The following is a 108,052-nucleotide window of genomic DNA, read 5'->3' as shown; positions in this document are numbered from 1 at the left end:
CCGGGTTGACCTTACCCGGCATGATGGAGGAGCCAGCCTGGCGCGGTGGCAGGTTGATCTCTGCAAGACCAGCGCGCGGACCAGAAGACAGCAGGCGAAGGTCGTTACAGATCTTGGCCAGCTTCATTGCTGCGCGCTTGATGGTGGAGTGCAGCAGCACGTAGGCACCACAGTCAGAGGTAGCTTCAATGAGGTCGCGGGCGGTCTTGATTTCCAAACCGGTGACCTCGGACAGCGCAGCGGTGACCTGGTGGCGGTAGCCGGCCGGGGTGTTCACACCGGTGCCGATAGCAGTTGCGCCCAGGTTGATCTCCAGCAGACGCTTCTGCGCGTCACGCAAGATGGCCTGCTCTTCGGCCAGGTTGTGCGCGAAGGCCTTGAACTCATCACCCAGGGTCATCGGAACTGCGTCCTGCAGCTGGGTGCGGCCCATCTTCAGGATGTCAACGAACTCATTGCCCTTGGCGTGGAACGCAGCCTGCAGCGCGTCGATACGCTCAATGAGGTCCTCCATCGCGTAGTAGATGCCGAGACGGAAGCCGGTCGGGTACGCGTCGTTGGTGGACTGGGACATGTTGACATCATCGTTCGGGTTGATGATGTCGTAGGCACCCTTTTCCTCACCAAGGTGCTCGAGCGCCAAGTTGGCCACAACCTCGTTGGTGTTCATGTTGAGCGAGGTGCCAGCGCCACCCTGGAAGACATCCAGCGGGAACTGGTCCATGCAGCGGCCCTCTTCGAGGATCTGGTCACAAGCCCAGATGATTGCCTCTGCTTTCTTCTTAGGAAGGACGTGCAGACGGCGGTTAGCCATCGCGGTTGCCTTCTTGACCTGTACCATACCGCGGATGAAATCCGGGATGGTATTGATGGTCACGTAGGAAATCTGGAAGTTCTCGATAGCGCGCAGCGTGTGAACGCCATAGTACGCATCGTTCGGAACTTCCAGGGAGCCGAGAAGGTCAGTCTCAGTACGCGTCTTTTTGCTAGAGGCGGACTTCGAAGACTTGTTGGTGGCCTTTTCTTCGACCTGGGACTTTACATCCTTGGTCTCCTTGGCCTCTGCTTGTGCATCCTTCTTAGTTGTCTTTGCCATCGGGGCTGACTCCTTGCATAAAAATCGAAGAACGATGATGGTCAGTCCCCATCGTAGCTAGGAGCCCGAATAAAATGTTTGGAATCTCCCCCTAAAAGCGGGCAATCCGAAGATCCGAGGCAAGAATTGCCTCTGCCCCAAGTTCTTCGAGGCTGTCCATTACTTGGTTGGCCAGTTTGCGGGGCACCATGACGCGCACGGCAACCCACCCTTCACGGGCCAAGGGAGAGATGGTCGGTCCTGTAAGCCCAGGGGTCACTGCCTCGACGTCTGGCAGCTTTTCTTCTGCCACGTTGTAGTCCAGCATGACGTAGTGGCGCGCATTGAGGATTCCTCGAATACGGCTAAGCACAACGTTTTCATCAGCGGTGACGTCTTCTCCCTCACGCTTTATCACCACGGCCTCCGAGGACACGATGGGGTCGCCAAAGGGTTCAAGCCCCTGCTGGCGGAGGGTGGCTCCTGTGGAAACAACGTCGGCAATGACGTCCGCGACTCCAAGGTGAATCGAAATCTCTACTGCACCGTCAAGGCGGATAACCTCGGCATCGATTCCATTGGCAGCGAGGTGATCGCGTACCACGTTGGGATAGGACGTGGCGATACGCTTGCCTTGCAGCTTGGCGACGTCCCACTGCTCCCCTGCTGGTGCGGCGTAACGGAAGGTCGAGCCGCCAAAATTGAGTGCTAGAACTTCATTGAATTTCGCGCGGGAATCGAGCGCTAAGTCTCGACCAGTAATTCCCAAGTCCAAGACGCCTTGTGCCACGTAGATAGCGATATCCTTTGGGCGCAGAAAGAAAAACTCGACTCCGTTCTCCTCGTCCACGACGTTGAGCGATTTACTGTGTCCGCGGCCCTTGTAGCCGGCTTCCTTGAGGATCTCAAGGGCTGCCTCGGACAGTGATCCCTTGTTGGGGACGGCGATTTTGATCATCAGTGTGTGGTGCTTTCTACGGTGAATGCTAGGACGGCTTTATAGCCGATTAAAGGTAGGTGTAAATGTCTTCGAGCTTTAGGCCACGCTTATGGGCCATAACCTGGAGCCAGTACAGCAGCTGTGACATCTCCTCAGCGAGCTCTTCATCAGACTGGTATTCCGCGGCGATCCACACTTCGCCAGCCTCTTCGATGATCTTCTTGCCCAGATGGTGGATCCCTTTGTCAAAAGACTCCACGGTGCCGGAGCCCTCAGGGCGTTCGGCGATCTTCTGGGACAGTTCCTCAAATAGGCTCTCAAAATTCTTCACGGTGGTTTATTCTTCCACACCGCTGCATAAAATTCTGCTAGTCGGCCGAAATTCTCAGTTACGCAAAGCCGGCTGACATGATGCGCAACTGAACTCGGTACGTCTAGTCGGCGCGCAACCGGCTAAACCACTCGTGAACATCGGCCGCCGTCGCCCCCTCCAGATGACGGTGAGCAGAGCCCCGGAGGTCAGTAATTTCGGTGGCTTGCTCGGGCACTGCGACGTGGTCTCCCTCCGGCAGTCCGATGACGGTGCATCCGGCGTCGACAGCCGCGCGCATACCTGCCGCAGAGTCTTCGAATACAAGGCAGTCCCGTGGATCGGCACCCACTCGACGCGCCGCCTCGATATACATATCGGGGGCAGGTTTGCCTTGGGGTACTTCGTCACCGCAAATCGTGTCGACGAAGTACTCGCGGCCTAAGGCCGCAATTGCGGAATCAGCCACATATCGTTCCGTGTTTGTGGTCACGATCATCGGCATTCCCAGGCCCTTGAGTTCGTCGAGCAGCTCGGGAATCCCCGGGAAAATCTCCAGGTGTTGGGCAAAAAGGGACCTGACGTAATCGAACATGAGCGCACGGTAGCGTTCGTTATCTCCTGGCTGAAGCGTAACTCCTGCTTTGTGCGCACAGATGCTGAGTGTGTCTTCGAAGGTAGCGCCAACCGTGGCTAAGCGCTCCGTGGGTGTTAAGCGGCGCCCTAGTGTTTCAGAGAGATAAAAAGTGGCCTCTTCCCACAGGGGCTCGGAGTTGGTCAGTGTGCCGTCCATGTCCCAGAAGATCGCGGCGGGACGGCGGATACGTGCTGTCTGATCGGTATCAGTCAATTAGAAATCCAGCTCCGGTAGCTGCGCGAGGGCTTCATCATCTGCACCAGTTGCTGCAGAGGCGGAGTGAATAAGCTCGGTTAGCTCCTCCTTCTCTTCCGGCTCAAGTACAGCGTCGGCATTCTTGCGGTTGAAAGCTGCGAGCTTCTCGACGGAAGGCCGCACCGCAGCTCCCAGGAGACCACCATCTGGATCATCTGGGAGTTTATCCAGATCCTCGAGGAAGGACTCCAAGATGGAGCGGAGGTCTGGGAGCACCGCAGCATCAAACGGCGCCTCCCAGAATTCCTTCTCCTCTTCCTTGAGGTAATCCCCGGTAGCGAAGGACTGCAGGTTGGACATGAACTCATCAACGGTGGGCTGGAATTCTGCACGAATCGTCATGAGCTAAATCATGCCTGAAGTTTCCTAGAGGCGCACGCCCAGCAATGAATTAACTGCAGTCCGGAGCACATCAGATGCTTCTTCGGAAGCTTCCGCTGCCCCTAAAGCCTGCTCAGCCCACTGATCAAGAACCGCAATAGCGCGCTGGGTATCCAAATCCTCCGCCAACGCTAGGCGCACGTTGTGGACAACTTCCTTGATCTCTTCCACCGTGCCAGGGTTTCGGGAGGCCGCGCGCCAGCGCTCCAAACGCTCCTGCGCGGTGTGCAGGACCTCGTCAGACCAGTCCCGGTCCTCACGGTAGTGGCCGGAGAATACTCCAAGGCGAATCGCCGAGGGATCAACGCCTGCCTCCACAAGCTTGTGGACGAAGACCAGGTTGCCCAAGGACTTGGACATCTTGGTGCCCTCCAAGCCAATCATGCCGGTGTGCACATAGGACTGGGCCATGCGCTCTACCCCAAGAGCGGCCTCCGCATGGGCGGCAGAGAATTCGTGGTGCGGAAACTTAAGATCCGAACCGCCACCCTGGATATCGAAGCTGGAGCCGAGCCGGTTGGTCGCGATGGCTGAGCACTCAATGTGCCAGCCGGGACGGCCCGGCCCGAAAGGAGATTCCCATGCCGGCTCGCCTTCGCGGTGAGCACGCCAAATGAGCGCATCCAAAGGATCGCGCTTACCAGGGCGTTCTGGGTCACCGCCGCGCTCGGCAAAGAAGGTCTCCATCTGCTCGCGGGAATAATTCGATTCATAGCCGAAGTTCTTTGTGGCCTCGATGGATGCGTAGACGTCCGGATAGTCGGGGTCATCGACGACATAGGCCGCACCTGCGTCGAGAAGCGCCTGCACCATTTCCGTGATCTCATCGATGGCTTCCATCGCCCCAACGAAGTGCTGCGGAGGAAACACGGAGAGTAGCTCCATATCTGAGCGGAAAAGGTTGATTTGGGAGGTACCCAGCTCTCGCCAATCCACACCATCGCGCTCGGCGCGCTCGAAGAGCGGATCATCCACATCGGTGATGTTCTGGGCGTAATTCACCTTGTAGCCGTTGTCTAGCAACTGGCGGTAAATCAGATCAAAGGTGAGATAGGTCGCAGCGTGGCCCAGGTGGGTCGAATCATATGGGGTGATGCCACAGACGTACATGGTGGCAGTCTCCCCACTGATGTCGAGTTTCTTTACCGCTTCATCAGCGGAATCATAGAGGTGAAGCGGCGTCGGGGCGCCAGGGACGGAATCGATGTGCGGGACAGGCCAAGATTGCATGGGCACCATCCTAACGCGTACTGACTCCGCAACTGGCTCATGCCCGGCTATTAAGGGGCGAGCACGCCGAGGCCCAGCAAGAGCATGACGAGGAGCCCGACAGGGATGCGGTAGGCCGCAAACCACTCGAAGGAATGGCTACCCACGAACTTCAGCAGCCACGCGATAGACGCATAGCCGACGACGAACGCTATGAGCGTGCCGACGAGCAGTTGGGCGCCGGTAGCAGACTGCCCCACGGTGGGGCCGAAGGCGTCGCCAAGCGAAAACAGGCCTGAAGCCATAACCGCAGGAATGGCCAGGAGGAAGCTAAAGCGCGTCGCTACCTCGCGATCCAAGCCCAAAAAGAGGCCACCCGAAATCGTGCCTCCTGAGCGTGAGACACCTGGGATGAGGGCCAAGCACTGGCACAGGCCCATGACGATGGCATCGCGCATCGTCAGTTCCTCGAAGCTGCGCTCCTTTTTACCCACCCTCTCGGCGATGATGAAGACAAAGGAGAACAGCACGAGCATGGACGCTGTAATCCACAGGTTGCGCAAGTTATCCCTGATCAGGTCCTTGCCCAGGACGCCTAGGATGCCAATCGGGATTGAGCCGACGATGACCATCCACCCCATGCGGTAGTCCTGGCCACGCTGCTCCTTGTGCACGAGACCTACGAACCACCCTTTGAGGATCTGCCAGATCATTCCCGCGAAGTACACAATCACTGCCAGCTCAGTGCCGAGCTGAATGACGGCAGTAAAGGAGGCGCCGGCGTCCTGCCCCCAAAAGAGCGTGGAGACGATGCGTAAGTGCCCCGAAGAGCTCACGGGCAGGAATTCGGTGAGGCCTTGGACAAGAGACAAAACGATGACCTGTACCCATGTCATGGCTTCAGTTGTAGCTGTTGTAGTCACCCGCGACAGCCTACTAGCGCGGTCCATGGCTTCCGGTTTCCACCACGCTGACTGCTAGGATGAGGGATCGTGAAAATGCGTCGAGTCCTGCTTTCTTCTGCCCTTCTTGTCAGCACATGCGCTCTTGCCGCCTGCAATCCCACGGAAGGGGTTGGCGGAGACCCCAACTCGGCAGTCTATGGCAAGGCCGAACCTGCTTCTTCCCCAGAATCATCGAAGCCAGTGGGCACCGTTGTGCCATACGCTGCCGTGACTGACCTCGCGGCGGTGGGTGATACTCTCGCCGTGCGCACCGAGGACTCCCTCGCTGTAGGTTTGGCCGCGGACTTTGAGGAAGAAAAAGCCACGGAGATTTCCGTCGATCAGAAGTGCGGCGACCTCACCGCTTCTGACAAGCATTTCCTCCTCGCCTGTGGGGATAAAGTCTTGCTTATTAATCCGTCTCAGCCGGATTCCCCTCAGGAATTGGCAGTGGATGAGGAGCAACCAGTAACGGTGGCCGCGGAGGCTTCCAGCGGTGAAGTATTCGTTGGTTCGAAGGACTCAACAACCATCGGTGTGTACCGCGACGGGGATCGCAGCACCGGCATCACCGTGGAGGCCGGTTCGGATCAGCTCATTTCCGTTCCCGTTTCTGATGGTGCGGACGGGATCGTCCGCGTCTTAAGGGAGGACTCGACCATTCAATCTCTCGATTGGGAAAAGGACCGTGCGGGCGGGCGTCTGCGCGTAGGCCAGGGCGTAGGCCAGATCGCCGGCGGCGAAGGGGCCGTAGTCGTGGCATCGGACACCGTGGGCAAACGCGTGGCTATCTACACCGCCAGCGACGTTATTCGCCTGCACCAGTACGGCAACACCGACGGCACTCCATGGGGCGTGGCGTGGGATGCTGGCCGGAAGCTGGCATGGGTAACCACCACCGATAACAATCTCCTCGAGGCCTATACCGTTTCTGCGGGCGTCCCAGAAAACGTTGGCACCATGGACACTGTGGCTGATGCACGCACTCTTGCTGTGCTTGGCGACGGCACCCTCGTCACCGCCTCCGCATCCGGTGAGGGCCTCCAGTTCATCAGCGATCCGGAACTCGACGCATCACCGCGCTAGCTTCCGCTTTCAATGACTTCATCCACAACCTCAGCTAAGGACACTTCATGCAGTACTCCGCTCTTGACCGCGCCCGTCATGCTGCCTACCAAGCAGCGTTGAAGGGAATGTTTAAACTCGACCCGGAGCGTATCCACGGAATCATCAACGGTGGGCTGGCCATCTTCCAAGCCGGCGGCCCGCTGAATCGCGCGCTGGGAAAGGTAGTTCCGGTTAATGATCCGGTATTGGAGCAGGAAGTCTTTGGGGTGCGCTTCCCCCGTCCGCTAGGGTTAGCGGCCGGCTTCGACAAGAACGCGGCGGCTGCTGATGTCTGGACCCCCGTTGGCTTCGGTTATGCCGAGCTGGGCACCATCACCCCGAAGGCGCAGCCCGGAAACCCTGCTCCCCGACTGTTCCGGCTCAAGGTGGACAAGGCAATCCTGAACCGCATGGGCTTTAACAATGAGGGTGCTCTGGCTGCTGCGCGTAATCTACGCAAGCGCCGCTACAACGATGTCGTCGGCATCAACATTGGCAAGAACAAGGTCACCGACGCCGAGCATGCGGTGGATGACTACCGTCAGTGCGCCTCTGTGCTGGGGGATCTGGCCGATTATGTCGTGGTCAATGTGTCCTCCCCAAACACTCCAGGTTTGCGTGACCTACAGGCAGTGGAGTCCCTCCGCCCCATCATGGAGGCCGTGGTGGAATCGACATCCTCGCCGGTCTTGGTCAAGATTGCTCCCGATCTCAGCGATGAAGATATTGATGCCGTGGCGGATATGGCCGTGGAGGTGGGCTTGGCTGGAATCGTGGCTACCAACACCACTATTTCCCGTGAGGGATTGAGTACCCCGGCCAACGAGGTCGCGGCCATGGGCGCGGGTGGCGTATCGGGTCCCCCGGTGGCTGAGCGTTCGCTGGAGGTGCTTAAGCGCCTTCACGCCCGCGTGGGCGAGAAACTTGTGCTGGTTTCGGCGGGCGGAATTTCCACGCCGGAGCAGGCGTGGGAGCGTATCACTGCCGGCGCCTCGCTGCTGCAGGGCTACACCGGACTGATTTACGGTGGACCGGATTGGATTCGCGATATCCACCGCGGCATTGCCCAGCAGATTCACGCGCACGGCCTCAGCACTATTTCGGAGGCCGTTGGCTCCGGTCTGGAATGGATTGACTAAGTCCCCGTAGAGTCTTTCGAGGGACTCAGCTTCGTCGAAGAAAAGAAGCGCGGATCGGTTTCCGCGCTTCAAGCGTTTTGCCTAACGCAGTGTACGGCGGATAATGACCGCGCACAGTCCTGCAGCCACGGCATAGAGGAAGACCACGTACTGCCCCATCGTGGTGAGGACAGTACTGGGCAGTGCGCGGCTTGCGATGATGAGTACCAGCGCTAGGACTAGCGCGATGATTTGCTCGCGGCTGCCGCGCTGGTCGCGGCGTTGGGTGCTGAATGCGCCGACGAGCAGCGCCGCACCAACGATGGCGAGGCGTCGCCATGTCCATTCAAAGGTGGCGCCCCAGCCGTCAGTGAAAATCGATGCGAGCCCGAATAGTGCTAACACGGCGGCCAGCAACATGAAAGCACCGCCCACGCGCAGGGCGGCGGGGATATCTACTCCGTCGGTGGTGGGGTTGGTATCCGAATTCCTAGTCATTGTGCCGAGTTTAATGGGCCGTATTAGTGGGCCTCGTACCAGCCCCACGTAATCGCTCGGCCGAGCGAGTGGAAGAAAAGGTTAAATCCAAGGACTGTCGGCGTTGCGTCCGGGTCGATGTCTAAGCGCTCAACGTCGACGGCGTGGACCGCAAAGAGGTAGCGGTGCGGAGCATGACCTGCTGGCGGCTGGGGCCCGTAATAGACGCGCTGGCCGGAGTCTCCGCGCAAGCTGATGACACCTTCATGCCCAAGGTCCTCCGCAGAGCCTGCTCCCGTAGGAAGCTCACGTACGTCAGCGGGAATATTGAACGCAGCCCAGTGCCAGAAACCGGAACCCGTTGGAGCATCCGGGTCGAAACATGTGACAGCGAAGGACTTGGTTCCCTCTGGTACATCCGACCACGAGAGTTGTGGTGAGATGTTCTCAGGAGCGCGGAAGCGCTCTGCGATTTCCGCTCCCCCCTCGATATCGGAGGACGTGACGGTAAACGCGGGGACATCTCCCAGCGGTGCATAAGGGTCAGGGCCCGGGAAACGGGGATCGGTGGCGTAGCTCTCAACGGAATTTGAAGTGTTCTTAGTCATAGGATCATTTGTACCGGAAAGCTAAAACCCATGCCGGCGAATGGCCTTCTGTACTAGACAGTGGCAGCGGGAAGTCAGCAGGGGCCAGCGAGTTTCATCGTTGTGTTTTCAGCACTCTTTATGAGTCTAAAAACATCGCCTGAGGTGCTGATTTGTGTAGTTGTGCCAATTCGGGATACAGTATGCGAGTGCCCAGCCGAGAGGCTGAACAAACACCCAGCCCGGGTGGCGGAATGGCAGACGCGCTAGCTTGAGGTGCTAGTGTCCTATTAACGGACGTGGGGGTTCAAGTCCCCCCTCGGGCACGGAACGAAGCCCCGTGCTTCACACCGTCGAAGATGATGATGTGAAGCACGGGGCTTTCTTATACCCGCGCCCCCTTATGCTCGCGCCTTAGTGGTTGCCTCGGCAGTTGGTTCCTTCTCCACCACAACTGTGGACTTCTTCTTCGACACGACATAGCTGTGCACACCCTTGATCAGGATGGGCGCCACAGACAGCGCGATGATAAGAAGCATGATCTTCTCAATCGAATCGGCAATGCCTGGAATATTTCCCAAGAAGACGCCGACTAGGTTCATGGAGAGCACCCAAGCCACTGCCCCGCTGACGTTCCATCCGATGAACTTCTTATAGGGCATTTCGGCCGTACCAGCGGCCACCGGGATAAAGGTGCGCACGATGGGCACGAAGCGTCCCAGCACCAATGCCAGCGGGCCATGCTTGCGGAAGAAGTTTTCCGCGGTGATGAGGTACTCCAGCTTGAGAAGCCGTGCATCCTGTTTAAACAAGCCACGCCCAAAGCGGTGCCCAATCCAATAGCCCACTTGATCACCAGCAATGGCAGCCACCATGCCCACCGTGATGAGCAGCCACAGCGAGACATAAAGCTCATCGCGCAAAATCGCAGCGGTCACTAGGAGTGAATCTCCCGGAAGGAACGGAAAGAGCACTCCTGACTCAATGAACACGACAAGGGCGATACCGCCTATGACCCACGGCCCAAAAGCCTCGAGCAAGGTAGCTGCGTCCATGTAGGACGTGAGGTTATGAAGAAAGTCCATGGTTACACTCCAGAAACTGCGGGTGTCAGGGCTGACACGATAGAAAGATGGTGAAATAAGAAATCGCTCCGCACGAATTTCATTCAAACTAAAAAGGTGGCAAAAGAACTAGCCAACGGTAAACAAGGGGGTAGGCCTCAAGGGCTATGCGGATGCGCACTGCTGATAAGTATCCTCCGTGGAAGCCTAGAATCTTGCATTGAATTGGGGCTTGCCAGCAAGTTGGCGCACTACTCCCAGTTCCTACCCAGACACCTCGACTCGAGGACATGCTTGGACTCAATGAGGTTTTTGAGCACTCTCGCATTAAGCTTGTAGCCCTATGAAAACTGGTTGGGTGCACAGCGTCGGTGACTTTTGTACGTCTTTGGCGCGCTCGGCCTGGCTAAGCTGCAGCCGCTGGACGTGGAAGCGTTGGGTGGCAGTAATCCTCACCGGCACGGCGCTGGTGCTTCTTGCCGTGCTTGTCGACGTCCCCTCGCTCGCCGCCCTCCGATCTTGGTCGCAGCACCTCGGGCCATGGTTTCTCATCGCTTTTACCGGCGCCTACATCGTCTTCACGCAGTTTCCCATCCCCCGTACGGTGTGGACTTTAGCCGCGGGACTCCTCTTTGGTCCGTGGCTTGGGTTGGTCATCTCCCTCGTCGCACTGACCATCTCAGCCACTGTTTCCCTGCTTATAGTCCGCAGCTTGCTTGGTGAATGGATTCGCCCGCACCTCACACACCCGGCGGTCTATGCCATCAACGCGCGCCTTGACCGCCGTGGTTGGTTGGCCGTGGCCTCTCTGCGAATGGTCGCGGGAGTTCCTTTTTCCTTATTAAACTATGTCGCGGCGCTCACCCCAATTTCGGTCCTGCAGTTTTCCATCGCCACTCTCATCGGTTCAATTCCAACCACCGCCATCGGTGTCTTCTTTGGGGACGCACTCACCGGTAGGGCAAGCCCCTACACGGTCATCGGCTTTGTCCTCGCCGCTGCACTCGGAATCGGCGGACTCATTCTAGACACGCGCTTGCCGCTCGAGCCCGGCATGCAGCGACCGGTCAAGCGCAAGGGGTAGACTAAACGTAGTTTCTCGCTGGAAGGAGTCTCTCAACGTGCTAGCAGTCCATGCCCGCTACCGCGGCCGCTCGGTACGCCGCGCCGATTTGGTCCAACGCTCCGCTGCTGCGCTTTCCACACTAGAAGGCATCGGTGAATTCGAGGTCCTTGGCGTCGAAGATATTTGCGCCGTTGCCTACTCCTCTTCCGCGGTCTGCGATGTCGTCATGGCGCTTCTTGCAGACGGTGACTGGGCCATCGGTATCGGTGTTGTCCCGGGCGAGGGCGCGGGAGATGCCGAGACGCGCGCCGTCGCTACCGCTGCTGTGAAGGGATCGGCACGCGCGGGGCATGTCTACGCCAAGGTTGATCAGCGCGGGCGGGCACAGGAAGCGCAGGATATTGCAGCGGCCTTTGCTCTCCTCGGCTTCGTACTCAATAAGCGCACGATGGAGGGCCGCGAGGCTACATCCCTGGTGCGCGGAGGGTTGAACCAGAACGAGGCCGCCGAGGAATTGGGTATCTCCAAACAGGCTATGTCCCAGCGCCTACAGGCGGCAGGCTGGGCAGCGGAAACCGCCGGATGCCAGCTCGCGGTGAATCTCATCGACCGCGCAAACTCGAACTAAAGGAGATCTTCTTTGCGCAGCTGCGGCGTCGTGACGAAGTCTACGAGGCGTTCTACAGCGCCGATGAGTGTGGAATCGAGATCCCGGAAGGAATTTACGGCATTATAAACACGGCTCCAGCCTTCCTTGGGATCGGACCAGCCCGTTCGCCGGCAGATACCAGTCTTCCAGTCCTCCCCATAGGGAACTTCAGGCCAGGCGCGCAGCCCTAGGCGCTCGGGTTTGACGGCTGCCCAGATATCAATGAAAGGATGTCCGGTCACGAGCACGTGCTCGCCTACCGTTTGCGTCAACCGCGTTTCCTTCGATCCTTCTACGAGGTGATCCGCTAGGACTCCCACTCGGCGCCCAGGCCCGGGCTGGAATTCAGCGAGGCGTTCCTCGAGGTTGTCCAGACCCTCAAGGTATTCGACCACCACGCCCTCTACTCGCAGGTCGTGCCCCCAGACCTTCTCCACGATCGCCGCATCATGGATACCTTCGACCCAAATGCGCGATGGCGCGGCTACTTTCGCCTCGAGGTTCTCAACGCGGCGCGATCCAGAATTCGACTTTCTGGGCGCCTGCTTCTCGACGTATCTCGTCAGCGTCACAGGCTGCCCCTCCAAAAGGAAGCCGCCCTTGACGAGTTTGAATACTCTCTCGGCACCGTGACGATCTTCGAGGCGCACGACTGGCCCCCACGCGGTCTTGTCAACGCCCATCACCGCCCCCACGAAATCGTCTCCCCGAACCTCGACGACCAGCCCAGGTTCTGCGGGCACCTCGGGGTATTCGGATTTCTTGTTGCGTGCATGTCCGGCGAAAATATCGCCACCGTAAGGGTCCCGGGAATTCAAGCTCATAGCGGTCTACCCTATCGTCTACACTGTCCAGCCATGGATATGCGCGCCGAAGTCTGGTCCCCCGTGCAAAACGTCGCCGTCTGGCTTGGCGCGTGGCTCTGGGGACACGAATCCACCGATGATTTCCTTGACGCCCTCCGCGAGTTAGGCGGGGATCAGCAGGGAGCGAACGGAGAACCCTTCCTCGATGTTATGTCACTTCTTCGACGCGAAACCGGCTCCATTATCGAGGACGGTGAACGTGAGCCACTCCTGCGACTCATCCTTTCCGGCCCGGGCGAGGCGCCAGCACTACCGGCGGGCTCGGAATCGGCGCGTGCAGCGGCTAAAAACCCGGCTGGTGCTATCGTGGTGCGGACCAACGCTAGAGACCGTCATATAGTATTGGTGCCTTCTTATGCCAACGGAGCCACCCAGTGGATGGTAATTGAGGAAATTGCTGCGCTCCCCTCACCTGCGTGGCTAAGTCCGGGCGAGGCTGATGCTCTATTGAGCGCCGCGACAAATGAGTCCGCAGCACTCATCGAAGCTCTGGGCTACCGCAGCGATGCTCTCCCCAATCCGCGGTTGACGGTGGGAACTCTCAGTGACTTCTATGACACTCCGGGCCTACCCGCTGCAGTACCGGGGCGCGCGGCGAAACTTTTTGCGCGCGCTGATCGCGTCGCGGCCATCATCGAGACGGTGACCGACCGCATCCAGGACCACAGTCTCGATCCACAGCTGCTGCGCCTATGGCGCCACATCCGTCAAGCGCGAATGGCTGGTGTGGCCTACGCGCTCACGGATTTCGCGCGTTAATGCGGCTTGTGCAGCGACCAAATATCGCAGCACCCTTCAGCGCAGGGAGCACCATCGACGGTGCAGCCTTGGACAGTGACGTCTCCGAGAGAAACGGGCTCAGTTCCCTGCTCGAGCTCATCGATGAGGTCCACGATGAGCGAGGCGAAACGAGCGGTTGGCCCCGCGGTGCGGGTGCGATAGACGCTAACACCCATCTCTTCGGCGGCTTGCTTCAGTTCTGAATCGAGGTCCCAGATGACCTCCATATGATCGGAGATGAATCCGATGGGACACACGACGACACTGTCGACACCGTCCTCCTGGTGGATGAGCGTCGTATGGTCGACGATGTCCGGCTCTAGCCACGGAGTAGCCGGGTTGCCGGACCGTGACTGCCATACAAGGTCATAGTCCTTCACCCCTGCTGCCTCGGCGACGAGACGGGAGGCTTCCGCTACCTGGCGGGAGTAAATGTGCTTATCTCCCTCAGCACCCCCTACTGCATCGTGCGCCGTCGGAACTGAGTGAGCAGTAAACAGCATGCGGGTGCTAGCCAGCTTGTCTTCTGGGACCTGTGCGTAAGCGTCTCGGACGGCGGCAGCCATTTCCTCAACGAACTTCGGGTGATCGAAGAACTGACGAAGCTTTGTGAAAGTCATGGTGGGCAAGTTCTTGTCCTCGACGTACTTGCGCAAAGCGATGATGTCTTCGTTGTATTGCCGGCAGGCGCTGTAGCCGCCCCACGCCGAGGTGGCAAAGACAGCCACGTTGCGCACTCCGTCGGCAGCCATCCTTTCGACAGCTTCTGTTCCGAAGGGATGCCAGTTACGGTTGCCAAAGTAGACCGGTAGATTATGTCCGCGAGCCTCGAGCTCCGCGGCTACGTTGTCAATAATCTCTCGGTTCAATTCGTTCAGTGGGCTTTTACCGCCGAAGTGGAAGTAGTGCTCCCCTACTTCTACGAGACGCTCGCGCGGAATGCCGCGTCCACGGGTAACGTTCTCCAAAAACGGGACGACCTCCTCGTTTGCTTCCGGGCCACCGAAAGAAAGAACGAGGAGGGCGTCGAATGAAGAGGGCACCGAATCGGTGCTGTGGGCGTTGCCCTGGGCAGTACGCAGTGTGTCAGTCATGCAGCCCAGTCTAGCAACGGGCTGTGCTAGATCAGTCGCACGGCATAGGGAGCCATGCCGCCTTGGCGCACAGGGGTAATGCTGACGTTTTGACCAGACTGCGGGGCTTCAACCATCGTGCCATCGCCGAGGTAGATCGCCACGTGTTGGTTGCCGTTTGGGCCGTAGAAGATTAGGTCACCACGCTTCATCTCACTCGGTGCGATCTTGGTCCCCTTCTGGTACTGGTAGCCGGTGTAGTGCGGCAGGGAAATGCCTACTCCGGCAAAGGCATAGAGAACCAGGCCCGAGCAATCAAAGCCGACCTTGTTGTAGTCACCGTGGGAATCCGCTACGCCGCCGTCACGAATGCCCTGGGTGGGACCGTTTGCATCGCCACCGCCCCACGCATAAGGAACACCAACCTGAGACGTCGCACGCTCAATGACAGTCTCTATCTTTGCCTCACGAGAGGCATCACCCAGTGACTCGGAAGCCTTATCCGTGACAGTATCGGTTGTGTCGAGCGGATCCAGCACACCGGAAACCTCGGACGCCAGAGCGTCTTCAGCCGAAGTTGCGGAAGCTGAATCGCTTGCCTCCGAGGTGCTTGTGCCTTCGCCTTGGAGGGCAAAAAGCTTCGAGGAGCCTTCGACCAAAGCGTCGATCTCGTCCTGGCTCAAGCTGTTGTTGTGGCCTGGCTGAGAAGCAGCGACCAAGGAAGCTACGGTGCCTACCGCGCCGATGCCCAATGCAACGGTCTCAGCATCGATCCCGCTCGGGTCGAAGGAGCTTCCGCTGCCGCCTGAAGTTGGCTCCCCCTCAGCGGAGCTTGCAGTGCTTGTCGACGACAATTCTTGCACGTTCGGATCGTTAGCCACAGTGCTTGCAGCGCTCGAGAGCGCATCCACGTCTTCAGCAGAAACGGAGGGCGTAGAGCGTTGTGATTGCAAAGTAGGGTTCTTCGCTTCAGCGGCTGAAGGGCCGGTGGCCGGGACGGAATCGGACTCTGGGGCCGACTTTGTGGAGTCATCGGCTGGAGCCGTAGTTGTGTCCTGAGTATCGGCCTTCTCCGGTAAGGACAAGGCTCCATCATTGACGTTAGTTCCAGCGTCTGGGCTTGACTTTTCGGATTTGTCAATACCCCTAGCTTGATTAAGGGCCTTGTGGAGAGATGAGAGTTGAGAGAGAAGATCCTCACGCTCGGCTGCAGATTCTTCAATTGAAGCTTCGGAAGCGGAGAGCTGTTCGCGTGCAGCGGACTCGGCGTCGGCCGCCTTGTCTGCGCGCTCCTCAGCCAACTGCTGGGTCTTGCGTAGCTGCGACTCCTTGTTGGCCTTCTCCGTGCGCTCCTTTTCCAGATCGCTAACAACAGCCTGTTGCTTCTCTGATTGCGAGCGGAGGTAGGACTGGCGCTCCAACATATCCGAGCGAGCATCCTTGCCGGCCGCATGGGAAACGGCATCAGAGGTATTTGCTCGGCGATAGGCAGAGCGTGAGACCTCGTCCAGCTTGGACTGCGCATCGGCGACGTCTGCCTGGGCATTATCAAGCTCCTGGCGAGCCGTCGTGGTTCCCTGGCGAGCCTGAGCTGCCTTGGTGCGAGCGTCATTGAGATCAACGAGCGCCCGGTTGACGGTTTCACGCTGGATGCCGATTTCGGCTTCCGCTTGCGCGATACGTTCCTCAATCTGGGCGATGGCGCCGGCGAGATCAGCGATGGATGGACTATCAGAGGACAGCAGCGACTCGATATTGAGCTGCTCAGGCTCCTCCGCCACTGCAGGGGTCAGCGAAGAAGCAGTAGACAAGGCGGCGGTGGTCGCAATGGCAGCAAAAGCTGCCTTGAAGCGCTGGAAGCCAAAAGACGATGTGGTGGCCACGAGAGTTATCTCCTAGGCACCTACCTCATTGGAACTGTCATGCAGACATGCATGCCCGACATCGAGCGGTACAGGCAACGAGTCAGCCATGCAAAACGGTAGTTAAGGTACACATAGCTGGCTCGGACTTCCCGCAGGATGTTACGACGATGGTTACGCCCAAAGGAATAGTAAAACTGAAGAGGCTGGCGCCAGGTACTAACCGGGGTATGCCGACGCGGGTTACCGTAGATGATAACTGCCGACTTCACGACAATGTAGGTCGAATAAGTTGGGCTGCACCATCACTGACACAAAGCAACACGATACTGCGTAGCGTTTCGTGTGTGCACCAACATCAAGTCGGACCGCTCTATAAAGCCAGTCAGACTGCACACTCACGGGGCTCGTTCTGCTCCGCGTAGGGCGCGCTTAAATATGACTGCGCGATCCGACGATGAGGGGGCACACACCTGAATCTGGCGATAAGTCCTATGTCGGTTCCTCCTCGCTCGGCGCCGCGCTCATGGAGAGGTCGCGCCTCGCGCCAATAGTGGCGCATGCGCAAGCCCTCAGGGCTGGCACCCAACCGGAAACCGATGGAACCCAGGCCGACGCAGCCCTCAATAAAGGCATGCGTATGAAGTGTATGAAGCCTCTTCCACTCGGGAGGTAGGTGTTTCGATATCTAAAAAATTTGAACACTGATACCGACTGCGCCGAGCAAACAGTACTGCTATGCGCATCAACATCGTGGTGCGACGGTCATCCACCAGGCGGTGAACCTCAACAGTTCCCTTCGCTCGTGGCGTGCTTCCCCACATACCCGTGCGACAAATCAGTTGAGAGTCAAGGCTTGGTCCATGAACGTATGGAGCAATAGTCAACCCGTGAGTCGATACGTGAACCATACGTCACCGACACGCCTTCCCGCACACTTTCCCCATCTTTCACATAAGCCACGCTTGACCACACGTCATTACAGACGCACCTAACCTGCAATGATATTGTTACCAAGGTGTGATTGTGATGTTCCTCACGTTGCTACCGAGCTTCGCCCGTTCTACCTGTCGGGTAACAACCCCTAGGTCATGTCCCGAGACTTGCCTAGGGCCCCTTTTCCTTAGGGCTGAACCCCCTAGAGGCATGCCATTCGGAGGGTGTTTAAGGAAGCGGTATTTGCGCGCGATGTTCCCTTGACCTTTGGCCTGCGAGCCCTGCCTCACTACACCAACTTCGGCCCTGGGATCGGCCGCTCGCCGGCCGAAGATTTTGCCCTCCCGCAGGAGGGGAAATGTCCGCCCGGCGCCTGCCTCGGTTCCTATGGCGCTCCTAGCTCTGGCGCTCGCGGGCATAGTGGCAACCACTCCCCCGCCAAAAAATCAAGGCTTAGTGGTTGATTTTCGCCACTTCCCTACTCCACTGCACTGCAGGGCGGCACGTGTTCGGCGGCGTTCTCGCGCCTAGTGTCCGACTGGTTCAGCCTTCTTTGTGGCTGTCCGGAAACTCACCCATCCGGCGATCGCCGCCACGCCAAATACAACCGCCAAAATCAACAACCACGGCACGGAAAACTGATCTGCAACGGCATAAAAATCATTAAGCAGGGTCACCTGATCGAGTCCAGTGGGAAGCGAATCTTCGGCCGCTTCTAGGGCTGCCCGGTCATAAGAATTACTGACAGCAGACACCCGCATCGGCGCCTGAAGAATTACGGTGTCAAGTCCCGTTTGTTCTTGAAGGGTTGTGGCCAGATCGCGGAGATCTGGAATCTTCTCCGGAAAAACATCTACGACAGCAATGCCGTGGTTGGGCTGGAGGGAGGCTGCGATGTGGGCTTGGAGGTCGTCGTCAAGCGCTAGCTCCGGATTGGAGAATGCCACGCCATCGGCCGAGAGCTGATCGGCGATGTCATCAACGTCTACGCCCGCAGGGATCATTCGCCTCTCCTTAATCTCTAGCCAACATGCATGTTGAAACCTGGATTGCCCCGCTTGGCACCACAGGTCGCCGCGCTCATTTCTTTGAGGGGGCGCGTCCCCCTTCTGTTGGTCCCGACTGAGCCTAAACCGTGCGGCGTGGCCGAGGTGGGCGACTCGCCGCTACCCCCGAAATGTAGGAAACAGAACGCTCGTACTGTTATGCTGGTGTCGACCGAGGGTTCTTACATCTACAATAGATACGGAACATTAGCGTTCTGAGACTGTCGAAATTCCTGGCCCCAGTTGGTTGCTAGGGCATGCCGGCAAGTTCGATGAACCTTCGACCAGTGTTCGATAACCCACAAGCAAAAGCAAGGAATGGAGCTCCTTATGACTGAAAGCCTGAACTCCTTCGGTGCCAAGAAGACTCTTGAGGTCAACGGTAAGTCTTATGACTACTTCGACATCAACGCAGTCGAGGGCCTGGAGAAGCTTCCTTACTCTCTCAAGGTGTTGGCTGAGAACCAGCTGCGCTACGAGGACGGGAAGAACGTAACCAAGGATCACATCAACGCTTTGGCGAATTGGGATCCGTCCGCTGAGCCGGATACCGAGATTCAGTTCACCCCGGCCCGTGTTCTTATGCAGGACTTCACCGGTGTCCCCTGCGTGGTGGACCTGGCTACCATGCGTGAGGCTATCTCCGCCCTCGGCGGCAAGCCGGACCAGGTGAACCCGCTCAACCCGGCTGAGATGGTTATTGATCACTCCGTCATCGTCGAAGCCTTTGGCTCCACCGAAGCTCTAGAGAAGAACGTTGAGATCGAGTACGAGCGCAACCAGGAGCGTTACCAGTTCCTGCGCTGGGGTGCTGAGAACTTCTCCAACTTCCGCGTTGTTCCTCCGGGAACCGGTATCGTCCACCAGGTCAACATTGAGTACCTCTCCCGCGTTGTCTTCGACAACGATGGTGTTGCTTACCCGGATACCTGCATCGGTACCGACTCCCACACCACCATGGAGAACGGTCTGGGTATCCTGGGCTGGGGCGTCGGCGGCATCGAGGCCGAGGCTGCAATGCTGGGCCAGCCGGTGTCCATGCTGATCCCGCGCGTCGTGGGCTTCAAGCTCACCGGCGAGATTCCGACCGGTGTGACCGCAACCGACGTGGTTCTGACCATCACCGAGATGCTGCGTCAGCACGGCGTCGTTCAGAAGTTTGTTGAGTTCTACGGCAATGGTGTGAAGTCGGTGCCGCTGGCCAACCGCGCCACCATCGGCAACATGTCTCCTGAGTTCGGTTCTACTGCCGCGATCTTCCCGATCGACGAGGAGACCATCAAGTACCTCGAGCTCACCGGCCGCCCGCAGGAGCAGATCGACCGCGTCGAGGCATACGCCAAGGCACAGGGCATGTGGCTGGAGCAGGATGCTCCGGAGGCAGAGTACTCCGAGTACCTCGAGCTGGACCTGTCCACTGTTAAGCCCTCCATCGCCGGCCCGAAGCGCCCGCAGGACCGCATCCTCCTCTCCGAGGCCAAGGAGCAGTTCCGTAAGGATCTGCCGACCTACGCTTCCGGCGAGGTTGTTGCAGACGAGTCCACCATCGAGGCAAAGCGCATGACCTCCGAGGGCGGCGACGAGAATGCCCTCGTCGACGTTACCGGTGGCCTGAACAAGTCCCGCGCAGGCGAAGGCGAGTCCGCAGCCAAGGGCGGCTCCGGCCGCCAGTCCAACCCGGTTACCGTCACCTCCCCGAACGGTGGCGAGTACACCTTGGACCACGGCATGGTTGCTATCGCTTCCATCACCTCCTGCACCAACACCTCTAACCCGTCCGTCATGGTTGGCGCTGGCCTCATCGCCCGCAAGGCGGCCGAAAAGGGCCTGAAGTCCAAGCCGTGGGTCAAGACCATTTGTGCCCCGGGTTCCCAGGTTGTTGACGGCTACTTCCAGCGCGCAGACCTCTGGAAGGATCTGGAGGCGCTTGGCTTCTACCTCTCCGGCTTCGGCTGCACCACCTGTATCGGTAACTCCGGCCCGCTACCGGAGGAAATCTCCAACGCCATCAACGAGCATGATCTGGCTGCTACCGCGGTGCTGTCCGGTAACCGTAACTTCGAGGGCCGCATCTCCCCGGACGTCAAGATGAACTACTTGGCATCCCCCATTATGGTCATTGCCTACGCTATTGCCGGCACCATGGACTTCGATTTCGAGACCCAGCCGCTGGGCCAGGATCAGGATGGCAACGATGTCTTCCTGAAGGACATCTGGCCTTCCCCGCAGGAGATCGAAGACACCATCCAGCAGGCCATCTCCCGTGAGCTCTACGAGGCAGACTACGCTGACGTGTTCAAGGGCGATGACGCATGGCGCAGCCTCGATGTCCCGGAGGGTGAGACCTTCAAGTGGAATGAGGACTCCACCTACATCCGCAAGGCACCGTACTTCGACGGCATGCCGACTGAGCCGGAACCGGTTCAGGACATCAAGGGCGCTCGCGTTCTGGCTAAGCTCGGTGACTCCGTAACCACCGACCACATCTCCCCCGCTTCCTCCATCAAGCCGGGTACCCCGGCGGCTCAGTACCTGGATGCCAACGGTGTGGAGCGCCAGGACTACAACTCCCTGGGTTCCCGTCGCGGTAACCACGAGGTCATGATGCGCGGTACCTTCGCCAACATCCGCCTCCAGAACCAGCTGGTCGACGTCGCCGGTGGCTACACCCGTGACTTCACCCAGGAGGGCGCACCGCAGGCCTTCATCTTCGACGCCTGCGAGAACTACAAGGCAGCCAACATCCCGCTGGTTGTCCTTGCTGGCAAGGAGTACGGCACCGGTTCCTCCCGCGACTGGGCTGCTAAGGGCACCAACCTGCTTGGCGTGAAGGCTGTCATCACTGAGTCCTTCGAGCGCATTCACCGCTCGAACCTCATTGGTATGGGCGTCATCCCGCTGCAGTTCCCAGAGGGCGAGTCCCACGAGTCCCTGGGCCTGGACGGCACCGAGACCTTCGATATCGAGGGAATTGAGGCTCTTAACGAGGGCGGCATTCCGAAGACGGTTCACGTGACCGCCACCAAGGAATCCGGCGAGGCCGTTGAGTTCGATGCCAAGGTTCGCATCGATACGCCTGGTGAGGCCGACTACTACCGCCACGGCGGCATTCTGCAGTTCGTTCTGCGCCAGATGGTCAAGGCCTAAACCAGCCTTGCACCCCATGCGGGGACGCCGGCAACGGATAGCCCCGCATAACTAGGCAAAAGGCCAGCTAGCAACAACGAGTGCTGGCTGGCCTTTTCTATTTCCTAACCTCTACGTACTTTCATCACCTGTCTATCCACCGCTGTGCTTTAAGGAGCGAGATTCCAGCCATGCCGATTATGAGCGACTCCGAACTTCATCGCCGCCGCAACGACATCCTGGTTGGGGCACGAAAATGCTTCGCAGAGCACGGCTATGACGGTGCTACAGTCCGCCGCCTTGAAGAAGCCACGGGTAAATCGCGCGGGGCTATCTTTCACCACTTCGGCGATAAAGAGTCTCTCTTTTTGGCCCTGGCCCGGGAAGACGCGGCCCGCGAGGCCGAGGTCGTGGCAAACAACGGTCTGGTCGAGGTTATGAGCGAAATGCTGCGGCACCCTGAGCGCCACGACTGGTTGGCCACACGTCTGGCCGTTACCTCGATGCTGCGCACCGATCCGTCTTTCGCCGCTCGGTGGCACGAGGAACAGGAAATTCTAGATAAGGCAGTCCGCGCCCGCTTGGAGTCCAACGCCGAAAAGGGTCGTCTGCGCGATGACGTCTCCATCGATACCCTCGTGACATATCTGGAGACTTTCATGGACGGTTTTATCAACCGCCTTGCGCTGGGAGACACAAAAAATCTAGAGCAGGTGCTCTCCTTGGTAGAGCAATCGATTCGCGGCTCCCGCGCCGAGCACTAAGCGTTTAGCACTCGGTGGCGGAGTGTGATTGACGCTACACTGTGGCCCATGGACCATACTCCCCTACAGCTTCCGCGGACGCAGTGTGGAATTAGTCTAAACGCCACACCCCGGCTTGCTCCGAAAGAACAGCGCGCCCACGATGCTCAGCCGAACCCGCGAATAGATAGTTCAGGGTTCCGCGAGGTCATCGAGGCGGCTGGGCCACTGCCTGGGCGCCTCACGTTTGGTAACGTCTCTGTCTGGGCATTTATCGGTATGGTTGGGCTGCTTATGTGCACCATGTCGTTTTCGTTCTTCGTTGGCACTGTTGTTCCTCGAACCAGCTACTCAGACGTAGGCATATTTGCGCTTATCCCAGTCATTATTTGTTTCGTCAGCCTGATGTTTTTCGTTATTGGTTTACGGAATATTCTCAAGGAAGTCGGAAACGCGCGGCGTTTGCGCACTGCATGGCGCAACGGCTGGGTGGAATACCGGCCCGCTCTTATTGGCGAGCTTCTGTACTTACGCAGCGAAACCGAGGGCCCCGATGACCGTAAGCGGACCTATTTCTATTACTCGGCGCCATTAATGATCCTGCAGCCAGACGGCTCTCTAGTGAACGCAATGTCCGGTGAGTTCCGCGCTGGCAATCCGAACTGGCTGAGATCACGGGGCGCCGCGCTCGCTGAGGGCTCCCGGTTAGCCACCGTGGATACCGCGCACAATAATGGATGGACCGTCGCGGCTTACCGTGCTGATGGATCAAGTTCGGAGGCGGAACTATCCAGCGGTCTTACCAGCGGCCAAGTTGATGCCGTGCTCCAATTCGCTGAACAACGTTGGGTGCGCTAGCTCTCCCCGATTGAGTTTAGGTGCCTTCCTTTGGGGGCTAGTCCCCAGCCGCCCAAGGTCACTGAAAAAATGGGAGTGAGGACCATTAAGCTGTGACCCATGACTCACTCGCCTATGCAGCTTCCCCGCACTCCGTTGAAGCTTCCTTCAACTAGCGCAGAGTCCCTCGCGCCTAAGGCCTTGAAGGACCATGACCAGCAGCCTAACCCAGACACGGATCGCAGCGGCATCCGCGAGGCTATTGATAGCGTCGGAGCTCCCATCGGTCAATCCAACGTCGGCACAATTGTCGTTGGCTTTATTCTCACCTTCATTGGCGGTTCGGCACTACTTTTCTCGGTGGCTCACGCGCTCTTAATTTCGGTCCTGTTTCCCGGAGCTGAGGGAACGATTGGGAAAATTCCGATAGCCAGCCTTATCACTGGGGCTAGTGCCTTAGTGTTTATCATTATCGGAGTCTTGATTCTGCGGGGTCGCGTGGTAGCTAGGACGAGGCTTCGCACCGCGTGGGCGAATGGATGGATTGAGTACCGGCCAGCGCTGATCGGTGAGCTGATCTACAGGCGCCACGTCGACTACAACGACACCACCGACTATTACTACACCGCCCCGATACTGATCTTGCAGCCGGACGGTTCTTTGACGAAAAGCATGACCGAAGAATTCATTGCTGCAAACCCGAACTGGCTGAAGCTGCGTGGCCGGCTGCTCGCCGACGGGCCACGTGTTGCGACCGCCGATTTCAACCACAACAACGGATGGGGCGTGGTGGGGTACCGGGCAGATGCAGCCAACCCGCAGCCAGAACTGCACAATGGTCTGCGCCAAAAGAACATTGAAGCAGCGCTGTCTTTTGCAGAGCGGAACTGGGTAAGAGGCTAGTGATCAGGACCTCCCTGCCTAGAATGCCCGCCCTAGTAGAAACTGATAAGCATGTCTGACCACGCTTTAGCTCCATTCGACTTCCCGGAACATCACTACTCCGAGAGGCTCATTCCCCGCACTCGTCGTTCTGTGTCCGCCCCGAACTTGAGAGCAAGCACATCTAGCATCGCTCGCGCGATCGCAGCGGCTGGGCCACTCCCCGGCGGGGCCGCACCTGAATGGCGAAGTCTACGGATCAATCTCATCACGGCGGTGGTGGGCCTTGCTATCGCACTATCAGCCATTATCGGCGAAGATATGTCTATTAGTTCCGGATGGCAGGGATTGGCCGTTGCAGTATTCGTCCTTGTCCTCGTCGTGGCGGCCGGTCGGAACATTCGAGCAATTCGGAGTTCTACGTGGGGTGCTCGCCGCCTACGGACGGCGTCGGAAAATGGATGGATCGAGTATTATCCCGCGTTGCTCAGCGAGATCTGGCAAACAGGTCGACACGTGCCGCACGCGGATCCCACCGAGTACTACTACAAGGCGAAGGTACGCATTTTCCTTCCAGACGGCACAGCTCAAGAAATCATCAGCGATGAGTTTGAGTCCCACACTTCTCCCCGCTCCTTCCGGCAGCAGGGAGTAGCCGTGGTACGGTTCCAAAGCCAAGCGACGTTCAAGCACCCCACAGGGTGGTATATCGCGGCCCACCTGTCCACAAAGCCACTTCGTTATACGAGCCTCCACCACCAATTGAGCAGAGAGCAAGTCATCGCCGCGCTTGATGCGGCGGCATCCGCTCGATTTTAGATATCCTTCACGCTGCCTTCACCATCGATAAACTCCAGCGGCGAGTCTGGGAAGCTTTCGCGGCCAGCGACCTCGGTGACCACCTCAGCGACAAGCTCCCGGGAGGTAGTCAGTTTACCGGTGCGCTCTGCGTCCTTATCTAGTACGGTGATGCCGCGCGAAGGCTCCTCCGTCAGGGCGGCCGGGCCAAGGATAAGGTAGTCAAGGTCCGTGGAATTGAGCTTGTTGTCCACTGCCTTTTTGGACTCCACGTAGGCGTACCACTTCTCATCCGCAGGATTGGTCGTGTTCTCCGTGGCACCCATGTAGGAAATCATGATGTAGGCCGGAGTGTTCTTACCCTCGGCAGCAAGCTTTTCTAGACCCGCAATCGATGCCAGCGCCGCATCACGGTCGACCGCCCAGGTCACCTCCGCGCCAGCACGGCCACCGTTTCCGGCGCCCCACACGACGACGTCATAGTCAGCCAAAAGCTCTGCCCAGTCTTCCACAGAAAGCTCGGTGAGATCGCGCACCACTGCGGTGGCACCGAGGGCCTCAATATCAGAGACCTGGTCCGGGTTGCGGATGAGGGAATGGACGGTGAGGTTGGCGTCGGCAAGCTTAGGCGCCGCCAAAAGCCCAACCTTGCCATGGCCGCCGATGTACAGAACCTTCTTGCGCGCAGTTGTTGTCGTATCAGTCATGTGCGCCACCGTACGCGCTATCCGATCTCTCTGCAGGACCCCAGAGCAGCTGGAAAAACGTACAGGCTACAATCTAGTCATGATCGCCATCATGACTGTTACCGGTGTTGATAACACCGGAATTATCTCCGCCGTATCCACCGCCCTCGCAGAACTTAACGTCAATATCGTTGATGTATCTCAGACGCTCATGTCTGAGTACTTCACCATGATCCTGCGCGTCGAATTCGATGAGAACGAGGTCAGCATCCAGCAGCTCCAGGAGCGGATGAACACCGTCGGTGAGTCCATCAAGCAATCCATTCGCGTGCAGTCGGAAGCACTGTTCACCGCAATGAACGAGATTTAGGGACGATAACCAGTCATGCTTAACCGCTTCAATACCGCCAGCATTCTCGACACCATCGAGATGATTGAGAAGTACCGTCTCGACATCCGCACCGTCACCATGGGCATTTCGCTGCTCGGCTGCACACGCCCCACCATGGAAGCCACCGCCGAGGCCGTGTACGACCTCGTGACATCCCGCGCCGCACACCTGGTTGAGGTATGCGAGGGAATCGAGGCCGAGCTCGGTATTCCGATCGTCAACAAGCGCATCTCTGTCACCCCCATCGCGCTCATCGTGGCCGGAGTCGAGGGAAACCCCGTGGACGTTGCCCGCGCGCTGGATCGCGCTGCCGCAGCGACCGGTGTTGACTTCGTCGGTGGCTACTCCGCGCTCGTCGAAAAGGGCGCAACGACCGCCGAAAAGGCGCTTATCCGTTCCATCCCGGAAGCGCTGGCTGAGACCAACCTGGTGTGTTCCTCGGTGAATATCGCATCCTCGCGCGCCGGCATCAACATGAACGCCGCAGCGCAGATGGGACGCATCATCAAGGAAGCTGCCGAGCTCACCAAGGATCGCAGCGCTATCGGCTGCGCCAAGCTCGTGATCTTCTCCAACTCCGTGGGCGATAACCCCTTCATGGCCGGCGCCTTCCACGGCATTGAAGAACCGGACTGCGTCGTATCTGTGGGCGTGTCCGGACCCGGCGTGGTCGATCGCGCGCTCGGATCCCTGGAGGGCGCCACCCTCAATGAGGTCGCCGAAGAAGTCAAGAAGGCAGCCTTCAAGGTCACACGTGCTGGTCAGCTCGTGGGTGAAATGGCCTCCGAGCGCCTCGGTGTGCCCTTCGGCATCATTGACCTCTCCCTCGCTCCCACCGCGGAACTGGGTGACTCCGTCGCGCACATCCTGGAGCACATGGGCCTCGACCAGGTGGGCACCCACGGCACAACGGCGGCGCTTGCCCTGCTTAACGACGCCGTGAAGAAGGGCGGCATGATGGCCTGCTCCCGCGTGGGCGGTCTTTCTGGTTCCTTCATCCCGGTATCGGAGGACAAGGGCATGATCGACGCGGTGCGCTCTGGTGTCATCTCCATCGACAAGCTGGAGGCCATGACCTCAATTTGCTCGGTGGGCTTGGACATGATCGCCATCCCGGGTGATACCTCCGCAGAAACTATCGCCGGCATGATCGCGGACGAAGCCGCCATTGGTGTGATGAACCATAAGACGACCGCCGTGCGCGTCATTCCTGCACCAGGCACCAAGGCTGGCGACGAGGTCAACTTCGGCGGCCTTCTGGGCTACGCTCCGGTCATCCCGGTCAACCAGGTGGGCAACTCCACCTTCATCAACCGCGGTGGCTTCATCCCGGCGCCGGTTCACGGTTTCCGAAACTAAGGCCTCAGTAACTCGGATTAGATTTCACCAAGCACTTGACCCTCACACTATGTGAGGGTTTAGCTTTGTTCTATGAAGATATCGGACGTCGCCGCGGTCGCTGGATGCTCAGTTCGTTCTGTACGACATTTACACGAGACGGGCGCAGTCCCTGAACCCGCCCGCACCAGCGGGAACTATCGCGACTATTCTGTTTCTGATTTGGCGTCGGTGCTGCGTGCACGTGCGCTTATCGACGCCGGCGTCCCGATCGCTGATGTCTCATCTCCCGATGCGGTCGAGCGCTCGTTTAGCATGCTGGATGAGCGAATTGCTCGGTTGCAGCAGCAGCGAGAACGCTTGCGCGCCCTTTCTCGAGCCCCCAAAGGGACTCCAGAGGATATACGGGACTCCCTCAACCAGGTCATCGAGGATCCGGCAATGCTTCAACTCGAACTAGATTCCTGGGATCTCATGGCACTTACCGGAGTAGCTACATCCGCCACCTGGGAGCAGCTTCGACAGAACCTCGCCGACGACGATTGCCTTGCAGCTCTCCGTGAAGGTGAAACCTTGTGGCGAGAGCTTGGCTCGCTGTCTCCGCAAGATCGTGGGGTTTCGCGCATTGTCGACAACCTGCAGTCCATACTTCCACGGGGCTTGATGCGAGGAATCTACCCAACGCTCCGGCCGGGCAACGCTCCGCTGACCGTGGCTGACACTCCGACAAAAGGTGCGCAAAGTGTAGCACTCGAGGCTTTGGTGGGAGGCTTACGTGGCTAACGTCTGGCGATTTGTGAAGAAGCATCCTGGATTTCGCCTTGCCAAGTATGAAGTGGGACTTTACCTGGACCTGTGGCGTTGGATGCGGGGCCAGACGTTGATCCCCACGGGCGCGGTGGCGCTTCCCCACCCTCCGGGCAGGCTTCAAATGCTTGGGTTTCTCACCGCGGTGTTGGTGGTTGAAATGATCGTTGTGCACCTTCTTCTGCCCGCGGGCGTTCTGCGAATTCTAGCGTTGCTCCTGTCGCTCTGGGCCATAATCTTTGTGTGGGGCTTAATCGCTGCCGAACGCATTCGACCTAGCTATGTCACCAACGAACTCACGGTTTTGCGGCGCGGAAACACTGTCTTCGTTGAGGTACCGATGGCTCTTGTTCGCAGCAAACGCGCGGACCGTACCTTCGAATCGGCGATTGTGATAAGAGAAGGTGAAATCACGGTCGGTGGCCCAGCTGGAACCGATACTCTCCTGCTCCTCAGCGAACCGGTCCAGGCATCGCCAGACCGATACCCGTGGCAGCGCGCTCTCACGACGGAGGTAACGAAGGTGCGCTTCTATGGCACTACTTCCCGGTAGTCGCTGACGTTGCGTAGTTGCTCCTCGAGCTCTGCGATCAACGGCAAGGTCAGCTGCGCACGTTCGTCATCAATTCCCCACTTCTCAGGTTCGCTGCGGACCAAGTTTCCCGTGGTCTTAAGGAAGTGGGTGAAGTTTTCCACCACTGCTCGGTTGCCGTTGCGTACGCCTTGGGCGAGGACGGTATCGCTCAGCCGCTCGATCCAGATTTCCAGAATATGGGGGGAGGTGCTCTTGGCAACCGTGGTGCAGGCGGCGCGCGCTAAGCGCACCCCCTCATCGTCATGCCACACTCCTCCGGGGGCGCGAAGGCGACACGAGATGATTGCTGCCGCTTCGACGGGCGGAATCAGTCCCTTGCGGACGCAGGTTTCTACGTAGTCGGCGCCATATCCAACGGCCATGATAGGACCGATGTCTTTGACAATGCCGCGAGTGTCCTCCTCTGTGACATACCACGCGCGGAAGGTGAGGTAGTCCTCGTAGTGAAAGTGGCCCGCCTCCGCGAGCACATTGAGCAGCTGGGCGGACAAGGCCTTGGTCCACACTTTGTCTGTACGCAGGTAACCGGTGAGGCGCTCCCGAATCTGGCCGAGGTGGCTGTCCCACTGGCCTGACTCAATGCCCTCTTTCAATTCGGTATAGGCCCAGTCCACGCGTACTTCGGGGCGCTTGCTCACTAGTCCGGTGAGCAATGGTTCGATGACGGAATCTAGGGTCGCGGCGGTGCTCATGGTCTCTTCCTCTCCAGCGGCGGCACGATGGGGTTTTACCACTTCTAGACCCTGTGCGTGGGAAGCGGAAGAACCCAAGAGAAGAGTCTTGAGCGGTGTGTGGTTGTGAGCCCGAGTCTAGCGCAGGAAGTAGAGCCAGGATAGAGCTATATCTGAGAAGTAGGCTCTAGGCTAGCTCCACGATTTCCATGTACTCGTCGTTCCACAAGTCCTCATCGCCGTCGGGCATGATGATGACGCGCTCTGGGTTGAGAGCCTTGACCGCACCCGGGTCGTGGGTAACCAAGACCACGGCACCGGTGTAGGTACCTAGGGCATCGAGCACCTGCTCGCGGGACTGTGGGTCGAGGTTGTTCGTGGGCTCGTCGAGAAGCAGCACGTTGGCGCGCGAGGACACCAGCGTTGCCAGGGACAGTCGGGTTTTCTCACCGCCGGAGAGCGTGCCGGCGGGTTGCTCCAACTTGTCTCCGGAGAACATGAAGGCGCCCAGCAGTCCACGCAAGTCCTGCTGGCCGGCATCCGGGCAGGCCTCGATGGTGTTTTCCCACACGGTTTTGTCTGGGTCGATGTTGTCGTGCTCCTGAGCAAAGTAACCGATGCGCAGGCCGTGCCCGGAGACGATGCCGCCTTCGCCATCGGTGCGCTCCACGCCCGCCAGAAGCTTGAGCAGAGTCGTCTTGCCCGCACCGTTATAGCCCAGCACAACCACGCGGGAACCCTTGTCGATGGCCAAATCGACACCGGCAAAAACCTCCAGCGAGCCATACATCTTGGTCAGGCCCTTAGCGTTCATCGGAGTCTTGCCGCAGGGAGCGGGTTCGGGGAACTTGATGTGGGCGACCTTGTCGGCCACGCGGACGTCATCAAGCTCGTTCATCATGCGCTCGGCGCGGTGCAGCATCTGCTTGGCAGCGGCGGCTTTCGTGGCTTTCGCGCCCAGCTTGGCGGCCTGCTTGTGCAGGGCTGCGGCTTTCTTCTCCGCGTTGGCACGCTCGCGGCGGCGGCGTGCCTCATCGGTGGCGCGGGCATCAAGGTACTTCTTAAAGCCCATGTTGTAGACGTCGGCCTCAGCGCGCACGGCATCGAGGAACCAGACCTTGTTGCACACGGCCTCGAGCAGGTCGACGTCGTGGGAAATCATCACCAGGCCGCCCTCGTGCTTGGACAGGAAGCCTCGCAGCCAGGTAATCGAGTCTGCGTCGAGGTGGTTAGTGGGCTCGTCGAGAAGCAGTGTGGTCTGGGACTTGCCTGACCCAGCTGAAGCTGCGAAGAGAATCTGCGCCAGCTCTACGCGGCGGCGCTGACCGCCGGACAGCGTCTTGAGCTGCTGGTCGAGCACACGCTGCGGCAGACCCAGGTTGTCACAAATCTGGGCGCATTCGGAGTCCGCCTCATAGCCGCCTAAGGTATGGTATTCCTCCTCCAGGCGGGAAAACTTACGAATGGCCTTGTCGCGGAACTTATCATCCGTGGCCGTCTCCATGAGCTCTTGCTGCTTGGCCATGCGGCGCTTGATTTCATCCAAGCCGCGCGCAGAGAGCACGCGCTCACGCGCGGTTTGCTCGGTGTTGCCCTCGCGGGAATCCTGCGGCAGGTAACCAATAGGACCCGAGCGCGTCACCGAGCCGCCATAGGGCTCGGTCTCCCCCGCCAGGATGCGCATGGTGGTCGTCTTTCCCGCGCCATTGCGCCCGACCAGGCCGATGCGATCCCCCGGCTGCACGCGAAGGTGCTGGCCGGGGGCGTCGAGAAGCGTGCGTGCGCCCACGCGCACCTCGAAATCATTGGTCACAATCACGTCGAAACAGTCTAGCAACCAGGGTAGTTAATCCCGAACCAGCGGCAATGACGCTTCAGCTTGTATCTGGGAATCCAGAGTGAAGAGCACCTTGGAAAACCTGGTTCCTGTTCGGCGCGTTTCACTTATGCATGAAGTTCGATGTGACTAGATTGGCGTCATGAGCACATCAGACACATCGAGATCTCCATTAATCCTCGCGATTACCGCATGTCCGACCGGAATCGCCCACACCTACATGGCCGCTGAGAACCTGGAGGCTGCTGCCGCTGAACTGGGTTACCGCATCAAGATTGAGACACATGGTTCAATTGGCGTCGAAGGCACCTTTAGCTCTCAGGACATCGAGGAAGCCGATGCCATCGTGATCGGTGCCGACACCGTCATTGCAAAGGACCGCTTTCGCGGAAAGCGCCTAGCAGCGACTGGTGTCGATGAAGCGATTAAGCATCCAAAGGAACTCCTCACTCGCGCTCGGTCAGCGGCGAAGTGGGAAGAAAAGACTTCGGGCGAAGAGCCGCAAGAAGCTCAGCATAATGAAAACTCCAGCAGTACCACGGGGTTCCGTGCGGTGGGTCAGACTCTCTACAAGGCGCTAATGAATGGTGTCTCCCACATGATTCCGTTCGTGGTCACCGGTGGTCTCCTCATCGCGGTAGCACTCTCAATCGGAGGAACACCCACGCCCGAGGGCCTGGCTATCCCCGAAGACTCCTTCTGGAACACCCTGAATGAGCTTGGTGGTCTGGCCTTTTCTCTCATGGTGCCGATCCTTTCCGGTTATATCGCGGTCGGCATTGCGGACCGTCCTGGTTTGGCACCAGGACTCATCACCGGCCTTATCGCCACGACCGGCTCGCTTTACGGCTCTGAAGCTGGAGCGGGCTTCCTAGGAGGCATCGTCACAGGCATCCTGTCAGGCTACGTAGCCTTGGGAATCAAAAAGATTCCCGTTAATAAGTACATCGCCCCGATTTGGCCGATCATCGTTATTCCGATCTTCACCACGCTCATTGTGGGGCTCATCTTTATCTACCTTGTCGGTGCGCCAGTAGCCGGCGCCTTTGAAGCCATGACCGAGTACCTCGCCGGGATGGAAGGCTCCTCTGTCATTGTCCTCGGTCTCGTCATTGGCGCGATGATCGCTTTCGACATGGGCGGTCCCTTTAATAAAACTGCCTTCCTGTTCGGCGGGGGCATGATTGCAGCCGGCAATGCGGCTCCGATGGGCATGGCGGCTACCGCCATCGCTGTACCGCCCCTGGCGGTGGGTGTTGCGACCCTCGTACGCCGTGCTTGGTTCAATAAGGCGGAGAAGGACGCCGGTATCGCCGCGCTCTTCATGGGGTTCTTTGGCATCACTGAAGGCGCTATCCCTCTTGCGGCGGCACGCCCGCTGCAGGTCATCCCGGCCAACGTCATCGGTGGTGCGGTAGCAGGCGCCCTGGCAGGTGTATTCGGGGTCAAGGACCATGTCATGCATGGTGGCCCCATCGTTGCTGTGCTCGGGGCTGTCGACAACGTCGTGGGCTTCTTCATCGCACTGCTTATTGGTGTCGTTGTCTGTGCTTCCGTCATGCTTCTGTTGATCGGATTTACCCAAAATAGAAAAGCCCAGAGTAAGAATGAGAGCTCGGGTGAACGGGGTGAAGCGGGCATAGCTAAGGAGGATGTGTCAGAAGCATCGGTCCAGGAAGAACCTTTGCTTTCTACCGACACGGTGAGCCTTGACCAAGACCTTGGCACGAATCGCAAGGAAACCATCGAATCGCTGGTTCAGCTTGTCTCCCCTCGGCTTTCTGATCCTTCCGCAGTTATCACTACGGCCCTAGAGCGGGAAGCGAAGCATTCGACCGGTGTGGGGCATGGTGTGGCTATCCCACATGCTCGTTCCGCGGGAGTGACAGTGCCGACTCTGGCCTTTGCTCGTCTTCCCGAGGGGATTACGTGGGCAGAGGGCGAGGAGCCAACGACGTTGGTCTTCCTCATTGCTGTGCCTGAGGATGCTGGCAAGCAGCACCTCAAGCTGCTTTCCAAGCTGGCGCGGGCGATCATGAAGGATAACTTCCGTACTCGTCTTCAATCCGCCACATCCAAGGAGGAAGCGGTGGACATCATCTCCTCGGCATTGGATCCGGCGTCCTCACCCGCTTCGTCATAGCGGTGCGTTCTCAAGCCCTTAAAGCTACTTAAAACACCGCACATTAAGGAAAAAGAAACCGCCAGCCCGAGTGCTCCCAAGGTCGTGTTGTGAAGACCTTAGGCGCCTCGGGCTGACGGTGATGGGGACTTGCAGCCGAAACTAAACGGCGAAGCCGAGGGCCTGGAGCATCTCGCGGCCCTCTTCGGTAATCATGTTCGGGCCCCACGGCGGCATCCAGACCCAGTTGAGCTGGACTGCCTCGGCGAGCTTGTTGCCCACGATGACATCCTCGATCTGCTCGCCGATGACATCGGTGAGTGGGCAGGCCGGGGAGGTCAGCGTCATGTTGATGACGCAGGTGTTCTTGCCATCAATATCGTCGAGCCAGACGTCATAGACCAAGCCCAGATCAACGATGTTGATTCCGAGCTCCGGGTCGATGACATCACGGAGGTACTCGGTGATATCGAAGGTCTTCGCAATCTGCTCTTCGGTTTGTTCAGGCTTGACAGCAGCGCCATCGAAGGAGGCATTCTGGTCCTGGTAAGGATCGGTGCTGCCACCGGTGGTTTCAGTGTTATCAGCCATCTACTTCTCCAATTCATTCAACGCTTCCACGGTGGCGGCCTGGAAGGCCTTCCAGCCGAGGAGAGCGCATTTAACACGGGCGGGGAACTTGGCTACGCCAGCAAAGGCAACGCCATCCCCGATGATCTGGTCGTCTCCCTCAACTTCGCCGCGGGAAGTCACCATCCGATCAAACTCCTCGAGCTTGGCGTTAGCCTCCTCCAGCGGAATGCCCACGATTTCCTCCGCCATGACGGAGGTTGAGGCCTGCGAGATGGAGCAGCCCTCGGCGTCGTAGGACACGTCCTCAACAGTGGTGCCATCAGCGGAAAGCTTGACACGGAGAGTGATTTCGTCACCGCAGGAAGGGTTGACGTGGTGGACCTCTGCCTGGCCTTCGCGGAGGCCAGAGAACTTCGGGTTCTTATAGTGATCCAGGATGACGTCCTGGTACATGGAATCTAGGTTCATTCGCTCACTCCAAAGAAGGTGCGGGCAGCCCGCACCGCCTCTATGAGGGCGTCGACCTCGTCCTCAGTGTTGTACAGGTAAAAGCTAGCACGTGCGGTCGAATTAGCCTTGCACGCGCGGTGCAGCGGCCACGCACAGTGGTGGCCGGTGCGGATGGACACGCCATGAGAATCAAGAACCTGGCCTAGGTCATGCGGATGGATCCCATCCACAATAAAGGAGACCGCTCCCCCGCGATTCTCGGTGTTTTCTGGCCCGATGATGCGCACGCCGGGGATCTCAGCAAGCTTCTCCAAGGCCAATGCAGTGAGCTTTTGCTCATGAGCGTGGATGGCCTCCATGCCCACCTCGCTCAAGAACTTCACTGCTGCGCCTAGGCCCACGACCTGGCTGGTCATCTGAGTACCGGCCTCGAAGCGGGTCGGTGGCTCGGCAAACGTCGAGCCTTCCATCTTGACTACCTCGATCATGGAACCGCCAGTGAGGAAAGGCGGCAGCTGTGCCAGCAGCGCTTGCTTGCCGTAGAGCACGCCCACGCCAGTTGGGCCGCACATCTTGTGCCCAGAGAACGCGGCGAAGTCGACGTCGAGTTCGTGGAAATCCACAGGCATGTGCGGAACGGACTGACAGGCGTCGAGGACCACCATGGCGCCCACGGCACGGGCACGGCGTACCAACTCCGCGACAGGCGCCACAGCCCCGGTCACGTTGGATTGGTGGGTAAAAGCCACAACCTTGACGGAGTCATCGAGCTCGAGCGAATCGAGATCAATGCGGCCGTCCTCAGTCATGGAGTACCACTTCAGCGTCGCACCGGTGCGCTGGCACAGCTCTTGCCACGGCACCAAGTTCGCGTGGTGCTCCAACTCGGTGACCACGACGGTATCGCCCTCACCAACATAAAGCTCGCCCGCGCGCTCGTCACTGAGTACATAGGCAACTTCATTCAACGCTTCCGTGGCGTTCTTAGTGAAGGAAATCTCATCGCGATCAGCGCCGACGAAGGCGGCGATGGCCTGGCGAGCGGACTCATAGGCGTCATCAGCTTCCTCCGCCAGCTGGTAAGAGCCACGGTGCACCGGCGCGTTGGTGCCGAGCACGAACTCCTCCTCGGCCTTCCATACCGGCAGGGGACGTTGCGAGGTCGCTCCCGAATCCAGGTACACCAGTGGTTTACCGTCGCGCACGGTCCGCGAGAGGATAGGGAATTGTTCCCGAATCGCATTAACGTCTAGTTCAGGCATAGGTCCTTGTGCTCGGTTCTTTTTCTCTAGCGTGTCGTGGTGTGGTCGTGGTCGGCGCTACTGCCTACTTAAGGAACTGCTCGTAGCCGTCTGCCTCAAGCTGGTCAGCCAGCTCGGCGCCGCCGGTCTTGATGATCTGTCCGTCGGCGAAGACGTGAACGAAGTCCGGGACAACGTAGTTGAGGATGCGCTTGTAGTGCGTGATGAGGAGGATGCCGCCCTTGGTCTCCTCTTGGTAGCTGTTGATGCCTTCGGAGACGACGCGCAGGGCGTCGACGTCCAGACCGGAGTCGGTCTCGTCCATGACGGCGAACTTCGGCTTGAGGATATCCAGCTGCATGACCTCGTGGCGCTTCTTCTCACCACCGGAGAAGCCCTCGTTCACGGAGCGATGAGCGAAGGACTTGTCGATGGAGAGCTTCTCGCGGGCCTCAGTGAGCTCCTTGTTCCACTCGCGCAGCTTCGGGGCCTCGCCACGAATAGCGGTCACGGCAGAGCGCATGAACTGCGACATCTTCACGCCCGGCACCTCAGTCGGGTACTGCATAGCCAGGAAGAGACCAGCGCGGGCGCGCTCATCGACTTCCATCTCGAGGATGTTCTCGCCGTCGAGAAGCACCTCGCCCTCGGTCACCTCATACTTAGGGTGGCCAGCGATAACGTAGGACAGAGTGGACTTGCCGGAGCCGTTGGGGCCCATGACAGCGTGGGTCTCACCGGAATTGATGGTGAGGTTCACGCCCTTGAGGATCGGCGTGGGCTCACCGTCCTCCTCGTGTGGGAGCACCTGCGCGTGGAGATTTTTGATTTCCAGGGTAGACATTGAGTTGGTACCTGCTTTCGGAAAGTTTTAAGCGTTGATCTTGGCGAGCTCGTCGACGACGCGGGATTCCAGATCCTCGCGCAGGGACTCGACCGGGATGCGGGAAATGACTTCAGAGAAGAAACCGCGGATGATGAGGCGGCGTGCCTCGGCGGCAGGGATACCGCGGGACATGAGGTAGAACAGCTCGAGGTCATCGAAGCGACCCACCGTTGCGGCGTGGCCAGCACCGACGATCTCACCGGTCTGGATCTCCAGGTTCGGGATGGCGTCAGCACGCGCACCCTCGGTGAGGATCAGGTTGTTGTTCGTCTCATAGGTGTCCGTGTTGTTCGCATTCTTGCGGATGAGCACGTCACCGACCCAGCAGGTGCGGGCCTCCGGGGTGCGGGAAGCGGAGCCGGCATCGGCCTTCTGCGCAGCCGTTGCACCCTGCAGAGCGCCCTTGTAGAACACGCGGGAACGGCAGTTCGGCACGTCGTGGTCCACCAGCAGGCGGTTCTCAAAGTACTGGCCGGCATCAGCAAAGTAGACGCCGAGCAGTTCGGCATCGCCGCCGGGAGCATCGAAAACCACGCGCGGAGCGAGGCGCACAATCTCGCCGCCAAAGATGGCGGTGTTGTGGCGCAGTACGGCGTCCCGGCCCACCTTTGCAATCTGGTGGGACAGGTGCACTGCATCGTCTTCCCAGTCAGCGTCAACGACGACGGTGACCTGGGAGCCGTCGCCAAGCACGAACTCAACATTGTCCGCGTGGGTGCCGGAGCCAACGTACTTAAGCACGATGGTGGCCTCTGCGTGGTGGCCCACGTGGATGGAGGTTGCACCAAAGGAAGTCACGCCCTCACCAGCACCGGTGATGGTAATCTCCACCGGCTTCTCCAGTCGTGCTTCCGCGTCGACCGTAACGACCTGTGCCTCCGGCATCGAGGACCACGCCTGTGCAGCAACACGGTCGGCAGGAGCGCCAGCGGTGCCTAGGCGATCGTCGTCAGGCGCAACGGTTTCGGAGGTCACGCCTTCCGGCGCCACGACGTCGATCTTCTGCGCCGTAGCCGGTGCGAACTCGCCGTTGTGCAGACCACGCAGGTTGCGCAGCGCGATGAAGCGCCAGACTTCGTCGCGGCCGTGCGGAACCGGGAAATCCTCCACATTGAATGAGGTGAACTGGTCACCCTTGGTGACGTCAGCAGGATTAAATTCGTTGGAAGCTACCACTTAGCCCACCGATCCTTCCATCTGCAGCTCGATAAGACGGTTCAGCTCCAGCGCATATTCCATGGGGAGCTCCTTAGCAATCGGCTCGACGAAGCCGCGCACAATCATCGCCATGGCCTCTTCCTCAGCGATGCCTCGCGACATGAGGTAGAACAGCTGCTCCTCAGAGACCTGGGAGACCGTTGCCTCGTGGCCCAAGGTGACGTGATCATTGCGGATGTCGTTGTACGGGTAGGTATCCGAACGCGAGTTGTTATCCACCAGGAGGGCGTCACACTCGACGTTGGCTGTGGAGTTGGCAGCGTTGGCGTTAACCTGCACCAAACCACGGTAAGCCGCGCGGCCGCCGTTGCGGGCCACGGACTTGGAGACGATGTTGGAGGAGGTGTTCGGTGCCATGTGGACCATCTTGGAACCAGTGTCCTGTACCTGGTTGTCCGCCGCGAAAGCCAGGGAGAGAACCTCGCCCTTGGCGTGCTCGCCGGTCAACCAGCAGGACGGGTACTTCATGGTCACCTTGGAGCCGATGTTGCCATCGACCCATTCCATGGTGCCGCCCTCTTCGACCTTGGCGCGCTGGGTCACCAGGTTGTAGACGTTGGTGGACCAGTTTTGAATGGTGGTGTAGCGGCAGCGGCCACCCTTCTTCACGATGATCTCAATAACACCGGTGTGCAGCGAATCCGAGTTGTAGATCGGCGCGGTGCAGCCCTCGATGTAGTGAACGTAGGCGCCCTCCTCCACGATGATGAGGGTGCGCTCGAACTGGCCCATGTTTTCGGTGTTAATACGGAAGTAGGCCTGCAGCGGAATATCTACGTGGACGCCCTTCGGGACGTACACGAAGGAACCGCCGGACCAGCACGCGTTATTCAGCGCAGAGAACTTGTTGTCACCGGCCGGAATAACAGTGCCGAAGTACTCCTGAAGGATCTCCGGGTATTCGCGCACGGCGGTGTCGGTATCAACGAAGATAACGCCCTGAGCCTCGAGGTCCTCACGGATCTTGTGGTAAACCACCTCGGACTCATACTGCGCGGCAACGCCAGAGACAAGACGCTTCTTTTCGGCGTCCGGAATACCCAGCTTGTCGTAGGTCTCTTTAATGTCGTCCGGCAGGTCGTCCCAGGTCTGGGCCTGCTTCTCGGTGGAGCGGACAAAGTACTTAATATTGTCGAAATCGATTCCGGAGAGATCCGGGCCCCACGTCGGAACCGGCTTCTTGTTGAATACACGCAGCGCCTTGAGGCGGGACTCGAGCATCCATTCCGGCTCGTTCTTCTTCTTCGAGATATCGCGGACGACATCCTCGCTCAAACCGCGGTGTGCTGCCTGGCCGGCTTCGTCGGAATCACGCCAGCCGTACTCATAGCCACCGATGGAGGAGATGATCTCGTCATCGCTCATCTTGGTCTCAAGCCCGGGTGCTGGTTGTGCCTGTGTCAAAGCCCGCTCCTTTCTAGTTCGATCAGTTCTCCTCCCGTTCCGCCGAAGATAGTGGAACGGGAGTTAAGGGGATATTCGTGGTGCAGATTCCATGGCCATCCGCGATGGAGGCCAAGGGCTGCACATGTTTGCCTAATAATGCGGAGAAAACTTCCTGTTCAGCTTCACACAACTCCGGGTGCTCGGCGGCCACGTGGGCGACCGGGCAATGGTGCTGGCAAATCTGTACTCCGTTGCCCACCGACGTCACCGTGGCCGCATAGCCATGTGCATCAAGCACTTCAGCCAAGCGGCGTGCTACCTCTGGGACAGACTCTTCATCCTCTACCAAAGGTGTCACGTCTTCCACGAGACGCTCGAAGCGGGCCTTAGCGAAGTGGCGAACCGCCTCCGGACCACCCGCTTCGCGCAAAGCAGTGAGCGCTTCCGCCGCCAATTGATCATAGGCGTGCCCGAATTGAGCGCGGCCCTGATCGGTGAGGCGGAAATGCTTGGCGGGGCGACCACGGCCTGCCGTCTGCCCAGGACGGGCTGACGGGCGGCGGTGCACCACCTCGGTGAGTCCTTCCTCCACCAGAATGTCTAAGTGCCGACGAATGCCGGCTGCAGAGAGACCGAGACGTCCACCCAAATACGACGCCGTTACCGGGCCATCCTTGAGAAGCAACAGCATGACGTGTCTGCGGGTATCGCCCTCTGTAGAGCGAGTTTCCCTTGGCAACTCCTTCGTCACGGTGTACACCTCCTTGAATGAAACATTCTCCCTTTAGACAACACTAGTGTTCCTTAATTCATTCCCGATTTCCACTCTTTCATTCGTGTCGCGGACACCTAGTCGCTTCTCACCAACGAGCGACTAAGGTAAACAGGCATGAATATCGAGCGCGGCTACACCCAATCGGGGCGATTGCACCGAGTCATCTGGGGCGTGCGCGATGAACTCCCCCGCATGGGAGTACCGGGATCCCGCTCCGCGCTCCTCCACCAGGATTTTCCCGACTCCACCGAAGGCGCGGACCACGCAGCGCTTGGCGACGTTCACCGCCGCACCATTGCCCAACTGCGCACACTTTTTAGCCTGAGATGGCTCGGAACCATTGGAGCGTTATTAATTGCACTCGGCGGCCTGGGTGCCGGTGCCCTGCCCGTCGTGGGGAATCCTTATGAGTCATTGCCTTTTGGCTCGCTCATGACGCGCATGCTGCAATCAGCATCCGCCCTTGTCTTTATTGGTGTCGGATTCATGGTGACGGCCTGGGTATGCATGGCCCCGTTGGTGGGGGCGCCGCTGCGCCTGCGTAAGAACTCGGCAAGCGCAAGTACAGGCTCGACACCTAGCGAAGATCCGCGGTTTAGCCACTCCCCGCGAGTAGTCACCCAAAGTCAGATGTGGCGAACGTGGTTGGGGTGGGTTCTCCCCTTGCTCGTCACCGCGCCGCTGTTTACCCAAGACATCTACTCTTATCTCGCCAACGGCTCCATCGTGCTTCAAGGGCTCGATCCCTATTCCGCGGGCCCCGTGCAACTTTTGGGCGCGGATAATGACCTTGCCCGGTCCGTCCCCTTCATTTGGGCAAACTCCCCTTCGCCCTATGGCCCTGTGGCCTTAGGCTTGGCAGCTGTCGTAAGCTGGCTGACTAACGATTCCATCATCTGGGGTGTGGTGCTGCACCGCGTGTTTTCTCTTTTCGGCATCATCGCTGCCGGCTGGGCCATTGCACGGCTTGCTACCCGGTGCCGCGTATCCCCCGAAGCGGCGCTGTGGCTGGGCATCCTTAACCCCTTGACCATCCTCCACCTCGTCGGCGGAATCCACAATGAATCCTTCATGCTGGGGTTGGCTCTCGTCGGCGTAGAGCTGGGCCTGCGAGCGGTTAATGATGAGCACTCCGCCTGCTGGCGCGTATGGGCTTTGTTTCTGGCCTCGGGTGTCCTTATTTCCTGCGCGGGCATGGTCAAGGTGACCGGCTTCATTGGCCTAGGCTTTGTTGGCATGGCGGCGGCGCGGAGTCGCGTCGACAAGCACGGCATCCCACCAGTGCGGGCGGTGCTTGGCGCTGGCGTGACCCAATTGCTGGTGCTCGCAGCGTCCATCGCCGCTGTCACTGTCATCACGGGGATCGACATAGGCTGGATTTTTGGTCAGGGCGGCGCAGCAACGATCCGTTCTTGGCTGTCCGCGACTACCTCCGTGGGTGTCGGCGCCGGCTCCCTGGGGATGCTGCTGGGTTTGGGTGATCACACCGAGGCCATCCTCAGCGTCACACGTACCGTGGGCGTCATTATCGCCGGGGGTTTCATGATCCGCATGCTGTTTGCCACCTACCGCGGCGCAATCCATCCAGTGGGTGGTCTGGGAGTATCCACCTTTGTGCTCGTGGTGTTTTTCCCCGTTGTCCAACCCTGGTACATCCTGTGGGCTGTACTGCCGCTCGCCGCGTGGGCTAACCGCCGCTTCTTCCGCATGGCCGTCATGATCTATTCCGGGTTGATGAGCTTTATCGTCCTGCCCCGCGGGCTCGGGCTTCCTCCCGGGACGGTATTCGTCATCTACCTTGCTGCCTTGGTGACGTTCCTCGCGCTCGCCGCTGTGGGGTGGGTTGCATTGCGCCGCTCAGGCGTCCGTGTCCTAGACTAAGGCTCCGTGACTACATCAGCTCTTGTATTAGATAACGTCATTAAGACCTATGGCGACGTCAACGCAGTTAACGGGCTGAGTTTCCGCGCCAATTATGGCGAGATCCTGTGTTTGCTGGGGCCTAACGGTGCAGGAAAGACAACCACCATCGAGATGTGTGAAGGCTTCAAAAAGCCCACTTCCGGCCACATTGAAGTCTTAGGCCTTGACCCCGCACGCATCCCTGATGCAGTGCGCTCCCGCATCGGCATCATGCTCCAGGGCGGGGGCTCCTACTCCGGCATCAAGGTCAAGGAGATGCTCGAACTCAGCGCCTCCTATAACGAAAATCCTTTGGACCCGGAGTGGCTTCTGGATACCCTCGGGCTGCGCGGAGTGGCAAAGAATAGCTACCGACGTTTGTCCGGTGGGCAACAACAACGTCTCTCTCTCGCACTGGCCATCATTGGGCGCCCCGAATTGGTCTTCCTCGATGAGCCCACCGCAGGCATGGATGCCCAATCGCGTCTTGCCGTCTGGGACCTTATTCGCTCTTTGCGGGCCGACGGCGTCACCGTCATCTTGACTACTCATCTCATGGACGAGGCGGAAGCGCTCAGCGACCATGTCGTCATCATCGATCACGGTCGGCTCGTCGCCAGCGGCACCGCAGCTTCACTAACGGAGACAACCGACATCCCGCAGCTGAACTTTGACACCGCAACCCCGGTGGACCTGGAGGCCTTGCGCGAGGAAGGGATCTCCGCCGAGGCCATTCGACCCTTGCACTACCGGCTCACCTCTACGGTCAGTCCAGCCGTTATCGCTGATCTCGCCACGGGTTTGGCCGCGCAAAACGTTATCCTCCGCAACCTGCATACGTCGCACCGCAACCTCGAAGAAGTCTTCTTGGACCTCACCGGCCGCGAGATGCGCAGTTAGAAGCGCTGCTGCTTTCCACCACGATTCTTTCATCACGTTCTTTAATCAAGGAGACGCTCCATGAGCACCTTCGCACCCGGCACTTTTAGCCCGCACCCGCAGCGCGTCGGCGTGGCGGCCATGGCGCGTGCCCAAGGGGCTATCGAATCCAAGCTGATGCTGCGGCACGGCGAGCAACAGTTGCTGAGCATCATTATTCCGCTCGCTATTCTGATCGGTGCTGCGAAGCTGAAGGATACTACCGGGCATGGTGTGGATGAGGTTTTCCCCATGGTGCTCGCTGTGGCCGCTACCTCGTCTGGCTTTACCGGCCAGGCTATTTCTCTGGCTTTCGATCGGCGCTACGGTGCTCTGAAACGCACCGGCGCTTCGGGCGTTCCTGCCTGGGCCATCGTGGTGGGAAAGATTCTCGGTGTGCTCTCCATGGTGGTTCTGCAGCTCCTCGTGCTCGGAACCGTCGCAGCTATTCTCGGCCTTCGAATTTCTGTTGGGGGCGCTGCCATCGGCGTGCTCACCTTGGCGTTAGGCGTTGCCACGTTTACAGCTTTAGGCCTGCTGCTGGGCGGAACCTTCAGCTCTGAAGTGGTACTGGCGGTAGCCAACCTAATTTGGTTTCTCCTCCTCGGTGCCGTCGGATGGGCAATGTTTTCCCAGGGCCTCGGCGATAACGGGGTACTCAGCCTCGTGCCCACGGTGGCCATGGCTGCTGGTCTCGATACCGCCCTCAACGGTTCCTTCCCGGGCATTGAGCTCCTTGTCCTCGTGGGGTGGGCAGCGGTGGCGTCGTTTGCTGCGGTGCGTTGGTTCCGCTTCGAAGGCTAAAAGTGATTCTTCTCCCTTGCATGGTGTGACCCACCCGTCGATATTGGTTCCCGGATGGGGCCGGGCGGTAGGCTGAATAGCCGTGAGTACCGCCAATATTTCCTCTCCTCAACGTTCCACCGCGCCCGCTGCGCCGTCCACCGGTCCCTCGGTGAAGACGCAGCGCATCGTCGCGCTCATCCTCCTGGTCTGCCAGGGTGGCATTACAGTGTCGGGTTCCATCGTGCGCGTAACCGGCTCCGGCCTTGGTTGCGTCACCTGGCCTAACTGCCACCCTGGCTCCTTGGTTCCCATCCAGGGCGCGGCCCCGATGCTCCACCAGGCCATTGAGTTCGGCAACCGCCTGCTGACCTTCGTTGTGGCAGCCGCGGCCATCGCCAGCATCGTGGTCGTTCACAAGGCGCAGCGCCGCAAGGAGCTCAAGGTCTATGCCTGGGCAGGGCTCGCAGGTGTTTTCGTGCAGGCACTCATCGGCGCTCTCTCGGTCGTGCTGAAGCTTTCTTGGTGGAGTGTGGCAATACACTTCCTTCCGTCAATGGTCCTGGTATGGATCGCGGCCATGCTTTTCTCCCGCATTAACGAGCCCGATGACGGCACTCCCACTCGCCTCTTCCCCGCCGCAGTGCGCACCCTCGCGGTGGTGGCCACTGTAGCCCTGTCCATCGTTCTGCTAACCGGCACCTTTGTGACAGGCTCGGGTACCCACTCCGGTGATGCCGGTGTGGGCATGGAGGGCCGCCTCGGCGTGGACACCTATGGCATGGCCATCATTCACGCGGTCTGCATGTACGTCTACTTAGCGCTGACACTCATCGTGGTCTTCCTCCTGCACCGCACCGGCGCTCCCAAGGTGGCGAAGAAGGCCGGCTGGGTGCTCATTGCCTGCATCGTCATCCAATGGGCTATCGGTGTCACCCAGTTCTATCTCCACATCCCGCGCTGGACCGTTCCTTTCCACGTAGGCATGTCCTCAGTGGTCACGGCCTTCACCGCCCTGCTGTGGGCGCATGGCTTGCGCCGCGTCGAGAACGAGGATGGCTCTACTGCCAACACTGCCCAGCGCGGTGACGAGAACGTCCCCGCCGCCAAAGGCTAAGCAGAGTCACCGGAGCCAGCAAAGCCACTAGAACAGGTACTCCTAGCGCCGCCGTTCTCACCAGGAAGTGAGGATGGCGGCGCTTTTTGCTGCGAGGAGGACTCGGCTTCGTTTAGCCTAGACACCATGCATGCTATTCAGGTGACCACGACCGGAGGACCCGAGGTCCTCACCTACACCGAGGTAGATTCCCCCACGCCGACGAAAGAGCAGCTGCTTGTCGACGTCTCCGTGGCCGGTGTCAACTACATCGACACCTACTACCGCGAAGGCATCTACAACGCCTCCGTGCCCTTCATCATCGGCCTTGAAGGAACCGGACGCGTGGTGCACGACCCCCAGGGCGAGATTGCCCCGGGCACGATGGTGGCCTGGGATCACGCCTTCGGTTCCTACGCCGAGCAGGTCTGTGTGCCGCGCGACCGCGTGGTGGCCGTCCCCGACGAAATTCCCTCTGCCGTTGCCGGTTCGATGCTCCTCCAGGGCATGACGGCGCACTACCTCACCCACGGCGTCTACCAGCTAGGGGAAGGAGCATCCTGCCTCATTACCGCCGGTGCGGGCGGCGTGGGCTTAATCCTCACCCAGATGGCCAAGTCCCTGGGCGCCACCGTCTATTCCGTGGTCTCCACGGATGAGAAGGAAGAGTTGGCCTATGGTGCGGGCGCAGACTGCGTCTTCCGCTACAGCAGCGGCCTGGCCGAGCAGGTGCGCCGACACAATGGCGGGCGCGGCGTCGACGTGGTTTACGACGGCGTCGGCAAAGCCACCTTCAATGAGTCTCTAGAAGTTGTGCGCCCTCGCGGCACGGTCGCGCTTTTCGGCGCCGCGTCGGGCCCCGTCCCGCCGATGGACCCGCAGCTGCTTAATAAGCACGGTTCCATCTTCCTCACCCGCCCCTCACTCGGCGCTTGGACCTCCCAGGAAGGCGAGTTCCAGATGCGCGCCCAGGCAGTGGTGCAGGCGGTCATCGATGGCGACCTCGACTTCCGCGTCTCCGCGGAGTATCCCCTCGTCGAAGCCGCACAAGCCCACCGCGACCTTCAAGAGCGCAAGACCACCGGCTCTATCGTCCTACGCGTAAGAGAAGATTAGCCCAGGGAGTAGCTCCCTGGGCTAGGTAGAAATAGTTGGGGGTTTTCTGTACCGGTTGGCAGGCCGCCTCGTTAGAAGAGGGCGGCTGACCAGCCCAGCATGCGCCCGATAGGTTCCCAGCCCACGACAGCGTCGATAGACAGTCCAATGAAGAGGACTGAGAGATAGTTATTGGAGTAGATGAAGAGGCGCATGGGTTTAACCTTTGCGCCCTTCTTCACCCCTTGGTGGAGGCGGATTGCCATCCAGAGGAAGACCGCACCAGAGGCCACCGCGGCCACCAAGTAGATCCAGGAGGCCGCCGGGATAATAAGGAAGGTCACAATAACCGTTCCGGCCGTGTACCACACAATCTGCCGGGTTACTTCCACTTCTCCGGCAACGACGGGCAACATCGGCACCCCGGCCTTGCGGTAGTCCTCCTTGTACTTCATCGCCAGCGCCCACGTATGAGGCGGGGTCCAGAAGAAGATAATGAGGAACAACACTACGGCCTGCCACCAGCGGTCAGGCTCCCCTGCCGGCGCGTTATCCCGGATAACTGCCCAGCCCACCATGGCGGGCATACAGCCTGCTAGGCCGCCCCAGACAATGTTCTGGGAGTTTCGCATCTTGAGGAACTTCGTGTAGACGATGACATAAAAGAAGTTGGTCAACAGCACGAAGAACGCCGCCAGCCAGGAATGCGCCAGCACGCCCAGCCAAAAGACGGATAGTGCGAGCATGACCCAAGCGAAAATGGCGGCATTCCGGCGCGAAATAGTCTTGCGCACCAGCGGCCGAGCACGAGTGCGCTGCATCTTCTGGTCAATCTCATAATCCACGACGTTGTTGAACGTGTGGGCCGCAGCGGCACCCATCCATCCGCCGAAGATGGTGGATACGATGAGCCAGAAGTTTGAGGACACTGCCTCGAATCCACGCTGGGCCTGGAGCATAGCCGGGATTGCTGCCACGAGGAGGAGCTCAATGATCCTCGGTTTCGTTAGCGCAAAATAGGCCTTGATGGTCTCCAAGGAATAGTCCTCCGTATATCCGGCACGTGGGTGTATTGCTTATGGGTCTGAAGTAGTGGTCGTCTGCTCGCGCTAAAAAGTTCCCGAGTCATCCCGAGAGGCGTGTGGCACGGTCGAGGTTTTCTTTTCGAATCACTCGCCAGCCAGAGCCGATAGCGGGGAGCAACGGCGTCAACCATGCCAGACTACCGCCCGAAACCTGGTTTATATAATCCCCCGCCGAAGATCGAAAAACCTTTACACTGATTAACGGTATATCTGTTTCGAGAAGCGAAGTGAGGTTTTCGCCGTGTCGCACGAAAAGTTGTCCCCGGAACTGCAGGCTATGGTCCAGCGCCGTTATCCTTCGGACTGGAGTGACCTCGACACCCGCGCCGTGGATACCGTCCGCGTGCTCGCTGCCGACGCCGTTCAGAACTGCGGCTCCGGCCACCCCGGTACCGCCATGTCCTTGGCGCCTCTGGCCTACACGCTCTACCAGCGCGTGCTCAACCACGACCCAGCAGATGTTCACTGGGCGGGGCGCGACCGCTTTGTCCTCTCCGTCGGGCACTCTTCTCTGACGCAGTACATCCAGCTCTTCCTCGGCGGCTTCGGCCTCGAGATGGAGGATCTCAAGTCTTTGCGCACGTGGGGTTCTAAGACTCCCGGCCACCCGGAGGTTCACCACACCGACGGCGTAGAAATCACCACCGGCCCGCTGGGCCAGGGCCTGGCTTCCGCTGTTGGTATGGCCATGGCCGCGCGCAAGGAGCGTGGATTGTTCGACGCTTCCGCCCCAGCTGGAGAATCTCCCTTCGATCATTACGTCTATGTCATCGCCTCTGATGGTGACCTGCAGGAGGGCGTGACTGCTGAGGCCTCCTCCCTGGCAGGCACTCAGAAGCTGGGCAACCTCATCGTCTTCTGGGATGACAACCGCATCTCTATCGAGGATGACACCAACATTGCCTTCAACGAGGACGTCGCCAAGCGCTATGAGGCTTATGGCTGGCACGTCCAAACCGTTGAGTCCGGTGAGGACGTAGAAGCCATCGAAGCGGCCGCTGCTGCTGCCCGCGCCGAAACCTCCCGTCCCTCCTTCATCCGCGTGAAGACGGTGATCGGTTACCCGGCACCGAACAAAATGAACACCGGTGGCGTCCACGGCGCCGCCCTCGGTGAAGACGAGGTGGCTGCTACCAAGGAGGTCCTCGGCTTCGATCCTGCGCAGTCCTTCCACATCGACGAGGAAGTCCTCGCTCATACCCGCGAGCTGACTGACCGCGGGGCGCAGAAGCATGCTGAATGGCAGGAGAAGTTCGACGCGTGGGCCGCGGCCAACCCGGAGGAGAAGAAGCTCTTCGATCGCCTCCAGGCCCGCGAGCTTCCTGCTGACTTCGCCGCCGAGCTTCCCACCTGGGAAGCGGGCGAGTCTCTGGCTACGCGAAAGGCTTCTGAAGCCGCCATTCAAGCACTTGCCGCCTCCCTGCCGGAGATGTGGGGCGGTTCCGCCGACCTGGCAGGCTCCAATAACACGGTGATCAAGGGCGCGGAGTCCTTCGGCCCCGAATCCATCACCACGGATGCCTGGACCGCCACGCCTTATGGCCGTAACCTGCACTTCGGTATTCGTGAGCACGCTATGTCCGCCATCATGAACGGCATCGCGCTGCACGGCAATACCCGCGTCTACGGCGGTACCTTCCTTATTTTCTCTGAGTACCAGTACCCCGCCGTGCGCCTCGGTGCGCTCATGTCTACCGATACCTACTACGTGTGGACCCACGATTCCATTGGCTTGGGCGAGGACGGCCCCACCCACCAGCCGGTAGAGACGCTCGCTGCCCTGCGCGCCATCCCCAATCTCTCCGTCATCCGCCCAGCCGATGCTAACGAGACGGCCCAGGCGTGGGCGGCGGCACTCGAGTACAAGGCCGCTCCGAAGGGACTAGCGCTGTCCCGCCAGAACCTTCCAGTGCTTGAGGGCACCAAGGAAAAGGCGGCCGAAGGCGTACGCCGCGGCGCCTACATCCTTGTTGAGGCATCGAAGGAAACCCCAGATGTCATCCTTCTTGCCACCGGCTCCGAGGTGCAGCTCGCGGTAGAAGCCGCCAAGCAGCTCGAGGCTGAAGGCACTGCTACCCGGGTCGTTTCCGCACCGTGCCTGGAGTGGTTCGATGAGCAGGATGCTTCCTACCGCGACTCCGTCCTTCCCTCCTCGGTCCGCGCTCGCGTCTCCGTCGAGGCCGGTATCTCCATGCCGTGGCACAAGTACACCGGTTCCTTCGGCCGCACCGTGTCTCTGGAGCACTTCGGTGCCTCCGCACCTGCCGCAGAGCTCTTTGAGAAGTTCGGTTTCACCGCCGAGGCCGTTGCTGATGCCGCGCGCGAAGCACTAAGCGCTGCGCAGGCAGATTAGTCTCCCGTTCCGAGTTCCCCTCACGAAAGGACCTACACCACACCATGACGCATATTGATGATCTGGCTCGCCTCGGGACGTCAACTTGGCTCGATGATCTTTCCCGCGAGCGCCTGGAGTCCGGCAACCTCCGTGAGCTCTTGGACACTAAGTCCATCGTGGGTGTCACCACGAACCCCGCGATCTTTGCTGCCGCAATGTCCTCCGGAACCTCTTATGATTCCGATATCGCAGTGCTGAAGGAAAAGTCCGCTACCGCGGACGAAGCAGTGTATTCACTGGCTATCGACGATGTCCGCAACGCGTGCGACGTCTTTACCGAGATCTACGAGAAGTCGGGCGGCCGCGATGGCCGCGTCTCCATCGAGGTAGATCCCCGCATCTCCGCCGATGCGGAAGCTACCTTGGAGCAGGCACGTGAGCTATGGGCCAAGGTTGAGCGCCCCAACCTCATGATCAAGATCCCAGCTACCGATGGCTCCCTTCCCGCCATCTCCGACGCCCTCGCCGAGGGCATCTCCGTCAATGCCACCCTCATCTTCTCCGTCGAGCGCTATGCCCAGGTCATTGCGGCTTATAAGGAGGGAATTAAGCGCGCCGCTGCGGCGGGCAAGGATGTCTCCACGATTCACTCCGTAGCATCCTTCTTCGTCTCCCGTTTGGATACCGAAGTAGACAAGCGCCTAGAACTGAACGGCTCAGACGTGGCTCTTGCCTTGCGTGGAAAGGCTGGCGTGGCCAACGCTCAGCGCGCCTACGCCCTGTACCGCAAAGAGTTCAAGGAGGGCGGCGAAGACCTCCCATCTGGCGCGAACCCGCAACGCCCCCTGTGGGCGTCGACGGGCGTTAAGAACCCCGACTACCCCGCCACGCTCTATGTTTCCGAGCTAGCCGGACCGGATACCGTTAACACGATGCCAGAGAAGACCATCGATGCCGTCCTCGAGCAGGGAAACCTGCACGGCGATACTCTCAGTGGCTCTTCTGAGCAGGCAGAGCAGGTGTGGTCACAACTGGAGGCAGTTGGCATTGACTTCGCCGATGTCTTCGCAGTGCTGGAGAAGGAGGGCGTCGACAAGTTCGTCGATGCATGGGAAGCTCTGCTCGCTTCTATAACGGATCGCCTTGCCTAGACAACCGCGAACAGTGATTGCTCGTTAGCGACTCTCGCACCGTCTATGGCCACGCAACTATGGCCTACGGGGCGCGGGTCGCTATGCTGAGCAGTTGGACTTAACTCACACAGACCGAAAGGACACTTAGTGAGCACTACCAGCGCGTGGGTCAACCCGTTGCGCAACGCGAAGGACAAGCGCCTGCCACGCATCGCCGGCCCTTCTGGCATGGTGATTTTTGGCGTCACGGGTGACTTGGCGCGCAAGAAGCTCCTGCCTGCTATCTATGACCTGGCCAATCGCGGATTGCTTCCGGCAGGCTTCACCTTGGTCGGCTACGGCCGCCGTGACTGGGATAAACAGGCTTTCTGCGACTACGTCCGCAAAGCCGCCGAGGCAGGTGCACGAACCACGTTCAGTGAGCATGTGTGGGAGCACTTGGCCAAGGGAATCGAGTTTGTGCAAGGCAACTTCGATGACGAAGGCTTTGACAAGCTGTCTGCCCGGCTCGCTGAGCTCAATGCTTCCCGCGGCACGGGCGGTAACTGGGCCTACTACCTTTCCGTGCCCCCGGAGTTCTTCTCCGATATTTGCCATCAGTTGGAGCGCGTCGGCATGGCTGATAGCACGGATAATTCTTGGCGCCGCGTCATCATTGAGAAACCTTTCGGCCACGATCAGAACTCCGCGCGCCAGCTCAATGAGATCGTCAATGCCGTTTTCCCAGAGTCCTCGGTCTTCCGCATCGACCACTACCTGGGTAAGGAAACGGTGCAGAACATCATGGCTTTGCGCTTTGCCAACCAGATCTTCGAACCCATGTGGAATGCGCACTATATCGACCATGTGCAGATCACGATGGCCGAAGACATCGGGCTCGGAGGCCGTGCTGGCTACTACGACGGCATCGGCGCTGCCCGCGATGTCATCCAAAACCATCTCCTGCAGCTGCTAGCCCTCGTCGCCATGGAGGAGCCTTCCTCCTTTGACCCTGAGGCGCTCCAAGCAGAAAAGATCAAGGTGCTGCGCGCCACCAATGCGGTGCACCCGCTCAACAAAACAACGGCCCGCGGCCAATACTCCGCCGGCTGGCAAGGCTCGGAGTATGTTAAGGGCCTCCGAGAAGAGGAAGGCTTCGATCCCGAATCCACGACGGAAACCTATGCAGCCTGCACCCTTGAGGTCAATTCCCGACGATGGGCGGGCGTTCCTTTCTACCTGCGCACCGGCAAGCGCCTCGGCCGCCGCGTGACGGAGATTGCGCTCGTTTTTAAGACCGCCCCACACCAGCCTTTTGACCAAGGTCAAGCTGATTCGCTAGGCCAGAATGCTGTGGTGATCCGCGTCCAGCCAGATGAAGGCGTCACCATGCGCTTCGGCTCCAAGGTCCCCGGCTCCACCATGGAAGTGCGCGACGTCAACATGGACTTCGCCTACGCTGAGGCCTTCACCGAGGAATCACCGGAGGCCTATGAGCGCCTTATTCTCGACGCCCTCTTAGACGAGTCCTCACTCTTCCCCACCAACGAGGAAGTGGAGCTGTCTTGGTCCATCCTCGACCCCATCATTGAATACTGGTCCAACATCGGTCAGCCAGAGCAGTACCGCGCTGGCACATGGGGGCCGGAGTCTGCCGATAGAATGCTGCGCCGCCGGGGTCATTCCTGGCGCCGTCCGTAGGTCCCTAGGAGAAATGGCTTTATGATTATCCCCTTGCCAGATACGACCACGCGCAAAATCTCTAAGAAGCTCGTGGAGATGCAGGAGCATTACACGCTCACGACCGGACGCGTTCTTACGCTCATCGTCATGACCGAAGAAGGCGATGATCTTGACAACCTGCTCACTTCAGTACGCGATGCCTCCCACGAGCACCCCTCTCGCGTCATCGTGATCGCCTCGGGCTCCCTCGAGGAGGAAACCCGCCTCGATGCTGAGCTGCGCGTTGGTGGCGAGGCTGGTGCCTCGGAAATCGTCGTTATGCACCTGCACGGCGCCCTCGCCGACCAGGCAGAAGCAGTGGTTACTCCCCTTCTTCTTCCGGATACACCAATCGTCGCGTGGTGGCCTACTGCCTGCCCGCCTGCTCCCGCCGCAGTGCCCATCGGTGCTCTTGCTCAGCGCCGCATCACTAACGTGGCTTTCGGCAGCGGTGTTGATCAATACGACCTGCACGTGCTGTCCTCCGGCTATAAGCCGGGTGATTCCGACATGTCCTGGGGCGCCATCACCCTGTGGCGTGGCATCATCGCCTCGTCTCTTGACCGCCACCCACACGAGCCTGTCAATTCGGTGGAGATCTCCGGAGCCGAGCACCACGCCGCCGTCGACTTTGCAGCTGGCTGGCTGCTCGACGCCCTTTCCGTCCCCGTCACCCGTAAGATCTCGAAGTGCGAGGCAGGCGCCTTCCCGATTACCTCCTTAGTTTTCCGGCGCCCCACCGCGGATATCACTGTAACGGCTGTCGACGCCACAACGGTTAAGGTCAGCGTCCCCGGTTCTCCAGAATCGCTCGTGAGCCTCGCTGTGCGTTCCGAAGCGGAGGTGCTCTCGGAAGAGCTGCGCCACCTTGATTCTGATAGGACATACGCCCATGCTCTCCGCGCCTTAGCGCGCGTGCACTACAGTGTGTAGGCGTAACCTTTTCATCGTTTCCCCCAGTCTCATCATTCAGAAGGATCTTTCTGCACCATGGTCACGCTTCGCCGCGTTAGCGACATCGACGAGCTCATATCCTCCGCTGCACTCGCCTTTATTGAGACGGTTGCGGCGATTCAAGCCCCGGGCAGTGGCCTGCACAAGGACGGAGTAGCACGCGTAGTCCTCACTGGTGGCGGTGCTGGAATCGGTGTCCTGCGCGAATTGGCCCGCCTCCACGACGCTGCCCAGCAGCAAGGTAGCGACTACCCGGCATTGGCCGTGGACTGGACGCGGGTCCACGTCTTCTTCGGTGATGAGCGCAATGTTCCTGTCAGCGATCCGGATTCCAACGAAGGCCAAGCTCGTGAGGCTCTTCTCAGCAAGGTCGGTATTCCAGAACAGCACATTCATGGCTATGACTTGGGTGCGGTATCCATGGAACACGCCGCCCAAGCCTATGAGGGCGAGATCCGTGATTTTGCCCCAGAGGGCTTCGACATTCACCTCTTGGGCATGGGACATGAGGGCCACATTAACTCTCTGTTTCCGCATTCGGAGGCAGTCTATGAAGACACGGACTATGCATTTGCTGTCCACGATTCCCCTAAGCCCCCGTCAGAGCGCGTCACGCTGACCTACCCTGCTATCAATCGCTCCCAACGCATTTGGTTCCTCGTCTCCGGCGAGGAGAAGGCCGAAGCTGCGTCCCACCTCGCAGCCGGCGCCGCGGCTGAGGATTGGCCTGCCGCAGGCGCGCAGGGTACCGAAGAGACTCTGCTTTTCGTGAGTGAAGACGCCGCACAGCGGCTTTAGCGCCACGGTTCCTCCGGCCGCTTGCAGTCTAGGAAAAATAACGCCGCGTTCCCTCCTCCTTAGGAGGAAGCACGCGGCGTTAAGCGTTGTTGTGGCCGTGGACCAGCTGGCTGGCTTTAGCTGCTAAATGCCTGCAGCAGGTTCAGGGCTACGATGCAGGCGAGCCAGATGACCACCATGACCACTGTGTAACGGTCAAGGTTCTTTTCAACCACGGTGGAACCAGACAAGTTGGACTGCACACCGCCGCCGAAAAGGCTGGAAAGACCGCCGCCCTTACCTTTGTGCAGCAGCACGAAGACAGACATCAGGATTGCGGCAATCACGAGGATGATTTCCAGTGCCAAGATCATGAAATAGTTCCTTGTTTTACGCGTTCGTTCGTTTATTGTGGTGGGTGACAGCCTATGCCGCCAGCCCACGGAGAAGTGGGCGCCAAAAGCAGGCGCAATAATGCCCGATAATACACCACGTGGCGGGCCAGAAACCATTCCGACCCGCCACGGCTATTTAGCGTGATGCCAGCTGCTATGAGGGCTATGCGCCCTGGGCGGCGTTAGCCGCCAGCTTGGCAAACTCCTCGCCCTTGAGAGAAGCACCGCCGACAAGGCCACCGTCGACGTCCGGCTTGCCTACGATCTCCGCGATGGAATCCACCTTGACGGAGCCACCGTAGAGAATGCGGATGCCCTCGGCCACCTCATCGCCGCCCAGCTCACGGACGAGCTCGCGAATAGCTGCGCACACTTCCTGCGCGTCCTCAGCGGAAGCAACCTTACCGGTGCCGATTGCCCAGACCGGCTCATAAGCGATGACGGTCTTTGAGAGGTCCTCGGCAGAAAGTCCTTGCAGGGAGTTGCGGGTCTGGGTGACCACGTAATCCACGTGAGTGCCTGCCTCGCGCACGTTGAGCGGCTCGCCCACGCAGACAATCGGGCTGATGCCGTTAGCCAGGGCTGCTGCGGCCTTCTCAGCAACCAGCTGGTCGGTCTCACCGTGGTACTGACGGCGCTCGGAGTGACCAACGACTGCCCAGGAGCATCCCAGGGCGGAGAGCATCTTGCCGGAAACCTCACCGGTGTATGCACCGGACTCGTGCTTGGAGATGTCCTGTGCACCATAGGTGAACTGCAAGTCGTCACCGTCGACCAGCGTCTGCACGGTGCGGATATCGGTGAACGGGACCATGAAAGCCACGTCAACCTTCTCGTAGTATTCCTTCGGCAGAGAGAAAGCGAACTTCTGCAGGGAGCCAATAGCTTCCTTGTGGTCGAGGTTCATCTTCCAGTTACCTGCGATAAGCGGGGTACGTGCCATGATTAGCCTTTCTAAATCAGACTGAGTTGACGGTTTAAGTGCTTAGGCTTCCAGAACCTTGACGCCCGGCAGCTCCTTGCCCTCAAGGAACTCGAGGGAAGCGCCACCACCGGTAGAGATGTGAGAGAAGCCATCCTCATCGAGGCCGAGAAGGCGAACGGAAGCTGCGGAGTCACCACCGCCAACGACGGTGAAGGAGCCGTTCTTAGCGGTGGCGTCGATGATCGACTGTGCCACACCGGCGGTGCCCTTGGAGAAGGCCTCCATCTCAAAGACACCCATTGGGCCGTTCCAGAAGACGGTCTTGGAAGAAGCGATGACCTCGTCGAACTTCTTCACCGACTCCGGGCCGATGTCGAGAGATTGCCAACCCTCCGGAATGCCGTCCAGGGCGACGACCTTGTTCTCTGCCTGAGCATCGAACTCGGTTGCAGCAACGAGGTCGACCGGCAGGACAATCTTTTCACCGAAGCGCTCGAGCAGCTCCTTGCAGTTATCAATCTGGTCTTCCTGCAGCAAGGAGTTCTGGACGTTGTAGCCCTGCGCGGCCAAAAGGGTGTAGCACATGCCGCCGCCAATGATGACCTTGTCGGCCTTGCCGGCAAGGGCCTCGATCACACCGAGCTTGTCGGAGACCTTGGCGCCGCCAAGAACAACCACGTACGGATGCTCTGGCTTCTCTGCTACCGCAGCCAGGGTTTCCACTTCCTTCTGGACCAGCTTGCCGGCGTATGCAGGCAGGCGCTTGGCGACGTCGTACACAGAGGCCTGCGCGCGGTGAACGACACCGAAACCATCGGAGACGAAGGCACCGTTGTCCGCAGCCAAGGCGACGAGCTCATCGGCGAAGGCGCCGCGCTCAGCCTCATCCTTGGAGGTTTCGCGCGGATCAAAGCGAACATTCTCTAGGAGGAGAACATCGCCATCGTTGAGGCCGTTGGCACGCTCGTGAGCGTCCTCACTGCTGACATCGCCGGCCAGAGCAACGTACTGATCCAGTGCCTCGGACAGAGCCTCTGCGACTGGAGCGAGGGAGTACTTCGGGTTTACTTCGCCCTTTGGACGTCCCAAGTGTGCCGACAGGATGACCTTCGCTCCACCCTCAATGAGCGCCTTGATAGTGGGCAGCGAGGCGGTGATGCGGCCGGAGTCGGTGATGTTTCCTCCATCATCGAGCGGGACGTTGAAGTCAGAACGAACAAGGACGTGGCGGCCAGAAACGCCTTCTGCGAGCAGATCGTCCAAAGTTTTGAAAGCCATTGTGTTCTCCTTGAAGGTGGGTACTCAAGCTAAAGGTTAATGCTATTCACTTAGTAAGTGTGCCGGAACCTGATTAGCAACGTGTGTGAAAGCGCGAAATCGTTCCTTAAAGACGAATACCGGCCCAGCGCACGCCACGTATTCAGAGATAGTAGGCGCGGCGCGTGGGCCGGGTTCTAGCCTGTGGGGCTTCCACAGGCAATCACAGCTTGCTTCACTGTGCTCATTTCAAAGGGTGAAACTTTAGAGCTTGGAAGCAACCAGGGAGGTGGTGCGCACGAGCTGGCTGGTGTAGCCCCACTCGTTGTCGTACCAGCCAAGGACCTTGACGAAGTTGCCGTTGGAAACCTTGGTCATGCCAGCATCGAAGATGCAGCCGTGGGAGTCGGTGATGATATCGGTGGAGACGATCGGGTCCTCGGTGTAGCCCAGGGTCTCGCCGAACTCGCCGGTTGCGGCTTCCTTGATAGCGGCGTTGATTTCCTCAGCGGTGACGTCGCGGGATGCCTGGAAGGTCAGGTCGGTGGCGGAACCAGTGATGGTGGGAACGCGCATTGCGTAACCGTCCAGCTTGCCCTCCAGCTCCGGCAGAACCAGGGAAACAGCCTTTGCTGCACCAGTGGAGGTCGGAACCATGTTGACGGCTGCGGCGCGTGCGCGGCGCAGGTCGCGGTGCGGAGCGTCCTGGATGCGCTGGTCACCGGTGTAGGCGTGGATGGTGGTCATCAGGCCCTTCTCGATGCCGAACTTCTCGTGCAGGACCTTAGCCATCGGTGCCAAGCAGTTGGTGGTGCAGGATGCGGCGGAGATGACGTTGTGCTTCTCAGCGTCGTACTCATCGGAGTTAACGCCGTAAACGAAGGTTGCGTCAACGTTCTTGCCCGGTGCAGAGATGATGACCTTCTTGGCACCGGCCTCGATGTGAGCCTTAGCAGCCTCACCATCGGTGAAGAAGCCGGTGGACTCGATGACGATGTCGACGTTGTGCTCGCCCCAGTTCAGGTTCTTCGGATCGCGCTCTGCGGAGACTGCGATCTTGTGACCGTTGACGGTGATGGACTCGTCGTCGTGCTCGATCTCACCGTCGAAGCGGCCCAGAACCGAGTCGTACTTGAGCAGGTTGGCCAGGGTTGCGTTGTCGGTCAGGTCGTTGACTGCGACGACCTCGAGGTCATTGTTGCCCTGTGCGACTGCACGGAAGAAGTTGCGGCCGATGCGGCCAAATCCGTTGATACCTACGCGAATGGTCACTGTAATGTCTCCTCAAATAATCGAGTGAAGTTCTATTGTGGGGGCTTCCGAGACTTTGTCTTTATAGGCAGTGCGGTGGACCGCTCTTGCGGCACCGTTGCCCTGCCACTTCCGTGACGTGCTCGGTGGTTTTCCCAACACGGCCGATAGTACCCACGTATTTTGCATCCTGCAGTGTGCGTTCAGGTTCGCATCGAGGGTGCTCGCACGAAAGGGAAAAGGGGCGTACACTGGATGGGCCGCTAGCTCCTTATGGTAATTCCCCAAACCCATACACCTGCATATATGCCCGTTTATGTGGGATTGTGTTGACCCTAGAGAGGGCAAGGTGGGATATCTCACTAAAGCAAAAAAGAGCGGGTGAATCCAAAAATAAAGCAGCTATCCACGGTCATAGATTCACCTCCTATAGTCAAAAAATTGCCCCAGACGGTCGCTGCGGTGCCCGAACGGGCACAACATTCGACTGCGTCTGGGGTTAAGACGAGAGACTAAGATTCCTCGAAAAGTTCCTCTGTCACTGCCTTCGTCGTATCCGGCACACCAAGTTCCTTCGCGCGCTTATCTGCCATAGAAAGCAGGCGGCGAATGCGCCCAGCCACCGCGTCTTTGGTCATCGGGGGATCAGCCAAGCGTCCAAGCTCCTCCAAGGAAGCCTCGCGGTGCTGCACGCGTAGGCGGCCGGCGTCCGCGAGGTGTTCCGGAACGTCATCCCCCAAGATGACCATGGCGCGTTCGACGCGAGCAGCGGCTGTAACTGCCGCACGGGCAGAACGGCGCAAGTTCGCGTCATCGAAGTTGTCTAGGCGGCGGGAGGTGTCGTGGGCTTCGCGTTGGATACGCTTCTTCTCCCACGTCAGGCGAGTCTCTTGGGCACCCATCCTGGTTAGCAACGCACCAATGGCATCGCCATCACGTACCACGACGCGATCGGCCCCGCGGGTCTCCTTAGTTTTCGCCACCACACCCAAACGCCGGGCGCAGCCTACAAGTGCGAGTGCTGCCTCCTGGCAAGGACAGGTCACCTCCAGCGCTGAAGAACGGCCCGGTTCGGTTAGCGAACCTTGCGCCAGAAAGGCGCCGCGCCAAGCCGCTTCGTTATCCGCAACAGAGCCGGAGATTACTTGCGGCGGCAGCCCCACGACTGGGTGACCCGAGCGGGTCACCAACCCCAGACGCCTGGTCAACTCCTTGGCCCCGGTAGTAATGCGCAGCTGTACCCTGCTCTTTTTAGAGGATGCGGCGGGGCCTGCTACGTGGATACTGGCAGAGATCGAATATAGCTCGTCGAGTGCGGTGACCAAGCGAGTGGCTACGCTCTTCGATTCCAATTCGACCTCGTACATCACCCTATCTCCGGTGATATGGAGCTCGCCGGCGAACCTGAGGATCGCGGCAACCTCCGCCGCACGAGCGGACTGGCGCGGTACGGAGACCGCCGTAAGTTCCTCCTTGACCTGATCGGTCAATGACGCAGACACCTCGTGCCTCCCCTTTCAACTCTTGATGTAGCTCACCGCTGAAACCAGCAGTGGTGCAACTGAGCTCAAAAGGACCTTGAGCTCGCGCATACAGCACGTAGTACCGCACCTGTGAAGCGCAGTCACGTCGCAGTGAGCGATGAATGCCACTTAGTCTATCGCGCGCTCAGCTGCGGTGAGTGCCCGGGGCACCCGCCGAAGAATCCCGCTGAGCGACATAGTCGGTATAAAGCTCAGTCAGTACCTGCGCGAGCTTGTCTGGGCAATGCTTGTTGAGAGAATTTCCGTTCTCATCGGCCTGACACACATCGCGGAAAACCGCCGTAGCACCGAGCACGCTTGCCGCACGCTGCACGAAGACTCGCTCCGACTCATTCGGAAGACCAGATCCATCGACGATTACTTTGTCTACCCGCAGGTTCGGCGCATGCTGCGCTAAGACGTGCAGGTGGCGCTCAGCTGAAAAGCCCTGGGTCTCCCCTGGTTCAGCGGAAAGGTTAAGTACTACAACGCGAAGCGCATCCGAGGACGTAATTGCGTTGACAATCTCCGGCACGAGGACGTGTGGAAGCACGGAGCTAAACCACGATCCCGGCCCCAGGGTGATGAGGTCCGCATCGCGCAAGGCCGCGATGGTTTCCGGATTGGCCTGTGGCTTTTCCGGGATGATGCGCACGCGACGCACCTGCCCCACAGTGGACGCGACAGCGACTTGGCCGCGGACGGAGCGCATGATGCGGGGGTCGTCGTCAAGCCCGGCCACGTCCGCTTCGATATCGAGCGGCAGATTCACAGCCGGCAGCACGCGGCCCGCAGACTGCGTAAGCCGTCCCACCGCGTCAAGCGCCGCCTGGAAGTCCCCCAAGACCTCAGTGAGTCCGGCAATGAGAAGATTACCCACCGCGTGGCCGGCCATGGCGCCGGTGCTCTGGAAGCGGTGCTGCAGCGTAGAGGCCCACAACTGGCCTTCCTCTGAGTCGCTCGACAATGCAGCGAGCGCCATGCGCAAATCACCGGGCGGAATGATGTCCATCTCGCGGCGCAGACGCCCGGAAGAACCGCCGTCATCAGCCACGGTGACGATGGCAGAAATCGCTTCCGCGCCGGTACGGCGCGCAGCCAGAAGGGTTTGGTAGAGACCATGGCCGCCGCCCAGGCTAGCCATGTGGGTAGGGAGAGATGTCACGGAAATATTAGCTTTCGGTCATCCGAGGGGTAGGGAATGAACTTTTATCTTAACGCACCTAATCCCGGGCGATGTCACGGTGCAGTGTGCTCACATCCAAGTCCCCGCGCTCCCTGAGACGGCGAGCAATCTCCTCCGTAACCGCCACGGATCGGTGGTGTCCGCCGGTGCACCCGATGCCTATAGTGATGAAGTTCTTGCCCTCGTTCCGGTAGCCGGCAAGCATCGAATCAAACATGGTGATGAAGTGATCAATGAAGGGTTCAGCGGCGTCCTGAGAAAGGACGTAGTCTGCAACAGGTTCATCAGTCCCGCGGTAGCCCCGCAATTCAGGCACCCAATAAGGATTGGGAAGGAAGCGGACATCGACAACAAGATCTGCGTCACGCGGGGAACCATGCTTGAAGCCGAAGGACTCTAACGTGACGTGCTGCAGCTCATGGCCCATCTCGCCGAAAGAGGCCTCGATCGCGCGGCGCAGGTCATGAACGGAGAGATTGGTCGTGTCAATGATGATATCCGCGCGCTCGCGGATGGCCTGCACTGCTGCGCGCTCGCGCTGAATACCTGCCTTGAGGGTTTCCCCGTCCTGCAGGGGGTGTGTACGCCGCACTGAGTCGAACCGGCGAATCAGAACGTCATCGCGCGCATCGAGGAAGAGCAGCGTCGGCTTCATATCTAGCTGTTCTAGTTCATCAAGGGTTTCTGCCAAGGAACCCGGGAACAAGCGGGAGCGTACATCGGTCACCGCAGCAATCTTGCTTACCGGGGACTCCGGACTAGCGCACAGTTTGAGCAAGTCAACGATTGCCTTGGGTGGGATGTTATGGGCTACGTAATAGCCTTTATCCTCCAGCACTTTAGCCGCCGACGTCAGGCCTCCGCCTGACATGCCGGTGATCAAAATGGGTGGGGAATCAAACAGCGTCATGGCTTCCATTCTTACCACCTATTCAGAGTCCTCGGTGGCAAAATTTTTCAAAAGCCAAGCCTTCTTAGGAGGCGTGAAGATGATCAAAAACTGTTTGCGCTAGCTTCGGGCCGAAGCCCTTGACCTCAGCGATCTCTTCCACGCTGGCTTCTTTGAGCTTCTTCACCGAACCGAAGTGCTTGACCAGGTCAGTACGCCGTTGAGGCCCCAAGCCTGGCACAGCATCAAGAACCGATGAGCGCATCCGCTTCGAGCGCTGCTGGCGGTGATAGGAAATGGCTACACGGTGGGCTTCATCACGGAGGTGCTGAAGCAAAAAGAGGGCCTGAGAATTGCGCGGCAAAATCACCGGTTCATCATCACCAGGCACCCACACCTCTTCTAGGCGCTTAGCTAGACCGATGAGGGTAACGTCCACAATGCCAAGTTCATCGAAAACTGCCTGCGCCGCAGCCACCTGCGGTGCACCACCATCCACGATGAAGAGCTGTGGTGGGTAGGAACTGCGTTTGGTTTGGCTCGCAGCCTCTTCCCGCACCATCTCCTCGGCGAAGGTAGTGTTCTCCAGCTCCTCGTCCGGCACCGCGCGTTTGTCATCGTGGTGGTGTTTGAAGCGGCGGCGAGTCACCTCAGCGATGGAACCAACGTCGTTGGAACGTCCATCACCCGCAGCTTCCTTGATGCGGTAGCGGCGGTAATCAGCCTTACGGGGCAGGCCATCCTCGAAGACCACCAAGGATGCCACGACATCGGTACCTTGAATGTGCGAGATATCCGTACACTCAATGCGCAGCGGCGCGGAATCCATGCCCAGCGCCTCCTGCAGCTCCTGAAGTGCTGCGGACCGGGCAGTCAGATCACCCACGCGCTTGAGCTTGTGCTGTTTCAGCTGTTCCTTCGCATTCCTTTCGACGGTCTCCAGCAAGGCGCGCTTGTCGCCTCGCTGCGGTACCCGTACATCAATCTGGGCACCCCGCAGTTCCTCCAGAACAATCTTCACCTCCTCGGCTTCCTCCGGCAGTGCTTGGACCAGAATCTCGCGAGGAATGGCGTTACCCTGCCGCGTCTCGGCATGAGATTCTTGGTCCACTCCCCTGCGCTCCATTTTGGCGTCCTCGGCAGCCTCTTGGCGCTGACGCTCGACGGCATCCGAATAAAACTGGATGAGGAAGTTCTGGATCAGTGCCGGCAGACCCGGATCTGGTTGGCCCTCCTCAACCACGTGTGTCGTTGCCTGATCACCAGAGCGCTCGACCACCCAACCACGCTGACCGCGAATACGGCCTGCGCGCACATGGAAGATCTGCACGGCCGCCTCCAATTCATCCGAACTAAACGCGATGAGGTCTGCATCCGTGCCGTCGGGCAGGACGACGGCTTGCTGCTCCATAAGCTTGTCGATGGCGCCAAGGTCATCGCGCAGGCGCGCTGCCAGCTCGAACTCCAAGTTCTCTGCTGCCTCTTCCATGCGCTGGGTCACCCTCTTGCGCACGGGCGCGGTATTACCGTTCATGAAGCTGATGAGCTGGTTGACCGTCTCGCGGTGTTCCTCGGGGCTGACTCGGCCAATGCACGGTGCATCGCACTTGCCGATATAGCCCAACAAGCAAGGCCGCCCTAGCCGCTCGTGGCGATTGAAAACACCTTTGGCGCAGGTGCGCACAGGAAAGATTCGAGTGAGAAGATCAAGGGATTCACGCACCGCCCAGGCATGGGAATAGGGACCAAAATAGCGCACTCCCTTACGGCGTGGGCCCCGGTAGAAGAACGCACGCGGAATGCTCTCCCCCACAGAAACCGCGAGCATGGGGTAGGTTTTGTCGTCGCGGTACATAACGTTGAAACGTGGATCGAAGCGCTTGATCCACGTGTACTCCAGCTGCAGTGCTTCCACCTCGCTGGCCACCACGGTCCATTCGACTGAGGCCGCGGTCAGAACCATCTGGCGGGTTCGCGGGTGCAGTTGGGTGATGTCCTGGAAGTAATTGGATAGCCGCGCGCGCAGGTTCTTTGCCTTGCCCACGTAGATGACGCGGCGGTTTTCATCGCGGAACTTATAAACGCCCGGATCCGTGGGGATGCTTCCGGGCGCGGGGCGGTACTCTGAGGGATCAGCCACTAGTCATCCTGCGGCATGTAGCGGGCTTCCAGGTCGCGGAAGGAGCGGACCTTGGTGATAACGTCCTGCTTATCACCTGATTGCAGGGCCCAAACCGGCACGTATTCGAAGTCAGGCAGCTCGATGCGCGCCATGCGGGATCCTTCGGGGAAGGACAGGCCGTAGATGACCTGCCACGGGTAGAAGCGGGTACCCAGGATGTTGCGGATCTCTACTCCATCGGAGTTTGCACGCAGTCGCGGTCGAGTCAATGCCAACCACGATAGGATTGAAATCACCACGCCCACACCGGGGAAAGCGAACTTATCAATCGTCGTCACCGTCGCACCGGTAAAGGACAAGCCCACCGTGAAGCCCATAAACAAGTGCGCTGCCATGACGAGGATGATCCAGACGATCGCCACCTTGCGCAGATAAGGCGAAGTAGCTTCATATTCCCAAGGCTTGGATGAGGTCAGGGCAAAAGGATCAGCGCTGGTGTAGGCCAATAACTGCTCCTCGCTCATGCGCTGTGCGCCCTCCGCAGAGCTCGATGCGGCCGGCCGCAAAGATTGCGAGGACTTATTTGCGTGAGCTGACTGTTCCCGCTCTTCATGGCCCAAGGGCACCTGTGGGTCCGTCATCGAGTTCTCCATCTCCTCATCACTCCGCTGAGGCAGGCCACGGCCTTGTCCTGATATGCAGGGCACAGTGGTTGCGCATGGCAGCCTACTTTAGGTTTGACTCGTCCAGTGTACGCAAGGTGTGCACGGTTTCTAAAGCTGCCTGCATGGCCTCCGCACCTTTATCTTCCGCGGAATCAGCAAAGCCGGCGCGATCAACTGCTTGTTCATAGTCGTTGACAGTGAGCACACCATTAGCCACCGGAGTGGATTCGTCGAGCGCGATGCGGGTCAGGCCCTGGGTGACGGAATCACACACATAATCAAAGTGCGGAGTACCACCACGGACAACACAGCCCAGTGCCACCACGGCATCGTGCGTGCGCGCCGCGGCCTGCACCACCACGGGGAGCTCAAGAGCGCCCACAACGCGCAGCGGGGTGACAGTGGCACCGGCTGCTTCAGCGGTCTCTAGTGCGCGGCGATGCAGCTGGTCACATATCTCGGCGTTCCACGTGGCGGTGACAACGGCAACGCGGAGTCCTTCACCCGAGACATTCTTCGGGGTTGGCAAGCCTTCCTTGCTCATTGTGTGCTCCTTTGTTTTAGTCTTTTACTCGATCTTCCGGCTTAATGCCTTACGAGTGCTTCTGGTCCCACTCAGCGACCTGGGGCAGATCATGCCCCATGCGGTCGCGCTTCGTGCGCAGGTAGCTGATGTTCTCCGCCGTTGCGGGGGTCGCCAGCGCGGTGCGTGCGGTGGCGTCGATGCCGAAGCCCTGCAGACCCTCGCCTTTGTGGGGGTTATTGGTCAAGAGGTTCACGGATTTCACGCCCACGTCCCGCAGGATTTGGCCGGCCACGGAATACTCGCGGGCATCTTCCGGTAGGCCCTGCTCCACGTTGGCATCAACGGTGTCCATTCCCTTGTCCTGCAGGCGATAGGCCTTGAGCTTGTTCACTAAACCAATGCCGCGGCCCTCTTGCCCACGCAGGTAGATGACGATGCCTCGTCCTGCTTCTTGCACCGCACGAAGGGATTCCTGCAGCTGCGGGCCGCAGTCGCAGCGCTGAGAGGCAAAGACGTCACCTGTAAGACACTCGGAGTGCACACGAACGGGCACGTCCTCCGCACCGCTATAGCTCTCCACGTCACCGACGAAGAGGGCGATGTGCTCGCGCTTGTCGACGTCACTCGAATAACCCACCGCGCGGAACTCGCCGTACTCGGTGGGCAGGCGGGTTTCTACCTCGCGACGAATCTGCTGTTCGTTGTGGCGACGCCACTCGATGAGCTGCTCGATGGAGATCATCGTCAGCCCGTGGGCGTCCGCAAAGCGGCGCAGCTCCGGCGAGCGGGCCATGTCCGTGGGGTCCTCTTCGGAAACGATTTCACACAGCACGCCGGCTGGGCGCAGACCAGCCAGCCGGGCCAAGTCGATGGCGGCTTCGGTATGTCCATCGCGCTCGAGGACACCATTCGGGCGGGCTGCGAGCGGAACAACGTGGCCAGGGCGTGTGAACTCCGCTGGCTCAGAGGAAGGATCAGCCAACCTGCGGATAGTTTCGCAGCGCGAAGTGGCGGAGATGCCTGTGGAGCCATTGGCCAAGTCCACCGTCACGGTGTAAGCGGTCTGGCGCACGTCCTGGTTAACCGCCAGCATTGGGGGTAGGTTCAACCGCTCACAGTCTTCCGGGAGCAGCGGCGCGCAAATGTAGCCGGAGCTATAGCGCACCATAAAGGCCACGAGCTCCGGAGTGGCGAGCTCAGCGGCGAAGATGAGGTCGCCTTCATTCTCGCGGTCCTCATTGTCCACGACGACGACTGCCTTGCCGGCCGCGATATCGGCGATGGCCTGGTCGACGCTATCTAAACTAAAAGCTGAATCTGCAGCGCTCATAAGGACTAACTCTATCCCTCTGTTCCCACGCCGTGGGCGTTAGGGTGAACCATTTTCTCCACATACTTTGCAACCACGTCTACCTCGAGGTTTACCCGGGCGCCTGGCTCCATGGAACCAAAGACGGTATCCCGCAGTGTGGTGGGAATGAGTGAGACTTCAAAATAGCTCTCTGTATCGGACTCTCCTTGCCCATCTGACAAGGCCGATACCGTCAGGGAGGTTCCCTGCACCGCGATGGAACCCTTTTCCACCACGTAGCGTGCCAACTCAGCCGGCAGGCTAAAACGCAATACCTCCCAGTGCTCTGAAGGCGTGCGGGACAACAAGGTCCCGGTGCCATCGACATGTCCCTGCACAATGTGGCCGCCCAAACGGGTCGTCGGGAGCACCGCGCGCTCAAGGTTAACCGGCGAGCCCTCCGCGAGTTCGCCGAGGGAGCTACGGTTCAAAGATTCTTTCATGACATCAGCGATGAAGGTTCCTTCTCCTAGCTCAGCCACGGTCAGGCATACGCCATTGACCGCTATGGAATCCCCCAGTTGCGCGTCACTCAATACGGTGGACGCGGCAATACCCAACCGCACGGCATCACCCTGCGGTTCGACGCTATCGACGCGACCAATCTCTTCAACGAGTCCGGTAAACATAGACCGCACTCCCCTTCCCTTTTAACTCTCTAAATCTCTAAATCTTCTAGCCCGTGAAACTACTAGCCTTTGAAAGCTTTCCAGTTTTCAATGCTTGTCAGCTTTCAAAGCTCTTCATCCTTGCGATATTCCACAAGTAGGTCCTCGCCGAGCTCGGTAACCGCGCAACGCCGCCATCTCTGGGCGCGGGCCAAGTTCGACGACACAGCACTGGTGAGAACGCCTCTGCCTTCGCCGAGGATGACATTTCCTATATAAGCCTGGATCCGGTCGACGAAACCTAGCTCCATGAAGCTGGTTGCGAGCCCCGCGCCACCTTCGACGAGAAGGTCCCGGGCGCCCGTGGCATAAAGCTCAGCTAGGGCCTCCTGTGGGGAGGCATAGTGCTCAAAACCTAGTCTCTCGAGGTTGGTTCTTCCACCTTGAGACACATCCCGGGATCCGATGACCACACGCCTCGGTTGCTGAGGGCGCAAGGAACCATCCGGAAAGCGCGCCGTCAAGGATGGGTTATCCGCCAAGGCTGTGCCAGTTCCGATGAGGATGGCATCGCGCTGAGCCCGGTCACGATGCACATGCTCGCGAGCCTGCTCCCCTGTAATCCACTGGCTGCTGCCATCCACTGCGGCGGTGAAACCGTCCAGACTTTGTGCAAACTTGAGCGTGACGTGCGGACGATTGAGTTTGACCGCACCCAACCACGGCTCCAGCGCATCTGCTCTCTCTGCCGGTGCCGAGAGCTGTCCCACGGTGATGCCGGCGCGGCGCAGAGTGGTCGATCCTCCCCCGGCTTGCGGGGTGGGATCCGGGTGGAGGTAGTACACGGCGGCCACGGAGGCATCGATAAGCGCCTGCGCGCAGGGCCCAGTACGGCCAGTATGGTTGCAGGGCTCCAAGGTGACCACCGCGGTTCCACCGCGCGCCTTGTCCCCCGCATCGCGCAGCGCCATGACTTCAGCATGCGGTCCGCCCGGGGGCTGGGTTGCACCGACGCCGACGACCTGCCCGGAGGCATCAAGAATCACCGCACCGACTGGCGGATTCGGGCTCGTCGTACCGCGCACCTGCTGGCCGGCCTCCATGGCTAAGCGCAACGCTTGCGATAGGGCAGCAGAATCGAGGCGTGGGTTCACAGCGTGGCCAGTCGGCGCAGCTCCTCGACGGCCGCTGCCTTATCTGGTTGTTTATAAATGGCCGAACCCGCTACGAAAGCATCGCAGCCCGCCTCAGCGGCGGAGCGGATCGTCTCGGCAGAAATGCCACCATCGATTTCGATGAGGACATCGAGGCCGCGCTCATCAATAGCTGCGCGCAAGGTGCGGACCTTGTCGAGCTGATCCGGCATGAAGCGCTGACCGCCGAAGCCTGGTTCGACTGACATGACGAGAACCTCGTCGAAGTGCTCCAGGGCATCCAACCAGGGCTCAATCGGGGTGCCCGGCTTGATGGAGAAGCCCGCGCGCACCCCTAGGTCACGGATCTTGCGGGCCAAAGTGATGGCCGCATTCTTGTCGGCCACGGCCTCGACGTGGAAGATGATGCAATCAGCTCCGACCTTGGCGTAGGTTTCCACCCACTTCTCCGGCTCCTCGATCATGAGGTGAACGTCGAGGGTCTGCGAAGTAATCCCATCCACCGTCGCGGTAATATCTGGGCCGAAGGACAGGTTGGGCACGAAGTGACCATCCATGATGTCAACGTGGATCCAATCCGCGTTGGCCACGGCCTGAACCTCCTCACCCAAACGGGTGAAATCAGCGGCCAGAATGGATGGGGAAATGATGGGACCAGACGAGTGTGCAGACATGACACTCAGCCTAGTCCCTCACGTGGCGCTAGTCCGCCACTCGGCGAAGGACGGCGAAAAACATTGCATCTGTGCCATGGCGGTGCGGCCACATTTGGGCAGAAAGCTCGCTGCCGAGGTCTCCCATGTCAGGCAGCACATCACGCGCATCCAGCTCCTCGATACGCACCTCCGCCCCGGCTCCATGGCGCTCCAAGGCCGCATCCACGATGCCCCGGGTCTCACGCAGATCGGGCGAACAGGTGGAGTACACCACAACACCACCGGGGCGCACGAGCTCCAACGCGGATTCAAGGAGCTCGGTCTGGAGTTTGTTGAGCTCCGCAATATCGGACTCGGCTTTGCGCCAACGGGCTTCGGGGCGGCGGCGCAGTGCACCGAGGCCGGAACAGGGGGCGTCGACAAGCACGCGGTCGAAGCCTGCGCCGAGACTCGGCGCACGGCCATCCGCACGATGCACATGGACGGGTAGATCACCCACCGTCTTTTCCACCAAGGTGGCCCGATGCGGAGAGACTTCTACGGCATCGACCTCTGCCCCCTCTATGCGGGCGATGGCACCCATCAGCGCAGCCTTACCACCGGGGCCCGCGCACAGGTCCAACCAGCGTCCGGTGTCTTCGCCGATGAGTTGAGCTTCCGTCACTGCGCGTGCGATGAGCTGCGATCCTTCGTCCTGGACCGCTGCCAACCTTTGGCGGACAGGCTCTAACGAGCCCGGGTCACCCTGCTCAAGATACACCGCATACGGCGAATAACGCCCTTCCTCACAACCGGTAATGAGAGCAAGCTCTTCGGCAGAGATTTCGCCGGGCCGTGCTACCAGATGCACCAGGGGCCGCTCAGAATCCGCTTCGAGTGCACGCTCCAGTTCCGATGTCTGCTCGGCGTTGAGCTTGCTCTTACCAGCGGTGTCCAGCAGGCCCAAGGCGCGTCCGAAGGAGCGGGCAATCCACTCCGGGTGAGCGTGACGGAAGGCCACGGCCGCGATCTCTTCCTTCGGAGAAAGCTTGTCTAGCCACTCGTGCGCAGGCGTGCGGGTGATGGTGCGCATAATGCCGTTGGCAAAGCCCTTGGCCTTTTCGTGGCCAGCTGCCTCCACGAGGCGGACGGTGGTATCGACCGCCGCATGCGCTTCAACGCGGGTGTACAGCACTTGGTAGGTGCCCATTCGCAAGGCGGTGAGAACGTCAGGTGCAATGGCCTCTAAGCCGCGCGAAGCGCACTCGGCGATAACGGCATCAAGCACACCTTCGCTGCGCAGCGTGCCGTAGGTGAGTTCCGTAGAGAAGGCTGCATCACGGCCGCTCAGGTTGTTCGCACTCACTGCCTTTGGCAGCGTGAGGTTGGCAAAAGCATCATCGGCCTCCACGCGCTGCAGCACTTCGAAAGCTACCGCGCGTGGGACATCGACTCCGCAGTGCCGCGCTGCGGACATGAAGGACGCCGACTGTCCGTCCCGTCGGTTGTTATGGCGCTGCCCGCCTCGATGCTCTCGCTTTCCTTTAGCCTGGCGGTTCGTACCGCCACGTGCGGTTCTGCGTCCACCGCCGCGCTGCTGTTCGGCGCGCTCGGAGCGAGCTGCCGGATCACCGGACTTACTGCGGGATCGGAAACCTCTACTCATGAGAACTTCACCTCATTCTGGCCGCCCTCTGCTGCCTGGGCAGCCTGGCTGGAAAGCCCTCGGCCCCAGTCGGCGGCATTCATCATCTTCTTACCTGGTGGTTGGATCTGGCCTAGGCGTACCGGGGTGCTCCCAGTACCGACCATAACCTCCTTCTTCGCCACGTGTACTTCGCCCGGTTGCAGCGACGTCAACGCGATAGCGTCTGGCAGCTCCTCTAATTCCGCTGGCTCCACGACGCTGACCGGACCTACCTTCAAGCGCGACTCCCCTAGCAGAGTCCACGCGCCCGGCCCTGGAGTATGCGCGCGGACGTGGCGATCGACAATGTCGGCCTGCGCGGTCCAATCTATCCGGGCGTCTTCCGTGGAAATCTTGTGCGCGTAGGTGGCCTCACCCTCCTGCGGCTGCGGGGTGATGCTGCCATCTTCCAAACCATTCATCGTCTCGACGAGAAGATCACCGCCGGCATACGCCAACCGCGTCAGCAAGTCATCCGCGGTATCGGTGGGTTGGATTCTCTCTTCCATGGTGGCCAAGATGTCGCCGGTGTCCAGACCTTGATCAATGCGGAAGGTAGTAGCACCTGTTCGCTTATCTCCCGCAGCAATGGCGGCCTGCACTGGGGCGGCACCGCGCCACGCTGGAAGAAGGGAAAAGTGGAGGTTGACCCAGCCGTGCCGGGGAAGGCTCAACAGGTCCTCGGTGATCAGATTTCCGTAGGCGACTACCGGAATCGCCTCGGGGGCGATCTCTGTAAGCCGTGCACGCAACGCATCGCCGTCCTCGGTGCCCTGCTTGAGGGTGGTTGGCGTGAGCACCTCGATGCCGTGTTCCTCAGCTAGGGCTTTCACGGGGCTCGGGTGCAAGCTGCGTCCGCGACCGCGGCGGGCGTCAGGCCGAGTGATGACTGCAGCTACCTCATGATGGGACTCGATCAGCTTCTGCAAAGCCACAACAGCGGGCTCGGGGGTTCCGGCAAAAATAATGCGCACTGTGAGAGCAGGCCTTTCTTAGTTCACGTTGTTTGGGTTCTAGTTTTTAATCGATTTGGGGCCGCACTGTCGGCAGAGCGTGCGTGCTGCTATGAGTTGAACCACTCCGCTTGGCGGATGGTCTTCATGGATTCTTTACGCAGCTCGTCGCTCAGGCGTTGGAGGAACAAGACACCGTCCAGGTGATCTGTTTCGTGCTGTATGCAGCGCGCCATAAGCCCCGAGGCCAGCATCGATACAGGCCGGCCCTGCGGGTCGTAGCCGCGCAGACGCACCGTGGAGAATCTCTCGGTGGGTTGCGAAATACCTGGGATGGACAAGCAGCCCTCAGTTCCTAACTGCATTTCCTCCCCTACCGCTTCCCACTCCGGGTTAATAACCGCACCGCGCAGGCCGTGCTGAAAGTGCGAACAATCGAAGACAAAGATGCGCTTGGTTACGCCGATCTGGTTAGCGGCTAATCCGACTCCCCCTGCATCTTCCATGGTTTCCAGCATGTCCTGGGCCAAGCGTTCCAGGGACGGCCCGAACTCGGTGATCTCCTCGGCACGGGTGGTCAGGACCGGATCGCCATAAAGGCGAACCTCGCGCACGGTCATAGTAGTACTCCTCGAGGGCTAAACAGTGTGTCGGCTACCGAGAATAGTTCACCTCCAGCAGCGCATGCCCGCCAGGGGTGAAAAGGAAGCACCAGTTAACCAATGTTGATTGGGTCTACGGTGATGCGCAGCGGCAACACATCCTTGCGTGCACTGCGCACGGAATTAGCCCTTCTCAAAGCCTGACCAAGCTCTGAACGCGGACCTAGCGGGGTACGAATCAGTAGGCGCTGCGGCTCACCGCCGCGCTCATGGTCATAGTCACCTGGCAAGCTCACTCCCGGCGGCAACGGGACGGGTCCGAGAAGCTCCGCATGTTCCGGAAGTTCCGCCAACTCCAAAAATGCATCGAGGGAGGCATCGGCGCCGTCGACGGCCGCCATATGCACGGCCGGTGGAAAGCGTACCTCACGGCGTGCCTGCAATTCTGCTGCTGCAGCCCCCACCATGTCCCAGCGGCTCAAGAAGCCCACTAGTGGCAGCTGCTCATCGGCGGCAACAATCACCGCACCGCCGTCGCGAGCCGGCGCGACGAGAGTGGCCGCAGCCGCCCACTTGGCCAAAGTGTCCTCCGTGGCTCGCAGATCCTGGCGGCCCAGCAGCGCCCCGGTTTCCACCAAGAGAGCGGCGCCATAGAGCCCGCCCTCCGCGATGCGCGGTTCCGCGCCGGGTGTGGCGATAACCAGCGCGGGGCCGGCTGGGATCTCATCGAGGATGGTGGCGCCGCCCGACTGAATCACCCTGGTATTAGGAAAAGCGCGGCCCATCTCTTCCGCTGTGCGCTCAGACCCCAGCACGATGGCGCGCAGCCGCGGCGAGCCGCATTCGGAGCACCGATAATGCGCGTCGACGCGCCCACACCACCGGCACGTGGGCAGCGCAGCCGAATCTGTCGATTCATCCCTCGAAGCACCAGCGGAAGGCAGGCCTAAGGGGCCATTGCAATGGCGGCAACGCGCCGGGGACGCACAGTGCCCACACGCCAAAATCGGCGCGTATCCCTTACGCGGGACCTGCACGAGAACGGGCTCACCGCGATCGAGCGCTGCACGTGTGGCCTGAAATGCCGGGCCGCTGACAGCCGTGGTCCCGCCCTGCATGTGGCGGGCCAGATTAATCCCGTACGCACCCACCGCAAGGATATTGGGGCGCCTCTTCTCCAGCGCCGTATCGCTAGGGAGAAGATCGTGAGCCCACCCCGATTCAACAAGCAACTGTGCTTCTGAGGTGCGCGCATGGCCGGCAAGGATAAGGCTGCAGCCTTCCTGCGCCGAGCGAGTGCTGAGCACCTCCCGCGAATGGGCATAGGGCTTGAGGTTATCTACCAAATTATCGTCGCCGTCATTGAGAACAACGGCCAGCTTGAGGTCCTTGACTGGGGCGAAGGCTGCGGAGCGAGTACCAATGACGATCCGTGCTTGACCAGTTAAGGCGGAAAGGTAGCGACGATAACGGGCCTGGGGCCCAGTACTATGTGCGAGGACAGTGATCTGTTTGGCGGAGACGTGGCGGCGAAACGCCGCCTCCAGGCAATCCAAGTCACGCTGATCGGGGACGACCATGAGCACGCCCCCGCCCTGCAGCGCCACGCTGGTGCCGAGGGCTGCCAAAGCGCCGGCCCAGTCTTCCCCGGGTGCAATCTGCCAGGCTGCCCGGGCAATGTGCCCCGACAAAACCGAATCTACGAAGGACTCACCGTGCTGATAGCCCGACCACGCGGAGAGATCCGGATGCTCGGCAGTACCAAGTTCCTCCCACGGCGTATCGACGTCCGCTTCTTCGGCCTTGGCGTGGCGCGCCGGGATCGCGGTGCGAATGATGTCGGAGCGCACGCCGCCATAACGCGCCGCGAGGGATTCGATGAGCGCCGACATTGTCGGGGTGTACACCGAGTAGGGAGAAATGACGCGGTCGATATAGCGAAGCGAACCCGCGTAGTCGGAATCGCTAGCTCGCGACAACAAGATGGCGTCTACCAGACGGCCGTTGAACCGGATACGCACCCGTACTCCGGGCTGGGCTGCCTGTGAGTCCGATTCATCGATGAGGTAATCGAACTCTCGGTCTAGGTGAGCTACCCCTAACAAAGGCAACACCCGCGCAACCGGTTGCTGGGCGGCGGGTGTCTTCTTGGGCATAGGGCCCGATTCTACAGGTCGACGGCGCGGCGCAGGTCGTCGGCTCGCGAGGTGTCCTCCCACGGCAGTTCGACATCGGTGCGCCCGAAGTGTCCGTAGGCTGCAGTCTGGCGATAGATTGGGCGCTGGAGGTCGAGCTCGCGAATAATCGCGGCTGGGCGCAGGTCGAAGACCCTATTTACCGCTGTCTGAATGTCAGCATCGCTCAAACCCTCGTGGGCAGTGCCGAAGGTCTCCACATACAGACCGACCGGCTTTGCACGTCCAATGGCGTAGGCAACCTGTACCTCGGCGCGGTCTGCCAAGCCAGCGGCCACGATGTTCTTAGCCACCCAGCGCATAGCGTAAGCCGCGGAACGGTCCACCTTGCTTGGGTCCTTACCGGAGAACGCACCGCCGCCGTGGCGAGCCATACCGCCGTAGGTATCCACGATGATCTTGCGGCCGGTCAAGCCCGCATCACCCATCGGCCCACCCAGAATGAAGGAACCGGATGGGTTGATGAGAAGCTCAGTGTCTTCGGTGTAGTACTGGCTCAAGTCAGCATCGTTCACGACCCACTCGACGACGTGGGTGCGAAGTTGCTCGGCCAACCACTCCTGGGTCACTTCCGGATCATGCTGCGTGGAGATGACGATCGTCTCCAAGCGCGTCGGCACATCATTTTCGTCGTAAGCGAAGGTGACCTGAGTCTTTCCATCCGGGCGCAGCGAAGGCACAATGCCTTCCTTACGGACGTGGGTAAGACGGCGCGAAAGGTGGTGAGCCGTCGAAATCGGCAGCGGCATAAACTCTGGAGTTTCGTTCGTTGCGTAGCCGAACATGAGGCCCTGATCACCAGCGCCATACTGGTCATCATCCTCAAACGTTCCCGAACGCACCTCTGTGGAGGCGTCGACGCCGGCCCCAATCTCTTGGGACTGTTCACCAATGGCCACGTTGACACCACAGGTATGGCCATCAAAGCCCACATCGGAAGAGGTAAAACCGATCTCTACGAGGGTCTTGCGGACGATCTGCGGGATTTCAACATAACCGGAGGTACGCACCTCGCCCACGACGTGGACTTGGCCCGTCGTCACGAGGGTCTCCACAGCAACGTGGGCGTCAGGATCTTCCTCCAGAAGGGCGTCAAGAATGGCGTCCGAGATCGCGTCACAAATCTTATCCGGGTGACCTTCTGTCACGGATTCGCTAGTAAAAAGGCGCACTGCCTGAGCAGCTTTATCAGTCACAAATCTTCCTTAAACTAATTCTGCGCGCCGTGGGCAGGACTTCGCCTCGCCCACGCCTCGGCTGTTAACACCGCCCCATCGTAGACCAAGCGGTCTACAGCTGCAAGAACGAGTGCTACTTTTCCAATATTTCATTCACCACATCAAGAATCTGTGCGGCCACAACCTGCTTTGAGCCCGGGGCAACCACCACTGGGTCGGAAGAGCGACGAAGGATCCACCCGGCACTTGTGGCTTGGCCAAAGACCTTGCCCTCCCCGACCTCGTTAGCCATGAGCACATCACAGCCCTTCTTCATAAACTTCTGCTGGGCATACTCGAGCACGCTAGTAGTCTTATCACCAGTCTCGGCAGCAAAGCCAACGATGATTGCCTCGCGCTTTAGTTCACCATTCTCTCGCCGCTGCACCAGCCCCTTGAGTATGTCCGGGTTCTCCACTAGCTCCAGGCTAGCCAAATCATCATCGGCTGCGCCCTTCTTCATCTTCGAATCCGCGACGGACGCTGGACGGTAGTCGGCGACAGCCGCGGCCATGATAATGATGTCGGCATCGGCAGCTTCCCTATTCATCGCCTCCTGCATATCCCGCGTCGATGTCACGCGCACCACGGAAGCGCCTGCAGGGATGGGAAGCGCTTCAGTATTTCCAGCGACAATAGTGACATCCGCCCCGCGTTGCGCAGCGATCTCCGCCAAAGCAAAGCCCTGGCGTCCAGAAGAGCGGTTGCCAACGTAGCGCACTGGATCGAGGTTCTCTTGGGTACCTCCGGCAGAGATCACAACCTTCCGGCCCTGCCAATCATGCTCCACGCGGTACCCCGCGATAATCGTGCGAGCAAACTCAGCTATCTGCTCCGGATCCGGCAGGCGGCCGGCACCCGTATCCGTGCCGGTGAGACGACCATGCGCCGGCTCCATCACGGTGATGCCGCGGCGGCGGAGCGTGGCCACATTCTCCTGGGTTGCTGGGTTCAGCCACATCTCAGTATGCATTGCGGGGGCAATGATGACGGGGCACGTAGCAACGAGAATAGAAGCGCTCAACAGGTCGTCAGCGCGGCCACAGGCCAACCGTGCGATAAGATCCGCGGTGGCAGGGGCAATGACGACCGCATCAGCCTGCTGCCCCAAGGAAACGTGTTGGACCTCATCCACGGCATCAAAGACGGTTGTGGAGACGGGATGTCCTGACAAAGCTTCGAAGGTGGCTGCCCCTACGAAGTTCAACGCGGCCTCCGTGGGAACGACGCGAACATCATCGCCGTGCTCTTTAAAATCCCGAATAAGGTGACACGCCTTATAGGCAGCAATTCCGCCTGCCACGCCGACAAGGATCCGGCGGCTCCCCGTGGACTTGGCCGGCGCAGGTCTCAACTCTGAACTATCTGGGGATTTCTGTACGTCCTTCACTCGGCCGATAGTACCCAAGACACAGCAAACCCACCGAAGCGTCTGGGAAACACTTGGGTGGGTTTTGATTCAGAATGGCGCTAAGACACTTGAAGAAGATGCCCTTTTGCCTTCACGATGAACGGGCTAGTTGCCTTCCTCGTGGTCCAGCAGGCCAGCGTCAATCTCGCGGAGGGCGATGGACAGCGGCTTCTCACCCGGTTCCGGGGTTACCAGCGGTCCGACGAACTCAAAGACGCCTTCATCCTGTTCCTGGTAGTAGCTGTTGATCTGGCGTGCGCGCTTAGCGGCGAAGATCACCAGAGCGTACTTGGACGAGACCTTGCCCAGCAGTTCATCAATCGGCGGATCGGTAATACCCGTCGGCGGATCGAATACTGGCTCCGGCTTCACGGCCTCAGAATTGGCAGGTGTGGTCACGTTGGTCACATGCACCTTTACTGTTGGTAGATGGTCAAAATCGTGGTCTATCCACGCAGGATAGCACTAATTGCAGCAACGGCCTCATCGAGATCTTCATTCACAACGATGTGGTCGAATTCCTTTTGCGCGGCAAGTTCCGTCTCTGCAGTATGCAGTCTGCGGTCAATGACATCCTGCGGTTCGGTCCCGCGCCCAGTCAGGCGTTCAACCAGAACTTCCCAGGACGGTGGGGCAAGAAACACGGTTTCCGCCTCCGGCATCGCCGCCTTCACGTTGCGAGCGCCTGCAAGATCAACCTCCACCAACACCGGACGGCCGGCCGCCATCGCTTCCTGCACCGGCTGAGCCGGCGTCCCGGAGCGCTGCAAACCACCGTGGATCTCAGCCCATTCGAGCATGTCACCGGCATCAATGTGTTCTTGGAAAGCCTCCGGGGAGACAAAGAAGTAATCCACCCCATCAGTCTCGCCGGGACGGGGTTGGCGCGTCGTCATTGAGACGCTGAAGTAGAGGTTGTCAACATCATCACGCAGGCGCGAAACCACAGTGGACTTACCCACAGCGGACGGCCCGGCCAAAACGACCAGGCGCCCGCGTGCAGTTTCGTCAGCCATTGTGCTAATTACTCGCCGTAGCCGAAACGCTCGAGCAGGGCGCGACGCTGACGGTCACCCAGGCCACGCAGGCGGCGGGTCTGAGCAATCTCCAGGTCCTCCATGATTTCCTTGGCCTTGACCTTGCCAACCTTCGGCAGAGCCTCGAGGAGAGCGGAGACCTTGGTCTTGCCGATGATCTCGTCGGTCTCGGCCTTCTCCAGAACTTCCTGCAGGTTGGTCTCGCCGCGCTTCAGCGCAGCCTTGAGCTCAGCGCGAGCCTTGCGGGCCTCAGCGGCCTTTGCGAGAGCTTCTTTGCGCTGCTCATCTGTCAACTTGGGAAGGGCCACGGGTTTCCTCCGATTTCATTAGTACGAACATTGTCATCTGATGGCTAGCACCAGAATCTCGGCTCACGGTGGGAAGATTTCCCCAGCGCGGGATAGCTTTTGCTACCTCCACGAACCGACTTCTGGCAATCCTAGCACTGGTCTGTACGCGGTGACGTAACGCGGCCCCTTTCTTTTAAAGGTTCCTGCACGTCAACGCACATGCCTTAAACAAAATACCAGGTAAACAGCGCTCCTGTTAATCCAGCGCGCTGTTAATTACCCGTCGTCTTAGTCCCGAAACTCTGAGGCGGTGTCGATAACGGCTTTGCGCAGGTCAGTAACCTCGGGGCCCGCCGAAAGGATGGCCCTGGAGACGTTAGCAAAGCCCAGTTCAGGCGCCGCAGAGGTGAGTTGCCTAACATCTGCCGGCGTTGCGCCTTGCGCACCGACGCCCGGCAGCAGCACTGGGCCGTTTAATTGGTCTAATGCAGGCGGAGCCTCCAACGTCGCGCCCACGACCACGCCGAGAGCACCCACGGTGTTGTTTGGCCCCGCCGCAGACGCATTGCGCTGAGCAAGCTCATCGACGACTCGTTGCGCCACGCTGCGGCCGCCCACGCTCAGCGACTGCAACGCCACGGCCTCTGGGTTAGAGGTTGCCGCAAGGACGAAGACTCCACGCCCAGTGTCCTCCGCTAGGTCGAAGACTGGCCTCAATGCACCCACGCCGAGGTAGGGCGAGACCGTTACTGCATCGGAACACAACGGCGAGTCCTCCCCCAGCCAGGCCTGTGCGTAGCCGGCCATGGTGGAACCGATGTCTCCGCGCTTAGCATCGGCCAGGCTAAGACAGCCCTGTTCCCGAAGGCCCGCCAGGGCCTCCTCGAGTACTGCGAAGCCGCGGGAGCCGAAACGCTCAAAAAAGGCCACCTGCGGCTTCACCACCGCGGCGGTCTCGGCGAAGGCTTCCACGCAACGCAACGTAAACGTGCGCAAACCGTCCACATCAACCGACAGGCCCCAGGCCTCCAGCAGGTGCGGGTGCGGGTCGATGCCCACGCACAGGCGCCCGCGCTCCGCACCGGCTGCCACGAGGCGTTCACCGAAAGACGGCGTCTTCCTAGTTTGCTGGGTCATGCTCAAGCTCCTGCAGCGCGCGTACCTTGAGGTCTCCGCGCCGCAAGGCCTCGATGCCCTGCACGGCGGCGGTCACGCCCTGGACGGTGGTCACCAACGGAATGCCCACAGATACGGCAGCAGCGCGGATGTCATAGCCGTCGTGCCGGGCGCCGGCGGAGCCTGCCGGGGTGTTGAGGATGAGATCAACCTTTCCAGCGAGAATCTGGTCCACGATGGACTCCTCGCCTTCCGTGGCCTCCGAGACCTTCACCGCCACCTCGCACTCCACGCCGTTGCGACGCAACATCTGCGCAGTACCTGCCGTAGCGACGATGGTGTAGCCCATGTAGGCCAGCCGCTGAATCGGGAAGATAAGCGTGCGCTTATCGCGGTTAGCTACGGAGACGAACACGGTTCCCTCGGTGGGCAGCTCGCCGAAGGCGGCCATCTCACCCTTGGCATAGGCAGCGCCGAAGTTATCAGCCAAGCCCATCACCTCACCGGTGGACTTCATCTCCGGCGAGAGCAAGGTATCCAGCAGCTGGCCGTCGGGGCGACGGAAGCGGTTGAACGGCAACACAGCTTCCTTGACGGCAATCGGGTGCTCTAGCGGCAGGGAACCACCGTCGTAAGTCGACGGGATGATGCCTTCTTCGCGCAGCTCGGCGATGGACGCCCCCAGCATGACGCGCGCGGCGGCCTTGGCCAGCGGCACGCCGGTGGCCTTGGAGACGAAAGGCACGGTGCGGGAGGCACGAGGGTTGGCCTCGATGACGTAAAGAGTGTCATCCTTCAGGGCGTACTGAACGTTCATCAGGCCCTTGACGCCGATGCCGTGCGCTAGGCGACGCGTCGACTCCCGCACCTTCTCAATATCCTCCGGGCCCAGCGTCATCGGCGGCAGCGCGCAGGAAGAGTCACCGGAGTGAATACCGGCTTCCTCGATGTGCTCCATCACGCCGCCGAGGTATACCTCTTCACCGTCGCACAGCGCGTCGACGTCGATCTCAATGGCGTTATCCAGGAAGCGGTCAACCAGGACGGGGTGATCCGAGGTGATCTCGGTAGCGCGCTCAATGTAATCGCGCAGCGAATCTTCGTCGTAGACGATCTCCATGCCGCGGCCACCCAGCACGTAGGACGGGCGGACCAGCACCGGGTACCCGATGTTTGCGGCAACCTGACGCGCCTCTTCAAAGGAGGTAGCGGTGCCGAAGGCCGGTGCGGGCAGCTCGGCTTCGGCGAGAACCGTGCCGAATTCACCGCGGTCCTCGGCCAAGTCGATGGCGGCGGCCGAGGTTCCCACGACCGGAACGCCAGCAGCCGTCAGGCGCTCAGCCAGGCCCAGCGGGGTCTGTCCACCCAGCTGAACGATGACGCCGGCAACCTCACCACATGCAGCTTCCGCGTGATAGACCTCCATGACATCCTCGAAAGTCAGCGGCTCGAAGTAGAGTCGGTCTGCAGTGTCATAGTCAGTCGACACCGTCTCTGGGTTGCAGTTAACCATAACCGTCTCGTAGCCCTCACGGGAAAGCTCCAGCGCTGCGTGCACGCAAGAGTAATCAAACTCGATGCCCTGACCGATGCGGTTCGGGCCAGAGCCCAAGATGATGACCTTGCCCTTAGTCTTCTCGTCGCTTGCGCGGACCTCGGACTCAGCGTTCGGGTCCATTTCATAAGCGCTGTAGTGGTACGGGGTCTGGGCCTCAAACTCACCCGCACAAGTATCAACGGTCTTGTACACCGGGCGAATGCCCAAAGACCAGCGCAGGGAACGCACGCCATCTTCACCGGCGAACTCTGGGCGAAGAGCAGCAATCTGGGCGTCGGACAGGCCGAAGACCTTAGCGCGGCGCAGTAATTCAGCGTCCAGGACCGGCGCGCTCACGAGCTCCTCGCGGAACTCTACGAGCGCCTCAAGTTCGGCAAGGAACCACGGGTCAATGTGCGAGTGCTCGTGCAACTGCTCCACCGTGGCACCGAGGCGCAGAGCCAACTCGACATCGTAGATGCGGCCCTCGGTCGGGCGCTCCAGGTCCTTGAGAACGGCCTCCACGTCCGTTGCGCGCTCCCCAGCGAAGTACTCATCCGGCTTGGTCCAGAAGCCAGAAGGCTTGCCCTCCAGCGAGCGCATGACCTTATTCAGGCCAGAGATGTAGTTGCGGCCGATACCCATGGCCTCGCCCACAGACTTCATCGTGGTGGTCAGGGTGTCATCGGCGCCCGGGAACTTCTCGAAAGCAAAGCGCGGAGCCTTGACAATGACATAGTCAAGCGTTGGCTCGAAGGCCGCCGGGGTCACGCCGGTGATATCGTTGCGCACCTCATCCAGGGTGTAGCCAATAGCCAGCTTGGCAGCCAGCTTGGCAATCGGGAAACCTGTGGCCTTAGAGGCCAGCGCGGAAGAGCGGGACACGCGCGGGTTCATCTCAATGGTGATGATGCGGCCGTCATCCGGGTTTACAGCGAACTGGATATTGCAGCCGCCGGTGTCAACGCCGACCTCGCGGATGATGGCGATACCCTGGTCGCGCATCTTCTGGTACTCGCGGTCCGTGAGGGTCAATGCTGGGGCCACGGTAACGGAATCACCGGTGTGAACGCCGAGGGCGTCGACGTTCTCGATGGAGGCGATGACCACCACGTTATCGTCGCCGTCACGCATGAGCTCAAGCTCGAACTCCTTCCAGCCCAGGATGGACTCCTCAATGAGGACGTTCGCCTCCGGCGAGGCAGCTAAGCCGCCGCCAGCAATGCGCTCAAGGTCCTCCTCGTTGAAGGCCAGACCAGAGCCCAGGCCGCCCATGGTGAAGGAGGGGCGTACAACGACCGGGAGGCCAAGCTCAGCGACGGTCTCGTGGACCTCCTCCATCGTGTGGCACACACGGGAGCGCGCGGATTCACCGCCGATGGAGGCGACAATATCCTTGAACTTCTGGCGGTCCTCGCCACGCTCGATGGCGTCGATATCAGCACCGATGAGCTCGATATCGTACTTCTTCAGAATACCCAGGCGGTCCAGCTGCACCGCGGCGTTCAGAGCGGTCTGGCCGCCGAGTGTGGCCAGCACCGCGTCGATTGGGTTTCCCTCTTCCTTTTCCTTCTGGAAGATCTTCTCAATGAACTCAGGCTCAATGGGCTCCACGTAGGTGTGGTCGGCGAATTCCGGGTCCGTCATGATCGTTGCCGGGTTGGAGTTGACCAGCGTGACGCGCAGGCCTTCTTCCTTGAGCACGCGGCAGGCTTGGGTGCCGGAGTAGTCAAACTCGCAGGCCTGACCAATAACAATCGGACCGGAGCCGATAACCAGGACGTGATTGATGTCGTTGCGCTTTGGCATGTGTTGCTTCTTCCTCTTCCTGGTTGCGTTCTACTTGTTCGGGGACTTTTCAGTCATGAGCTCGATGAACTGGTCAAAGAGCGGGTTGGCATCGTGTGGGCCGGCGGCGGACTCCGGGTGGTACTGCACGGAGTAGGCCATGCCATCCTTGAGCGCAACGCCTTCGATGGTGTTGTCGTTGAGGCAGGTGTGGGAGACCACTGCTGGGCCGAAGTCGGTATCGAATTCCTCACCGGCCGGGTCTTCCTTGCCCGAGGGGCTGGCCAAGGCAAAGCCGTGGTTCTGGGAGGTGATATCGATCTTTCCGGTGAGCTGGTTGCGCACCGGAACGTTGATGCCGCGGTGGCCGAATTTCAGCTTGTAGGTCTCCATACCCAGCGCACGGCCGAGGATCTGGTTGCCAAAGCAGATGCCGAAGAAGGGGTACTTGGCAGCAAGGATGTCGCGGACGATGCCGACCATGGTGTCAGCGGTAGCCGGGTCGCCCGGGCCGTTGGAGACAAACACGCCATCTGGGTTGTACTGCTTGATCTCCTCGAACGGGGTGTTGGCGGGAACCACGATGGTCTCGATGCCACGCTCGGCGAAGTTTTTCGGGGTGGCGGTCTTGACTCCCATGTCATAGGCCACGACGGTGAAGCGCTTCTCCCCTACTGGCGGGAAGGTGTAGACCTCATCGGTCGAGACCTCTGCGGACAAGTCGAGTCCAGCCATGGAAGGTTGGTTCTTGACCTCAGCGATGAGCTCATCGACGTCCCTCTCAGCAGCCTCGCCGGAGAAGATGCCGGCCTTGATTGAGCCGTGATTGCGCAGGTGGCGCACCAACGTGCGCGTATCGATTCCGCCAATGCCGATGATTCCCTGCTTCTCCATCTCCTCCGACAGAGAGCGGGCGGCACGCCAGTTGGAGACGCGGCGGGCCAGATCACGGATAACGAGGCCGGCGACCCAGATTTTGTCGTCGTGGGACTCGTTGTCCTCATCGTTCCAGCCCGTATTGCCAATCTGCGGCGCGGAGGCGACGACGATCTGGCGATGGTAAGACGGGTCCGTCATGGTCTCCTGGTAGCCCGTCATGGCGGTGGTGAAGACTGCCTCGCCCAGGGTCGTACCGGTGGCGCCGAAGCCGAAGCCTCGGAAGGTGCGGCCATCAGCGAGGACCAGGATGGCGGGGGTGGTGGTAGTGGAAGTCACTGTGTGTTGAACCTTTCAGTGAATTTTCTCGGTGAAGGGTTGGGTGTGTGGGGATGTGCGTTGGTTACTTAAGTGTCGAGCAACTCTGATTGTCGATTATCCCGATTACTCGGCCGCCTCGCTGGCGCTTTCAGCAGCAAGGTCGTAGGTCACTGCGCCACGCAGGATGGTGTAGGCCACTCGTGCACCGAATTCCTCCCCCTCATAGGGGTTATTCTCCGACTTCGACGCCAGGCGCGTGGAATCCGATACCCACTCGTGCTCGGGATCAACGATGGTGAGGTTGGCTGGCTCGCCTACCGCAATCGGGCGGCCATGACCAGGCAAGCGAGTAATCTCTGCCGGACGCTCCGACATGACGCGGGCGACGAAGCGCCAGTCAGCCAGGCCGGTGGCGACGAAGAGCTTGGCGATGACCGCCAGGGAGGATTCCAAGCCCAGCATGCCCGGCTTAGCGTGCTCGAACTCGACGCACTTGTCTTCGCTGCCGTGCGGCGCGTGGTCGGTCGCTACGACGTCGATAAGCCCGTCAAGCAATGCTTGGCGCAGGGCCAGGGTGTCGGATTCCTCCCGCAGCGGTGGGTTGACGCGGAAGACGCCGTCGTAGGTCACCAGCTTGTCATCGGTCAACAGCAGGTGGTGCGGGGTCACCTCTGCAGTCAGCGGGATGCCCTGTTCCTTGGCCCACTTGAGCAGCTCGACGGTGCCCTTCGTCGAAGCGTGGCAGATGTGCATGCGGTTGCCGTAGTCACGCGCGAGCAGTGCATCGCGGGCGACGATGGATTCCTCGGCCACACGCGGCCAGCCACGCAAGCCTAGGCGGGCTGCAACCTCGCCCTCGTGGGCGCTCGCGCCTTCGGTCATGCGGTGATCTTCTGCGTGCTGGGCCAGCAAGACGTCAAGCCCCTTGGCATATTCCAAGGCACGGCGCATGAGCTGCGGGTCTTGGACGCACTTGCCGTCGTCGGAGAACATGCGCACCTTGGCATCCGAGCGGGCCATCATGCCGAACTCGGTCAGCGTTTTACCCTCCAAGCCCTTCGTGATGGAGCCAACCGGATGGACGTCGCACAAACCGCGCGCCTGGCCCTTGGCCCAAACGGACTCCGCGATGATCGGCTGATCCGTGACCGGAGAGGTATTCGCCATGGTGAACACGGCAGTAAACCCGCCCTTGGCGGCGGCCCGCGAACCGGTCTCGATGGTCTCGGTGTCCTCGCGGCCCGGCTCACGCAGGTGGACGTGCATGTCCACCAGGCCTGGCAGCAGCACGTTGCCGCCACCGTCGATAGTGCGGTCCACGCCCTCCGCTGGGGTGATATCGATGCCGATGGCCTCGATAACGCCATCCTTGATCAGAAGGCTAGTGGGCTCGCCTTCGCCATAAGGGCGGACGTTGGCGATGAGCAAGGTGCCCGCCGCAGGAGCCGAGAGCACGCCGGTGTCTGGATAAGTAGTCATGGTTTCTGAAAAGCTCTCCTCGTTGGTATGTGAGATAACTCGATTTAGATACCGGCGTTCTCGCCGTTCGTGAGCAGCGTAAAGAGGGTGGCCATGCGCACATGGACGCCGTTGTTGACCTGCTGGAGCACTGCGGTGTTGTCATAGTCGGCCACGGCATAGTTGATCTCCATGCCACGAACCATGGGGCCTGGGTGCATGATGATGGCGTCCTTCTTCATGGCCGCAGCGCGATCTTTGGACAGCCCGTAGAGAGAGGCATATTCGCGATGCGAAGGGAAGAAGCCGCCGTTCATGCGCTCTGCCTGAACTCGAAGCATCATGACGACGTCCGCCTCGGACACCTCGGCGTCGAAGTCATGGGAGACCCGCACCGGCCAAGTGTCGACGCCGAAGGGCAGCAGCGTCGGCGGGGCGACGAGCGTGACGTCGGCTCCCAGGGTGGACAATAGGTCCACGTTGGAGCGCACGACGCGGGAGTGCAGGCAGTCACCGACGATGGTGACGTTCAGGCCCTCGAAGCCGGTGCCAGAAGCGGAGCGATCCGTACCAAGGTGTAGGCGCTGGCGCATCGTGACAGCGTCGAGAAGCGCCTGCGTGGGGTGCTGGTGGGCACCATCGCCGGCGTTAATCACGCTCGGTCCCTGTCCTCCCGGTGCTACCCAACCGGCCAGCTGCTGCGCCGCGCCGGAGGAAGGATGGCGGATGATGATGGCATCGGCGCCGATGGAGGTCAGCGTCAGCCCAGTGTCCTTGAGGGACTCGCCCTTCTTCACCGAGGAAGTCGAGGCAGACAGGTTGATGACATCCGCCGACATCCACTTTCCCGCCGTTTCAAAGGAGGAACGAGTACGGGTGGAGTTCTCATAGAACAACGTAAACACGGTTCGCCCGCGCAGGGTCGGCAGCTTCTTGACTTCGCGGCCGTCCAAAGCTTCCCGGAAACGGTCGGCCTCATCCATCAGCCCGAGGATCTCCTCGGCGCTGTGGTCGGCGATATTAATGAGGTGCTTCATTTATGCCTCCTTGCCGGGCTGTGCAGTGAAGCGGGTAAGAATGACGGCATCCCGGCCGTCGATGTCGGCGTTGTACACGGTGACGTCCTCGTCGCGTGCGGTGGGGATGTTCTTGCCCACGTAATCAGCACGGATGGGAACCTGGCGGTGTCCGCGGTCCACGAGGACGGCAAGTTGGATGATGTCGGGGCGCCCGATATCTGCCAGGGCATCCAACGCGGCGCGGATGGTGCGGCCGGAGTACAGCACATCATCAACAAGGATGACCGTGGCGCCGTTGATGCCACCGGCTGGGACTGTGGTGGGCTGCAATGCCCGGTGCGGGCGGGCATAAAGATCGTCGCGGTACAACGTGATGTCAAGGGAGCCCCAAGGAACCTCCACCCCGGAGAATTCCTCAATTTTTTCAGCGAGGCGCTGAGCCAAAGGCACGCCACCAGAGGGAATGCCTAAGAGCAGGACTCGAGGAGATTCACTCGAATCAAGCGCCGTTTTCTCAATGATCTGGTGCGCGATGCGTGCGACAGTACGCGCGACGTCTTTCGAGCTCAGCAGCTCGTTGGACTCCGCGTGGGTGCCGGTTTCACTCATCGTGACCTCCTTCCCCGCCTCACGGTGCGGTCTTTAAAGGATGTCGGACAATGGTTAATAGGACTTGTCTATGCTTGAAAGCCAGCACTAACCATAGCACTCTTCCGGCGTGCTGTGTACGCCCTCGCACCCCGAATCTTTTGAGGCAGGTCCCTAGACAGTGAGTTTTACTACCCAGCACGTTGTTCCAGCCCCGCGTGATGAGGTTTGGCAATGGCACACCCGTCCGGGAGCGCTCGCGCGCCTCACCGCGCCTTTCGGTTTCATGACTCCCCTGCGGCAGGCCGAGTCATTAGCTGATGGGACTTCTATCTTGGGGTTTCCTGGCGGCCTAAAATGGGTCGCCCGGCACGATTTGAGTAGGTATCAACCGCGGCGTTCCTTCGCTGATGTCTGTATCAACGCCCCCTTCCGTTCGCTGGCCAATTGGCGCCACGAACACTTCTTTGAGGACCACTCAGAGGGCACGCTCATCACCGACAAGGTGGATACCCGCATCCCCACGGGGCCAGTGGAATCGATTTTTGCGTACCGGCAGCAACAGCTTATTGAGGACTTTCGCTTTGCTCAGCGGCTGGGTGCTCTCAACGCCGAGCCCCGCACAATCGCAATAACCGGTACGCACGGCACGATAGGCACGGCTGTGGCCGCACAGCTCGGCACGTTGGGCCACACCGTCATTCCGCTCGTGCGCTCTAACCCGGGAGCCGGCGAGCGCCTGTGGCGGCCTACTTTGCCCGCCAAAAACTTGCTGGACGGCGTTGATATCCTCATCCACCTGGCCGGTGAGCCGATTTTCGGGCGTTTTAATACCGCGCACAAAGAAGCTATTCGGGATTCACGTGTAGGCCCTACTCACCTGCTGGCGCAGCTGGCGGCCGAAACATCCTCTGTGACCGCGATGGTCTGCGCCTCCGCGATCGGCATCTACGGTCCGGACCGGGGCGATGAAGTACTGACCGAAGACTCGGAGCGCGGTGAGGGCTTTCTGGCCGATGTCGTGGCGGCGTGGGAGGATGCCTGCGCGCCGGCACGTGAAGCCGGAAAACGAGTGGTGAACCTGCGCACCGGGATCGTGCAATCAGCCAACGCGGGAATCCTGCCGCTGCTGCGGGCGCTGTTTTCTACCGGACTGGGCGGCTCATTTGGCAAGGGCAACATGTGGAATAGCTGGGTCGCGCAGGATGATCTCTCAGATATGTTCGTCCGCGCCGCGCTCGACCCTGCCTGGAGCGGTGCCATCAACGCAGTCTCTCCCAACCCGGAGCTCAATCGCGATTATGTGGATGCCCTCGGCTCACTCCTTCATAGGCCGACCGTCATCCCCATTCCCAGTGTCGGTCCGGCGCTGCTGCTGGGTAAGGAAGGGGCACGTGAGCTGGCGCTGGCCAACCAAAAGGTTCTGCCCACCCGCGCGGAAGCGCTGAGCCATACCTTCCGCTACCCCGACATCGCTCCAGCGCTCGCCCATGAGCTCGGCGGTGAAAAACTCTTCGAGGCCCCCACCTGCGCACCCGAGGAAGACGGCTCCGGTAGTGTCGGGGCCGGAAAAGATTAAGAAAAATGTAGCGAAGTGAGTAGAAGAATTGACGGACACCACTAATCATGATGACGCGCAGCAGCGCCAGCTGGAGCCTGACACACCCATCGACGAAGTCAGCCTCGAGCGCATAGCGGAAATCTTTGAGTCAGAGGGCCTGGAATACCGCATCGAAGAGCAGAAGACCCAGGACGGCCAGACGGTCAACCTTTTGCGCACCGGCTTCTCCAACGCCGCCATAGCCTTCCAGCTGGTTGGTTCCTACCTCATCGTCGATTCCGTATGGCGCGGCTCTGTCCCCGCCTCCGAAGGCCCTGCGTTGCTCATGCACATCAATGCCTGGAACCAGGACCACTTCACGCCGACGTTCCGCTTCTTCGAGGCACCAGACAACGCTTTGGCGGTCTCGGGTGCGCGTGATCTGGACGTGACGCATGGTGCATCCCGCAACCAGCTCGGCGCGTTCGTCATGTCCACCCTGGATGCCGTGTTGCAGTCCTTCGAGTGGATTGAACAGCAGTACCCGCAGCTCGTCACCTGGAAGGAGCACAACCATGACTAATCCGACAACGCCTACCGCCGAGGATCCGCACGCACTACCAGAGGTCACCCTCGACCGCATCATCGAGGCAATGAAGACCTTCGACATCGAACTCGAGCCGGTCACCGGTCGCGACGACGCCGCTACAGCAAACCTCAACGGTCTGCCGTGCATGTTCGCCGTGCTGGAGAGCGTCGCCATCGTGCGTTGCGATGTACCAACGGACGTCAACTACGCCAAAGCTGACGCAGGCCTTTTCCTGGCAGCCAACCAGATTAACTCCGTGGCCATGGGTGCCCGCGCAGTGATCGCGGACTTCGACGGCATGCTCCTCGTACGCACCGAGGCTGACATTCCTTGCGCGGCCGGTATGACCGATGAACAACTCGCAGCCGCCCTACGCGCCTCCGTGGACGGCGTCATCAACGCCCAGAACGCCATGGTCGCCGCTGCCGAAGAAATGGCCAAGCTCGGTTCCGAGTCTGCCGCGCAGGCGGGCGAGGGTGCCGAGGGCGCTCAGGGTGAGCAGCAGTGACCGATCTCCACGTGGTTGAGCCGGTCACCATAGACAGGTTGGCGCAGTTGTGCGAGCTTATCGACGCCGACTATGCACTCATCGAGGCAACCCCAGAGCCAGAAGACGACGCTGGCGCTGGCGCTGCCGCTGCCGCCGACAGCGCCGAATCCGCGCGCCGCGTGCTGCAGACCGGTGTTCCCCATATCGCAGTGCACTGTGAGCTCGACCCTGAAGGCGAGGTACTCAGCGCCTTCGCCTCGTGGGAGGGCATTCTTCCGGCACACCTCGAGCCGGAGGTGGCCGCCGTGGTGGCGGAGTTGAACTGGGCCAGCGTTGCGCCCACCCTGAACTTCCTCGTAGAAGAGGATGCGAAGGGTAACGCGGAGATTCACCTAGGCGCCAACCGTGCCATGGCTGTGGGTGAAGGCCTCTCCTTGGCTCAGCTCGGTCATTTCCTGCTGAGTTCACTGGCCAGCTTCGCTGAGATCTTCGACATCGTGGCGCAGCGCTTCCCGCTGGCTGTCACCTGGGACAAGGAGGAGCAACCATGAGCCAGGACTGGAACCAGAACCAGAACACAACCGCCAGTTCCGATCCTTTCGACATTCTCTCCGGATCACCGCTGCCAGCCGTCGACCGGGACCGCGTGTTGAGCGTGCTCAACGGCGCCGAGCTGGATATGGCGGCCACCGCGCATCCTGAGGACGCGACAAGCGTAGTTGCCCGCCTTAACGACCTTGACTGGGTCATCACCGTGGAGGAGGGCCTCGTGCGCATCGAGAGCGTACTGTCCACACAGCTCGACGCTGACATGCTCCCCATCTTCCATGTCCTCTGCAACGAGTTCAATGCGGGCGCGTTCGATGGGCGCGCGCTCGTCGGGCTGTCTGAGGATGAGGTTGAGCTGCGCGGTGATGCATGCTTCGTCACCACTGCTGGTCTGAACGAGGACCAGCTCTTTCACGCACTCAACCTCGGCATCATCAATGCGCAAGAAGCGCTGCTGTCTGTTCTGGACGCGTTTAACGCCGCCGCCCGTGAGCTGGCCAGCGACGTCGATGGTACAGAGAGCGACTAGCTCTTAGTCAGCGTCCTTAATGCGCTGGCGCTCGACTTCCGGATCAAAGTCGGGCGCCGGCCATTCCAGGTCGAGGTGGCGCAGGAGATCCACGATGAGGAACTTCAGCGCCATCCGGGCATATTTCTTGTTATCGGTGGGGATGACGTACCAGGGTGCGTAGTTTTCGTCAGTACGTTGAATAGCATCCTGATAGGCCGCCATGTAGTCATCCCAATAGGCTCGTTCCTCCACATCGGAAGGGTCATACTTCCAGAACTTGTCTTCCCGATCCGTGCGCTCGAGCAAATTCTCCTTCTGGGCCTCCTTGGACAGGTGAAGGAAGATTTTGATGACCTTGACTCCCTTGGCTGTTAGTTCCAGCTCATAGTCGCGGATGGCCTCGATGCGCCGATCCACCTCTTCTTCATCCACCCACTCGTGCACGCGCTGAATGAGGACATCCTCATAGTGGGAGCGGTCGAAGGCCACGATTTGTCCCGGCTGCGGGTCGTGTTTGCGGATACGCCACAGGAAGTCATGCTCTAGCTCCTCTTCGGTAGGTTTACCGAAGCCCACAGTCGTGGTTCCTTGCGGGTCGAAGGTGCTCAATACGTGACGGATAGCCCCGCCTTTGCCCGAGGTATCCATGCCCTGCAGGACGATGAGCACCGCTGGGGCGTCCTCACCATAGCTGCGGCCGTTGGCAAAAAGTCGCTCCTGCAGCTCATAGAGCTCGTCATCGTACTTGGAGAAGCGGGCGTCGAGCGCCGCCTTATCGCCGTCGAAGCCCGGCGTTGCCGAAGCATCAACCGAGTCAATCTGAAAATTCTTGCCCGCGCGCAGGGCGAGCGCGTCCTCAATCTTGAATTTCGCCATGGACTCCACCATACCGAGACGCTGTTTAAGCACCCAGGGTGAAAAGGCCTCGCAGCAATGCGCTGAGCGCTCCTAGGCTGGCCAGCCACAGTGATAGCTTATGGGCCTTGTCCCGAGAGACGCGCCCGGCAATCTTCTTTCCTAGGAGAATGCCCACGCACATGCCAATTCCCCCACAGGGCCACACCAGCCAGTGCAAACCCTCGAAACCGCCGGAGCCCAGGAAATACTTCGTAAGAACCGAAGACAATCCACCGATGACAAAGCAGGGCTGTAGGGTTGGCGCGAGTACCTCTTTGGGCCACCGCGCGGCCTGCGCATAGACCGTGATGACAGGACCGGCCACGCCCGCTAGGGTATTGGTGAAACCGCCCACGATACCCGCGGAGATGGCCGGGCCCGTACCGTTCATCTGCGGGACGAACTTGCGCCCAAAGACCACCACGGCCAGCGCAATCAATAAGGCGGCACCAACCAGAACCAACAATGCCGCGGTATCAATACGTGCGATGAGCAGTGCCGCCGGGATGGAACCGAGGACCATGAAAGGTCCAATGCGCAGCCACTTTCCCCAGTCTACATTTTCACGCATCGAATAGGTCGTGAGAATGGCATTGAGGCAGGCCAAAACGTTGATGACCATGATGCCTTCAACCGGCCCGAGGAAGAGTGTCAGGATGGGCCCACCAATGAGGCCCAGCCCCATGCCGGAGACTCGCTGCAGGCAGGAGCCAGCGATGACGGTAAGGAAGACAACGAGAGGTATTGCCAGTACAGACATGTCCCCTTAGCCTCGGTAGCGTTCCATCACCGCGGCAGCCACATGATCCGGGAACATACCCTTAACATCGCCGCCGTACCGCGCCACCTGCTTGCACAGTGAGGAGGAGATATAGCCGTATTTCTCATCCGTCAGCAAAAAGACCGTATCGATTCCGGAAAGGCGCCGGTTCATCTGCGCCATCGGCAGCTCGTACTCGTAATCCAAGGAGGAGCGGAGGCCCTTCACAATCGTGTCTATGCCATGGGCACTGGTGTAATCCACCAGCAATCCGCCCCACCAGTCCACCTCGATTTCCGGAGAGACGGTACGGCGAATAAGGTCCACGCGCTCCTCCACGCTAAACAGCCCGGAAGGCTTGTCGGGGTTTCCCGTCACCAGCACCGTGACCTTGTCAAAGAGTTCACTGGCGCGATTAAAAACGTCGACGTGTCCCAGCGTGATGGGATCGAAAGAGCCGGGGCATACGGCGTGGGTCGGCATGGCTAGTCCTCCTGGGTTCCAGTGGTATCGGTCTTCGAGCTATCCGCACTGCGGTGATAAATCGCCATATCAAAACGCGCGATGCCAAAGGTCCGCTTCTTAAGTTTCTGACCGGTGGGCTCAAAGCCTTCTGGCCACTGCGTGTGCGGCGAATCCACGTGGCGCTCAATGACGACTATCGCGTCATCATCCAGCACCGGCTCGATGGCGGCGAGAAGCCCATCCACATCATCGAACTCATAGGGTGGGTCCGCGAGCACCATGTCGAAGTAGCCCCGCGGTGCGGTGGCCAGGTAGGACGAAGCTTTCATCTCGCGTACCTCGACGCGCGGGTGCTTCACCACCCCAATATTGTGGCGAATGACCTTCACGGCCGCGGCATTATTCTCCACGAGGACGACTTCCTCAGCGCCGCGGCTTGCTGCCTCCAGGCCCAAAGCGCCGGAGCCAGCAAAGAGATCCAACACGCGGGAATCAATGAACCCCCAGCGCACATTCAACGATGAGAACAGGCCCTCGCGGGCACGGTCGGACGTGGGCCTCGTCCCTGCTTCGGGCACCTTGATGGTGCGCCCACGAGCTTCTCCGGCGATGATTCTGGTCATGGCTTCTACCCTATCTCCCCTCAGTTTCCCGGGGCGACTACCCTAGTTTTTCTCCAAAAATCCCTGTTCATCTGCGCTCAGGTTGTGCGTCAGCTCCTCCGCTAGTTCGGGGTTGCGCTCGACCAACGCGGCGGCATCAGCATGCGTGCGCTCGACGATGTCCCGATCATGGATAAGGTCCAGCAACTTCAGCGTGCGCTTCGTACCGGATTGCAGTGTTCCCAAGATATCGCCCTCGTGGCGCTGCTGTAGGTCGAGCTCAGCTAGGTCAAAACCAGATGGCGTATCCGCGATAGCTTTGATGCGCCGGAACGACTTGCTTTCAGGCTCAGCGGTTGTGTGCAGCAAACACACCGATTCATTGCCGCCGCGCCCCACGCGCCCGCGCAACTGGTGCAGCTGCGAGACTCCAAAGTTCTCCGATTCTCGGATCAGCATGACGGTGGCATTGGGAACATCGACGCCGACCTCGATGACCGTGGTGGCCACAAGGACGTCAATCTCCCCGCGCGCGAAGCTCTCCATTACCTGGTCCTTATCGGGCATCTTGCCGTGGAGCATTTCCACCCGCAGCCCGCGCAAGGGAAGATTGCGCAGTTGGACCGACATGGTTTCCACGCCGCCCTCTCCTTCAATCCGTGGGCAGACGATATAGGCCTGGTGCCCCTTGTCCACCTCTTCACGGATGCGCTCGATGGCGCGGCGTACCCACTCCGGCTTCCATTCGGGAACCACTGCGGACAAGATAGGTTTGCGTCCACCCGGCAGCTCCTTGAGCGTCGAGACCGCCAAATCACCGAACACCGTCATGGCAATCGTGCGCGGGATAGGTGTCGCAGTCATCACCAATAGGTGCGGACTGGTCCCCTCCCGAGTCTTGGTGCGCAGGCTATCGCGCTGTTCGACGCCGAAGCGGTGCTGCTCATCGACGATGACCAGGCCCAAATCGAAGAATTCAACGCTGTCCTGGATGATGGCGTGGGTGCCAATCACGATATCGGCCTCGCCAGAGACAATCTCCAACAAAGCCTTGCGTTTCTCCGCCGTCTTCATCGAACCTGTCAAGACCGTGACGGTGACTCCTTCGGGAACGCTGGCGCTAATCGACGCCCCATGCTGCGCCGCCAGAACCTCCGTCGGGGCGAGCAGTGCAGCTTGTTTTCCAGCATCAACCGCCTGCAACATGGCACACGTGGCAACGAGCGTCTTGCCCGAACCGACCTCGCCTTGCAACAGCCGCATCATGGGCGCGGTGCCGCACAGATCTGCGTCGATCTCGCCAATGACTCGTCGTTGACCGTCGGTCAGAGCGAAGGGTAGCCCGCTGAGCAGCTCATCGCGGAAGCCTTCCAGAATCGCCGGCATTGGGGTTGCCGTACGCGCCTTAACATCGCGCTGCCGCAAGGCCATAACTAGGCCAACCGATAAGGCTTCGTTGTACTTAAGCCGCTGGATGGCGCGCTCCGGACCATTGTCACCCGGTTCATGGATCTCGCGCACGGCTTGATCCAGCGTCACCATCATCCGGTAGTCCAGCGGCTCCGGGATCGGCGGGGTGTGCTCGAGCACTTTGTGGATAGCGCCCATGATGTACCACGACGTCACCTTTCCGCTAGCCGGGTACACGGGAATCCATTCGCGCTGCAGGAATGTCTCCAATGAGCCGAACTGGGAGAGCTTCTTCAGCGAACCTGTCCCCTGCCCAGTGGTGCTATCCAGCAGAGACTCCTGATAGCGGCCGGGATCGAGGATAAGAAAATCGGGGTGCTGCAGGCTGGGGTATCCCCGGAAGTATTTCAACTTGCCCGAGAGCATGACGCGCATGCCTCGCCCAAGCACGCGTTGCACGTAGTGTGCATTGAAAAAGGAGGCCTGGACTCCGCTATCCATGTAGAGGATAAACACCATGGCTTTAGAGGTGTGCTTAACGCGGAGATCCTCGATAACGCCAGTGATGGTGACGTGTTCACCATCCTCAGCACCGCCGAGGCCCACGTCCTTATTGTGGCGGATGTAATCGCGCGGATAGTGGCTGAGCAGCTCCCCGCACGTGGTGTATCCGAAGGCGCGCTTGAAAGCCGCGGCATCCTTCTTTGCCAAGATTTCCGTCAGTGCGCGGTCATCCTGCCAGCCCAACATGGCCTACTCCACCCCAATCTCAGTGCGCAGTCCAGGCACGCGCAGAACGACGACCTCAATCCCCAGTTTACGGGCTAACTCCTCTTCATCTAGCTCAAGGCCAGTCAGCACCGTGATCTGCTCGCCGCCATAGCCCAGCTGAGTACGGCATGCTGCTAGAATCCCAGCCACGCTTTCTCTATCTGGATAAGCCACCCGCATGGAGCCGGCAGCGTCCGTCATAGCGGCGAGCACGTCGTCGGTGTGCGCAGAACTCGGCGTATAAACCGAGAGCGCCGCTAGCCCGGCAACCAGGGAATCGGTCGGAATGACAGTCGCCTTGCCTGGGTCGCCACCGCAGCCATTGGGTAAGAAAAGATCTCCCTCCCCGGCGCTCTGCAGCTCTTCGCCGGGCTGGACGACGTCCGCCCCCACCTTCTCAAAAAGCTCCCGCGCGGCCCCTTCAGGCACCGCAGCAAAGATACGCCGCTGTGCTCCCCCGCCACCAGCAGAATCTTCGCATCGGGCCGCCTGACCCGCCTGCGGTAGCGCTTCGAGCCGCAGGTTGCTGACATTTCCCAGGGCATAGGCCTTTTCGATCACGGCCCCCGCCTCAGCGCTATGGATGTGCACGCTGGCGGAGGTTTCCGTGGCCCGTGCAATGACGAGACTATTGCCCAGCGGAGCCAAGGCCTCTTCAATGTCGCTCAGGTTGCCCTCAAAGAAGAAAATTGCCTCGATCTCGGCGAGTTCTTCTCCTGCCTGCGGCTCCCGCGCCGCGAACTCGTCAGGGGGCGCAGACGCCGAGACGGTCAGTGGTTGGCTGGCGGGGGCGTGCCCTGTGACCTGAGCGAGCAAGCACTCGAGCAAAATTACGAAGCCGGTTCCGCCAGCATCCACAACGCCGGCTTCGCGCAGCGCTGGTAGCTGCGAGGGGGTCTCAGCAAGGGCCTTCCGTGCGGCCTCGACCGCTGCTAACAAGATGCCGTGGAGCTCGGCTCCAGGCTGCTCAGCAGCCTCACGTGCGGCGGTGGCTGCGGCTCGCAGCACGGTAATAATCGTTCCTTCCACCGGTGTAGCGAGCGCGCGGTCCACCAACGTGACGGCCAGCGTCAAAGCATCAGCTAAGACCGCACCATCCACGCGCGAATCTGTCGTGGCATCGGCAACACCTCGCAGGACCTGGGAAAGCACCACCCCCGAGTTGCCGCGCGCCCCGCGCACCGAGCCGATGGCCAAGGCTTCAGCCACGTCCGCCTCGCCCTTATCGGCCTCCGCCAAGGCGGACTCCATGGTGTGCGCCATGTTGGATCCTGTGTCCGAATCGGGCACCGGGAAAACGTTGAGGGCATTGATCTCAGCGCGGCGGCGCTGCAGCTCCTCCACGGTTCGTGCGGCCCACTCGTGCAGGCCACGAGCATCCAACTCGGCGGGATATGACATGCTGGCTAGTTTACAAGCGCCAGTCCACCGCGGGGACGCCGCGGGCCTCTAACGCCGCGTTTGCGCGGGAGAAGGGACGCGAGCCGAAGAACCCACGCCGCGCTGACAGTGGCGAAGGATGCGGGGAAGTAATGCAGTCCGTGCCCGGTAGAAAGGCCTGGCAGGACTGGGCGTCGCGGCCCCACAGGATGGCAACGATATCGCGCCCTGCCAGCGCCCTGATCGCTGCCTCGGTAATCGCCTCCCACCCGAGACGGCGGTGCGAACCCGCCTGGCCCGGGGCCACGGTGAGTACCCGGTTGAGCAACAGCACGCCCTGGTCATACCAGGCCCGCAAGTCGCCGTCCGCGCGGCCGGGGATGCCGAGGTCGTCGCCAAGCTCGGCGTAGATATTCTTCAGCGAACGCGGTGCCGGCACACCCGGCCGCGTGGAGAAGGACAAGCCCATGGCATGCCCCGGCGTGGGATAGGGATCCTGGCCCACGATGAGCACCCGCACCTCCTCGAGGGGCATGGACAGAGCGGCGAATACATCCTCGGCAGGCGGCAAGAACTCTGCGCCAATCGCGCGCTCGATGCCTGGGAGATTCTCCTCCAGGGCCTGTCGGATGTGCGGCATCCACGAATAGTGGATGCGGGAAGTATCGATGTGGCTCACGCGAATCCCTCCCAGCCCTCGCTATAGCGTGGCTCCTCTCCATCAATGAATACTCCGGTGCCGCGCAGTACGCGGCCGATTTCGCGGAAACCAGAGGGAGCGGCCTTAAATGTGGTGGCCAACAGCGTATGGTCCTCGCCGCCAGCCAAGACCCATTCCCAAGGATCAATATCGAGCACCGCGCCGGCAGCCGCCAGCAGCGGATCGGGAGCAATCGCGTCGCGGTCGAGGTCGATGCGCACCCCGGAACGCCCAGCCAGATGTCCTACATCGCGCACGAGCCCATCGGAATTATCCGTCATCGCCGTCGAGCCCGTTGCCCGAGCGATGACTCCGCGCCCCGGGGCGAGGGTGGGAGCACAGTGGGCGTCGACCAGCGGCCAGAACTCCTCCAGCTCCGGTGGCAAGGCGCGGCCATAGCGTTGCAAAAGAGCCAGGCCCGCCCCGGAGTACCCAATCTTGCCGTGCGCCACCAGCTTCTGACCCGCACGCGCACCATCCAAAGTCAGAGGTGCTCCGCTTCCGCCCAAAGAACCCATCGCGGTGACGTTAATAACCAAGCTATCGCTGCGGGTTAGGTCGCCCCCGACGAGCTCAGCGTTGTACACCGCGCAGCGCTCAGCAATGCCTTGCGCGATCCCCCGCACGAAGTCCACCGGGGTATCTCCTGGGGCGGCAATCGCCAGCAATGCTGCTGTAGGCCGCGCACCCATCGCTTCGATGTCTGCGAAGTTGCGCACGATGGCTTTCTGGCCGATTTCCGCGGCGGTGGACCAGTCCCGCCGGAAATGCCGGCCTTCCACCATCATGTCCGTCGCGGCCACCGTGCGGGAGTTCGGCGCCGCCGGGTAGAGCACCGCAGCATCGTCGCCGTTGAGCGCGCTCGGGGCGGCGGTGACAATCTCATGGATAACGTGCCGTTCGCCGGCTTGGTCGAGGGTATGGGACAAACCCACCGTCACGGACTCCTTTTCCTTGCGCAGGCCACGCGCCGCTCGTGCGCGCGCAGTCCACGTTCGTTCTTCTCGGGCTATCAGCGATAGGATAAGCCCCTATGGATACCCAATTTAACCGCACCGCAATTTACATCTCACTAGGGATCGCCATCGCGATGGTCTTCGCGGTAATTTTTGGGGCAAAATACGTATTCACCAGCGCCGCGCAACAGCCGGTAGCGCTGCCTCCCACTCCGTCTGAAGCAGCGGACTCCCCCGAGTGCGCCGCTGTCGTTGACGCTCTGCCGGACAAGCTCATGGGATACTCACGGGTCGAACTCGCCGACCCAGCCCCGGCGGGTGCCGCAGCCTGGACGAAGAGCTCGGAGGACAAAATAACTCTGCGCTGTGGCGTTGACCTGCCGCAACAATTTACGGAGTATTCCCAGACCATCGAGGCTGACGGGGAATCCTGGCTGCAGGTCGTCGACGCCACCCCCGGATCCAACCTCACGACGTGGTACAGCACCGAGTACACCCCCGCCATCGCCGTAACCACCTCCTCGGAGAACGCCAAGGACGAGGCGCCGGAGGGGCTGGAGGATGCCTTCAAGCACCTAGATTCGAAGCCCCAGAAGGCAAATGCAGCACCACTGTCGCAGCTGAAGGCGGGCCCGGATTCCATGTGTCCCGCCCTAGAGAAGGCCCTACCGGAAACACTTGCGGAGGGTTACACGCGCCGCACCGATGTGGGCGATAAGAACACCTGGGTGTACAGCGCGCCGGGCCAAGAGGAGATCGTCGTGCGCTGCGGCGTGGGCGCCCCAGAAAACTACCGCGCGGGTGTTCAGCTCCAGCAGGTTAACGACGTCCCGTGGTTCGAGGACACTACCCTGGCAGAGGGCACCACGGCCGGCACGTGGTTCGCGCTCGGCCGGGCGGAAGATCTCGCACTATCCACCCCACAAGAGGCGGCGAACTCCGCACTGGTGCGTCTGAGCGACGCCCTCGTTAAAGCCACCCCTTCCCAATAGGAGCAGCACAGCTTCCACATTCAGTGCCTGGCCTTTGCACTCGGCTGGGGAACTAGGCGCGCGCGAGGGCGGTCTGGATGAGGATATCGAGCAGCTCGGCATAGTCCACGCCCACGGCGGCGAAGACCTGCGGGTACATCGAAATTGGGGTAAAGCCAGGGAAGGTATTTACCTCGTTGATGCAGTAAGAATCACCGCTGACGAAGAAGTCCACGCGGGATAGGCCCGCAGCGCCCAGCGCCCGGAAAGCCTCAATTGCCCGCTGGCGAAGCTCGGTGGTCATCTCCTCACTCAACGGAGCCGGAATCGCTGCCGAGACGCCCTCGTCGATGTACTTGGCGTCGAAGTCATAGAAGCCTTCCTCAGACTCCGTGGTACCCAAGAGCTTGGCTGGCACAGAAGCCTGGAGGCTGCCGTCTGGACGTTCGAGAACACCCACCTCCACCTCGGCACCGCTGATCTCCGGTTCGACGAGAACCTTGTCATCGGACTCATAAGCCAGGGCCAACGCTGCGTCGAAGTCTTCCCAGGCAGAAACCTTGGAAACGCCGATAGAGGAACCACCACGCGCCGGCTTCACAAAGACGGGCAGGCCAAGGCGTTCCTTTTGGGCGTCGTCAAGCGTGGCTTCACCGGTAAGTACTACTTGGGGCGCTACCGGAAGGCCTTCCGCGACCAGAAGCTTCTTGGTGAACTCCTTGTCCATTCCCACAGCCGAAGCCAATACGCCTGCGCCGACGTAGGGAATCCCCGAAAGTTCAAAGAGGCCCTGCACTGTGCCATCTTCTCCAAAGGGGCCGTGCAGAACTGGGACGATGACATCCACCTCGGTGTAGTGCTCGTGGCGGGTGACATTGTGGATACGCCCACGCGTGGCAGGGTTGAGGGATAACGCCAGCTCATCGTGGAGTTCTACTTCGGGCAGGCGCCCGTCAACAATGCTGAGCCCCGCGCGGTTGCCCTGCGTCCAGGTGCCTTCCCGCGTAATGCCGATGGGCACGACTTCATATTTTTCCGGATCAAGGTGCTCCATGATGGCGCCAGCGGAAATGCACGACACCGAATGCTCGGAGCTGCGACCGCCGTATACAACGGCAACGCGCACAGGTTTCGCTTCAGTCATACCGAGCAACTTTACTCGGCTTTACTCAGCTTTCTTGGTGCGACCCATCAGAGCAACAATCATGTCGTCGACAGTCACCCCGCGATGGCACACACCGTAGACCGCTTGGGTAATCGGCATCTCTACGTCTGCGCGCTGCGCCAACCGGAAGATTGAATCAGATGAGATAACGCCTTCCGCGACCTGACCATTGGTGGCGGCTGTAGCTTCCTCCAGAGTGCCGCCCTGGCCCAGGCGGTAACCAAAGGTGCGGTTGCGAGACAGCGTCGAGCTGCACGTCGCCACAAGGTCACCCATTCCAGCAAGACCAGAGAAGGTGAACGGGTCCGCTCCCAGCTTCACGCCGAGACGGGTAATCTCTGCGAGCCCGCGCGTGATAATGGTGGCCATCGTGTTATTGCCCAGTCCTTTGCCCGCAGCCATGCCGCAAGCCAGTGCAATCACGTTCTTGCAGGCGCCGCCGATCTCCGCGCCGATGACATCGGTGTTGGTATAGGGACGAAAATACGGTGCTGCGGCAGCATGCTGGACGGCCTCGGCACGGGCAGCGTCACTGCAGGCAATGACCGTAGCGGCAGGCTGTTCCTGAGCCACTTCCTTGGCCAAGTTGGGCCCTGAGAGCACGGCAATGCGGTCAGCGGATACGCCGGCGGCGTCCGCAATGACCTCGCTCATCAAGTTGAGAGTGGCCTTCTCCACGCCTTTAGAGATTGATACCAAGGTCGCTTCTTCCGGCAACAGTGGCGCCCACTTTTCCAGGTTTCCGCGAAGCGTCTGGGAAGGAACGCCAAAGATGACGATGTCTGCGGTTTCCAGTGCAGTCGCCGGCTCGGTGGTCGCCTTAATGGACTCCGGAAGTGAAAGCTCTGGGAGGTAGTCCGGATTCTCGTGGCGCGTGTTGATAGCGTTCGCCAGCTCCTCGCGGCGCGCCCACAAACGGACGTCGTTACCCGCGTCAGCAAAGACTTTCGCCAGCGTGGTTCCCCACGAGCCCGCCCCCATTACTGCCACGTTTGCCATGTGCCACCTCACTCTAGATTCCTCTGCATCGGCTTTTCCCATTAAAGCACGCCTGGCATTCCTGCACGCTCGGCGCGTAAGACTGCATCGCGACAGCGAGTGGAGGAAGATGGAGGAGGTTGAAAGCTACTGGTGCAAAAGGAGCAGCATGCCCAAGGCAAAGAACATGCATGAGACGGACAAAGATAGTCGATCGGAGGTCTTTATCTCCGGACGCCACCAGGAGATCCCGGTCGATCCGGCGGATGAGTTCAAGCGCACGACGCTTGCCGCCGGTGCGGTTCTCTGGCGTGGTGACCCGCACGATCCGGAGATTGCGCTTATCCACCGCCCGCACTATGACGATTGGTCGCTGCCCAAGGGCAAGGTCGATCCGGGTGAATCCCTCCCCACCACTGCCGCGCGCGAGATCCTCGAGGAAACCGGCTATAGCGTGCGCCTAGGAAAGCTCATCGGCAAGGTGGCTTACCCCGTGCAAGGCCGCACGAAGGTGGTTTACTACTGGCTAGCGCGGGTGCTCGACGGCGAGTACACCCCCAATCAGGAGACTGATGAGCTGCGTTGGATGAAGATCGACGAGGCCAGCGCGCTGCTCTCCTACGACGTAGATGCCCAGGTTTTAGCAAAAGCTAAGAAACGTCTCCGCCTCACTCCAACGACTCGCGTCCTGTACGTGCGCCATGCTCGCGCCCACCAGCGCCGCTCCTGGGAGGGCGACGATGACCTGCGCCCGCTGGATAAGAAGGGCCGCCGCCAAGCGGAGATGCTCGTGCCGATGCTCACGCCTTTCCACCCGACCGCCATCTACAGTGCACCGCCGCAGCGCTGCCAGCACACTGCTGCCCCGCTGGCGGACGAACTCAGCATGGACATCGCCGTGAACAAAGCATTCGGCGATGATGTGTTTGCTGAATCTCCGGAAGAAGCACGCGCGGCCTTCCAGCGCGTTGTCGACGGCGGCGGCGTTCCGGTCATCGTGAGCCAAGGCCTGACCATTCCGGGAATCCTCGAATCCTACGCGCCGAAATTCCTTAAGGCGCCAATCGAAGAACTCAAGTTCAAGAAAGCATCGGTATGGGTTCTTTCCTTCAACGACGGTGAGCTTACCGGGGCGGACTACCTAGCGAGCCCGCTTCCTGTGCGTTAAGCACGGCATCGCCCACGTCTCTTAGAGAGTTTCTACGCCGCCCTGCTGCCTTATTCCCATCGCGCTGCAGGGCGGCGCTGCATAGCGCGAGTGAAAAGGACCATCCCTAGCGCCCAGATCGGATAGGCGGCAATGAAGCCGACGATGGGAATAAAGACAAGCAGGCTCGTGATGAGGGAGCAGACCAAGATAAAGAGCAGCGACTGCCCTAGGTTCTCCATGACCAGGTCAAGGGCCTCTCGGAAGCAGTCCATGAGAGGCTTTTCGGGGTTATCAGCCTTGATCACGGGCGCTGGCCACAGAAGCGCAAAGAGAATCAGTCCGGGGAAGCCGCCCGCAATTGTTCCGAGCATTGCCAAAATAAAGAAGCAAGCATAGACGCCGGCGCAACCACTCAGCTGGGCAAACCTAAAGTAGTCGCGGAAGGTGACCTTCTCCCCATCAGCGATCTTCCGGGAACCATTAAAGAGGTTCGCCATCAGCCAGAAAAGATAAGCGAAGGCGGCTAGCCCCATGACAACCATGAGAGGGATCCCCACGGTAGGCACCAAAGGCTCAATATCCGTGCCGCTTTCTTCCATTGCTGCAAAGATGCCGCCTACAACGGTACTCGGCACAAGGAGAAGAGCAAAAGTGATGATGAAATGCACCAGCATGGCCAGCATCCCTGGCACAGGCTGCTTCAGGTAGCCTTTGAAAGATTGGCCCACGATATCCATGGCGTCGATGGGCTGCGCACCCGCCCCGCCGGATGGATTACCAGGCACAGCGCCGGTCTGCTGGTAGCCGAAACCCCCTGACTGTTGATAGCCATAACCGGTGGCGTCGTGGTAGTCATAGCTGCCGTACCCGGTGGTGCCGCCGAATTGATTACCGTTGTCTCCGCTAATGCCTTGGTAAGGGTTGCTCATGCTGAGGATGTTAACGGGGCGGTGTGTCCGGCGCCACAGGAAGCGGGGAATGCTACCCCGCTGGCGACACGTCCGTTAGGGCGTGATGACGCGCGGCTTGAATCCCGGACGCGTGGATTCAAAGGCATCGATATCCGTCTCATTGCGCAGGGTCAGGCCGATATCATCCAGCCCCTCCATAAGGCGCCAACGGGTGTAGTCATCGATATCGAAGGTATAGCTATTGCCGCCCACGGTGACCGTGCACGCCTCCAAGTCGACGGTGGTTTCGGTCTCCCCTGCCTCCAACTGTTTCCAGATGAGCTCAATGTCTTCTTGTTCCATGAGCCCCGTCAGCAGGCCGGCCTTGCCAGAGTTGCCGCGGAAAATATCGGCGAAGCGAGAAGAAAACACCGCCTTGAATCCGTACTCAGCAAGCGCCCATACCGCGTGCTCACGGGAAGAACCGGTACCAAAGTCCGGGCCCGCGAAAAGCACAGAGCCCTCCCTAAACGGTTCCTGGTTGAGCACAAAGTTTTTATCACTGCGCCAATTGGAGAACAGGCCGTCTGCAAACCCCGTGCGCTTCACGGACTTCAGGTAGCGCGCTGGGATGATCTGGTCGGTGTCCACATTGGAGACACGCAGCGGAACGCCGACGCCAGTGTGAGTAATAAACTTCTCCATTTTCTTCTCCCTTTCCTTAAGCGCCGGCAACGGCGGAATCGTCAATATCTGCAGGTGCGGCCAAGTGCCCCAGAACTGCGGTTGCCGCGGCGACGGCCGGGGACACCAGGTGGGTGCGGCCGCCAGGGCCCTGACGGCCCTCAAAGTTGCGGTTGCTTGTCGACGCCGACCTCTCCCCCGGCTTCAACTGGTCCGGGTTCATGCCCAGGCACATCGAGCAGCCAGCAGTGCGCCATTCGGCGCCGAAGTCGGTGAAGATTTTGTCCAGCCCTTCTTCCTCAGCCTGAGCCTTGACCACGGCCGAGGACGGAACCACCATCATGCGGGTATCCGCCGCGATGCTGCGCCCCTTGACCACCTCGGCGGCTGCACGCAGATCCTCAATGCGTGCGTTCGTGCACGATCCAAGGAAGACCGTGTCGATCTGGATATCGCGCAGCGGCGTGCCGGGCTTTAGATCCATGTAGGACAATGCCTTTTCGACGGAGGCCTTTTCTCCATCGTCACCGCACTCCTCCGGGTCGGGCACCGTAGCGCTCAGCGGCAGGCCCTGCCCCGGGTTAGTACCCCAAGTCACGAAAGGCGTGAGTGCGGAGCCGTCGATCTCTACGACGGTATCGAACTCGGCGCCCTCGTCGGTCGGCAGAGTCTTCCAGTACTCGACGGCCGCATCCCAGTCTTCTCCTTGCGGTGCGAATTCACGGCCCTTGACGTATTCAAAAGTGGTCTCATCCGGAGCCACCATGCCGGCGCGGGCGCCAGCTTCGATGGACATGTTGCAGATGGTCATGCGGGCTTCCATCGACATTTTGCGAATGGCCTCACCACGGTATTCGATGATGTGGCCCTGGCCGCCGCCGGTGCCAATCTTGGCAATGATCGCCAGAATCAAGTCCTTGGCGGAAACGCCTTCCGCCAGCTCACCGCTAACCTCAATGGCCATCGTCTTAAAGGGCTTGAGCGAAAGCGTCTGGGTGGCCATGACGTGCTCCACCTCAGAGGTACCGATACCCATAGCAATAGAGCCGAAGGCACCGTGCGTCGACGTGTGCGAGTCACCGCACACAATGGTCATGCCGGGCTGGGTAATTCCCAGCTGCGGGCCTACGGTGTGAACGATGCCTTGCTGAGCATCACCCATCGAATGCAGACGCACGCCGAACTCCTCACAGTTCTTGCGCAGCGTGGACACCTGCGTGCGAGAGACCTCATCTTTGATTTCTAAAAGGTTGCCGGTCTTAATTCCCACCGTCGGAACATTATGGTCTTCAGTAGCCAGGTGCAGCTCCGGGTGGCGCATCGTGCGTCCGGCCAGGCGAAGACCGTCGAAGGCCTGCGGGCTGGTAACTTCATGCAGGAGCTGGAAATCAATATAAAGAAGATCGGGCTCGCCGTTCTCTCCCTTGCGCACGACATGGTCGCGCCATACCTTCTCTGCGAGTGTCAGTTTCTCAGTCATGTACCTCTCCACTTGAAATCTCAATTAATGGGACGTAGATTTCATTATATGGGAGAGTATAGCGCAGTATCAGGAATTAAGGTATTGGATCGCGCCGTAGCCATCATGATGGCCGCGACCAACCAACCTTCTACACTCAACGAACTTTGTGAGACTACCGGCCTACCCCGGGCAACCGCACACCGTCTCGCCACAGCGCTCGAGGCGCACCGAATTCTTACCCGCACCCCGGATGGAAAGTGGGGCGCGGGCCCTGCCCTTCCCGGCAACAGGGATCGGATCATCGAAACCGCCGGCCCGATTATGGAGGAGCTTCTTGACGCCACAGGCGAATCCGTCCAGCTTTACGAACTCTCCGGCACCACCCGTACATGCATCGCCACGCGTGAGCCGGAAATTGGACTCCACAACGTGGTCCCTGTAGGCCGCCAGCTCCCGCTCACCTCAGGCTCCGCCGCTAGAATCTTCGCAGCCTTTTCGGATGTACACGTTGAGGATGCCATTTTCAGCGAGCACGATGTCGAACTCGCTCGCACCAACGGTTATTCCGAATCCATCGAAGAACGCGAGTCAAACCTCGCTTCCGTCTCCGCGCCCGTCTTCGACGGCGCCGGAAACTTCATCGCCGTACTTTCCATCTCCGGTTCGGCCGAGCGCTTCCGTCCCTCCCCAGCGGAGAAATTTGCTGACGTACTGGTTAGCGCTTCTAACCGTCTGAGTGCAGCCCTTTCCAGCGGATCCCCGAACAACGGCAACCGCTAAGAACGCCGACGGCTAGGCCTGCAAACTCCGGCCCCAGACACTCCAGATACCTCTAAATACTCAAACCAAAATACATTGCGAGGCCACGCAGTCCTTCTGGGCCCGCGCTGCTTGTCGAGGACAACGCCTCACCCTTTTCCTGCACCACCCGGATTGGATTTCCCGGTTCCCGGTTGGGACGTCGCGGTACCCAACCTTGATGCGGCAGGCGCGCCAGTTCATCCGCGTGTGGCATCCGTGCATAGTTTGAGAAAATTACCGTCCGGCCTTCTCGATTGGTCTGGGTAATCCCCTGATAAATACCCACCACGCCCGGCTGACCCGGAACAGAGACCGCCCCGCCACTATCCCCCGGGGCCAGCGACACATCGACCGCATAGTTCATTCCGGGGAAGAGACCCGGCCCACGGACGGCAGTACCACACTGCCGGGGCGCAGACTGCCCGTCGAAACACACAGTTGCACCTTCGCCCGGAACCGGCGCCATGCCATCCCCAGTGAGGGGGTTTCCGGCCGAGTACGTTCCGCCGGCGAACTGAATATAGGCCAAGTCATGCCCTGCCGCCCCGGAAGACTTGAACCAACGCAAGGTTCCTACGTGCTGGCCCACTTCGTTATACATCTGCTCCCCGTTGAGACCGCAGTGGGCCGAGGTCCACGCCCGGCTAGCCTCAACATAGCCGACACTGCACAAGGTGCCATCAGCAGCAGCAACCTTTTGCCCCTGCCTCACCGGCACACCCTCGGCAGCCATTGCGGGGGTAGCAAGAGCAATGGCTAGCGAGCATGCACCAACCACGGAACCAAGGCCGGAAGCAAAAAGCGAAAGGCGACGCTGAGGAGACTTATTCATCATGCTTTCACTCTAGCCTGTTTCGCCTCACATACACCTCACGCCCCGCACGTCACTCTACTAACACCCCCTAGTACCCCCACTATTGAAACCGAGTTGAAAACACGCTTTACTGACAATGACAGTTACTGAAAACTGATTGAAAATTCACAGCCTTTCAAGGAGGAGTCATGACCCACACCATTCACGACGAGCACACGCACACCCACGGCGAAGGCTGCGGCCACGTCGCATTCCCGCACGGCGATCACACTGACTACGCCCACGATGGCCACATCCACCGCGAGCATGAAGGCCACTGGGACGAGTGCGAGGCATCCGAGCACACCGTTCACGAGGGCCACGACCACGAGCACGGCGAAGGCTGCGGCCACGTAGCGATCCCGCACGGCGATCACGTGGACTATCTGCACGATGGCCACCGCCACGCAGCGCACGATGGCCACTGGGATTGCCACTAAAAGCACTCCGGATTCCATTTTTCTGAGCTGCCTAGCCCGCACCCACGATGCCGGGCTTGGGCAGCTCTCCCCGTTTTCTCCAGCACACCTCGGTACATCCCGTTAGGGTGGGTCTTATGACTTCCACGCGCTCCCTCCGTCCCGTCGCAGTTTTTGCAGCCATAGCCACCGCTGGCGTTCTAACGGTTGGATGCTCCACGTCATCCGACATGGCGGCATCGTCAGGCCCGGGCGAAGTATCGGGTGAGCCAACTTTCGAGAACACATACCCGGCCTTTCAGCCGCTCAATGATGACGCTGAACTTCACGTTCCTGACTCCGCCGACGAAGGAGCCCCATCCGGCCCCGAACCGACAATGCCCGGCACCGCAGCCGATCAGCCTGCGAGCCAGCCTCAGCAGCCGGATACTCAAGCGCAGGGTGTGCAAGGAGCCCAACCAGGCGCAGGCCAGCACCAGACCACTCAGGCTGCAAAGATGGCCACCTACAACAGCCTTTCCGGACAGCTCCCCCAAGGCGAGGCCAACGGTGCAGCAGTCAACGTTCACGGCACACCCGCCACGGTGTGCCAGATGGGCGATGGCTATAACATCGCCTTCGTCATGGCCGGCGCAAACACTAGTTGCGATTTTGCGCGCTCCACAGCCGGCCGCTTGATGACTTTAGCCCCAAGCTCCCAAGATGACCTCCGCGCCTATATCCCCGCACAGGTAACCGTCAACAGCTCGGTCACACAGCAGAACTACTCACTGACGTGCAACATCGATGAGCACGAGGTCATTCGCTGCACGGGCGGCAATAACGCTGAAGTCCTAATTGTCTAGAGCCCAGACCGCTAACCCCGTACCCCGATCACAAAAGAGGGCGGTAAGCAATAAAGCTTGCCGCCCTCTTTATTTGTACCCCGTACGGGATTTGAACCCGTGTTACCGG

At 60.1% G+C, this 108,052-nt stretch carries 103 protein-coding genes and 1 tRNA gene; 36 read left to right on the top strand and 68 right to left on the bottom strand.

What is annotated here, in order from left to right; all coding sequences use genetic code 11:
• The 7 genes from HMPREF2978_RS03640 to HMPREF2978_RS03610 all read right to left on the bottom strand — a co-directional run.
• On the bottom strand, window positions 1-1,096 hold a 1,096-nt coding region (locus HMPREF2978_RS03640; RefSeq protein WP_070744107.1), incomplete at its 3' end, for an aspartate ammonia-lyase.
• Window positions 1,097-1,187: 91 nt separating this feature from the next.
• Window positions 1,188-2,033, bottom strand: a complete 846-nt coding sequence (gene hisG / locus HMPREF2978_RS03635; RefSeq protein WP_070520538.1) for an ATP phosphoribosyltransferase — start codon at window positions 2,031-2,033, stop codon at window positions 1,188-1,190.
• Window positions 2,034-2,082: 49 nt separating this feature from the next.
• Window positions 2,083-2,346, bottom strand: a complete 264-nt coding sequence (locus HMPREF2978_RS03630; protein ID WP_070520541.1) for a phosphoribosyl-ATP diphosphatase — start codon at window positions 2,344-2,346, stop codon at window positions 2,083-2,085.
• A gap of 103 nt (window positions 2,347-2,449) precedes the next feature.
• Window positions 2,450-3,175 carry an HAD family hydrolase gene (locus HMPREF2978_RS03625; RefSeq protein WP_070744105.1) on the bottom strand — a complete coding sequence of 242 codons (726 nt, stop codon included), beginning with the start codon at window positions 3,173-3,175 and terminating at the stop codon, window positions 2,450-2,452.
• Window positions 3,176-3,559, bottom strand: a complete 384-nt coding sequence (locus HMPREF2978_RS03620) for a hypothetical protein (protein WP_070744103.1) — start codon at window positions 3,557-3,559, stop codon at window positions 3,176-3,178.
• 24 nt (window positions 3,560-3,583) lie between these two features.
• On the bottom strand, window positions 3,584-4,828 hold the full coding sequence (gene mshC / locus HMPREF2978_RS03615; protein ID WP_070744101.1) for a cysteine--1-D-myo-inosityl 2-amino-2-deoxy-alpha-D-glucopyranoside ligase: 1,245 nt from the start codon (window positions 4,826-4,828) through the stop codon (window positions 3,584-3,586).
• A 50-nt stretch (window positions 4,829-4,878) separates the two neighbouring features.
• On the bottom strand, window positions 4,879-5,730 hold the full coding sequence (locus HMPREF2978_RS03610) for an undecaprenyl-diphosphate phosphatase (protein ID WP_210383647.1): 852 nt from the start codon (window positions 5,728-5,730) through the stop codon (window positions 4,879-4,881).
• Window positions 5,731-5,805: 75 nt separating this feature from the next.
• On the opposite strand from HMPREF2978_RS03610, the gene HMPREF2978_RS03605 reads away from it, so the two are divergent.
• Together HMPREF2978_RS03605 and HMPREF2978_RS03600 are read left to right on the top strand one after the other, a co-directional pair.
• Entirely contained in the window at window positions 5,806-6,837 is a 1,032-nt protein-coding gene (locus HMPREF2978_RS03605; RefSeq protein WP_070528290.1) for a hypothetical protein, read from the top strand.
• Between the two features lie 47 nt (window positions 6,838-6,884).
• Entirely contained in the window at window positions 6,885-7,997 is a 1,113-nt protein-coding gene (locus tag HMPREF2978_RS03600) for a quinone-dependent dihydroorotate dehydrogenase (protein ID WP_070528293.1), read from the top strand.
• An 81-nt stretch (window positions 7,998-8,078) separates the two neighbouring features.
• On the opposite strand, the gene HMPREF2978_RS03595 is transcribed toward HMPREF2978_RS03600, so the two are convergent.
• Window positions 8,079-8,474, bottom strand: coding sequence for a hypothetical protein (locus HMPREF2978_RS03595; protein ID WP_070528295.1), 396 nt, complete (start codon window positions 8,472-8,474; stop codon window positions 8,079-8,081).
• 23 nt (window positions 8,475-8,497) lie between these two features.
• The gene (locus HMPREF2978_RS03590; protein ID WP_070528297.1) at window positions 8,498-9,061 is read right to left on the bottom strand and encodes a YbhB/YbcL family Raf kinase inhibitor-like protein; all 564 of its coding nucleotides are present in this window, start codon (window positions 9,059-9,061) and stop codon (window positions 8,498-8,500) included.
• Between the two features lie 219 nt (window positions 9,062-9,280).
• On the opposite strand from HMPREF2978_RS03590, the gene HMPREF2978_RS03585 reads away from it, so the two are divergent.
• Window positions 9,281-9,366: transfer RNA gene (locus HMPREF2978_RS03585), tRNA-Leu, on the top strand.
• 75 nt (window positions 9,367-9,441) lie between these two features.
• Here the strand turns inward: HMPREF2978_RS03585 and HMPREF2978_RS03580 are convergent.
• Entirely contained in the window at window positions 9,442-10,125 is a 684-nt protein-coding gene (locus tag HMPREF2978_RS03580) for a DedA family protein (RefSeq protein ID WP_070744099.1), read from the bottom strand.
• Window positions 10,126-10,447: 322 nt separating this feature from the next.
• Between HMPREF2978_RS03580 and HMPREF2978_RS03575 the strand changes: the two genes are divergently transcribed.
• Window positions 10,448-11,188 (top strand): TVP38/TMEM64 family protein, encoded by a 741-nt coding sequence (locus tag HMPREF2978_RS03575; RefSeq protein ID WP_070528304.1) that lies wholly within the window; start codon window positions 10,448-10,450, stop codon window positions 11,186-11,188.
• A 37-nt stretch (window positions 11,189-11,225) separates the two neighbouring features.
• Window positions 11,226-11,798 (top strand): MarR family transcriptional regulator, encoded by a 573-nt coding sequence (locus HMPREF2978_RS03570; RefSeq protein WP_070528306.1) that lies wholly within the window; start codon window positions 11,226-11,228, stop codon window positions 11,796-11,798.
• On the opposite strand, the gene HMPREF2978_RS03565 is transcribed toward HMPREF2978_RS03570, so the two are convergent.
• Complete coding sequence (locus HMPREF2978_RS03565; protein ID WP_070528309.1) at window positions 11,795-12,643, bottom strand: DUF3097 domain-containing protein; 849 nt, start codon at window positions 12,641-12,643, stop codon at window positions 11,795-11,797. The two genes, HMPREF2978_RS03570 and HMPREF2978_RS03565, sit on opposite strands and share 4 nt — an antisense overlap.
• A 33-nt stretch (window positions 12,644-12,676) precedes the next feature.
• On the opposite strand from HMPREF2978_RS03565, the gene HMPREF2978_RS03560 reads away from it, so the two are divergent.
• Window positions 12,677-13,444: a hypothetical protein gene (locus HMPREF2978_RS03560; RefSeq protein ID WP_070528314.1), complete on the top strand. Its 768-nt coding sequence runs from the start codon at window positions 12,677-12,679 to the stop codon at window positions 13,442-13,444.
• Here the strand turns inward: HMPREF2978_RS03560 and HMPREF2978_RS03555 are convergent.
• The 3 genes from HMPREF2978_RS03555 to HMPREF2978_RS03545 form a co-directional block, all read right to left on the bottom strand.
• Window positions 13,441-14,559, bottom strand: a complete 1,119-nt coding sequence (locus tag HMPREF2978_RS03555) for a ferrochelatase (protein ID WP_070528316.1) — start codon at window positions 14,557-14,559, stop codon at window positions 13,441-13,443. The genes HMPREF2978_RS03560 and HMPREF2978_RS03555 overlap by 4 nt on opposite strands.
• Before the next feature lie 26 nt (window positions 14,560-14,585).
• Entirely contained in the window at window positions 14,586-16,421 is a 1,836-nt protein-coding gene (locus tag HMPREF2978_RS03550; RefSeq protein WP_070528319.1) for a DIP1281 family NlpC/P60 protein, read from the bottom strand.
• A gap of 1,442 nt (window positions 16,422-17,863) precedes the next feature.
• On the bottom strand, window positions 17,864-18,340 hold the full coding sequence (locus tag HMPREF2978_RS03545) for an Rv1476 family membrane protein (protein WP_070528329.1): 477 nt from the start codon (window positions 18,338-18,340) through the stop codon (window positions 17,864-17,866).
• Between the two features lie 372 nt (window positions 18,341-18,712).
• Here HMPREF2978_RS03545 and can point away from each other — a divergent pair, with 372 nt between their 5' ends.
• The 5 genes from can (at window position 18,713) to HMPREF2978_RS03520 (ending at window position 24,789) form a co-directional block, all read left to right on the top strand.
• Window positions 18,713-21,529, top strand: coding sequence for an aconitate hydratase (gene can / locus HMPREF2978_RS03540; protein WP_210383648.1), 2,817 nt, complete (start codon window positions 18,713-18,715; stop codon window positions 21,527-21,529).
• A gap of 170 nt (window positions 21,530-21,699) precedes the next feature.
• Window positions 21,700-22,272, top strand: coding sequence for a TetR/AcrR family transcriptional regulator (locus HMPREF2978_RS03535; RefSeq protein WP_070744097.1), 573 nt, complete (start codon window positions 21,700-21,702; stop codon window positions 22,270-22,272).
• Window positions 22,273-22,320: 48 nt separating this feature from the next.
• The gene (locus HMPREF2978_RS03530) at window positions 22,321-23,109 is read left to right on the top strand and encodes a hypothetical protein (RefSeq protein WP_070529480.1); all 789 of its coding nucleotides are present in this window, start codon (window positions 22,321-22,323) and stop codon (window positions 23,107-23,109) included.
• A 99-nt stretch (window positions 23,110-23,208) separates the two neighbouring features.
• Window positions 23,209-23,991 (top strand): hypothetical protein, encoded by a 783-nt coding sequence (locus HMPREF2978_RS03525; RefSeq protein WP_070528341.1) that lies wholly within the window; start codon window positions 23,209-23,211, stop codon window positions 23,989-23,991.
• A 51-nt stretch (window positions 23,992-24,042) separates the two neighbouring features.
• Window positions 24,043-24,789 carry a hypothetical protein gene (locus tag HMPREF2978_RS03520; RefSeq protein WP_070528342.1) on the top strand — a complete coding sequence of 249 codons (747 nt, stop codon included), beginning with the start codon at window positions 24,043-24,045 and terminating at the stop codon, window positions 24,787-24,789.
• Here the strand turns inward: HMPREF2978_RS03520 and HMPREF2978_RS03515 are convergent.
• The gene (locus tag HMPREF2978_RS03515; protein ID WP_070744095.1) at window positions 24,786-25,475 is read right to left on the bottom strand and encodes an SDR family oxidoreductase; all 690 of its coding nucleotides are present in this window, start codon (window positions 25,473-25,475) and stop codon (window positions 24,786-24,788) included. The genes HMPREF2978_RS03520 and HMPREF2978_RS03515 overlap by 4 nt on opposite strands.
• Window positions 25,476-25,554: 79 nt before the next feature.
• Here HMPREF2978_RS03515 and HMPREF2978_RS03510 point away from each other — a divergent pair, with 79 nt between their 5' ends.
• From HMPREF2978_RS03510 to HMPREF2978_RS03495, 4 genes are all read left to right on the top strand, one after another.
• Window positions 25,555-25,824: an ACT domain-containing protein gene (locus HMPREF2978_RS03510; RefSeq protein ID WP_010186707.1), complete on the top strand. Its 270-nt coding sequence runs from the start codon at window positions 25,555-25,557 to the stop codon at window positions 25,822-25,824.
• Between the two features lie 15 nt (window positions 25,825-25,839).
• The gene (locus HMPREF2978_RS03505; RefSeq protein ID WP_070528352.1) at window positions 25,840-27,204 is read left to right on the top strand and encodes a PFL family protein; all 1,365 of its coding nucleotides are present in this window, start codon (window positions 25,840-25,842) and stop codon (window positions 27,202-27,204) included.
• Between the two features lie 72 nt (window positions 27,205-27,276).
• Window positions 27,277-27,966, top strand: coding sequence for a MerR family transcriptional regulator (locus tag HMPREF2978_RS03500; protein WP_070528355.1), 690 nt, complete (start codon window positions 27,277-27,279; stop codon window positions 27,964-27,966).
• The gene (locus HMPREF2978_RS03495; protein ID WP_070528359.1) at window positions 27,959-28,543 is read left to right on the top strand and encodes a hypothetical protein; all 585 of its coding nucleotides are present in this window, start codon (window positions 27,959-27,961) and stop codon (window positions 28,541-28,543) included. The genes HMPREF2978_RS03500 and HMPREF2978_RS03495 overlap by 8 nt, the downstream gene beginning before the upstream one ends.
• Here HMPREF2978_RS03495 and HMPREF2978_RS03490 read toward each other — a convergent pair.
• The gene (locus HMPREF2978_RS03490) at window positions 28,522-29,277 is read right to left on the bottom strand and encodes a DUF2785 domain-containing protein (protein ID WP_070528361.1); all 756 of its coding nucleotides are present in this window, start codon (window positions 29,275-29,277) and stop codon (window positions 28,522-28,524) included. The two genes, HMPREF2978_RS03495 and HMPREF2978_RS03490, sit on opposite strands and share 22 nt — an antisense overlap.
• Window positions 29,278-29,443: 166 nt before the next feature.
• Entirely contained in the window at window positions 29,444-31,075 is a 1,632-nt protein-coding gene (locus HMPREF2978_RS03485) for an ABC-F family ATP-binding cassette domain-containing protein (protein WP_070744093.1), read from the bottom strand.
• 160 nt (window positions 31,076-31,235) lie between these two features.
• Here HMPREF2978_RS03485 and HMPREF2978_RS03480 point away from each other — a divergent pair, with 160 nt between their 5' ends.
• Window positions 31,236-33,236, top strand: a complete 2,001-nt coding sequence (locus HMPREF2978_RS03480; protein ID WP_070744091.1) for a fructose-specific PTS transporter subunit EIIC — start codon at window positions 31,236-31,238, stop codon at window positions 33,234-33,236.
• Window positions 33,237-33,377: 141 nt separating this feature from the next.
• Here HMPREF2978_RS03480 and HMPREF2978_RS03475 read toward each other — a convergent pair whose 3' ends face one another.
• The 7 genes from HMPREF2978_RS03475 to HMPREF2978_RS03445 form a co-directional block, all read right to left on the bottom strand.
• Window positions 33,378-33,806 (bottom strand): metal-sulfur cluster assembly factor, encoded by a 429-nt coding sequence (locus HMPREF2978_RS03475; protein ID WP_010186729.1) that lies wholly within the window; start codon window positions 33,804-33,806, stop codon window positions 33,378-33,380.
• The gene (gene sufU / locus HMPREF2978_RS03470; RefSeq protein ID WP_070528379.1) at window positions 33,807-34,256 is read right to left on the bottom strand and encodes a Fe-S cluster assembly sulfur transfer protein SufU; all 450 of its coding nucleotides are present in this window, start codon (window positions 34,254-34,256) and stop codon (window positions 33,807-33,809) included.
• Complete coding sequence (locus HMPREF2978_RS03465; RefSeq protein WP_070528381.1) at window positions 34,253-35,500, bottom strand: cysteine desulfurase; 1,248 nt, start codon at window positions 35,498-35,500, stop codon at window positions 34,253-34,255. Before HMPREF2978_RS03465 ends, sufU begins: the two co-directional genes overlap by 4 nt.
• 64 nt (window positions 35,501-35,564) lie before the next feature.
• On the bottom strand, window positions 35,565-36,323 hold the full coding sequence (gene sufC, locus HMPREF2978_RS03460) for a Fe-S cluster assembly ATPase SufC (RefSeq protein ID WP_070528384.1): 759 nt from the start codon (window positions 36,321-36,323) through the stop codon (window positions 35,565-35,567).
• A gap of 27 nt (window positions 36,324-36,350) precedes the next feature.
• Window positions 36,351-37,541 (bottom strand): Fe-S cluster assembly protein SufD, encoded by a 1,191-nt coding sequence (gene sufD / locus HMPREF2978_RS03455; RefSeq protein WP_070528386.1) that lies wholly within the window; start codon window positions 37,539-37,541, stop codon window positions 36,351-36,353.
• A complete protein-coding gene (gene sufB, locus HMPREF2978_RS03450; protein ID WP_141761398.1) occupies window positions 37,542-38,948 on the bottom strand; it encodes a Fe-S cluster assembly protein SufB in 1,407 nt (468 codons plus the stop codon).
• A gap of 61 nt (window positions 38,949-39,009) precedes the next feature.
• On the bottom strand, window positions 39,010-39,720 hold the full coding sequence (locus HMPREF2978_RS03445; protein ID WP_070744130.1) for a helix-turn-helix transcriptional regulator: 711 nt from the start codon (window positions 39,718-39,720) through the stop codon (window positions 39,010-39,012).
• Between the two features lie 138 nt (window positions 39,721-39,858).
• On the opposite strand from HMPREF2978_RS03445, the gene mptB reads away from it, so the two are divergent.
• The 5 genes from mptB (at window position 39,859) to HMPREF2978_RS03420 (ending at window position 45,559) form a co-directional block, all read left to right on the top strand.
• Window positions 39,859-41,625, top strand: a complete 1,767-nt coding sequence (mptB, locus tag HMPREF2978_RS03440; protein ID WP_070744089.1) for a polyprenol phosphomannose-dependent alpha 1,6 mannosyltransferase MptB — start codon at window positions 39,859-39,861, stop codon at window positions 41,623-41,625.
• Between the two features lie 6 nt (window positions 41,626-41,631).
• On the top strand, window positions 41,632-42,546 hold the full coding sequence (locus tag HMPREF2978_RS03435; RefSeq protein ID WP_070744087.1) for an ABC transporter ATP-binding protein: 915 nt from the start codon (window positions 41,632-41,634) through the stop codon (window positions 42,544-42,546).
• Between the two features lie 60 nt (window positions 42,547-42,606).
• Entirely contained in the window at window positions 42,607-43,368 is a 762-nt protein-coding gene (locus HMPREF2978_RS03430) for an ABC transporter permease (RefSeq protein WP_070528407.1), read from the top strand.
• A gap of 82 nt (window positions 43,369-43,450) precedes the next feature.
• The gene (locus HMPREF2978_RS03425; RefSeq protein WP_070744085.1) at window positions 43,451-44,464 is read left to right on the top strand and encodes a COX15/CtaA family protein; all 1,014 of its coding nucleotides are present in this window, start codon (window positions 43,451-43,453) and stop codon (window positions 44,462-44,464) included.
• 126 nt (window positions 44,465-44,590) lie between these two features.
• Window positions 44,591-45,559 (top strand): quinone oxidoreductase family protein, encoded by a 969-nt coding sequence (locus tag HMPREF2978_RS03420; RefSeq protein WP_070744083.1) that lies wholly within the window; start codon window positions 44,591-44,593, stop codon window positions 45,557-45,559.
• 71 nt (window positions 45,560-45,630) lie between these two features.
• On the opposite strand, the gene HMPREF2978_RS03415 is transcribed toward HMPREF2978_RS03420, so the two are convergent.
• Window positions 45,631-46,575 carry a heme o synthase gene (locus tag HMPREF2978_RS03415; RefSeq protein WP_070744081.1) on the bottom strand — a complete coding sequence of 315 codons (945 nt, stop codon included), beginning with the start codon at window positions 46,573-46,575 and terminating at the stop codon, window positions 45,631-45,633.
• Window positions 46,576-46,900: 325 nt separating this feature from the next.
• Here HMPREF2978_RS03415 and tkt point away from each other — a divergent pair, with 325 nt between their 5' ends.
• The 5 genes from tkt to pgl all read left to right on the top strand — a co-directional run bounded on the left by tkt (window position 46,901) and on the right by pgl (window position 53,544).
• Complete coding sequence (gene tkt / locus HMPREF2978_RS03410; protein WP_210383655.1) at window positions 46,901-48,976, top strand: transketolase; 2,076 nt, start codon at window positions 46,901-46,903, stop codon at window positions 48,974-48,976.
• 44 nt (window positions 48,977-49,020) lie between these two features.
• Window positions 49,021-50,109, top strand: coding sequence for a transaldolase (tal, locus tag HMPREF2978_RS03405; protein WP_070528422.1), 1,089 nt, complete (start codon window positions 49,021-49,023; stop codon window positions 50,107-50,109).
• 129 nt (window positions 50,110-50,238) lie between these two features.
• The gene (zwf, locus tag HMPREF2978_RS03400; protein WP_083299012.1) at window positions 50,239-51,771 is read left to right on the top strand and encodes a glucose-6-phosphate dehydrogenase; all 1,533 of its coding nucleotides are present in this window, start codon (window positions 50,239-50,241) and stop codon (window positions 51,769-51,771) included.
• A gap of 21 nt (window positions 51,772-51,792) precedes the next feature.
• Complete coding sequence (locus HMPREF2978_RS03395; RefSeq protein WP_070528425.1) at window positions 51,793-52,725, top strand: glucose-6-phosphate dehydrogenase assembly protein OpcA; 933 nt, start codon at window positions 51,793-51,795, stop codon at window positions 52,723-52,725.
• Window positions 52,726-52,782: 57 nt separating this feature from the next.
• Entirely contained in the window at window positions 52,783-53,544 is a 762-nt protein-coding gene (gene pgl, locus HMPREF2978_RS03390; protein WP_070528435.1) for a 6-phosphogluconolactonase, read from the top strand.
• 116 nt (window positions 53,545-53,660) lie between these two features.
• Here pgl and secG read toward each other — a convergent pair whose 3' ends face one another.
• The 29 genes from secG to pyrR all read right to left on the bottom strand — a co-directional run bounded on the left by secG (window position 53,661) and on the right by pyrR (window position 86,126).
• The gene (gene secG, locus HMPREF2978_RS03385; RefSeq protein WP_070528438.1) at window positions 53,661-53,897 is read right to left on the bottom strand and encodes a preprotein translocase subunit SecG; all 237 of its coding nucleotides are present in this window, start codon (window positions 53,895-53,897) and stop codon (window positions 53,661-53,663) included.
• Window positions 53,898-54,081: 184 nt separating this feature from the next.
• The gene (gene tpiA, locus HMPREF2978_RS03380; RefSeq protein WP_070528441.1) at window positions 54,082-54,861 is read right to left on the bottom strand and encodes a triose-phosphate isomerase; all 780 of its coding nucleotides are present in this window, start codon (window positions 54,859-54,861) and stop codon (window positions 54,082-54,084) included.
• 42 nt (window positions 54,862-54,903) lie between these two features.
• Window positions 54,904-56,121 (bottom strand): phosphoglycerate kinase, encoded by a 1,218-nt coding sequence (gene pgk / locus HMPREF2978_RS03375; protein WP_070528442.1) that lies wholly within the window; start codon window positions 56,119-56,121, stop codon window positions 54,904-54,906.
• 243 nt (window positions 56,122-56,364) lie between these two features.
• Window positions 56,365-57,372 (bottom strand): type I glyceraldehyde-3-phosphate dehydrogenase, encoded by a 1,008-nt coding sequence (gene gap / locus HMPREF2978_RS03370; protein ID WP_070511751.1) that lies wholly within the window; start codon window positions 57,370-57,372, stop codon window positions 56,365-56,367.
• Between the two features lie 491 nt (window positions 57,373-57,863).
• The gene (gene whiA / locus HMPREF2978_RS03365; RefSeq protein ID WP_070528444.1) at window positions 57,864-58,853 is read right to left on the bottom strand and encodes a DNA-binding protein WhiA; all 990 of its coding nucleotides are present in this window, start codon (window positions 58,851-58,853) and stop codon (window positions 57,864-57,866) included.
• A gap of 166 nt (window positions 58,854-59,019) precedes the next feature.
• On the bottom strand, window positions 59,020-60,018 hold the full coding sequence (gene yvcK, locus HMPREF2978_RS03360; protein ID WP_070528447.1) for a gluconeogenesis factor YvcK family protein: 999 nt from the start codon (window positions 60,016-60,018) through the stop codon (window positions 59,020-59,022).
• Between the two features lie 79 nt (window positions 60,019-60,097).
• Entirely contained in the window at window positions 60,098-60,979 is an 882-nt protein-coding gene (rapZ, locus tag HMPREF2978_RS03355) for an RNase adapter RapZ (protein WP_070528450.1), read from the bottom strand.
• A gap of 55 nt (window positions 60,980-61,034) precedes the next feature.
• Window positions 61,035-63,089 (bottom strand): excinuclease ABC subunit UvrC, encoded by a 2,055-nt coding sequence (gene uvrC, locus HMPREF2978_RS03350; protein ID WP_070528452.1) that lies wholly within the window; start codon window positions 63,087-63,089, stop codon window positions 61,035-61,037.
• Window positions 63,089-63,712 (bottom strand): PH domain-containing protein, encoded by a 624-nt coding sequence (locus HMPREF2978_RS03345; RefSeq protein WP_070528454.1) that lies wholly within the window; start codon window positions 63,710-63,712, stop codon window positions 63,089-63,091. The genes uvrC and HMPREF2978_RS03345 overlap by 1 nt, the downstream gene beginning before the upstream one ends.
• An 85-nt stretch (window positions 63,713-63,797) precedes the next feature.
• Window positions 63,798-64,280, bottom strand: coding sequence for a 6,7-dimethyl-8-ribityllumazine synthase (gene ribH, locus HMPREF2978_RS03340; protein ID WP_070528456.1), 483 nt, complete (start codon window positions 64,278-64,280; stop codon window positions 63,798-63,800).
• 49 nt (window positions 64,281-64,329) lie between these two features.
• Complete coding sequence (locus HMPREF2978_RS03335) at window positions 64,330-65,592, bottom strand: bifunctional 3,4-dihydroxy-2-butanone-4-phosphate synthase/GTP cyclohydrolase II (protein ID WP_070528458.1); 1,263 nt, start codon at window positions 65,590-65,592, stop codon at window positions 64,330-64,332.
• An 11-nt stretch (window positions 65,593-65,603) separates the two neighbouring features.
• Window positions 65,604-66,242, bottom strand: coding sequence for a riboflavin synthase (locus HMPREF2978_RS03330; RefSeq protein ID WP_070528459.1), 639 nt, complete (start codon window positions 66,240-66,242; stop codon window positions 65,604-65,606).
• Window positions 66,243-66,346: 104 nt separating this feature from the next.
• Window positions 66,347-67,375 (bottom strand): bifunctional diaminohydroxyphosphoribosylaminopyrimidine deaminase/5-amino-6-(5-phosphoribosylamino)uracil reductase RibD, encoded by a 1,029-nt coding sequence (gene ribD, locus HMPREF2978_RS03325; RefSeq protein WP_083316481.1) that lies wholly within the window; start codon window positions 67,373-67,375, stop codon window positions 66,347-66,349.
• Window positions 67,372-68,049, bottom strand: coding sequence for a ribulose-phosphate 3-epimerase (rpe, locus tag HMPREF2978_RS03320; protein WP_070744079.1), 678 nt, complete (start codon window positions 68,047-68,049; stop codon window positions 67,372-67,374). Before rpe ends, ribD begins: the two co-directional genes overlap by 4 nt.
• Window positions 68,050-68,077: 28 nt before the next feature.
• Window positions 68,078-69,676, bottom strand: coding sequence for an RsmB/NOP family class I SAM-dependent RNA methyltransferase (locus HMPREF2978_RS03315; protein WP_070528464.1), 1,599 nt, complete (start codon window positions 69,674-69,676; stop codon window positions 68,078-68,080).
• Window positions 69,673-70,671 carry a methionyl-tRNA formyltransferase gene (gene fmt / locus HMPREF2978_RS03310; protein ID WP_070744077.1) on the bottom strand — a complete coding sequence of 333 codons (999 nt, stop codon included), beginning with the start codon at window positions 70,669-70,671 and terminating at the stop codon, window positions 69,673-69,675. Before fmt ends, HMPREF2978_RS03315 begins: the two co-directional genes overlap by 4 nt.
• A gap of 89 nt (window positions 70,672-70,760) precedes the next feature.
• Entirely contained in the window at window positions 70,761-71,270 is a 510-nt protein-coding gene (def, locus tag HMPREF2978_RS03305; protein ID WP_010186794.1) for a peptide deformylase, read from the bottom strand.
• Between the two features lie 95 nt (window positions 71,271-71,365).
• Window positions 71,366-73,408, bottom strand: a complete 2,043-nt coding sequence (locus tag HMPREF2978_RS03300) for a primosomal protein N' (protein WP_070744075.1) — start codon at window positions 73,406-73,408, stop codon at window positions 71,366-71,368.
• 11 nt (window positions 73,409-73,419) lie between these two features.
• The gene (gene metK, locus HMPREF2978_RS03295; protein WP_070528473.1) at window positions 73,420-74,643 is read right to left on the bottom strand and encodes a methionine adenosyltransferase; all 1,224 of its coding nucleotides are present in this window, start codon (window positions 74,641-74,643) and stop codon (window positions 73,420-73,422) included.
• A 115-nt stretch (window positions 74,644-74,758) separates the two neighbouring features.
• Window positions 74,759-76,018: a bifunctional phosphopantothenoylcysteine decarboxylase/phosphopantothenate--cysteine ligase CoaBC gene (gene coaBC / locus HMPREF2978_RS03290; RefSeq protein WP_070744073.1), complete on the bottom strand. Its 1,260-nt coding sequence runs from the start codon at window positions 76,016-76,018 to the stop codon at window positions 74,759-74,761.
• 162 nt (window positions 76,019-76,180) lie between these two features.
• Window positions 76,181-76,483 (bottom strand): DNA-directed RNA polymerase subunit omega, encoded by a 303-nt coding sequence (gene rpoZ, locus HMPREF2978_RS03285; RefSeq protein WP_010186799.1) that lies wholly within the window; start codon window positions 76,481-76,483, stop codon window positions 76,181-76,183.
• A gap of 38 nt (window positions 76,484-76,521) precedes the next feature.
• Window positions 76,522-77,091: a guanylate kinase gene (gene gmk, locus HMPREF2978_RS03280; protein ID WP_010186800.1), complete on the bottom strand. Its 570-nt coding sequence runs from the start codon at window positions 77,089-77,091 to the stop codon at window positions 76,522-76,524.
• Window positions 77,092-77,099: 8 nt separating this feature from the next.
• On the bottom strand, window positions 77,100-77,420 hold the full coding sequence (mihF, locus tag HMPREF2978_RS03275) for an integration host factor, actinobacterial type (RefSeq protein ID WP_010186801.1): 321 nt from the start codon (window positions 77,418-77,420) through the stop codon (window positions 77,100-77,102).
• Between the two features lie 270 nt (window positions 77,421-77,690).
• On the bottom strand, window positions 77,691-78,539 hold the full coding sequence (pyrF, locus tag HMPREF2978_RS03270; protein WP_070528478.1) for an orotidine-5'-phosphate decarboxylase: 849 nt from the start codon (window positions 78,537-78,539) through the stop codon (window positions 77,691-77,693).
• Complete coding sequence (gene carB, locus HMPREF2978_RS03265) at window positions 78,523-81,864, bottom strand: carbamoyl-phosphate synthase large subunit (RefSeq protein WP_070528481.1); 3,342 nt, start codon at window positions 81,862-81,864, stop codon at window positions 78,523-78,525. The genes pyrF and carB overlap by 17 nt, the downstream gene beginning before the upstream one ends.
• 30 nt (window positions 81,865-81,894) lie before the next feature.
• Window positions 81,895-83,058 (bottom strand): glutamine-hydrolyzing carbamoyl-phosphate synthase small subunit, encoded by a 1,164-nt coding sequence (gene carA / locus HMPREF2978_RS03260; RefSeq protein WP_070528483.1) that lies wholly within the window; start codon window positions 83,056-83,058, stop codon window positions 81,895-81,897.
• A 105-nt stretch (window positions 83,059-83,163) separates the two neighbouring features.
• Window positions 83,164-84,519 carry a dihydroorotase gene (locus HMPREF2978_RS03255; protein WP_070744072.1) on the bottom strand — a complete coding sequence of 452 codons (1,356 nt, stop codon included), beginning with the start codon at window positions 84,517-84,519 and terminating at the stop codon, window positions 83,164-83,166.
• A gap of 44 nt (window positions 84,520-84,563) precedes the next feature.
• Window positions 84,564-85,535, bottom strand: coding sequence for an aspartate carbamoyltransferase catalytic subunit (locus HMPREF2978_RS03250; protein ID WP_070744070.1), 972 nt, complete (start codon window positions 85,533-85,535; stop codon window positions 84,564-84,566).
• Window positions 85,536-86,126 carry a bifunctional pyr operon transcriptional regulator/uracil phosphoribosyltransferase PyrR gene (gene pyrR, locus HMPREF2978_RS03245; RefSeq protein ID WP_070524339.1) on the bottom strand — a complete coding sequence of 197 codons (591 nt, stop codon included), beginning with the start codon at window positions 86,124-86,126 and terminating at the stop codon, window positions 85,536-85,538.
• Between the two features lie 160 nt (window positions 86,127-86,286).
• On the opposite strand from pyrR, the gene HMPREF2978_RS03240 reads away from it, so the two are divergent.
• From HMPREF2978_RS03240 to HMPREF2978_RS03220, 5 genes are read left to right on the top strand one after another with little or no spacing between them, the layout of a single operon-like run.
• The gene (locus tag HMPREF2978_RS03240; protein WP_070528491.1) at window positions 86,287-87,684 is read left to right on the top strand and encodes a TIGR01777 family oxidoreductase; all 1,398 of its coding nucleotides are present in this window, start codon (window positions 86,287-86,289) and stop codon (window positions 87,682-87,684) included.
• 28 nt (window positions 87,685-87,712) lie between these two features.
• The gene (locus HMPREF2978_RS03235) at window positions 87,713-88,228 is read left to right on the top strand and encodes a YbjN domain-containing protein (RefSeq protein WP_070528493.1); all 516 of its coding nucleotides are present in this window, start codon (window positions 87,713-87,715) and stop codon (window positions 88,226-88,228) included.
• The gene (locus HMPREF2978_RS03230; protein WP_070444961.1) at window positions 88,221-88,742 is read left to right on the top strand and encodes a YbjN domain-containing protein; all 522 of its coding nucleotides are present in this window, start codon (window positions 88,221-88,223) and stop codon (window positions 88,740-88,742) included. The genes HMPREF2978_RS03235 and HMPREF2978_RS03230 overlap by 8 nt, the downstream gene beginning before the upstream one ends.
• Entirely contained in the window at window positions 88,739-89,275 is a 537-nt protein-coding gene (locus HMPREF2978_RS03225) for a hypothetical protein (protein ID WP_070744068.1), read from the top strand. The genes HMPREF2978_RS03230 and HMPREF2978_RS03225 overlap by 4 nt, the downstream gene beginning before the upstream one ends.
• Entirely contained in the window at window positions 89,272-89,802 is a 531-nt protein-coding gene (locus HMPREF2978_RS03220) for a YbjN domain-containing protein (RefSeq protein ID WP_070528501.1), read from the top strand. The genes HMPREF2978_RS03225 and HMPREF2978_RS03220 overlap by 4 nt, the downstream gene beginning before the upstream one ends.
• Before the next feature lie 3 nt (window positions 89,803-89,805).
• On the opposite strand, the gene HMPREF2978_RS03215 is transcribed toward HMPREF2978_RS03220, so the two are convergent.
• Genes HMPREF2978_RS03215 through HMPREF2978_RS03180 form a run of 8 tightly spaced genes read right to left on the bottom strand, consistent with a single transcriptional unit; the run spans window position 89,806 to window position 97,710 of the window.
• On the bottom strand, window positions 89,806-90,660 hold the full coding sequence (locus HMPREF2978_RS03215; protein ID WP_210383649.1) for a PPK2 family polyphosphate kinase: 855 nt from the start codon (window positions 90,658-90,660) through the stop codon (window positions 89,806-89,808).
• A gap of 25 nt (window positions 90,661-90,685) precedes the next feature.
• Window positions 90,686-91,441, bottom strand: a complete 756-nt coding sequence (locus HMPREF2978_RS03210; RefSeq protein WP_070744066.1) for a sulfite exporter TauE/SafE family protein — start codon at window positions 91,439-91,441, stop codon at window positions 90,686-90,688.
• A gap of 6 nt (window positions 91,442-91,447) precedes the next feature.
• A complete protein-coding gene (gene coaD / locus HMPREF2978_RS03205; RefSeq protein WP_070744064.1) occupies window positions 91,448-91,924 on the bottom strand; it encodes a pantetheine-phosphate adenylyltransferase in 477 nt (158 codons plus the stop codon).
• 2 nt (window positions 91,925-91,926) lie between these two features.
• On the bottom strand, window positions 91,927-92,529 hold the full coding sequence (rsmD, locus tag HMPREF2978_RS03200) for a 16S rRNA (guanine(966)-N(2))-methyltransferase RsmD (protein ID WP_070528513.1): 603 nt from the start codon (window positions 92,527-92,529) through the stop codon (window positions 91,927-91,929).
• Window positions 92,530-92,571: 42 nt separating this feature from the next.
• Entirely contained in the window at window positions 92,572-94,668 is a 2,097-nt protein-coding gene (locus HMPREF2978_RS03195) for an ATP-dependent DNA helicase RecG (RefSeq protein WP_070744062.1), read from the bottom strand.
• A 3-nt stretch (window positions 94,669-94,671) separates the two neighbouring features.
• Window positions 94,672-96,090 (bottom strand): DAK2 domain-containing protein, encoded by a 1,419-nt coding sequence (locus tag HMPREF2978_RS03190; protein WP_070744060.1) that lies wholly within the window; start codon window positions 96,088-96,090, stop codon window positions 94,672-94,674.
• 10 nt (window positions 96,091-96,100) lie between these two features.
• Complete coding sequence (locus tag HMPREF2978_RS03185) at window positions 96,101-96,709, bottom strand: uracil-DNA glycosylase (RefSeq protein ID WP_210383656.1); 609 nt, start codon at window positions 96,707-96,709, stop codon at window positions 96,101-96,103.
• Window positions 96,710-96,744: 35 nt separating this feature from the next.
• Window positions 96,745-97,710, bottom strand: a complete 966-nt coding sequence (locus HMPREF2978_RS03180) for a thiamine-phosphate kinase (RefSeq protein ID WP_143342265.1) — start codon at window positions 97,708-97,710, stop codon at window positions 96,745-96,747.
• Between the two features lie 92 nt (window positions 97,711-97,802).
• Between HMPREF2978_RS03180 and HMPREF2978_RS03175 the strand changes: the two genes are divergently transcribed.
• Window positions 97,803-98,717 (top strand): DUF3515 domain-containing protein, encoded by a 915-nt coding sequence (locus tag HMPREF2978_RS03175; RefSeq protein ID WP_070528530.1) that lies wholly within the window; start codon window positions 97,803-97,805, stop codon window positions 98,715-98,717.
• A 52-nt stretch (window positions 98,718-98,769) separates the two neighbouring features.
• Here the strand turns inward: HMPREF2978_RS03175 and HMPREF2978_RS03170 are convergent, their stop codons facing one another.
• Together HMPREF2978_RS03170 and HMPREF2978_RS03165 are read right to left on the bottom strand one after the other, a co-directional pair.
• Window positions 98,770-99,840: a D-alanine--D-alanine ligase family protein gene (locus HMPREF2978_RS03170; protein WP_070528532.1), complete on the bottom strand. Its 1,071-nt coding sequence runs from the start codon at window positions 99,838-99,840 to the stop codon at window positions 98,770-98,772.
• A 21-nt stretch (window positions 99,841-99,861) separates the two neighbouring features.
• Window positions 99,862-100,860 (bottom strand): NAD(P)H-dependent glycerol-3-phosphate dehydrogenase, encoded by a 999-nt coding sequence (locus HMPREF2978_RS03165; protein ID WP_070528535.1) that lies wholly within the window; start codon window positions 100,858-100,860, stop codon window positions 99,862-99,864.
• Between the two features lie 148 nt (window positions 100,861-101,008).
• On the opposite strand from HMPREF2978_RS03165, the gene HMPREF2978_RS03160 reads away from it, so the two are divergent.
• Window positions 101,009-102,007 carry an NUDIX hydrolase gene (locus HMPREF2978_RS03160; protein ID WP_070528537.1) on the top strand — a complete coding sequence of 333 codons (999 nt, stop codon included), beginning with the start codon at window positions 101,009-101,011 and terminating at the stop codon, window positions 102,005-102,007.
• A gap of 50 nt (window positions 102,008-102,057) precedes the next feature.
• Here HMPREF2978_RS03160 and HMPREF2978_RS03155 read toward each other — a convergent pair whose 3' ends face one another.
• The 3 genes from HMPREF2978_RS03155 to leuC all read right to left on the bottom strand — a co-directional run bounded on the left by HMPREF2978_RS03155 (window position 102,058) and on the right by leuC (window position 105,043).
• The gene (locus HMPREF2978_RS03155; protein ID WP_070528539.1) at window positions 102,058-102,918 is read right to left on the bottom strand and encodes a hypothetical protein; all 861 of its coding nucleotides are present in this window, start codon (window positions 102,916-102,918) and stop codon (window positions 102,058-102,060) included.
• Between the two features lie 75 nt (window positions 102,919-102,993).
• Window positions 102,994-103,584 (bottom strand): 3-isopropylmalate dehydratase small subunit, encoded by a 591-nt coding sequence (gene leuD, locus HMPREF2978_RS03150; RefSeq protein ID WP_070528542.1) that lies wholly within the window; start codon window positions 103,582-103,584, stop codon window positions 102,994-102,996.
• Window positions 103,585-103,600: 16 nt separating this feature from the next.
• Window positions 103,601-105,043, bottom strand: a complete 1,443-nt coding sequence (leuC, locus tag HMPREF2978_RS03145) for a 3-isopropylmalate dehydratase large subunit (protein WP_070528544.1) — start codon at window positions 105,041-105,043, stop codon at window positions 103,601-103,603.
• Between the two features lie 48 nt (window positions 105,044-105,091).
• Here leuC and HMPREF2978_RS03140 point away from each other — a divergent pair, with 48 nt between their 5' ends.
• On the top strand, window positions 105,092-105,805 hold the full coding sequence (locus HMPREF2978_RS03140) for an IclR family transcriptional regulator (protein ID WP_070744058.1): 714 nt from the start codon (window positions 105,092-105,094) through the stop codon (window positions 105,803-105,805).
• Window positions 105,806-105,857: 52 nt separating this feature from the next.
• On the opposite strand, the gene HMPREF2978_RS03135 is transcribed toward HMPREF2978_RS03140, so the two are convergent.
• Window positions 105,858-106,661: a chymotrypsin family serine protease gene (locus tag HMPREF2978_RS03135; protein WP_070744056.1), complete on the bottom strand. Its 804-nt coding sequence runs from the start codon at window positions 106,659-106,661 to the stop codon at window positions 105,858-105,860.
• Window positions 106,662-106,828: 167 nt separating this feature from the next.
• Here HMPREF2978_RS03135 and HMPREF2978_RS12750 point away from each other — a divergent pair, with 167 nt between their 5' ends.
• Complete coding sequence (locus HMPREF2978_RS12750; RefSeq protein ID WP_083299015.1) at window positions 106,829-107,119, top strand: hypothetical protein; 291 nt, start codon at window positions 106,829-106,831, stop codon at window positions 107,117-107,119.
• Window positions 107,120-107,235: 116 nt separating this feature from the next.
• On the top strand, window positions 107,236-107,943 hold the full coding sequence (locus HMPREF2978_RS03125) for a hypothetical protein (protein WP_246818719.1): 708 nt from the start codon (window positions 107,236-107,238) through the stop codon (window positions 107,941-107,943).
• Window positions 107,944-108,052: the final 109 nt, after the last annotated feature.

This window comes from Corynebacterium sp. HMSC074C01 (assembly GCF_001814605.1).
Taxonomy (GTDB): Bacteria; Actinomycetota; Actinomycetes; order Mycobacteriales; family Mycobacteriaceae; genus Corynebacterium.
Note: the sequence above shows the minus strand (reverse complement) of the source record. Positions and strands in the feature narration are given on the sequence as shown.

Bases quoted from the DNA above. Each gene is read 5' to 3' on its own strand.
- tkt (WP_210383655.1), top strand. From the start codon at position 46,901: ATGGTCCAGCGCCGTTATCCTTCGGACTGGAGTGACCTCGACACCCGC.
- HMPREF2978_RS03545 (WP_070528329.1), bottom strand. From the start codon at position 18,340: ATGATCCCTGCGGGCGTAGACGTTGATGACATCGCCGATCAGCTCTCG.
- def (WP_010186794.1), bottom strand. From the start codon at position 71,270: ATGACCGTGCGCGAGGTTCGCCTTTATGGCGATCCGGTCCTGACCACC.
- sufB (WP_141761398.1), bottom strand. From the start codon at position 38,948: ATGAGCGATGACGAGATCATCTCCTCCATCGGTGGCTATGAGTACGGC.
- HMPREF2978_RS03170 (WP_070528532.1), bottom strand. From the start codon at position 99,840: ATGACTGAAGCGAAACCTGTGCGCGTTGCCGTTGTATACGGCGGTCGC.
- HMPREF2978_RS03620 (WP_070744103.1), bottom strand. From the start codon at position 3,559: ATGACGATTCGTGCAGAATTCCAGCCCACCGTTGATGAGTTCATGTCC.
- HMPREF2978_RS03595 (WP_070528295.1), bottom strand. From the start codon at position 8,474: ATGACTAGGAATTCGGATACCAACCCCACCACCGACGGAGTAGATATC.
- HMPREF2978_RS03140 (WP_070744058.1), top strand. From the start codon at position 105,092: ATGGGAGAGTATAGCGCAGTATCAGGAATTAAGGTATTGGATCGCGCC.
- HMPREF2978_RS03520 (WP_070528342.1), top strand. From the start codon at position 24,043: ATGTCTGACCACGCTTTAGCTCCATTCGACTTCCCGGAACATCACTAC.
- HMPREF2978_RS03160 (WP_070528537.1), top strand. From the start codon at position 101,009: ATGCCCAAGGCAAAGAACATGCATGAGACGGACAAAGATAGTCGATCG.
- HMPREF2978_RS03430 (WP_070528407.1), top strand. From the start codon at position 42,607: ATGAGCACCTTCGCACCCGGCACTTTTAGCCCGCACCCGCAGCGCGTC.
- HMPREF2978_RS03230 (WP_070444961.1), top strand. From the start codon at position 88,221: ATGACTAATCCGACAACGCCTACCGCCGAGGATCCGCACGCACTACCA.
- HMPREF2978_RS03475 (WP_010186729.1), bottom strand. From the start codon at position 33,806: ATGGCTGATAACACTGAAACCACCGGTGGCAGCACCGATCCTTACCAG.
- rsmD (WP_070528513.1), bottom strand. From the start codon at position 92,529: ATGACCAGAATCATCGCCGGAGAAGCTCGTGGGCGCACCATCAAGGTG.
- rpe (WP_070744079.1), bottom strand. From the start codon at position 68,049: ATGTCTGCACACTCGTCTGGTCCCATCATTTCCCCATCCATTCTGGCC.
- can (WP_210383648.1), top strand. From the start codon at position 18,713: ATGACTGAAAGCCTGAACTCCTTCGGTGCCAAGAAGACTCTTGAGGTC.
- leuC (WP_070528544.1), bottom strand. From the start codon at position 105,043: ATGACTGAGAAACTGACACTCGCAGAGAAGGTATGGCGCGACCATGTC.
- HMPREF2978_RS03135 (WP_070744056.1), bottom strand. From the start codon at position 106,661: ATGATGAATAAGTCTCCTCAGCGTCGCCTTTCGCTTTTTGCTTCCGGC.
- sufC (WP_070528384.1), bottom strand. From the start codon at position 36,323: ATGTCTACCCTGGAAATCAAAAATCTCCACGCGCAGGTGCTCCCACAC.
- pgl (WP_070528435.1), top strand. From the start codon at position 52,783: ATGGTCACGCTTCGCCGCGTTAGCGACATCGACGAGCTCATATCCTCC.
- coaD (WP_070744064.1), bottom strand. From the start codon at position 91,924: ATGCCGACCCACGCCGTATGCCCCGGCTCTTTCGATCCCATCACGCTG.
- HMPREF2978_RS03315 (WP_070528464.1), bottom strand. From the start codon at position 69,676: ATGAGTAGAGGTTTCCGATCCCGCAGTAAGTCCGGTGATCCGGCAGCT.
- pyrR (WP_070524339.1), bottom strand. From the start codon at position 86,126: ATGAGTGAAACCGGCACCCACGCGGAGTCCAACGAGCTGCTGAGCTCG.
- pgk (WP_070528442.1), bottom strand. From the start codon at position 56,121: ATGGCTTTCAAAACTTTGGACGATCTGCTCGCAGAAGGCGTTTCTGGC.
- HMPREF2978_RS03190 (WP_070744060.1), bottom strand. From the start codon at position 96,090: ATGTCATATCCCGCCGAGTTGGATGCTCGTGGCCTGCACGAGTGGGCC.
- mshC (WP_070744101.1), bottom strand. From the start codon at position 4,828: ATGCAATCTTGGCCTGTCCCGCACATCGATTCCGTCCCTGGCGCCCCG.
- HMPREF2978_RS03210 (WP_070744066.1), bottom strand. From the start codon at position 91,441: ATGTCTGTACTGGCAATACCTCTCGTTGTCTTCCTTACCGTCATCGCT.
- ribH (WP_070528456.1), bottom strand. From the start codon at position 64,280: ATGAGCAAGGAAGGCTTGCCAACCCCGAAGAATGTCTCGGGTGAAGGA.
- gmk (WP_010186800.1), bottom strand. From the start codon at position 77,091: ATGGCTGACGAAACTGCACGCGGGCGCCTGGTCGTTTTGGCCGGGCCG.
- yvcK (WP_070528447.1), bottom strand. From the start codon at position 60,018: ATGGCTAGCCTGGGCGGCGGCCATGGTCTCTACCAAACCCTTCTGGCT.
- HMPREF2978_RS03605 (WP_070528290.1), top strand. From the start codon at position 5,806: ATGCGTCGAGTCCTGCTTTCTTCTGCCCTTCTTGTCAGCACATGCGCT.
- tal (WP_070528422.1), top strand. From the start codon at position 49,021: ATGACGCATATTGATGATCTGGCTCGCCTCGGGACGTCAACTTGGCTC.
- HMPREF2978_RS03600 (WP_070528293.1), top strand. From the start codon at position 6,885: ATGCAGTACTCCGCTCTTGACCGCGCCCGTCATGCTGCCTACCAAGCA.
- HMPREF2978_RS03250 (WP_070744070.1), bottom strand. From the start codon at position 85,535: ATGAAGCACCTCATTAATATCGCCGACCACAGCGCCGAGGAGATCCTC.
- leuD (WP_070528542.1), bottom strand. From the start codon at position 103,584: ATGGAGAAGTTTATTACTCACACTGGCGTCGGCGTTCCGCTGCGTGTC.
- rapZ (WP_070528450.1), bottom strand. From the start codon at position 60,979: ATGGAAGCCATGACGCTGTTTGATTCCCCACCCATTTTGATCACCGGC.
- HMPREF2978_RS03330 (WP_070528459.1), bottom strand. From the start codon at position 66,242: ATGTTTACCGGACTCGTTGAAGAGATTGGTCGCGTCGATAGCGTCGAA.
- HMPREF2978_RS03165 (WP_070528535.1), bottom strand. From the start codon at position 100,860: ATGGCAAACGTGGCAGTAATGGGGGCGGGCTCGTGGGGAACCACGCTG.
- HMPREF2978_RS03125 (WP_246818719.1), top strand. From the start codon at position 107,236: ATGACTTCCACGCGCTCCCTCCGTCCCGTCGCAGTTTTTGCAGCCATA.
- HMPREF2978_RS03565 (WP_070528309.1), bottom strand. From the start codon at position 12,643: ATGAGCTTGAATTCCCGGGACCCTTACGGTGGCGATATTTTCGCCGGA.
- carB (WP_070528481.1), bottom strand. From the start codon at position 81,864: ATGCCAAAGCGCAACGACATCAATCACGTCCTGGTTATCGGCTCCGGT.
- HMPREF2978_RS03300 (WP_070744075.1), bottom strand. From the start codon at position 73,408: ATGCCCAAGAAGACACCCGCCGCCCAGCAACCGGTTGCGCGGGTGTTG.
- HMPREF2978_RS03255 (WP_070744072.1), bottom strand. From the start codon at position 84,519: ATGACTACTTATCCAGACACCGGCGTGCTCTCGGCTCCTGCGGCGGGC.
- HMPREF2978_RS03590 (WP_070528297.1), bottom strand. From the start codon at position 9,061: ATGACTAAGAACACTTCAAATTCCGTTGAGAGCTACGCCACCGATCCC.
- mptB (WP_070744089.1), top strand. From the start codon at position 39,859: ATGAATATCGAGCGCGGCTACACCCAATCGGGGCGATTGCACCGAGTC.
- HMPREF2978_RS03525 (WP_070528341.1), top strand. From the start codon at position 23,209: ATGACTCACTCGCCTATGCAGCTTCCCCGCACTCCGTTGAAGCTTCCT.
- HMPREF2978_RS03560 (WP_070528314.1), top strand. From the start codon at position 12,677: ATGGATATGCGCGCCGAAGTCTGGTCCCCCGTGCAAAACGTCGCCGTC.
- HMPREF2978_RS03215 (WP_210383649.1), bottom strand. From the start codon at position 90,660: ATGGCGAAATTCAAGATTGAGGACGCGCTCGCCCTGCGCGCGGGCAAG.
- HMPREF2978_RS03480 (WP_070744091.1), top strand. From the start codon at position 31,236: ATGAGCACATCAGACACATCGAGATCTCCATTAATCCTCGCGATTACC.
- HMPREF2978_RS03465 (WP_070528381.1), bottom strand. From the start codon at position 35,500: ATGCCTGAACTAGACGTTAATGCGATTCGGGAACAATTCCCTATCCTC.
- HMPREF2978_RS03505 (WP_070528352.1), top strand. From the start codon at position 25,840: ATGCTTAACCGCTTCAATACCGCCAGCATTCTCGACACCATCGAGATG.
- HMPREF2978_RS03345 (WP_070528454.1), bottom strand. From the start codon at position 63,712: ATGACGGACCCACAGGTGCCCTTGGGCCATGAAGAGCGGGAACAGTCA.
- HMPREF2978_RS03555 (WP_070528316.1), bottom strand. From the start codon at position 14,559: ATGACTGACACACTGCGTACTGCCCAGGGCAACGCCCACAGCACCGAT.
- HMPREF2978_RS03510 (WP_010186707.1), top strand. From the start codon at position 25,555: ATGATCGCCATCATGACTGTTACCGGTGTTGATAACACCGGAATTATC.
- HMPREF2978_RS12750 (WP_083299015.1), top strand. From the start codon at position 106,829: ATGACCCACACCATTCACGACGAGCACACGCACACCCACGGCGAAGGC.
- secG (WP_070528438.1), bottom strand. From the start codon at position 53,897: ATGATCTTGGCACTGGAAATCATCCTCGTGATTGCCGCAATCCTGATG.
- HMPREF2978_RS03175 (WP_070528530.1), top strand. From the start codon at position 97,803: ATGGATACCCAATTTAACCGCACCGCAATTTACATCTCACTAGGGATC.
- HMPREF2978_RS03185 (WP_210383656.1), bottom strand. From the start codon at position 96,709: ATGCCGCACATCCGACAGGCCCTGGAGGAGAATCTCCCAGGCATCGAG.
- tpiA (WP_070528441.1), bottom strand. From the start codon at position 54,861: ATGGCACGTACCCCGCTTATCGCAGGTAACTGGAAGATGAACCTCGAC.
- HMPREF2978_RS03535 (WP_070744097.1), top strand. From the start codon at position 21,700: ATGCCGATTATGAGCGACTCCGAACTTCATCGCCGCCGCAACGACATC.
- sufU (WP_070528379.1), bottom strand. From the start codon at position 34,256: ATGAACCTAGATTCCATGTACCAGGACGTCATCCTGGATCACTATAAG.
- HMPREF2978_RS03420 (WP_070744083.1), top strand. From the start codon at position 44,591: ATGCATGCTATTCAGGTGACCACGACCGGAGGACCCGAGGTCCTCACC.
- HMPREF2978_RS03395 (WP_070528425.1), top strand. From the start codon at position 51,793: ATGATTATCCCCTTGCCAGATACGACCACGCGCAAAATCTCTAAGAAG.
- HMPREF2978_RS03580 (WP_070744099.1), bottom strand. From the start codon at position 10,125: ATGGACTTTCTTCATAACCTCACGTCCTACATGGACGCAGCTACCTTG.
- HMPREF2978_RS03490 (WP_070528361.1), bottom strand. From the start codon at position 29,277: ATGAGCACCGCCGCGACCCTAGATTCCGTCATCGAACCATTGCTCACC.
- HMPREF2978_RS03335 (WP_070528458.1), bottom strand. From the start codon at position 65,592: ATGAGCGCTGCAGATTCAGCTTTTAGTTTAGATAGCGTCGACCAGGCC.
- HMPREF2978_RS03515 (WP_070744095.1), bottom strand. From the start codon at position 25,475: ATGACTGATACGACAACAACTGCGCGCAAGAAGGTTCTGTACATCGGC.
- HMPREF2978_RS03530 (WP_070529480.1), top strand. From the start codon at position 22,321: ATGGACCATACTCCCCTACAGCTTCCGCGGACGCAGTGTGGAATTAGT.
- pyrF (WP_070528478.1), bottom strand. From the start codon at position 78,539: ATGACCCAGCAAACTAGGAAGACGCCGTCTTTCGGTGAACGCCTCGTG.
- HMPREF2978_RS03575 (WP_070528304.1), top strand. From the start codon at position 10,448: ATGAAAACTGGTTGGGTGCACAGCGTCGGTGACTTTTGTACGTCTTTG.
- hisG (WP_070520538.1), bottom strand. From the start codon at position 2,033: ATGATCAAAATCGCCGTCCCCAACAAGGGATCACTGTCCGAGGCAGCC.
- HMPREF2978_RS03155 (WP_070528539.1), bottom strand. From the start codon at position 102,918: ATGAGCAACCCTTACCAAGGCATTAGCGGAGACAACGGTAATCAATTC.
- HMPREF2978_RS03220 (WP_070528501.1), top strand. From the start codon at position 89,272: ATGAGCCAGGACTGGAACCAGAACCAGAACACAACCGCCAGTTCCGAT.
- HMPREF2978_RS03195 (WP_070744062.1), bottom strand. From the start codon at position 94,668: ATGTTGGGCTGGCAGGATGACCGCGCACTGACGGAAATCTTGGCAAAG.
- HMPREF2978_RS03500 (WP_070528355.1), top strand. From the start codon at position 27,277: ATGAAGATATCGGACGTCGCCGCGGTCGCTGGATGCTCAGTTCGTTCT.